95 protein-coding genes and 1 tRNA gene are annotated in these 103063 nt (G+C 56.6%); 17 read left to right on the top strand and 79 right to left on the bottom strand.

The window, feature by feature from the left end; genetic code table 11:
- The 8 genes from Q8N00_13450 to Q8N00_13415 all read right to left on the bottom strand — a co-directional run.
- Positions 1 to 1137, bottom strand: a 1137-nt coding sequence (locus Q8N00_13450; GenBank protein MDP2383798.1) for a methyl-accepting chemotaxis protein, incomplete at its 3' end; no start/stop codon positions are given.
- A gap of 54 nt (positions 1138 to 1191) precedes the next feature.
- Complete coding sequence (locus Q8N00_13445; protein ID MDP2383797.1) at positions 1192 to 2262, bottom strand: chemotaxis response regulator protein-glutamate methylesterase; 1071 nt, start codon at positions 2260 to 2262, stop codon at positions 1192 to 1194.
- Positions 2263 to 2325: 63 nt separating this feature from the next.
- Complete coding sequence (locus Q8N00_13440) at positions 2326 to 3279, bottom strand: chemotaxis protein (protein MDP2383796.1); 954 nt, start codon at positions 3277 to 3279, stop codon at positions 2326 to 2328.
- Positions 3280 to 3314: 35 nt separating this feature from the next.
- A complete protein-coding gene (locus Q8N00_13435; protein ID MDP2383795.1) occupies positions 3315 to 5219 on the bottom strand; it encodes a chemotaxis protein CheA in 1905 nt (634 codons plus the stop codon).
- A gap of 116 nt (positions 5220 to 5335) precedes the next feature.
- Complete coding sequence (locus Q8N00_13430; GenBank protein MDP2383794.1) at positions 5336 to 5992, bottom strand: protein phosphatase CheZ; 657 nt, start codon at positions 5990 to 5992, stop codon at positions 5336 to 5338.
- 14 nt (positions 5993 to 6006) lie between these two features.
- Positions 6007 to 6390 carry a chemotaxis response regulator CheY gene (cheY, locus tag Q8N00_13425; GenBank protein MDP2383793.1) on the bottom strand — a complete coding sequence of 128 codons (384 nt, stop codon included), beginning with the start codon at positions 6388 to 6390 and terminating at the stop codon, positions 6007 to 6009.
- A 12-nt stretch (positions 6391 to 6402) separates the two neighbouring features.
- Positions 6403 to 7266: a protein-glutamate O-methyltransferase CheR gene (locus tag Q8N00_13420; protein ID MDP2383792.1), complete on the bottom strand. Its 864-nt coding sequence runs from the start codon at positions 7264 to 7266 to the stop codon at positions 6403 to 6405.
- 110 nt (positions 7267 to 7376) lie between these two features.
- Positions 7377 to 7562, bottom strand: a complete 186-nt coding sequence (locus tag Q8N00_13415) for a helix-turn-helix domain-containing protein (GenBank protein MDP2383791.1) — start codon at positions 7560 to 7562, stop codon at positions 7377 to 7379.
- A 231-nt stretch (positions 7563 to 7793) separates the two neighbouring features.
- Here Q8N00_13415 and Q8N00_13410 point away from each other — a divergent pair, with 231 nt between their 5' ends.
- On the top strand, positions 7794 to 8792 hold the full coding sequence (locus Q8N00_13410) for a P-loop NTPase (protein MDP2383790.1): 999 nt from the start codon (positions 7794 to 7796) through the stop codon (positions 8790 to 8792).
- Here the strand turns inward: Q8N00_13410 and Q8N00_13405 are convergent.
- The 23 genes from Q8N00_13405 to Q8N00_13295 form a co-directional block, all read right to left on the bottom strand.
- Positions 8728 to 9321 carry a PilZ domain-containing protein gene (locus Q8N00_13405; GenBank protein ID MDP2383789.1) on the bottom strand — a complete coding sequence of 198 codons (594 nt, stop codon included), beginning with the start codon at positions 9319 to 9321 and terminating at the stop codon, positions 8728 to 8730. The genes Q8N00_13410 and Q8N00_13405 overlap by 65 nt on opposite strands.
- A gap of 144 nt (positions 9322 to 9465) precedes the next feature.
- Entirely contained in the window at positions 9466 to 10983 is a 1518-nt protein-coding gene (locus Q8N00_13400; GenBank protein MDP2383788.1) for a diguanylate cyclase, read from the bottom strand.
- A 345-nt stretch (positions 10984 to 11328) separates the two neighbouring features.
- Complete coding sequence (locus Q8N00_13395) at positions 11329 to 11715, bottom strand: hypothetical protein (GenBank protein MDP2383787.1); 387 nt, start codon at positions 11713 to 11715, stop codon at positions 11329 to 11331.
- A gap of 18 nt (positions 11716 to 11733) precedes the next feature.
- A complete protein-coding gene (gene fliS, locus Q8N00_13390) occupies positions 11734 to 12225 on the bottom strand; it encodes a flagellar export chaperone FliS (GenBank protein ID MDP2383786.1) in 492 nt (163 codons plus the stop codon).
- Positions 12226 to 12254: 29 nt separating this feature from the next.
- Positions 12255 to 14582, bottom strand: coding sequence for a flagellar filament capping protein FliD (gene fliD, locus Q8N00_13385; protein MDP2383785.1), 2328 nt, complete (start codon positions 14580 to 14582; stop codon positions 12255 to 12257).
- A 336-nt stretch (positions 14583 to 14918) separates the two neighbouring features.
- A complete protein-coding gene (locus Q8N00_13380) occupies positions 14919 to 15209 on the bottom strand; it encodes a flagellar protein FlaG (GenBank protein ID MDP2383784.1) in 291 nt (96 codons plus the stop codon).
- Positions 15210 to 15280: 71 nt separating this feature from the next.
- Positions 15281 to 17200 (bottom strand): flagellin, encoded by a 1920-nt coding sequence (locus Q8N00_13375; GenBank protein MDP2383783.1) that lies wholly within the window; start codon positions 17198 to 17200, stop codon positions 15281 to 15283.
- 486 nt (positions 17201 to 17686) lie between these two features.
- On the bottom strand, positions 17687 to 18790 hold the full coding sequence (locus tag Q8N00_13370; protein ID MDP2383782.1) for a sialidase family protein: 1104 nt from the start codon (positions 18788 to 18790) through the stop codon (positions 17687 to 17689).
- Positions 18787 to 19482, bottom strand: coding sequence for a methyltransferase domain-containing protein (locus tag Q8N00_13365; GenBank protein MDP2383781.1), 696 nt, complete (start codon positions 19480 to 19482; stop codon positions 18787 to 18789). The genes Q8N00_13370 and Q8N00_13365 overlap by 4 nt, the downstream gene beginning before the upstream one ends.
- Before the next feature lie 136 nt (positions 19483 to 19618).
- Positions 19619 to 22264, bottom strand: a complete 2646-nt coding sequence (locus tag Q8N00_13360; protein MDP2383780.1) for a DUF115 domain-containing protein — start codon at positions 22262 to 22264, stop codon at positions 19619 to 19621.
- Between the two features lie 21 nt (positions 22265 to 22285).
- Positions 22286 to 23356, bottom strand: coding sequence for a polysaccharide biosynthesis protein (locus tag Q8N00_13355; protein MDP2383779.1), 1071 nt, complete (start codon positions 23354 to 23356; stop codon positions 22286 to 22288).
- On the bottom strand, positions 23353 to 24255 hold the full coding sequence (locus tag Q8N00_13350; GenBank protein MDP2383778.1) for an NAD(P)-dependent oxidoreductase: 903 nt from the start codon (positions 24253 to 24255) through the stop codon (positions 23353 to 23355). Before Q8N00_13350 ends, Q8N00_13355 begins: the two co-directional genes overlap by 4 nt.
- The gene (gene neuC / locus Q8N00_13345; GenBank protein MDP2383777.1) at positions 24194 to 25387 is read right to left on the bottom strand and encodes a UDP-N-acetylglucosamine 2-epimerase; all 1194 of its coding nucleotides are present in this window, start codon (positions 25385 to 25387) and stop codon (positions 24194 to 24196) included. Before neuC ends, Q8N00_13350 begins: the two co-directional genes overlap by 62 nt.
- A 130-nt stretch (positions 25388 to 25517) precedes the next feature.
- Entirely contained in the window at positions 25518 to 26573 is a 1056-nt protein-coding gene (locus Q8N00_13340) for an N-acetylneuraminate synthase family protein (GenBank protein MDP2383776.1), read from the bottom strand.
- A 9-nt stretch (positions 26574 to 26582) separates the two neighbouring features.
- Positions 26583 to 28193, bottom strand: coding sequence for a radical SAM protein (locus Q8N00_13335; protein MDP2383775.1), 1611 nt, complete (start codon positions 28191 to 28193; stop codon positions 26583 to 26585).
- A 42-nt stretch (positions 28194 to 28235) separates the two neighbouring features.
- Positions 28236 to 29270: a DUF115 domain-containing protein gene (locus Q8N00_13330; GenBank protein ID MDP2383774.1), complete on the bottom strand. Its 1035-nt coding sequence runs from the start codon at positions 29268 to 29270 to the stop codon at positions 28236 to 28238.
- Positions 29260 to 29505, bottom strand: coding sequence for a hypothetical protein (locus Q8N00_13325; GenBank protein MDP2383773.1), 246 nt, complete (start codon positions 29503 to 29505; stop codon positions 29260 to 29262). The genes Q8N00_13330 and Q8N00_13325 overlap by 11 nt, the downstream gene beginning before the upstream one ends.
- A gap of 3 nt (positions 29506 to 29508) precedes the next feature.
- Positions 29509 to 30234: an acylneuraminate cytidylyltransferase family protein gene (locus Q8N00_13320; protein ID MDP2383772.1), complete on the bottom strand. Its 726-nt coding sequence runs from the start codon at positions 30232 to 30234 to the stop codon at positions 29509 to 29511.
- Positions 30218 to 31531 carry a DegT/DnrJ/EryC1/StrS family aminotransferase gene (locus Q8N00_13315; GenBank protein ID MDP2383771.1) on the bottom strand — a complete coding sequence of 438 codons (1314 nt, stop codon included), beginning with the start codon at positions 31529 to 31531 and terminating at the stop codon, positions 30218 to 30220. Before Q8N00_13315 ends, Q8N00_13320 begins: the two co-directional genes overlap by 17 nt.
- 13 nt (positions 31532 to 31544) lie before the next feature.
- Complete coding sequence (locus Q8N00_13310; GenBank protein ID MDP2383770.1) at positions 31545 to 32612, bottom strand: Gfo/Idh/MocA family oxidoreductase; 1068 nt, start codon at positions 32610 to 32612, stop codon at positions 31545 to 31547.
- Positions 32599 to 33138 carry a hypothetical protein gene (locus Q8N00_13305; GenBank protein ID MDP2383769.1) on the bottom strand — a complete coding sequence of 180 codons (540 nt, stop codon included), beginning with the start codon at positions 33136 to 33138 and terminating at the stop codon, positions 32599 to 32601. Before Q8N00_13305 ends, Q8N00_13310 begins: the two co-directional genes overlap by 14 nt.
- A 404-nt stretch (positions 33139 to 33542) precedes the next feature.
- Positions 33543 to 34289 (bottom strand): flagellar brake protein, encoded by a 747-nt coding sequence (locus Q8N00_13300; GenBank protein MDP2383768.1) that lies wholly within the window; start codon positions 34287 to 34289, stop codon positions 33543 to 33545.
- Positions 34286 to 35509 (bottom strand): DUF3391 domain-containing protein, encoded by a 1224-nt coding sequence (locus Q8N00_13295; protein MDP2383767.1) that lies wholly within the window; start codon positions 35507 to 35509, stop codon positions 34286 to 34288. Before Q8N00_13295 ends, Q8N00_13300 begins: the two co-directional genes overlap by 4 nt.
- A gap of 276 nt (positions 35510 to 35785) precedes the next feature.
- Between Q8N00_13295 and Q8N00_13290 the strand changes: the two genes are divergently transcribed.
- Positions 35786 to 37372 (top strand): DUF3391 domain-containing protein, encoded by a 1587-nt coding sequence (locus Q8N00_13290; protein MDP2383766.1) that lies wholly within the window; start codon positions 35786 to 35788, stop codon positions 37370 to 37372.
- Positions 37369 to 40266 (top strand): response regulator, encoded by a 2898-nt coding sequence (locus Q8N00_13285; GenBank protein ID MDP2383765.1) that lies wholly within the window; start codon positions 37369 to 37371, stop codon positions 40264 to 40266. The genes Q8N00_13290 and Q8N00_13285 overlap by 4 nt, the downstream gene beginning before the upstream one ends.
- Positions 40267 to 40487: 221 nt before the next feature.
- Here Q8N00_13285 and Q8N00_13280 read toward each other — a convergent pair whose 3' ends face one another.
- From Q8N00_13280 to Q8N00_13070, 43 genes are all read right to left on the bottom strand, one after another.
- Complete coding sequence (locus tag Q8N00_13280; protein MDP2383764.1) at positions 40488 to 40967, bottom strand: flagellar assembly protein FliW; 480 nt, start codon at positions 40965 to 40967, stop codon at positions 40488 to 40490.
- Positions 40968 to 40976: 9 nt separating this feature from the next.
- A complete protein-coding gene (csrA, locus tag Q8N00_13275) occupies positions 40977 to 41222 on the bottom strand; it encodes a carbon storage regulator CsrA (GenBank protein ID MDP2383763.1) in 246 nt (81 codons plus the stop codon).
- A gap of 82 nt (positions 41223 to 41304) precedes the next feature.
- Positions 41305 to 43764, bottom strand: a complete 2460-nt coding sequence (locus Q8N00_13270) for a flagellin (GenBank protein MDP2383762.1) — start codon at positions 43762 to 43764, stop codon at positions 41305 to 41307.
- A gap of 17 nt (positions 43765 to 43781) precedes the next feature.
- Positions 43782 to 45806: a flagellar hook-associated protein FlgK gene (gene flgK / locus Q8N00_13265; protein ID MDP2383761.1), complete on the bottom strand. Its 2025-nt coding sequence runs from the start codon at positions 45804 to 45806 to the stop codon at positions 43782 to 43784.
- Positions 45807 to 45815: 9 nt separating this feature from the next.
- Positions 45816 to 46325: a flagellar export chaperone FlgN gene (gene flgN / locus Q8N00_13260; protein MDP2383760.1), complete on the bottom strand. Its 510-nt coding sequence runs from the start codon at positions 46323 to 46325 to the stop codon at positions 45816 to 45818.
- An 88-nt stretch (positions 46326 to 46413) separates the two neighbouring features.
- Positions 46414 to 46716: a flagellar biosynthesis anti-sigma factor FlgM gene (gene flgM / locus Q8N00_13255; GenBank protein MDP2383759.1), complete on the bottom strand. Its 303-nt coding sequence runs from the start codon at positions 46714 to 46716 to the stop codon at positions 46414 to 46416.
- Between the two features lie 21 nt (positions 46717 to 46737).
- Positions 46738 to 47157 (bottom strand): rod-binding protein, encoded by a 420-nt coding sequence (locus Q8N00_13250; protein ID MDP2383758.1) that lies wholly within the window; start codon positions 47155 to 47157, stop codon positions 46738 to 46740.
- 49 nt (positions 47158 to 47206) lie between these two features.
- A complete protein-coding gene (locus Q8N00_13245; GenBank protein MDP2383757.1) occupies positions 47207 to 48334 on the bottom strand; it encodes a flagellar basal body P-ring protein FlgI in 1128 nt (375 codons plus the stop codon).
- A gap of 29 nt (positions 48335 to 48363) precedes the next feature.
- Complete coding sequence (locus tag Q8N00_13240; protein ID MDP2383756.1) at positions 48364 to 48627, bottom strand: hypothetical protein; 264 nt, start codon at positions 48625 to 48627, stop codon at positions 48364 to 48366.
- 18 nt (positions 48628 to 48645) lie between these two features.
- Positions 48646 to 49353, bottom strand: coding sequence for a flagellar basal body L-ring protein FlgH (locus tag Q8N00_13235; GenBank protein ID MDP2383755.1), 708 nt, complete (start codon positions 49351 to 49353; stop codon positions 48646 to 48648).
- Positions 49343 to 50149, bottom strand: coding sequence for a flagellar basal body P-ring formation chaperone FlgA (flgA, locus tag Q8N00_13230; GenBank protein ID MDP2383754.1), 807 nt, complete (start codon positions 50147 to 50149; stop codon positions 49343 to 49345). Before flgA ends, Q8N00_13235 begins: the two co-directional genes overlap by 11 nt.
- A gap of 35 nt (positions 50150 to 50184) precedes the next feature.
- The gene (flgG, locus tag Q8N00_13225) at positions 50185 to 50976 is read right to left on the bottom strand and encodes a flagellar basal-body rod protein FlgG (protein ID MDP2383753.1); all 792 of its coding nucleotides are present in this window, start codon (positions 50974 to 50976) and stop codon (positions 50185 to 50187) included.
- A 106-nt stretch (positions 50977 to 51082) separates the two neighbouring features.
- A complete protein-coding gene (locus Q8N00_13220; protein MDP2383752.1) occupies positions 51083 to 51853 on the bottom strand; it encodes a flagellar hook-basal body protein in 771 nt (256 codons plus the stop codon).
- Positions 51854 to 52167: 314 nt separating this feature from the next.
- The gene (locus Q8N00_13215; protein ID MDP2383751.1) at positions 52168 to 52935 is read right to left on the bottom strand and encodes a GGDEF domain-containing protein; all 768 of its coding nucleotides are present in this window, start codon (positions 52933 to 52935) and stop codon (positions 52168 to 52170) included.
- 203 nt (positions 52936 to 53138) lie between these two features.
- Positions 53139 to 53891 carry a FliA/WhiG family RNA polymerase sigma factor gene (locus Q8N00_13210; GenBank protein ID MDP2383750.1) on the bottom strand — a complete coding sequence of 251 codons (753 nt, stop codon included), beginning with the start codon at positions 53889 to 53891 and terminating at the stop codon, positions 53139 to 53141.
- A 39-nt stretch (positions 53892 to 53930) separates the two neighbouring features.
- Complete coding sequence (locus Q8N00_13205; protein MDP2383749.1) at positions 53931 to 54791, bottom strand: MinD/ParA family protein; 861 nt, start codon at positions 54789 to 54791, stop codon at positions 53931 to 53933.
- A 12-nt stretch (positions 54792 to 54803) separates the two neighbouring features.
- Complete coding sequence (gene flhF, locus Q8N00_13200) at positions 54804 to 56168, bottom strand: flagellar biosynthesis protein FlhF (GenBank protein ID MDP2383748.1); 1365 nt, start codon at positions 56166 to 56168, stop codon at positions 54804 to 54806.
- Between the two features lie 8 nt (positions 56169 to 56176).
- Positions 56177 to 58297: a flagellar biosynthesis protein FlhA gene (gene flhA / locus Q8N00_13195; GenBank protein MDP2383747.1), complete on the bottom strand. Its 2121-nt coding sequence runs from the start codon at positions 58295 to 58297 to the stop codon at positions 56177 to 56179.
- A 12-nt stretch (positions 58298 to 58309) separates the two neighbouring features.
- Positions 58310 to 59398 carry a flagellar biosynthesis protein FlhB gene (flhB, locus tag Q8N00_13190; GenBank protein ID MDP2383746.1) on the bottom strand — a complete coding sequence of 363 codons (1089 nt, stop codon included), beginning with the start codon at positions 59396 to 59398 and terminating at the stop codon, positions 58310 to 58312.
- On the bottom strand, positions 59391 to 60173 hold the full coding sequence (gene fliR, locus Q8N00_13185; protein MDP2383745.1) for a flagellar biosynthetic protein FliR: 783 nt from the start codon (positions 60171 to 60173) through the stop codon (positions 59391 to 59393). The genes flhB and fliR overlap by 8 nt, the downstream gene beginning before the upstream one ends.
- Positions 60174 to 60198: 25 nt before the next feature.
- Positions 60199 to 60468: a flagellar biosynthesis protein FliQ gene (gene fliQ / locus Q8N00_13180; GenBank protein MDP2383744.1), complete on the bottom strand. Its 270-nt coding sequence runs from the start codon at positions 60466 to 60468 to the stop codon at positions 60199 to 60201.
- A 98-nt stretch (positions 60469 to 60566) separates the two neighbouring features.
- Positions 60567 to 61349, bottom strand: coding sequence for a flagellar type III secretion system pore protein FliP (gene fliP, locus Q8N00_13175; GenBank protein ID MDP2383743.1), 783 nt, complete (start codon positions 61347 to 61349; stop codon positions 60567 to 60569).
- On the bottom strand, positions 61336 to 61722 hold the full coding sequence (locus tag Q8N00_13170) for a flagellar biosynthetic protein FliO (GenBank protein ID MDP2383742.1): 387 nt from the start codon (positions 61720 to 61722) through the stop codon (positions 61336 to 61338). The genes fliP and Q8N00_13170 overlap by 14 nt, the downstream gene beginning before the upstream one ends.
- Positions 61723 to 61744: 22 nt before the next feature.
- A complete protein-coding gene (fliN, locus tag Q8N00_13165) occupies positions 61745 to 62101 on the bottom strand; it encodes a flagellar motor switch protein FliN (GenBank protein MDP2383741.1) in 357 nt (118 codons plus the stop codon).
- Positions 62102 to 62130: 29 nt separating this feature from the next.
- The gene (fliM, locus tag Q8N00_13160) at positions 62131 to 63105 is read right to left on the bottom strand and encodes a flagellar motor switch protein FliM (GenBank protein ID MDP2383740.1); all 975 of its coding nucleotides are present in this window, start codon (positions 63103 to 63105) and stop codon (positions 62131 to 62133) included.
- A gap of 21 nt (positions 63106 to 63126) precedes the next feature.
- Complete coding sequence (locus tag Q8N00_13155) at positions 63127 to 63690, bottom strand: flagellar basal body-associated FliL family protein (GenBank protein ID MDP2383739.1); 564 nt, start codon at positions 63688 to 63690, stop codon at positions 63127 to 63129.
- Positions 63691 to 64001: 311 nt separating this feature from the next.
- Complete coding sequence (locus tag Q8N00_13150) at positions 64002 to 65738, bottom strand: flagellar hook-basal body complex protein (GenBank protein MDP2383738.1); 1737 nt, start codon at positions 65736 to 65738, stop codon at positions 64002 to 64004.
- 60 nt (positions 65739 to 65798) lie between these two features.
- Positions 65799 to 66464, bottom strand: a complete 666-nt coding sequence (locus tag Q8N00_13145; protein MDP2383737.1) for a flagellar hook assembly protein FlgD — start codon at positions 66462 to 66464, stop codon at positions 65799 to 65801.
- 23 nt (positions 66465 to 66487) lie between these two features.
- A complete protein-coding gene (locus Q8N00_13140) occupies positions 66488 to 68326 on the bottom strand; it encodes a flagellar hook-length control protein FliK (protein ID MDP2383736.1) in 1839 nt (612 codons plus the stop codon).
- Positions 68327 to 68526: 200 nt separating this feature from the next.
- Positions 68527 to 69291, bottom strand: a complete 765-nt coding sequence (locus Q8N00_13135) for a hypothetical protein (protein ID MDP2383735.1) — start codon at positions 69289 to 69291, stop codon at positions 68527 to 68529.
- Between the two features lie 14 nt (positions 69292 to 69305).
- The gene (locus Q8N00_13130; GenBank protein ID MDP2383734.1) at positions 69306 to 69746 is read right to left on the bottom strand and encodes a flagellar FliJ family protein; all 441 of its coding nucleotides are present in this window, start codon (positions 69744 to 69746) and stop codon (positions 69306 to 69308) included.
- Entirely contained in the window at positions 69743 to 71050 is a 1308-nt protein-coding gene (locus Q8N00_13125) for a FliI/YscN family ATPase (GenBank protein ID MDP2383733.1), read from the bottom strand. Before Q8N00_13125 ends, Q8N00_13130 begins: the two co-directional genes overlap by 4 nt.
- A complete protein-coding gene (locus Q8N00_13120) occupies positions 71037 to 72086 on the bottom strand; it encodes a response regulator (GenBank protein ID MDP2383732.1) in 1050 nt (349 codons plus the stop codon). Before Q8N00_13120 ends, Q8N00_13125 begins: the two co-directional genes overlap by 14 nt.
- The gene (gene fliG / locus Q8N00_13115; GenBank protein ID MDP2383731.1) at positions 72087 to 73079 is read right to left on the bottom strand and encodes a flagellar motor switch protein FliG; all 993 of its coding nucleotides are present in this window, start codon (positions 73077 to 73079) and stop codon (positions 72087 to 72089) included. It lies immediately after the preceding gene.
- 15 nt (positions 73080 to 73094) lie between these two features.
- Complete coding sequence (fliF, locus tag Q8N00_13110; protein ID MDP2383730.1) at positions 73095 to 74654, bottom strand: flagellar basal-body MS-ring/collar protein FliF; 1560 nt, start codon at positions 74652 to 74654, stop codon at positions 73095 to 73097.
- Positions 74655 to 74686: 32 nt separating this feature from the next.
- On the bottom strand, positions 74687 to 74992 hold the full coding sequence (gene fliE / locus Q8N00_13105; protein MDP2383729.1) for a flagellar hook-basal body complex protein FliE: 306 nt from the start codon (positions 74990 to 74992) through the stop codon (positions 74687 to 74689).
- A gap of 2 nt (positions 74993 to 74994) precedes the next feature.
- Positions 74995 to 75444 (bottom strand): flagellar basal body rod protein FlgC, encoded by a 450-nt coding sequence (gene flgC / locus Q8N00_13100; GenBank protein MDP2383728.1) that lies wholly within the window; start codon positions 75442 to 75444, stop codon positions 74995 to 74997.
- A 102-nt stretch (positions 75445 to 75546) separates the two neighbouring features.
- A complete protein-coding gene (gene flgB / locus Q8N00_13095; protein ID MDP2383727.1) occupies positions 75547 to 75954 on the bottom strand; it encodes a flagellar basal body rod protein FlgB in 408 nt (135 codons plus the stop codon).
- A 188-nt stretch (positions 75955 to 76142) separates the two neighbouring features.
- A complete protein-coding gene (locus tag Q8N00_13090) occupies positions 76143 to 77549 on the bottom strand; it encodes a sigma-54 dependent transcriptional regulator (protein MDP2383726.1) in 1407 nt (468 codons plus the stop codon).
- Positions 77546 to 78850, bottom strand: coding sequence for an ATP-binding protein (locus Q8N00_13085; protein MDP2383725.1), 1305 nt, complete (start codon positions 78848 to 78850; stop codon positions 77546 to 77548). Before Q8N00_13085 ends, Q8N00_13090 begins: the two co-directional genes overlap by 4 nt.
- Before the next feature lie 4 nt (positions 78851 to 78854).
- Complete coding sequence (locus tag Q8N00_13080) at positions 78855 to 81005, bottom strand: tetratricopeptide repeat protein (protein MDP2383724.1); 2151 nt, start codon at positions 81003 to 81005, stop codon at positions 78855 to 78857.
- A gap of 519 nt (positions 81006 to 81524) precedes the next feature.
- The gene (locus tag Q8N00_13075) at positions 81525 to 82934 is read right to left on the bottom strand and encodes a sigma-54 dependent transcriptional regulator (GenBank protein MDP2383723.1); all 1410 of its coding nucleotides are present in this window, start codon (positions 82932 to 82934) and stop codon (positions 81525 to 81527) included.
- Between the two features lie 589 nt (positions 82935 to 83523).
- Positions 83524 to 84231 (bottom strand): response regulator transcription factor, encoded by a 708-nt coding sequence (locus Q8N00_13070; protein ID MDP2383722.1) that lies wholly within the window; start codon positions 84229 to 84231, stop codon positions 83524 to 83526.
- A 586-nt stretch (positions 84232 to 84817) separates the two neighbouring features.
- On the opposite strand from Q8N00_13070, the gene Q8N00_13065 reads away from it, so the two are divergent.
- Entirely contained in the window at positions 84818 to 85687 is an 870-nt protein-coding gene (locus Q8N00_13065) for an HDOD domain-containing protein (protein ID MDP2383721.1), read from the top strand.
- The gene (gene sthA, locus Q8N00_13060; GenBank protein ID MDP2383720.1) at positions 85684 to 87096 is read left to right on the top strand and encodes a Si-specific NAD(P)(+) transhydrogenase; all 1413 of its coding nucleotides are present in this window, start codon (positions 85684 to 85686) and stop codon (positions 87094 to 87096) included. The genes Q8N00_13065 and sthA overlap by 4 nt, the downstream gene beginning before the upstream one ends.
- An 87-nt stretch (positions 87097 to 87183) precedes the next feature.
- Here the strand turns inward: sthA and Q8N00_13055 are convergent, their stop codons facing one another.
- On the bottom strand, positions 87184 to 87834 hold the full coding sequence (locus Q8N00_13055) for a hypothetical protein (protein ID MDP2383719.1): 651 nt from the start codon (positions 87832 to 87834) through the stop codon (positions 87184 to 87186).
- A 167-nt stretch (positions 87835 to 88001) separates the two neighbouring features.
- Here Q8N00_13055 and Q8N00_13050 point away from each other — a divergent pair.
- Positions 88002 to 88077 (top strand) — tRNA-Met (locus Q8N00_13050).
- Positions 88078 to 88090: 13 nt separating this feature from the next.
- Here Q8N00_13050 and Q8N00_13045 read toward each other — a convergent pair.
- Entirely contained in the window at positions 88091 to 89170 is a 1080-nt protein-coding gene (locus Q8N00_13045) for a site-specific integrase (protein MDP2383718.1), read from the bottom strand.
- A gap of 312 nt (positions 89171 to 89482) precedes the next feature.
- Entirely contained in the window at positions 89483 to 90421 is a 939-nt protein-coding gene (locus Q8N00_13040) for a hypothetical protein (GenBank protein MDP2383717.1), read from the bottom strand.
- Positions 90422 to 90802: 381 nt separating this feature from the next.
- Between Q8N00_13040 and Q8N00_13035 the strand changes: the two genes are divergently transcribed.
- From Q8N00_13035 to Q8N00_13005, 7 genes are all read left to right on the top strand, one after another.
- The gene (locus Q8N00_13035; GenBank protein MDP2383716.1) at positions 90803 to 91408 is read left to right on the top strand and encodes a hypothetical protein; all 606 of its coding nucleotides are present in this window, start codon (positions 90803 to 90805) and stop codon (positions 91406 to 91408) included.
- Positions 91409 to 92375: 967 nt separating this feature from the next.
- On the top strand, positions 92376 to 92729 hold the full coding sequence (locus Q8N00_13030; protein MDP2383715.1) for a hypothetical protein: 354 nt from the start codon (positions 92376 to 92378) through the stop codon (positions 92727 to 92729).
- Positions 92730 to 92742: 13 nt separating this feature from the next.
- Positions 92743 to 93054, top strand: coding sequence for a helix-hairpin-helix domain-containing protein (locus Q8N00_13025; protein ID MDP2383714.1), 312 nt, complete (start codon positions 92743 to 92745; stop codon positions 93052 to 93054).
- A 22-nt stretch (positions 93055 to 93076) separates the two neighbouring features.
- Positions 93077 to 93649 carry a hypothetical protein gene (locus Q8N00_13020; GenBank protein ID MDP2383713.1) on the top strand — a complete coding sequence of 191 codons (573 nt, stop codon included), beginning with the start codon at positions 93077 to 93079 and terminating at the stop codon, positions 93647 to 93649.
- Positions 93650 to 94087: 438 nt separating this feature from the next.
- Positions 94088 to 95032, top strand: a complete 945-nt coding sequence (locus tag Q8N00_13015; protein ID MDP2383712.1) for a hypothetical protein — start codon at positions 94088 to 94090, stop codon at positions 95030 to 95032.
- 149 nt (positions 95033 to 95181) lie between these two features.
- Positions 95182 to 95781, top strand: a complete 600-nt coding sequence (locus Q8N00_13010; protein MDP2383711.1) for a thermonuclease family protein — start codon at positions 95182 to 95184, stop codon at positions 95779 to 95781.
- 33 nt (positions 95782 to 95814) lie between these two features.
- Positions 95815 to 96120, top strand: a complete 306-nt coding sequence (locus Q8N00_13005; GenBank protein ID MDP2383710.1) for a hypothetical protein — start codon at positions 95815 to 95817, stop codon at positions 96118 to 96120.
- 94 nt (positions 96121 to 96214) lie between these two features.
- Here Q8N00_13005 and Q8N00_13000 read toward each other — a convergent pair whose 3' ends face one another.
- A complete protein-coding gene (locus Q8N00_13000; GenBank protein MDP2383709.1) occupies positions 96215 to 96541 on the bottom strand; it encodes a helix-turn-helix transcriptional regulator in 327 nt (108 codons plus the stop codon).
- A gap of 172 nt (positions 96542 to 96713) precedes the next feature.
- On the opposite strand from Q8N00_13000, the gene Q8N00_12995 reads away from it, so the two are divergent.
- Both Q8N00_12995 and Q8N00_12990 read left to right on the top strand, forming a co-directional pair.
- Positions 96714 to 97355, top strand: a complete 642-nt coding sequence (locus Q8N00_12995; GenBank protein ID MDP2383708.1) for an outer membrane beta-barrel protein — start codon at positions 96714 to 96716, stop codon at positions 97353 to 97355.
- 506 nt (positions 97356 to 97861) lie between these two features.
- Entirely contained in the window at positions 97862 to 99151 is a 1290-nt protein-coding gene (locus tag Q8N00_12990) for an AAA family ATPase (GenBank protein ID MDP2383707.1), read from the top strand.
- A 197-nt stretch (positions 99152 to 99348) separates the two neighbouring features.
- On the opposite strand, the gene Q8N00_12985 is transcribed toward Q8N00_12990, so the two are convergent.
- Positions 99349 to 100410, bottom strand: coding sequence for an SIR2 family protein (locus tag Q8N00_12985; protein ID MDP2383706.1), 1062 nt, complete (start codon positions 100408 to 100410; stop codon positions 99349 to 99351).
- A 698-nt stretch (positions 100411 to 101108) separates the two neighbouring features.
- Between Q8N00_12985 and Q8N00_12980 the strand changes: the two genes are divergently transcribed.
- Positions 101109 to 101621, top strand: coding sequence for a hypothetical protein (locus Q8N00_12980; GenBank protein ID MDP2383705.1), 513 nt, complete (start codon positions 101109 to 101111; stop codon positions 101619 to 101621).
- Positions 101622 to 101954: 333 nt separating this feature from the next.
- Positions 101955 to 102929, top strand: a complete 975-nt coding sequence (locus Q8N00_12975; protein MDP2383704.1) for a UvrD-helicase domain-containing protein — start codon at positions 101955 to 101957, stop codon at positions 102927 to 102929.
- Positions 102930 to 103063: the final 134 nt, after the last annotated feature.

Genomic DNA, 103063 nt, shown 5'->3' with positions numbered 1-103063 from the left:
CGTCGCCGAGTTGGAAACAGCTTCCGACAGATGTTGCATGCCGGAAATTGTGTCGGCTACCACCGACCCGCCGTTCTTCGCGGTCTGCACCGTCTCTTGCGCCAGCGTCGCCGCCTTACCGGAATTCTGTGCGACCTGGCTCACCGTCGCATTCATTTCCTCCACCGCCGCAGCGGTCTGCGCGGCACGAGACGTCAGGGTATCGGTGCCCCTGGAGATTTCCTCCGCCGTGGCGGACAGTTCGACCGACGCGGAGGCGACCTTGTCGGTCACATGCGCAACTTTGCCGATCATCTTCTGTAATTTATCGATAAACTGATTGAAGAAGCCACCGAACTGGGCGATTTCATCGTTGCCCTCAGTCGGCACACGCTTCGTCAAATCGCCTTCGCCCTGCGCAATGTCCTTGGTGATAGTCGCCATGTGTGCCAGCGGCTTGAGGACAATGCTCCGGAGCAGCAGATAGGTTGCGACGACAAGGATCATGATAATTCCCAGCAGCAAACTGGCCGTGCTCATCAACGATTTGTCGGACGCAGCTTTGCCTTTCGTCATGTTCATCCCGACGCTGAGCACGCCCAGGACGTCCCCGACCTGTTTGTCGGTGTGACAACCGATGCAGGCTGTCGACGTCGCCTTGTCCGCCGATGCCCGGCGGAACGTGAGTACCCCATTCACCTCTTCGACGCGAGAGAAGACAGCGGCCCCGCCCATGACGGCCCGCACCGCCTCGGTCTCAAATGCGTCCTTCGGCGCATTGGCAGGGTTAATCGGAGTTTGGCTGATCATTTTAGCCGTAAACAGCCCGTTTTTATTGGCTTCCTCTCCCATTTCTCGTGTGGCGGTTGCCGGGAACGGAATCGCATCGGGGTTGTTTGCATGATCCTTGGCGATGACGATCTCGCTTCCGACCTTGCTCTTTTTTAATTTCCCGACATAATTCTGCGCAATGTAGGATCGGGTGATCTGAATCTGTGATTCCAACAGTTGTCCGCGCTGCTCCAGCATCCCGAATAATTTGTCCTGCTCCTGCTGATAAATAATCGCGAGCCCGACGAGTGAAATCATCGAGGCGAGCACCCCGATCGATATCGCAAACTTCGGTCCGATATTCATGCCCTTCAACAACGTACTCATAGTGCCTCCTACCCTCTCGATTGTGAATGAATCTGTCCGATCCCCCTGTGCCCCTTACACCATATTGAGAATTTCCCCCACGACCCCCGAGAGCGGAATGACCTTATCCGCGCAGCCTGCTTCCACCACCGCTTTCGGCATGCCATAGACGATGCAGGATTTTTCGTCCTGGGCGATGGTCCGGCCCTTGGCAGCCTTGATGGCCTTCATGCCTTCCAGGCCGTCGTGCCCCATGCCGGTCAGGATGACGCCGATACCCCGTTCTTCATAAACCAGGGCAACCGACTGCATCATGATGTCGGCAGAGGGAGCATGGAGATGCTGTTCGATGTTCGGGCTCAGCGCGATGACCGTACTCGTAATGGACCGGCGCTTGACCCGGCATTGGACTCCTCCAGGCGCGATCAAGATGCGGCCAGGCTTCACTTCATCCCCATCGGCCGCTTCCTTCACTTCGAGGCCGCAGAGCATGTTCATCCGATCGGCAAATGGTTTGGTGAAGGTTTTCGGCATATGTTGCACGATCACGATCCCCGCAGGAAAATCAGAGGGAAAGGCGGGAAGCACTTCGATCAACGCTTGAGGCCCTCCGGTCGAACAGCCGATAGCCACCACCCGCCTGCCTCGCGTGGCGTTGACCGAATGTGCGGTCAGCCCCATCGGACGAGGCTGGACGGCGGGACGGGAAGCCCCGTTCAGGGTACGAGCTCGCACTTTGCCACCCGCTTGGCTGGCGGCAACAATTTTGGCGATCAATTCGTCTTGAATGTCGTGGATCTTCATGGCCACGCCGTCGAGTTGCTTGGGAATGTAATCGACGGCGCCCAACTCCAAGGCCTTCAAGGTGTCGCCGGCGCCTTCGGTCGTGATGGAACTGACCATCAGCACGGGGACAGGATGTTCGGCCATGATGCGTTTGAGGGCTTCGATGCCGTTCATGCCCGGCATCTCGACATCCATGGTCACGACGTCCGGTTTCAGCTGATGCACGAGCTGCACCGCTTCTTCTCCGTTGCGCGCCATCCCGACGATCGCAATGCGCGGATCCTTCGTCAACATCGACGAGAGGCTCTTCCGCATAAATGTCGAATCGTCGACGATCAGGACTTGAATCGTTGTACCCATACCCATCGATTCCTTCCACCAGACTACACACAACCCGCGGTATCAGAGGCCGCATACGCTCGATTACAGGATGTACCGCATTAGTTTTTCTGCAAACATTTTCGGATCGAACTTCGTCACATAATCCGTGGCGCCGACTTGGCGCCCCTTGTCTTGATTGCAGGTTCCTGTCAACGAGGAATGTAAAATCACCGGAAGATGCGCCAGTCTCGGATCCGCCCGGATATGCTTCGTCAAAGTGAATCCATCCATGTCCGGCATTTCGATATCGCTCAGGACCAGATGGATTCCTTGCGCTTGTGCCAGGCCTTCTTTGGACGCGACTTCCGCCAGTTCCTGCAGATAGTCCCAGGCCTCTTTCCCGGTCGTCGTCTGAATGAAAGGCACGCCGAGCTTTTCCAATGCCTTCCGGATCTGAGTCCTGGCGACGCTCGAATCGTCGGCAAACAACACGCATTTATTTTTGAGCTCCGGCATTGCGCGAAGCCCCGCAAATACTTCGTCGTCTGGACGCGGGCAGATATCGCTGAGCGTTTTCTCGACGTCGAGGATCAACACCATGCGGCCGTTGTCCAGCATCGTGACGGCGGTCACCGCCCCTTTATTATTTTCACGAACCAACGCCGGGGGGGTCTTGATCTGCGACCAGGACGTGCGAATGATCCGGTCGACGGCCGCGACATGAAAGGCCTGTAAGCTCCCGTTATATTCGGTGATGATGAGAATGCCGTTCTCTTTGGCTTCGAGGTTGGTGAGATCGACTTCATGTTCACCGAGGCCGAGGCTACGTTTGAGCGCGATGACCGGCACCATCGTCCCGCGGATATTGGCCATGCCGACGACGCGGTTGTCCGCCTCAGGAACGCGCGTGAGCTCCGGCAACTTCATCACTTCACGGACTTTGAAGACGTTGATCCCGAAGAGCTCGTTGGTCCCCAGGTGGAATAGCAACAGTTCCATCTGATTGGCGCCGGCGAGCCTGGTCCGAGCATCGATTTCGTTAATGAGTGTGGGCATCTGCGACTCCTTATCCTCAGTGACACATGCCGGAACTAGGCCGCGACTGCGACGGCCTGGTGCCAGGCATGAGCATTCTCGACCAACTCGGAAATATCCAGGATCAAGACGACTTTGCCGTCCCCGGTGATGGTGGCGCCTGAAATACCCTTGATGCTGTCCAGATATTCCCAAATCGACTTGATCACCACTTCTTCTTGCGACCGGAGTTCATCGACCACGACGCCGATCCGCCGGTCGCCCAAGGCCGTCACGACGACATTGAACCGTTCGCGGTTGGGGTCGACGGGAATATCGAATTCTTGCGCGAGACGGAGCAACGGCAAGACGCGATCGCGCAGGTGCAGAACTTCGCGCCCATTGATGGTCTTGATGTCCGACTTGGTAATCCGGACGGCCTCGATGACGGAGCTCAGCGGAATGGCAAAGGTGGCACGCTCCACTTCGACCATCAGCGCTTGAATGATCGCAATGGTCAGCGGAAGCTTGATGGTGATGAGACTGCCTTTCCCCTGCTCGGACTCGATCTCCACGGTGCCATTCATCTTGCGGATGTTGGTCCTGACGACGTCCATCCCCACACCGCGTCCGGACACGTCGGTCACGTTTTCCGCCGTACTGAACCCCGGCAAGAAAATCAGGTTCACGACTTCACGAGGTTCCATGGCGGACAATTCGGCTTCACTCACCAATCCCTTGGAGAGCGCCTTGGCCTTCACTTTGTCGATGGGGATGCCTTTGCCGTCGTCCTGAATCCGAATGACGATGCTGTTGCCTTCCTGACTGGCTGCGATGCGCAAGACCCCTTCGACCGGCTTGTTTCGTTCATGCCGTTCCGTCGGCATTTCGATGCCATGGTCAATGGCATTTCGCACCAAGTGAACCAAGGGATCGCCGATTTCATCGGCGACGGACTTATCGAGTTCCGTCTCTTCTCCGTGCGTCTCCAGTCGGACTTGCTTCCCGAGTTTCTGCGAGAGGTCGCGCACCAGTCGCGGCAACTTGGCGAGCACTTTCTTGATCGGGAGCATCCTGGTTTTCATGACGGCCAGCTGGAGGTCCGTCGTCACGAGGTTCAATTGGGTGAGCGTCTCACCCAGGGCGCGTACTTGAGGATCCGACTCATGGGTTTCGTCGAGAACCCCGCCGATCTTGATCAGGCGATTTCGCCCTAAGACGAGTTCGCCGACGAGATTCATCACCGAATCCAACCGGCGGGTCTCGACTCTGATCGTTTGGTCTTCGTCAGCCGACTTTCCGGGCTTGTCCTGTTTGTGCAACGCCTGGTCGAGTGCGCGCTCGGAGATGACTTTGGCCTGAATGAGCAATTCTCCAAGGGCTTGCTTCGGCTCCGGCTGTTTCTGCTGCTGGGTTAAGGCATCGAACACCTGTTCCTTCGACGCCAAGCCATCATGCACGAGGATCTCGCCGATCGTCTGAGGTGGTGAGGCCGGTGCCACCGGATCCTGGGTTGGGGTCGCGGCGGGTGATGGAGCAGGAGCGGCCATGGACGACTGCGCTGCGGGCGCTGACCCTTCAAATTTCCCGGCTAAGACCTCGTCGAGCTTCTTGGCCATCTCCTCTGTCGGCACATTGGTATCGGTGCCTGTGGCGCGAATATCGTGCATCAGGGCCTTGACCACGTCGACGGCTTCCAGAATGACGTTAATGATCGAGGGGATGACCGCCATTTCCCCCTGTCGCATTTTATTGAGAATACTCTCGCCCCGATGCGTCACATCCACGAGATGATTGAATCCCAGGAAACCGGCTCCGCCTTTCATGCTGTGCATGGCACGGAATATTTCGTTCAAGAGGTCAGCGTTATTCGGGTCGGCCTCCAGGGCAAGGAATCGCTGATCGAGCACATCGATCATCTCCGTCGACTCGGTTAAAAAGTCGTTGAGAATTTCCTTCATCTCATCTGCTTCTTCGCTCATAACACCCTCCGGGTGAGGCTCGCGGCATGAAGCAACGGGTCATTGGCAAGCGGACGGAATGTCATGTTCCTGGTCCCTTCCATAACCCCTCGCCTTTCCTCTCGAGCCGTCTGCATTCAGTTAAATCCGTATTGCTTCAGAATTTCATCTGCCAAGTCCTGCTTCATGGACGAGTTCTTGGTCGCGGAAAGTTGCTTCAGCATCTCAGAGGCTTTGCCGGCTTCGGCCATGCCGGCGCCTTTGGTGTACGGCCCAAAAACCACCACCATTTCGAGTAGCTTGTGCTCCACGTCGTCGATGATCGTCACCAATTTATTCACGCTCTGCGCGACCAGATCCTGGAACGACAAGGCCGTGAGGATGTCCATCAGCGGCTTATTGTCGGCGGCGAGTGTCGCGCGAATCGCCGTGATCTTCGACGCGACAGTGGCGGGATCAGAGCTGGCCAACCCGTTCACGAGTGCCTCGAATTGGATGTTCGCACGCTTCCGGTTCTCTTCGATCGCTTCGACCAGCTGCATGATTTTATGGGTGCCGTCTTCCGTCAGTTTGCGAAGATCTTTCAGATGCGCCGTGGCGTCTGGGAGCTGCTCCGCCGTCGCGCTCATCGGTGCGGAGAACTGGGAGATGGTCTTGATGGTCTTATCGATAAAGTGGGTCAGCTCTCCGATCTTCTCGACCAGCTGTGTGTCCCCGGACTCCTCCTCGTCGAGGTCTCGATCGCTGGAGGACTCTTCTGGGACGGACCTTCCTGCTGCATCGCGCATGATCATGAACGCGGCCCTTCCTATTTATTGAAGATTTTATTGATCTTTTCTTGCATCGTTTCCGCCGTAAACGGCTTCACGACGTAGTTATTGACGCCGGCCTGGATCGCCTCGATCAAATTTTCCTTTTGGGCTTCGGCCGTGACCATGAGCACGGGTATATGTTTGAGTGTGTCATCCGCACGGATCGCACGAAGCATCTCAATCCCCGGCATCACCGGCATATTCCAATCGGACACGACGAACCCGAACGGTTCGGCGCGGAGCTTGGTGAGCGCCTCCTGCCCGTTCTCGGCCTCTTCCATATTGGTAAATCCGAGCTGCTTCAGAATATTTTTCACGATCCTCCGCATGGTGGACATATCGTCCACGACGAGAATCTTCATGTTCAGATCTGCCGGCATATCGCAACCTCCTTAGACTTTTTGATAGACGACGGAACGGCCTGTCTGCATAGTCCGAAATAGGCTTCCCATGTTCGTGATCGACTCCGAGAATCCGATCACGAGATATCCGTTCTGCTTGAGCGAGCCATGAAGGTCCGTGACGATTTGCGATTTAGCTTTATCGTCGAAATAGATCAGACAATTCCGGCAAAAGACGGTGTCGATGCCTCGAACCAGCTTTAACCGTGGGCGATCGTACAGATTGAGATTCATGAATTTGACTCGCCCCTTGACCGCCGCCGTCAGTTCGAAGTGCCCCTTCTGTTCCACGAAATATTTTCGCTTCAGCATGTTCGGCACATGGCGCAGCGTATGCGCTTCATAAATGCCGGACCTCGCCTGCGTCAGGACTGCGTCGTTGATATCCGTCGCCAGAATCTCGATGTTCCAGCCGGCAAGCGAAGGATGTTCGAGCAGCATGATGGCGAGGGTGTAGGGCTCATCGCCCGTCGAACAGGCCGCGCTCCAAATGCGAATCTGCTTAGAGGATTTATTCGTCTCCATCAATGTAGGCACGATGGTTTTGATGAAATTTTCCAGCTGCGGGATATCGCGATAGAAATACGTTTCATTCGTGGTAATGAGATCGTAAAACGAGGACAGCTCTTTATCCCGATAGGTATCGAACCTCAGATAGTGGTAGTAGTCTTCATAGGTTGCCAGCTTGTGTTCCTTGAGCCGTGGCAGCAGCCGGCTTTCCAGCAAATACTTCTGGTTGTCTTGAAAGGAGATACCGGTCTGCTCATAGATGAAGGCGCGAAACTGCTTGTAGGTCTCGTCGCTCATGACGAGCGACAATTGCTTGGCAGCCTGCTTGGTCAGAGCCTGGTTCATCCTGTCCTTCTCTTGTTGACCGAGACCTTGGGCGCGTCGATACCCTCGGTGCTCTCGGCATAGGCCATACCGCACGTGACGCAGACGGAGGAGCCGGAGGTCCGTGCTCGCTACGCCTGTTGAGAGCGACTGTGCATCCATTCATGGATGTCGCGACGGAGGAAGCGCCAATGCTTCCCGATTTTCGACGCCGGCAACTCACCGACACGCGCAAGCTTGTAGACGGTGGACTTGGGCACCCGGAGAAACCGGGCCACGTCCAGGACCGTCAAGATCTCGCCGTCCGCCGAAACCATTCCGTTCACAGGGAACGTCGTTGTTGTTGAGGCTGCATCATTCATAGTGAATTGGTTATCGGTGCTGCCAATAGAAAACTTGAGTACCCGATGCCGGTCATTGCCACGCGACAGCATTCGTCTTGAGCTGCGTATATGGAGGAGACTTGATAGGAGGCCGGCGCTTATGTTTCACACGAAACAGCCGAATAAGGACTACGGACTTACACGAACCAATAGGAAACTGTCTCAATGGCCACCATCGTCTCTATCGCGTCGGGCAAAGGAGGAGTCGGTAAAAGTGTAATTGCAGCCAATGTAGCGTTGCTCTTAGCCAAACAAGGCAAGCGCGTCATGCTGGTCGACCTCGATATCGGCGGCGCAGACATGCATATTTTGTTCGGACTCTTGAATCCTCCACTCACCCTGACGGATTTTCTCAGCCGCCGGGTCGAACGGCTCGCGGACGTCGCACAGGCGCTTCCGGTCCACCCAGGCCTCACATTGATTCCCGGGACAGGCGACACGCTCGCGACCGCGAACATGCCGTATGCCAAAAAGAAACGACTCATTCGTCATTTACGGGAGCTTGAGACCGATGTCGTCGTCGTGGATATCGGAGCAGGGACGAGTTATCACGCGCTGGATTTCTTCTTGATGGCGGATCACCATGTCACGATCGCCACACCCGATCCCACCTCGGTGCTGGATCTCTATCGCTTCATCAAGCTCGCCGCGATCCGTCGCGTCCTATCCTCCTTCCTCTCACGGGATGCGATAGCTGACGCGCTGTCGGATCGCGATTTTTCCAGCGTCGAAGAGGTGCTCGAAGTCGCGGGCCAGACCAACGTAGCCGGGCGAGCCGTTGCTGAAGCGACCCTCCGGACATTTCACCCGGCCCTCATTCTCAATCGAGTGACCGGTCGCTCCCGCGTCAACACCTCCGTGCTGAAAAAACTGCTCACGCAATATATCGGGGCTTCGCTGACCTTACTGGGTGAGATCCCCGACGACCCCGCAATAGGGCGAGCCGTTCGAGGCTATCTGCCGGTCGTCGATTCCGAGCCGAGCTCTCCAGCCGCAGTGGCGCTCAAAGTCACTGCCGACGCGTTGGCCCTCCATATGGAGGCGTCACGGCGGGCACAAGAAGACCTTGCCCAAGCCACTCTTGCAGCAGGACTCCTCGTCAGCTCGTATGATTGCGGCGTGCGCGCAATCGCTCAGCCTGTGTCTGTAGAATGTGGCGGATGAGATGTTCCTGATCGGTGGGAGAGAGGGACACAAATTCGGTCGCGATGTCGAAGCCCCGCCCATCTTTGGTCGCAATCGAACGAATGACCCGTGCCGTGGCCTCAATCGGCGTGAATGGCGGCAGCACCACTTTAACACTTAATTGGTCCTCGGCGGCAAAACACCGCGGAGAGACAAAACCGATGCCCCCGCCGCTCAGATTGACATCGGCGATCTGGGCGATGGGCACTCCGCCAGGATGCATCTGCGCAAGCGTCTTGACGATCACCTCCAGCAGCCAATCGACTTTCATCATCCAGGGGAGTAACGGCGAATGCGCCAGTTGTTCTCCCTGTTGCGCAAAGAAATCGGCTGCCGGCTTGTGCATGGCCTCCGCAATCGCCTGGTCGCTGACTGGGGGCATCCCAGGTATGGAGGACTCCTCCTGCTCGGTGATAAGCCGATATTCCAGCAGGACACGATCGTCGATTCGAAGCCATTCACGCCGTTCGTCTGATTGTGGCATCTTGGCTTGCACAGATGGTGGCATTGTCGATGATCCTCTCAACCGCGTTGTGCTCGACATGACGTGGCGCGGTTGACATCTGTCGATCTGATGATCTGACGATTTATTGATTGATCGGATATTCTAGCCATTCTACAGACCGTCGGATCAACAGATTCCTGAATGGTTTCACGCACAGGCGCAGTTGTCCGTCGTATGAATCACCACTCTATTCCGCCCGCGATTCTTGGATTCGTAGAGTGCCGCATCGGCTGCGGCCATCCATTCGGGCACCGTACCGATTGTTTTGTCCGGGATCTGTGCAATGCCGACGCTGACCGTGATCCTCACCGATCCTCCGTCCACGTCGAATGTATGCTGTTCGATCTGATCCCGCAGCCGTTCTGCAAGCACCGCGGCACGGGCGAGATCGGTATGAGGCAGCACAATCCCGAACTCCTCGCCTCCGTACCGGCCCACTGAATCGGTATCCCGCACGGCGTCCTGCATGACCGTCGCCATTTCCGTCAACACCTGATCGCCTCCCAGATGCCCGAACAGATCGTTCACCTGCTTGAAATGATCCACATCGACTAAGATGAGACAGGCTGATGCACGATAGCGCATGCCGGCTTTGAGTTCTCGCGACAGGACGTCTTCGAGTGCCCGCCGGTTCAGGAGTCCGGTTAAGCCATCGCGCGAGGCTAATTCCTGCATCTGCTGATGGATGGCGGCATTGTGGAGTGCCAGCGAGAGCGACGTGCCGACCATGGACAATAGCTGAAGCTCGGACTCCGAAAAGATGCCCTGCTGCCGCTCGACATACAACAGCCCCTGGCTGTTCGGCGAGAAGGCCAGCGGGATGGTCATCTGCGCAGGCCGTTCGGATGCCGGGAGACCGCTCGACCATTGAAGCACCTGAGCCTGGGTCTGACACACCGGTGTCGCCTGCGCGTTGAATCGGCTGAGGAGGTGCGCGCGCACTCGTTGTTCTTGCGCCTCGTAGGCCGCCGTTCGAGACCATGTCCAGACACGATGGGGATCAGGCCGGCCGAGTCCGATGACATCCACCGGGACGAGCCCGGCAAGACCGTTGAACAGGGACCGTGCAATGGACTCGCTATTCAAGGGTCCCGCCAAGGCTTGTGTCAGGTGATTGAGCAGCGACAACTTGATATTCCATTGCCGAAGGACATCCCGCTCACCCGCCAAGGAGGCATTCACCTGTGCGAGTTGTCCGGAGAGGTCGCGCACGGCCTGAAAGGCCTGCCGATTAATGAGCCCCTTCTGCAGAGTATCCAGCACTCGTGTGTCTGGTGAGGGAACCGTCAGATAGTCGAATGCGCCGTCCCGCAGGCATCGCGCTACCTGTTCGGCGCCGAGGTCCGGTCCCATGAAGATGACACAGGCGTCGCACTGCACCGCGGCCAATCGGTTCAACAGCTCAAAGGCCGGCTCAGGCGCAGCGGTCACTTCGCAGAAAATTGCGTCGGGCGATGTCGCGTCGATTGCGGCGAGAAGTGCCGCTGGTCTGGTGAATCGACGGACGCGATTCCCCAATGCTTCGAGGCCTGTCCAGACCGATTTGCGCTGAAAGGCGGCATGTCCTACGACGAACAGGCAGGGCCTTCGATCCTCTTCCTTGGCAGGCGTGATGGCGCGAACGGAAATGGGATCGGCGTGATCGGAACTTGCCTTTCTACTCATATCGGACGCTCCTTGTCCTGTTGATGCAATCCTCCCGATAGCGAATCCGTTCGGGATGGTTCGTGCTGTGCTCTCGCTTCCGGCGAAATCGACACCCGATCCTCCGCCTCTGCAACGTCTCTATCTTCGTCAGACGATCGGACCGCCGGCCCCGGCAAGATCCTCTGATAGGTGCGAACCAGATTGTGGATCTGGCTGAATTCAATGCCCATGGTTCTTTCTACGGCGTTCGTGACAGCTGCGCGAGAGAAGGGCAGAAGACTGAAGGCTGAAGTGTTCCGAGATTCGATCCCAAACCTTCAGCCTTCGGACTTCAGCCATCCAACCGCCTCGACCTGCGCTCACTCACCCTCGCGCGCTGAGAAACTCCACAGCGTTCGACATCCCGGATGCGGCATACCCACTCACGGCTCGACCACCGGCGCTCATATGCGCCAAAGTATCTTGCGTTTGCCCCATCCACTGCTGAATCAGCTCGCGATTCTGCTCGGCACGAACCAAGGCCTGTCTCATGGCATCGGCCAGACTGTCCCATGCCTGATCTTCGCCCGGTAACATGGGCCGCCCCGCGAGTTGAGCGGACACCTGGGCCAACCGAATCAGCGCCTGATCGATTGCCTGTACCGATGCTTCCAAACCATCCAGGTCTTGACTGGCAATCGAGGCCTGGCTCTGTTCCAACTGCACCATAAATGCGCGATATTGTGCTTCGAGACTCTGCAACGACATCATCGTCTACCTCTTAACATGTCACGCCTTCAGGGCAAGGCGAGGAGTGGTGTCTGGCTGTGCATAGGCCGAAAGACCCGCCGGCATTGCGGGAAGAGGCGGTGCGCCGGTCCCTGCATCGCTGAGCGTCTTGACTTGAACGGCTACCTGCCTCCAGGAGCTATTCAAATCGGTCAACAGGGTACGGACCCTCTCCAGCGGTTCCGGCTTCCGCGCAAGGTGCCCCTTGACCAGCTCCTCGTGCATATGGAGGTAGAGCCGGTCGAGGTTCCGTGCGATCACGCCACCTTCTTCGAGATTGAGCGACTTGCGCAGCTCGCCGATGATGGCCAAGGCTCGATAGATGGCAATACCGGAGGACAGCGTATTCTGCTTGTCGGTCTCCTGTATCGCCTGCCCGATCCGATAAATCGCCCCTTCGTACAGCAGTACGATGATCTGGGCCGGATCGGACTGGGTCACATTGCCCGTCATGTACATCGCGATGGCATTGGGGTTACTCGACAGGCTCACACGCGTTCCTCCTTCAATACGTCGAACGGTTATTTTCCTGATCCAAACGTGGGCAGCTTCGCCACGACGCTGCTCAAATAATTGCTCGTCGTCCGAAACTTATTGAGCAGCGACTCCAATCGAACGAGTTGCTCTCGGAATCGCTGTCCCTCTTGATCGATACGGGCATTAAACTTATCGATATCCTTCGTGATCCGATCCACAGTTCCTTGCAGCCCGTTTGATTTTGCAGCCAGGATGCCGACGGAGGGATCCGTATAAGTGGCCAGGGATGAGACGAGCCGGTCCCCGACTCCCCTTGTGACATCGATGGCGCCGAACAGACCGGTCAATGTGCTTTCCGAGCTGATCGCCAGACCGTCTTCGGCGAATCCTGACTTACTGGTCAGCACATTGCCTTTGCCGGTCGCCGGACGGTCGTTGATCGTGCCCGCGATGTCGGTTCCTTGCGCCGTGAGTCCGACCGACCCAATGCCGGTTTGCATCACGCCTGCCTGGTCGGAGACCATGCTAAAACGGACATCTGCGCCATAGTCCTTTGAGGTGATTTTGACCCGACCGCTGTCATTGGAGGCCGAAAGACCGGCTCCATTTGTGGCAAACGCGCTGTTCAAGGCGCTGACGATGTCGTTGATTCTCTGGCCTGCACTGAGGGTCACACTGAAGGATGAGGAGCTCGGAATCGTAGCCGTGTAGTCGCCGCTGTAGGTAAAACTTAACGCTTCAGGAAGCGTCAATCCGGTTGCGGATAGGTCCTGAAAGTTTAGATCCGTGGCGCCACCGAGGGAGGCCTTCTGAGGTGCCGCGGTGATATTGAGCCCATAACGTCCGGCAGCGGTCTTGACCGTCAGTCCGGCAAAGGAAATAGCACTATTGCTGGGCGTGCCGATTCCCAGAAAAATCCGTCGCACCCCCTCAGGATCCGAGCTGGCAGCAGAGGATAACGTCGCCTCGTCGACTGCCAATGCGCCGGTCTTGCTGTTGGACGTGATTCCGATCTGAGACATGTTGGCTTTGCCCGTAGTGAGGCCGGGAATCTGGCCACTCACGATGTCTTTCAGCTGACGTTGTATCCCGCGCAGGGCCGTGTCTCCGAGCAAGGGACTCGCTTGGCTGCCGGTTGAACTGAAATTGAGCTGCCCATTGAGGAAGGTATTGAAATCATTGTACGCATTCACAAAGTTCTTGATCTTATCCACGACGCCTGAGGCATTCGACGAGATCGCAACCGTGACGGCATTCGCCGTATCCGCTTGCAAGAGATTCAAGGTCACGCCTTGAATGATGTCCGTGATCCTGTTGGACGATTTGGTATAGGTGGTACCGTCCACGACCACCACAGCATCTTGTCCGGCTTGAAGGATGGGTGCGAATACATCCACGGAAAACCGGTCGCCCGAGGCCAGGGTGCCGGTCGCCCCGAAGTCGATCTGAACGCCCTCGTTCGTGGTCCCGGTACCGTCGATCGCGGTCGCGGCTGTGGCAGCCACGATACCGGCCCCGGAGGTCCCGGTCCCGGCTGCCCCATCGTACGCAACGCCCCCATAGCCCAAGTAGGTGAGACCGCCGTCGATGGAGTATTTATAGGTTGCGGCGCCCGGCGCCCCGTCTGTCACGGCCTGGATCAGGAAGGTCTTACTCGTCGAGCCGGTATAATTGTTGCCGGCATTCGAGGTAATCGTACCGGCGAAGCTATTTCCGGTCACGGCATAGGCTGCCTCAACCTTCTTATTGGCAAAATCCAGCGACGTGTCGTTGTTCGTAATAGTGATGTTGTTCGAGACACCGCCCTCATTGGCGGCGAGTACCAGCCGGTAGGGATTGGATCCCGTCCCGTCGTTGATGATCGTGGCGATCACACTGCCGCCCAAGGTGTTGATCCCGTCCCGTAGCGTCTGCAACGTCGTGCTGGACGTCACGGGGACGGTGTATTCCGTCCCGGAATTGCCGACTTTAAAGCGGAAGGTCCCATCTGCTCCCGCAACAGCCGACGTGTTCTGATCGACGAATCCATCGGCCGCCACCTTGGCGCCCTGAGCCAGCTGTTTCACCGACACAGCATAGGTCCCCTTCGCTGCCGTGCTGTTGGCGGTCGCAGACAGGAGCGAGATGCCGGTCGTGGTCTTCCCGACAGACACGGTATTGGTATTAAAGTTGGCCGGATTGTTGACGGAACTGGCCACGGCGAGCAGGGTGGAGAGTTTGATGCTGACGCTCTGCACCGCGGTAATTTCTTTCTGGTAGGTCGCCTGCCTGGACTGTAGCAGTACGACGGGACGGCGCTGGGAGTCCTGCACTTGCTGGATGAGCTGGTCGAAATTGATCCCGGAGGATAATCCTGTCGAGGTAATGCCCATGTTTGCTCCCTTCCCTGAGTCTTTATCGGCAGGAAGCGAAGAAACTTAAGGGATTAGCCACTATGCGAGACGGGCTGGACGAGCAGTACAAACAAGATTGACGAAGGTTCGAGGTCCGAAGCTCGAGGTTTTCTGCGCGTCGATGGCGAACATCTGGGGAAAATTTTGCCTACACAGCAGGATGCTCACAACGCTCACCGACAAGGCCGCCTAGCCAACGATGAACGTGGACGGATGCGCGCTGGACAGACGACATGCCGGTCTCCACGGCCGGCATTCAGCATTCATCGCTCACCGATCAGCGGTTCCAGAATGGTAACCTGTCCAGCATCCTGCTTACACGACCCTATCGACCCTCGGGCCGATCAGTCTCCGGATCACGTCGGACGCAGCCTGCATTTCTTTGGCGGGAATTTCTCTGATGACCACTCTGGTTTGCGGATCGACGATCGTGGCGGTGATTTCATCTGTCTCAGGATTCACACGGAACTGGAAGTCGTACGTCGCCGCCGCAACGACCGGCGCATGTTTTACGGTTGGCGAGGGCTTCGCCTCCGGAACATTGGCGCGCTCGATCGGACGAGTCTGAATGGCGACCGGGATATTACTATCAATTTTGTCAACCATGGTTGAACCTCATGATGCAGAAGAGCGGAGGCGCGGGCTGACTCGCCCGCGCCTCCTCCCTGTCTGACTTGCTACTTCAGAAGCTGTAACGCGATCTGCGAGGTGCTGTTCGCCTGCGACAGAATCGCCGTGCCGGCCTGCACCAGAATCTGGTTTCGCGTGAATTGCGCCGTTTCGTAGGCGAAGTCCGCATCCTTGATTCGAGCCGCCGCCGCCTCTTGATTTTCCGCAGAAACGTTCAGGGCTTGCGTGGTCAGGTCCAGCCGGGCCTGCAAAGCTCCAACGTCAGACCGGACCTTGCTGATCTGCGCAAGGGCCGCATCCAGAGACATGATCGCCGTATTGGCTCCGGCTTGGGTGCCGATATCCATCACGGCCAATGAATTTTCGAGGTCCGTCGTATAGGGCACGCCCGTGGAGGCAGACCCGATGTCCGTGGTCCTCCCGGTGAAACTGACGTCCGACTGCGACGTCATCCTGACGGCGCCCCTGTACATGTTGACTCCCTGGCTGGCTGCGGTGACCGTAGCCGCCTCAGACGTCCCGACGAAGGCGGAAATATTCCGCCCGTCCGCGGCCGTCAAAATTAATGCCCCTCCGGTACTCACACTCGCGGTGACCCCCGTGGAAGCCGTCTTGGCATTGATCGCCGCACGTAAGACGCCCGTGCTATCGCCTGCGAGGATGTTCGTCGTCGCATCGATCGCGAAGCCGTTGATGAAGAGTGCATTGGCCGAGAGCGTACCGGCCACCACACCGGTTAGTTGGGAAAATACGTTCGGAACGGCCACCGCGGCCACCCCAGTCTTACCTCTGACGTTGTTGATGGCCGCGGCCTTTGAGATGGCGCCGGACTGGCCGTTGTAGGTGCTGACCTCGCTCGTCGCGTTACCGGACCCGACAACTTGGCTTGCCAATCCGATGCTGCTGAATTGGGACCCCATCGAGACGTTCGCGGTATTGCTGTAGGCCAATTTGATATCGGTGCCCTTGGCTGCGACTAACGCATAGGTGGAGCCGTCGGCGTTCTGCCGCGCGGTCACATTCGTGATTCCCGCCGCGTTGATCTTCGCCACAAAGGCCGAGACGAACTGGCTATTCGTCGAATAAGGCGAACTGGTTCCGGAAGCGGCAGAGAGACCATCCACAGTTGCGAGGCTGGTGATCGCCGTGCCATTGATGTATAAGGCTCCGACGCCAGAGGCTAATTGGTTTGCGATGTTTCCGGTCGTCGCAGAGGTACCCATCGATGCAGTTGCGCCGGAGGCTCCGACCGTCCCATCCCCTAACCGCAACGTGCCACCGGTACTGTTGTAAAACAGCTCCAGCACCGAGACCTGGTCGTCCGTGCCGGCAGTCGCCCCAACCAACTGGCCGTTGATATTGAATTCCCCGGCCGTGATGTTCCCATACCCGCTCTGTTGGCTCCCCCCGGCCGAGCCGATCCCATTATCGATATCCACGGAGAAGGCCGCAAACTTTCCGAGCTGGGCCGCGCGAACATCGCCCAACGAAAAGGAGATCGTCTGGTCGGCGTTGGCGCCCACCTGGATTTTCCCGGATGAGAACGAACCGTCCAACAACGAAGACCCGTTGAATTCCGTCGTGCTGGCCAGACGATTCAGTTCCGCGACCAGCAATTTGGATTCACCACCCAACGTCGCACGATCTTGAGCGGTGTTCGTATCGCTGGCCGCCTGCACGGCTAGTTCACGCAACCGGCCGATGATGTTGGTAGCGACGTTGAAGGCTCCTTCCGCCGTATTGACCAAAGACCCGGCATCGCCGGCGTTCCGCACGGCCACGCGAAGGCCCCGTGACTGCATGTTCAACTTAGTCGCGATCGACAGTCCGGCTGCGTCGTCCGCAGACCGGTTGACCCGAAGACCTGAGGACAAACGCTCCAACGACTTGGCCAGCATGTCGTTGCTGTTACCCAAATTCCGTTGCGCCGTTAAGCTGGGGATGTTGGTATTGACTGTTAACGCCATTGGAAATTCCTCCGTGACTGATACCGTACAAGAACATTAAAATGCCGCAACATCCATGTCGTCGGCCTGATGGGTGTCATCTCATTGCACCGGGACCTGCTCGCCTGTTGCCTCCTTTCCCTGTGTTCATGAGTTTGCATGGACTGTGTATCGGACAATGGCCTGGCGAACTTTAGAGGCGTCTGGGCCTAGTGCACGGTTGTGTCGGTTCGTGACGGTTGGTGCAGATTCGTCGATCGGGGCGTGAGACGCGAAGGTGACGCCTTGCTCGAAGGCCTGGTTCGAGTTTCTGGTTTCGTGGTTTTTCGTATCGAGGAAATGGAAAAACAGCTGGCAGGATGCTCAAAACGTTCGTCCAGCAAGGCCGCAGGCGACATTCTCACACAGGGGTGGCTAGGATGATCCCAATTGCGCGCGTCCAACGAGGGTCTTCTGAGGCCGCGCGTTGCGCGAGCACAGGGATCGTCCTAGCCACCCCGCCTATTTTCAGCAGACTGAGAGGTCGAGGAGATTGGCGGCTAGATAGCGGTGATACGTGAGGGCCGGATCAAAACTGTAGAATACAACGAGCACTCGACCTCCCTCCAGATCGAGAAATGCCGGATAACCGGCTTCAAATTCATGTTGATATGAATGGCCTTGGGGATCGTCGAGTAATCGATGTGCAGTCCATGTCGCGCCGAAATCCTGGCTCAGACTGATCCCGACGCCTGGCGCCGCAAGCCGTTGGGGATTTCCCATGTGGTTCCGATATCCAAGTAGGAGCAGTCCTGATTCCGTCAGATGGAGCGAGGGAGAGGTGCCCCACAGAGGCATCGGCTGAGGTGAGGACCAGATATGGCCGCCATCAGAAGACAGGCTCTGGAACAGTTGTCGCACATCCGGTCCCACTCCCTGCTGACGCAGAACGGCCATAACATGCCCGTCAGGAAGCTCCACCAACGACGCCTCATTGAAACCCGCACAATGCACGATCTCGTCCTGAGGCTGTGGGACCTTCGTATTGGGGTCGTATCCTATGGTGACGTGCTCTCCCCATGTCTGGCCGCCGTCTCGGGAACGGACCAGGCCTGTCCGCCAAGGCTCATTGGATTGCCGCTTCCCCCAGACCGGACAGAGGAGATCTCCATTGCTCAGCTCGATAATTTTCCCATAGGCAAAGGGCTCGATCACTTCGGTATGGATCGGGACCGGATCTGACCATGTTGTTCCATGGTCGTGGGAACGCAATATCAAGAGATCGGCTTCATGCTGGTCCCATTTACGAGTGATCCTGGTATCGCAGCAGGGATAGAGGACCGTGCCATCCTTGAGAGTGGTCAGACCCACCGACAGGTTGATACAACCGTCCGGCTTCTTTGAACACACCAGAGTGACAGGGCGGTCCCAGGTCCGGCCCTCGTCCCTGGAACGAATCAGAAACGCTTCTCCGCCAGGCTGGCAATCGAACTGGGTGCAGAAACTGACGAAGAGATCCCCGTTCGCCGCCCTCGTGAGACCTGGAAACAAGGCCTCATCCTGACGCCCCTTATAGACGACGAATGTCTCAAGAACGGCAAGGGGCAAAGGCTGTGAACCAGGCGGTTTCATGATGCCTTACCAGACAGAATGCAAAAGAGGTCAGCCCCCTGAGCAGGAACGACTGTACCAAACGCGATACCACCGCTTTTCAAAATCTTGAATCCGGATTTCTCCAGACAATATTGCAATCCATTGAACGTGGGAATCCCCTGTACATAGTCTCCGTAGCGGCTAAAATACGAATTGCCCTGACTCTCATCGTAATAGGACGAATACCCCTGATGACAGGTAATGACGAATACCCCGTCGTCTTTCAGCATTTTCCGCACTTTCAAGAAGCTCTTTTGCAGATCGTGCAAGTAGTACAGCATGTCTAACATGGAGATCAGTTTATACTTACCGCTCAGCAATTTTCGTGGCACGTCGTCCGGGAATGCCCCATGGGATACCTGTAACCCCTTACTGCGCGCAAATGCAGCGGCTTCCTGATGCGCCTCCAATCCATACGAATCGAACCCCAGCGCCTCGTAGAGATAGGTGTGCCTGCCGCACCAGGTTCCGATATCGAGCGCCCGCCCTTTTCTCTCGACACCTTCCAGTAAGCGGACAAGAGGATTTTGTTCTGTAAATCCGACGCGAGGATTGCCGAACGAACGAGCAACACCATCTGCCCCTACGCCGTGCTGCGCAATATACTCGTTCGACTCGTTGACGCCCAACCGCTGATCCGAATAGAGCAGCCCACAGTCGTCGCACCTCATAATATTGCGAGATTCACCATTGCTGACCCGCAACGGTTGCTTCTCGCGATAACACGTCGCTTGGGTATGATGACAAAAGGGACAGCCGACGAGCATGGATGACCTATTGTTTCGTTTGACGTTTCATCTTTCACGACTATTGGGTGGTCGCCATGGCAACCTGTCGTTGATAGAGGGCCGCGATTTGTAGCATGAGGTCCGTCCGATTGGGCACCAAGCGAAGCATCTTCTCGTAACAGCTTCCCGCTTCCAGATAGGCTCCACGTTTCAGATAGAGGCGCGCCAGTTTTTCATAGGCGTCGAGGTCATCTTCTTCCAAACGGCAGGCCTCGGAAAAGAAGGCCTCGGCTTGATCCTCAGACCCTTGTTCTAAGGCCAAGTCCCCCATCGCCTTATATAGGTCTGCGCGGGTCGGATCGAGCGCCAGGGCCTGTTCCCAGGCTTCGACCACGCCATCCGGCGGTTCCAGCTTCAACCTGGCATGGCCCAGCTTCGCATAACCTTCGGCAGTCGGGTGCTTCAAGACCGCTTGCGCTAACAGGGAAACAGCCCGCCGATAATCTTTCGTCCGGTAATAGAACCATCCGGCCTCTTCAAGGGATTCTGTTCGGACCTTCCCTTCGAACTCTGCTTTCAAACGAGCCGTGCGTGCCTCCCAAGCCTGGTGCTTCGCCTGTGCATCTCGCACCAATCCATCCAGCTTACGATCGGTACGCACGAGCCCTCTCAACCGCTCTAATATGGCGAGGGCCTCACCCGTCCGATTGCCGTCCAGGAACAGACGTGCGGCAAACTTTAAGGTCGGCACATGATCGGAATTGCGCGCCAAGGCCTCCTGAACGGACTGAAGCGCCTCTCTCCCGTAATCGATCTTGCCGTAGGCAAGTCCACGCTGATACCAATCTTCCGCTGTCGCATCGGAACCAAGCGGCTGCAGCGCCAACTCATGGGCACGCTTCAGACGATCAATCAACCGATCGAGCGGCTTTTTAAAATTCGCTGCGGCACGGGCGACACTGGGGTAGTACACCGCGGCTCGCTCCACCTGTTTTGTAATCTTCTGATCTGTGTCCTCAATCTCGTCGATCGTCTCCACATCATGCTGCATCATGTACAGCTCCAGCGCATAGTTCTGCTCCCCCATGAGATAGAGAGCCCGTCCATGGCTGTCCATCTGTTGAGTGAGCCGTTCGGCCGTCTCCGAGAGCCTGCAGAACTGTTCATCCTCCATCTCGCCTTTATCGATTTTGACCTTTAACTTCCTCGACACCGATACGACGTCCCGGCATTCCTTCGTGATGCAACCAAGCTCCGAACTAATGAAGTCCGTCTCCCTCAGCAACTCCGCCGTTCGCGCACTCTCCACCGTCCTGGCTGCGTCCCGCAACATCCCCTTGATGTTCAACGGAGGGAGGTTGCAGTATTCGTCAATGACCTCGCGTAAACGCATGGGACGGGCACCCTGCTTTTTCGCTCCGGCTTCGGTCGCGTCGATAATGGTCGCCTGAGTCTCCTTGAAGGCCTTCTCAAAATAGTAGATGGCATGTTTGAAGGAGGTCATGCTGCCGACCGGTTCACCGAAGATGTCCTCAATGGTGTCCATCTCAGTGGTATTGATATCCCACAGGGACAGGTCGCTCGCGTGCACCTGATTCTTCGGAAAGGCCAGATCCTGCCCGATGAACACAATCGGGTCGCATCCCATATGCCGCGCAAGGAAGAACGACATATGCGCCACCGTCGTGCCGCACGAGAGGGCCCCCTTACCCTCCAGATACTGCATGAGCCATGCAGGGATCCGGTTCGGCACCCATGACGAGGTGAACCGTGGCCCCTGAAAGGCACGAATACTTTCGTAATAACCTCCAGGGTGATAGACGAGCGAGATATCCTGATCGATCGGCACGTTGGCGAACTTTTGAAAATTCACCTGATTGAAATCGATCGTGGTCACGATATCCGGCTTGATGCCCAACGGCAGCAGTAGCCGCAGCGCCGTATCGACCGCAATGATCACCGCCCGCCCCTGCAACTCTCGAAGCAGATGAATATTCTTTTCCAGCGAGGGACCAGCCGCGACCAGCACCGCCGGTCTCCCCTGGAATAAGTTCTCCAGCTGCTTGACGCCGGACGACCGCAAGACATCAGGGAAATTCAACAGGACATTTTCCATCATGCGCGCTCCGGCCTTCAGGGTCGTGTTCCGGTTCAACACGATCGCCATCGATTCCTTGTGCGCAATCTGCGTCAGCCTCTCGTAGATGTCAGGATAGAGTCGAATGGAAGGGCCATAGGAAATCACGTCGACCTTGGCGGTCATAAACTTGACCGACAGTCTATGAATCCAGCTTGGCAGATCGATCTCAGCGTCGACCAGAATTCGGATGTAATCCGATTCCAACACCGTGGTGAGATCCGTCTGTGTCAACGCGATTTTCAGCATAGCCGGGTCCGCTTCGCAGATGATGATCGGATGTTTCTTTTCTACCTTCTTCGCCAGCTCCATGGCCAAGTATCCCAGCCCGAACCCGAGCAGGATCGACCCATTCGCAGCTTTCATTTCCTGCTTTTCAGCCGAGCGGACGGCGCTGCCGATCGGGTCTTCGATGTTATGGAGCAGGACCTGTTCACCGGATGGCCGCGTGACCCTCGCAGTCATCACCTCAGGCTGATGGGACGGAACAACTTCGATATGGCTGCAATCGAGGTCGCTGCGCATGAGCGCCGCCAACTCAGGATCGCGAGTGTCCATGATGGCGAGGTTCTGTTCGAGGAAGCTCATGGGAGAATCCTTTCGATAAGACTATGCCGTGAGGGCGGCACGATGGGGGCTCGGACGCCTGACTCTTTCGGGAAATACTGTTTGCAACATTTGGAGAATCGACCGCCGCCCCAAAGGGAGATCGCGCCGGGAGTCGTATCCGGCCGTCGGTGCCGGTTGGGCGCCTTCATAGGTGCGGCGCTTCAGGCCTCGATGGGGGATTTCGATGTGCGGCGGGATGATGAACATCTCGTCCACCTCCAAGGCGATCGACGATTCATCTTCCGTCATGAGGAGTTCGTACATCTTTTCTCCAGGCCTGATCCCCACGATCTTTCGTTCGACGGCCGCGGGATCGAAGCCCTGATCTGGCGAAAAATGTTGAATGACCGCCTCAGCCAGGTCCCCCATACGCAACACCGGCATCTTCAAGATGAAAATCTCCCCTCCGACCATGCGGTTCATCGCCTTGAAAACCAGACTCACGGCTTGCGGAATCGACAAGAAGAAGCGAGTCATATCCGGATCGGTAATCGTCACCGGCTGGCCTTTGACGATCTGGTCGATCCAGGCTGGTACGACGGAGCCACGGGACCCCAACACGTTGCCGAACCGGACACAGGCGAATTTGGTCCCGCTGACACCGGCATAGTGGTGCGCGCTCGTGAATAGTTTTTCCGCCAGCAATTTGGTCGCGCCCATCACGTTCATCGGATTCACGGCCTTGTCCGTGCTGATCGCAATGACCTGTTTCACTTTATTCGTGATGGCGGCGTTAATGACGTTCTGCGCGCCGATGACGTTGGACTCGATGGCCTCGAAGGCGTTGAACTCACAGAGGGGCACATGTTTCATCGCGGCGACGTGAAAAATGACGTCCGCTTCGACCGACGCGCGGTTCAACCGTTCGGGGTCTCGCACATCCCCGATGAAACAGACGAGGTTCGGCAAACGGCCCAGTTCCTGGATCAACTGATATTGCATGTGCTCGCTGCGGGACAACACCCGGACCATCTTGGGATCGTAGGTAAGAAGTTGTCGCACGATCTCAGACCCGATGGAACCGGTCCCCCCGGTCACGAGAATGGTCTTACCTTCGATGAACTGCCTCATGCCGCCACCTCATGATGAACGGTGAGCGTCTGCGCACGAAGGATTGCGCGCAATCCTTCATCCAACGTGGTCGTGGCCTTCCAGGCCAACAAAGCCACCGCCCGCTCGATTGATACCGTATTGCGCCGCTCACCGCCTGTATGTTCCGGGCAATATTGTCCGACGGCGGGAAGCTCCAGCACTTCTTCAATATGGCGCAAGAGCGTAATCACGCTGGTGGGCACGCCTGATCCGATGTTGACGCGGTCGACCCAGTGAGGCACCGTCAGGGCCTTCGTAAACGCCGCAGCCACATCCTTCACATAGACAAAGTCTCTGGTTTGCGCCCCATCGGCATCGATGGAGATGCGTTGCCGGTTGCGGATACAGTTCAAGAGATAGGGAATCAATCCCTTGGTCTGAGCCGGGCCATACACGTTCGACAGTCTGAAACACATCACCTCTGTCGTCGGACTGAGCAGCGAGCAGAGGATGTCTTCCGCCGCACATTTCATGGTGGCGTAGGGGGAGAAGGGGTGACAGGGACTCTCTTCCGTGGCATTGAGGACATCGCCATACACAAGCGCGGAGGAGGCATGGATCACGCGCGGCACACCCTGCCGAAGACAGGCCTGTGCCAGATTGAGCGTCCCTCTCACGTTGACGTCCAGATACCGATCCACCGGACCTTCGACTTGCCCGGTCAGATTGATCATCACCTCACAGCCGTGCAAGAGACCATCGAGCGCTGCGGGATCGAAGATGTCCCCTTGTATCGACTCGACATGGTCAAGACCCTTCAGCCATGAGGGCTGGGTGCGATGCACGAGCGCTCTGACCGGCTGCGCGGTCAGGGCTTCAAGCACATGCCTGCCGATAAATCCTGTCCCCCCGATCACTGCGATAGTCTGGTTCGCCATCGTAAAACCTTTTCTGAATGAGGTTATCCAGCGATACGGTCTTTAAAATACGAACAATGCGTTCTGCCGAATGGCCATCACCATAGGGATTCACCCGTTCTGCAACCTTGGCCTTGAAGGCGTCGTCGTAGAGGGCCACATCCAGCGCCTGTTTAATGGCCTCGCGGTCATTGCCCGCATCCAAGACGTTACAGGGCCGTTCACGCCCCTGCTGCCTGCTGCCGATGTTCACGGTCGGCACACCCAGGCTCGCGGTTTCGTGGATCCCGCTGCTGGAGTTCCCGACGAGCGCCGCCGCATACCTGACCAGATTCACGAACCCCTCAGGAGGCAGACTGCGCACGACGGCGATGCGGCTCTGCTTGATGTGCTGGATGATCTGTTGTGCGCCGGCATCGTTATTCGGATAGATGAGCACGCCTTGGATCCGCATCTCTTGCACGGCAGCCAGGGTCTCCTGGATCTGCTCTCCCGCCTGCATAACTTCCGTCGTGACCGGATGCTGCAGGATGACGACATAGGGCTGTTCCGGATCGAGCCCATGAGCTGCTAGCACCTCAGACTTGGAGACGACGGGCGTGTGCAAGACCACATCCAAGGAAGGGCAACCGACGACGAAGACAGATTTCGGATGTTCTCCCATACGGATCAAACGCTGAGCCGCGTCCTCTGTGGCGGGAAAATGCAGATGGGCGAATTTCGACATGGCATGACGAAGCGACTCGTCGATGCTGCCCGTGACTTCTCCGCCTTGAATATGGGCCACCGGGATGTTCATGTGCGCGCCGGCCACGGTTGCCGCAAAATTGGCTCCGATATCAAATCCCGACAGGATGATGTCCGGGCGGAGCCGCTCGAACAGATCGACCAACCCGGGAAGCACCCGACCGATAGCCCTGGTCATCTCTGCCCCTGTGTCCGGCGCCTGGTCCAGAAACATCGGGATCGTCGCTTCAATGGTAAAGCCGTCCCGCTTGATTACGTCAATGTCGCGGCCATGCTCCGCCATCAAAGAGATGCCGGTCACGATCAGTTTGTAATCGAGATCCGGGTCCTCTCGGATCAACTCAAGAATCGGCTTGAACCGGCTGTAGTCCGCACGGCGTTCGGTGACAATAGCGATGGTACGCATACAGATGCTCCCTCCAAACTCGCTTACTACCCTTTTAGTGATGGGGACTGATGGATCTTCGACTGCGCGCGTGCAACGAGGCCCTTCCGAGGGCGCGCGTTGCGCGAGCACAGAAGATCATCAGTCTCTATCACCCGACTTCGTTCCACTTGATCTGGTGATCCGGTTGCATCGACACCTTCGCAACCCGACCGAGCAGTTTTTTATACTCACGCGCGGGGATCTCCCCGTCTGCGGGACGCTTGACCCAGAGATTGTCTCCCGTGAACCGTTCCCCGACGGCGACCGGTTTGATGACGACGACAGAAGCACGGGCGAATCCCAGCACCGGACGCTCCTTGCCCAAGATGGCTTTCTCTGAGCCGAGAGCCTGATAGACGGCATCCGCCCCCTTCACGAGTTCTCTCAGTTCATGCGGTTCGAGGGAGAGGCCCTGATCAGGCCCCGGCAACTGACGGCTGGTCGTGAAATGCTTCTCCAGCACGCAGGCGCCTTTCGCCACTGCGCCGAGCGCGGTGTAGATACCGACCGAATGATCGGAAAGGCCGACCGGCACGCCGAACCGTTCTCGCAACACCTGGATGGCCCCCAACTTCACATCCGCATAGGCCGTCGGATAGGTGGAGGTGCATTGCAACAGGATCAACGGCACGTCGTAGCGCTCGATGAGATTCACCGTCTCTGCAATCTCGTCCAACTCGGTCATGCCGGTCGAGACGATCATCGGCAGCCCCTTCTTCGCGACATGTTCGATGAGCGGAAGATTCGTGATCTCGCCTGAGCCGATTTTGTAGGCCGGAATCCCCAATTCCTCCAGTTGATCGGCCGCCTCCCGTGAAAATGGAGTGGACAGGAACAGGATCCCCACCTCGTCGCAGAGCCGCTTCACCGCCCGTTCCTCCACCGCCGTCAATTCACAACGCTGGATGATGTCCCACAGCGGTTCCTTGCTGATGGCGCCGGGCGTCATCTGCGTGTGGATCATCTCCTTACCGGTAAGATGTGTTTGGAACTTGATGCAGTGCGCGCCGGCCTCTTTCGCCGCATGCACCATCTGCTTGGCCAGGTTCACGTCTCCGTTATGATTGATGCCGACTTCGGCAATGACGAACGGCGGCTGGCCATCTCCGATTTCACGCCCACCGATTCTGATGCTCTGCAATTTCGTCCTACATACGGTTGTCATAGATGCCTCCTACGCTGCCGTGACCAGTTTCCGTTCCAGTTGCACGAGCTGTATCAGTGGCGGAGCCGCTTCGCCTTTCGCCTTGGCTGCCAACACTTCCTTGGCAAACTTGGGTTCGCCATGAATAGAGCGCCAGTAGACCTCGTATTCTTTGATTCGCTTGACGTCGTGCTGGAGCATCAATTCACGAAGTCCGAGTAATTCGACCGCATTGAAGTTATGGCAGATCACCGCCGTAATCTTCGTGGCATCCCCGACATCCAGGATGAAGGCCTCCAAGCTGCCCCCGTACTGTTCCAAAATCCTGTCCTTGTAGGTGTAGTACCACTCGGACCCTGGATAGGGCGTCGCAAAGAACGGCTTGACCATGATGCCGATCCGGTCCCAAAAGGCCATGTTGTCATAGAGGCTGTCGAAGAACTCATCGGGGAAGCCGACGATCTGGTTGGGAATCGGTCTGATACCGGCTTCCATCGTAATCTTCAAACAACGTTCATTCGTCTTGACCGTCGCACCCTTGCCGATCGTCTTGAGTACGCGGTCAGAAAACGATTCCAAACCATAATCCAGATAGGTACAGCCTGCCTTGTGCATGGCCTGCAACACCTCCGGATAGGCCAGCGTCGCATGGCTGGTCCCGCCCCAATGGACGCCGTCGCAGGTCTTGGGATCATGGGGTACGCCGTCCCTCACACAGGTCGGCTGGAGCCCGGCCTTGATCCAGAGGTCGCAGATCTCGAACAGCCACTTCTTCTTCGTCGACACATGCATGGTCATGAGGTTCTCGTCGAGGAACGAGACGAAATCAACGTTGAAACGGTCCTTCATATACTTCACTTGCCGGACCACGAACTCAGGGCTATGCCAGCGGATATTGCGGTCGTTGTTGAACACGACGTCGCCGCCATCCGCCTGCTCCTGATCCGTATATTTCATGTCGCCGGTCAGCCCGAGATGGAAGCAGAACTTGCAGATAAGGGAGCAACCGTAGGACATATTGATGTCCAGCCGCCGCTTCGCCAGCATCGCTTCTTCCGACAAGAGAATGCAGGAGTTCTTGAAGTAGATGTCGAGCGGAAACAGTTCGTACATCGGGAATGGCAAGCTGTCGATATCTTGAAGCAGCGGCCGTTCTTCATTGAGCTTGATCTCGCCCTGTTCGTTGCGCCAGATGATACCCTGGACATCGGACCAATCGCTCGTCCGGTCCCGGCCTTCGTCGATCTTTTTCAGGATCTCCGGGAAGGTGATCACACCCTCCCCGACGCCTCCGATATCGACTTGAGGACAAAACCCCATGATGTCACGAGGCATGGCGGTCAAGGCGCCGCCGCCCATCAGAATGAGCGCATTGGGCGCATACTGCTTAGCCAACTCCACGCTCTTCTTCATGTAGCCATAGGCGGTCGTGATGCCGCCGGTGGCAATCGCATCCCAACTATCCGCTTTGATGGCATCGATCAGTTCTTCGTCGGTCGGACGCCAGCCGTTGGCGTCGAACACCTGGATCTCATGTCCTTCCCGATTCGCCACCGCGGCGATCAGTGCCAACCCATAGGGCACATGCCGGGGATCGTCTTCGGCGCGAATCACGGGATTGATAATCAGAACTTTGGCCATATGCTTCTCCTTAGCTTTCCACCTTCAGCCTTCAGCCTTCTTTCAGCTGACGGCTGAGAGCTGACAGCTTCCCTGCTGTTCCTTGATGAACTGATCCAGCGCCATCCATTCGATACCTTCGCCGATCAACGTGCCGCCTTCCGTGCAGTTATAGGCAGTCCATCCCGATTGCTTCACCACATCCAGAAAACATTGCCGATACCAGTAATAGGTCGGGTCGGTGTACCAGGTTTCGTTGAGGTAGGGATTATGGATCTCGATGTAGGCTTCGTTCAGGCGATCTTTCGGATAGAACTTGATCAACTCATGGTAGTACTGGGTCTTGGACAGCGGCGTACCTGGGGCATAACCGAGGTCCATGCCCACGAAGGCCACGGGAGACTTCTCTAAAATGGCGTTGGCGAAAATCCACGCGGACGCGCCGCCGTTGCCACCGGTCACCATGCAGGGCATGCCCGTCAAATCGTAGAGACGCCTGGTATGGCTGTCCGGCGCATCGTAGTCGTCGCAGATCGGATTCCACCAATAGAGCGGCATCCCTGCTTCGCGGCAACGGGCTACCACGTTCGGCGCCACACAGGTCGCCATGATGACCTTGATCTTGTGGCCATGTTCATTGACCAGCCGGATCAATTCATCGTTACGCTCACGCTCTTTGGTATTCAGCGCCGGATCCAGATCCTGCCGGCGAAAGTAATCGTCGTCCGCCCGCTTGGCCAGATCCGGATCTCCAAACCACCGGATGATCCAGGTCGGGTGGGGATCGACGCAGACGACATAATCGGGAATCACTCCGTTTCGGAGGCAATGGCCCATCGCCCCATCGGCGACGACCAGCGTGCCGCGGTAGTTGAGTTGCTTGATCTTCTGGATGGTTTCGCGCCGATGCAAGCTCGGTCCTGCCGCCATGCTGATCGCCGATGTGCCCTTCTCAGGACTGCTGGGCGGTAAATCCAGAACCGTCTGCTTCATATAAGGCAGGTTCTGCTTCGCATGGGCAAAGCCGATCTCCGCCGTCTTCTGAAACGTCGCTTGGGCCACGAGATCCATGCAGGCTCGATCCAGACTACTTTTCATTGCCGGTCCCCTTGCTTGAGCTTGCCGCCTTATCTCCAGTCCAGAGCACGTTCTTGCCCTTCATGACGAAGGCGATGCTGCCGCCGAGCTTTCCCATCGCGCGGCGCTCGAACTCGGATACCTGCGCCTGATGCGCGCCTTCGGCCTTCTCACGCTCGGTCGCATCAGCCTGGCCCGGCTTCGCGTTCGCTGCCTCTTGTCCCGGTACGGTATAGTTGCCGATCAATTTCGCCATGATCTAGGCCCTCACTTTCATCAGTTCGTTTGCCATTGCTTCTGCCGTCACAAAGTCCACCGGTTCGTCGATATCGACCGACCGCTCCCGCGACATGATCACCATCCCGCTATGGGGCCCGGTAATGAGATTCTGGTCCATCAGGACCGCCCGTCTCGTCGCCCAGACCGCGCCATTCGGGATGTAGAGCTTCGGCAGTTTTTGACTGATCCCGGCGTCTCCCTGGACCAGAGTGCCGGTGAACGGCACGGCCAGCACCCCGTTGAGCCGGTACATCCATTCAGGCCGTTCATGCACCTCACAGACCGTCAGCACCGTGTCCAGATCCGTCTCCAGCATCTTGGCGATACAGGCATCGATATCCTCACTCGTGCAAAAGGGCGTCGTCGGCTGCATCGTCAAGGCGATCTTGACCTGGTAGCCCTGCGCCTCGACAAACTGCACGGCATGCTGCGTCACCAGTTCGGAGGCCACGTCTTCCGACAAATCGGCGGGCCGCATGAAGGGGACCTCCGCCCCGTACTCGCGCGCGATTCGCGCAATCTCCGGATGGTCCGTCGAAACGATCACACGGTCGAGCAACCGGCTCTCGACCGCCGCCTCCACCATGTAGGAAATCAGCGGCCGCCCGGCGAGCATCTTGATGTTCTTCAGGGGAATACGCTTGGAACCTCCTCGCGCATGAATGACACCAATCACTCCCTGTGATTCGCTAGATCGTCGCTTCATGACTCTGCTCCTTCAGTTCGGGGATGGATTCGACCACTTTCTCAAACGCATGGATGATGTCGTCCATGTCCGCGGTCGTCGCGGGCGGACGCACGACGAAGGTCCAGAGCGCCGATTGGGCACAGAGGTCTTCGGCGACGGGACAGAGCCCCTTGGCATAGGACACGGTCCCTTGATAGAGATGGCAGGTGAAGGGGCAGCCCTGTTTGCCGTAAGCCATCCGCTCTTGGAACAAGGGATTGTGATAGAGCGGCCTGGGATAACCGGACCCGGCAGGAATGCCTTCGGCGACGAGCGCCTGGATAAATCGTTGCCGGGGAATACCGATCCGCTGTTCATCGTAGGTCATGCCGAATACGTGATAGACGTGATGGGTCTGTGACGGTTCGACCGGATAGCGGAGTCCCGCCACCACCGGAAGCCGATCGAGCAGATAGCGGGCCAACATCCGCCGATGGTCGTTCAGGCCATCCAGCTTCTTCAATTGAACCAGCCCGATCGCCGCCTCGATTTCCGTCATGCGGTAATTCCACCCGATCGTCTGCGCCAGATATTTGCGAGCCTCCCCGGCAATCACGGTCTCTCCATGGTTCCGTACCATGCGCGACTGTTCGGCCAGTTCAGGATCGTTCGTGATGAGCATTCCGCCTTCTCCGGTCATCATGTTCTTGCTTTCCTGGAAGCTGAACACGGCGCAATCCCCCATGGTCCCGACCAGGCGGCCCTTGTACTTCGCCCCAGGCGCCTGCGCGCAATCCTCGATTACTTTCAGGTTGTGCTTGCGCGCGATCGCCATGATCTGGTCCATCTCTGCCGGGTGGCCCAACAGATGTACGGGAATAACGGCTTTGGTACGCGGCGTGATCGCCGCCTCGAACGAGCGGGGGTCCATACAAAACGTGACCGGATCGACGTCGGCAAACACGGGAATGGCATTGTGGTGCAACACCGCAGTCGCGGTGGCCGTAAATGTATAGGGCGGCACGATGACTTCGTCGCCGGGGCCAGCGCCACAGGCAGCCACGGCGGCATGCAGACCGGATGTCGCCGAGTTGAAGGCGACGCCGAAGGTCATCGCATGATAGGCCGCAAAGGCCGCCTCGAAGGCTTGCACCCGTTCACCACCCAAGAAGCCCTGCCGGCTGGCAGAGAAACTCGACAGGTGTCCAGAGTCCATGACCTCCATCACCGCTTTCTTTTCTTCATCCCCGATGGTGGGGTATGGAGGAAAAGGCTTGCTGCGGACCGGCGCCCCTCCCAGGATCGCTAACTTGCTGGCTGTGGCGGTACTCTTCACTGGTGTCTCCTCCTTACGTTCGACAGATCGATACTGAGTTCACGAGAGGCAACTCCACGCGGCTGTTGCCCTGCGCCACCGACTCGCGAAGCGCGCAGGCAATATCCACTGCCGCAAGGCCGTCCGGCCCGCTGCATGCCGGTCGTTGTCCATTGCCGATACAGTCAATGACGTCGCGCATCGCGGTCACGAGCCGACTCACGAGCGGGTGGCTCCCCTCGCTCGTCCGCCCGATCTCGTCGTCCTTCGCCAGCTCTCGATAACCGGAATAGCGAGGACTCTCTTTGAATCGCCACAGATCTATCGCCGCTCCATCTCCGGACAGGCGCAACCGTCCGGCGCTGCCGACAAGATCCAGTTCAAATACATGGTTGGTCCGGTCCCAGCCGGAAATGATGGAGCCAGTGGCGCCTGAGCAAAACTGCAGTTGCCCGGACAGACTCCCCTCTTCGTCCGACGCCATGGTCGCGTTCCACGACTGCCCACAGACCCATTGGACGTCTCCACCGAAGAACCGCATGAGATCGAAGAGATGCGTGCCCATCGTGAAGACTTTTCCAGGGTAGTACCCGACGATCGCTTCGATGCGACCGATCGCGCCCTCCTCCACCAGCTGTTTCGCTCGCACATAGATCGGTTCCCAACGCCTCGTATGGTTGACGGCTAACGACACCCCGGCGGATTGACAGATCTCGACCATCTCCGCTGCCTGTTCCGGTGTCGCCGCCAAGGGTTTTTCACAAAAGACCGCGCGGACCCCGGCATGCACCGCAGCAAGAACCATCTCATGATGCAGCGCAGTCGGAGTGCAGACACTCACAACATCCAAGCGCTCCGCTTTCAACATGTCCCGATAGTCATGGTAGGCCTTGGCGCCTGCACTCCGTTTGAGGAAGCTGTTCCTCCGCCCGGCATCTGAATCGGCGCCTGCCGCCAGCACCACATCCGGCAGCGCCAGGTACGCACCCGTATGACTCCAGATCTCCTTGCGCTTGAGATCCTCATCGAACAGATTGCCGATCTGGCCTAAGCCAATGATCCCTGCGCGATACTGCGGCTGTGTGGGTTCAAAGGGTGACAACGGCGATTCCTTTCTTGGAGAGATGGCGAAGCTGCCAATGGATGTCGTCAGTCTGACCGGATGACGCAATGAGCACCGCGTCCGGCCGGCATGATTCAATACTGTCGGGTGGGCATACGGTCAATTCTCCGAATCGTTGCTGATGTTTGGCCACATCGTTATCCACCCAGCCGACGATACGCATGGGCGTGGATTTCACGGCGCTATAGATCAACTCGCCTGTCTCCGCAGCCCCGAAGACCACGACCGCTTGAATGCCTTCTTTCCAGAGTTGATGGAGCCGCTTCTCGACTTCGGTTTTGGCGATCGAATACATGCGCGCAATCTCACTCGCATACTCCCGCATCAACGTCGCTAACCTGGTGCGGCCGGTGGCTGTCACGAGGTATCGCATGCTTCGATTCGTCTCGCCGCTCGTCATGACATAGCCATGGTCCACCAGGGCCTGTACGTAGTTATGCGCCATGGCGCTACTGACGCCGATTTGTTTGCCCAGTTCCTGTTGGCTGATCTGCTCGGTTTCCACCAATGACCATAAGGCCAGCAGTTCTCGCCTCGCGGGGGTGGGTCTGTAAAAGCTCTCTACGGTTTTTGCCAAAATGCACCATTCATACAGTGAGTGATTACTCTATCGACAAGCCGGATCAAAACTTGAGTCCCTCGCCTACCACGGCTATGGATAGGTACAGTCAGGAGACATGGACGAAGAATTCAATTCGCGTGCCGCAGGGAATATCTGATGAATGCCTGGATATTGAGAGATTTTTCTCGAAATAGCCGCCGCGCAGTCTCTCGTGCTAGGCAAGAGTTGCCGATGAAGTGGCAAGATGATTCCAGGATGGGAGGCAAGGCACAGGGGGGAAAATGACAACTCTGTCAAATCTGACGATGGTCGTATCGGCTATCGTCTATGGCCAAGCTACGGGCGGGCTAGGTCGATTCAAACGTTACCGGACCAGGTGGCACGCCAAGCATATGATCCTTTTGCAGTACCGCATACTCGATGGCTTTTTGCACGCTGCCTCCCCATCCGCGATACTCGATACATTCCTTCCCATTGAAACGAAACTCGATACCGACGGACTTGGTATTCCCCTGCTCAGTCACATTCTTAATCACGCCGCTGAGGTCACTCACATGTCCGATGCCGATCAGCTCGAATTCCAGCTGAACGCTGGACCCCTGTTGCAAGTTCGGATGCGACTGTTGAAAGACCACTCGACAGCCGGACACACTGAGGTCCTGTACGAGGCCGCCCATCGTCGGGTTCCCGCTGGAATCGGCATAGACCATTCCCCCGCCATCGACACGGACCAGGAGGAGCGGTTCGTTGCTGGGCACGCGCACAGACTTACGAAGGTGGATCTCCTCCACGGTTTGAGGAAATGCAAGATACAGGAGTGGAACGGGAGAGGTCTGGGTGGTGCGAACCTCGCTTTCATAGCCGATGAGCTTGCCGTCTACCAGATACCGCACGAGACACTTGGTGCCCGGTTCGCAGGGAACGGCTTGGCCAAAATGAAACGGCCATTCGCAAATCAGCCAGGCCCGCTCTTTCCAGCCCAGCAATGTGGATCCGCAATTGACTTTCCCCTGATCGGACCCGATCACCAGCTGGAGGGGTAATCCGACCATGAGAATCGACGAACGTGAGGGGCTATATTCCTGTTCCGTCATGTGGGGTCCTTGTCAAGATAATGGCAGGGATCGATCCCCACCGTGGTTGGATCGAGGATTAACGCGATCGTCCGCTTCGGCTGGCAAGTCTGCGCGGAGAGATCAAGGTCGAGAGCAGGTGATCGCCGGTGTCCGGCTTCATCCGTGACCAACAGGACGACCGGTTGAAGTGAATCGTGGTGATTGACTTGCTTCACGATCGCCGTTTCGCCCGTGCTGAGGGAGACGCAGGACCCAACGGGATAGACCCCCACGACCTGGACGAACTGCTGAACCAGCGCGCCATCCACATGGCCCTTCGTCCCCAATTGATAGAGCAGCTGCAGCGTATCGTGCGGCGTTTTCCCTTTATGATAGCAGCGATCGCTCGTCACGGCATCGTAGATGTCCACAATGGCGGCAATGAGGCCGAATTCGCTGAGGTCGGTTTTGGCCCGCCGATGAGGATACCCGGTCCCATCCACCCGCTCATGATGCTCCAGGGTGGGTTTCAGGAAGACATCGCTGAGGCCGGTGGTATTCGACAGGATCTCTGCCCCGCGCAGCACATGATGCTTCATGATCTCGAACTCGCCGGCCTCATAGCGCCCAGGCTTGTTCAAAATCTCGAGCGGGATCAGCGTTTTCCCGATGTCGTGCAAGAGCATGCCGGTCCCCAACTGCATCAATGCCTCACGGCCATACCCGACATGTTTTCCGACCGAGAGGGCCAGGATGGAGGTGTTGACGGAATGGAAGAAGGTGTACTCATCGAACTGTTTAAGGCGGCTCAAACTGGTGAGTGCGTCATGGCTGCGCAGGATACTGTCGGCCATACTTCCGACCACCTCACTCACCGCCTCCATATTCAGCGCGCGACCCATCCGGACATCATCCATCGACTGCTGAATGATTCCTTTCGCTGCGCTGTACGCCTGTTTGGCGGCAGGTAACTCCTCGGCGAAGGGAACGGGCGATGGTTCTGGATCCGGGGGGGGAGCGGTCGGCTGCATGATTTCAGCCTCCGCGTCCATCGCTGAGATAATCGAGCTGGACTCTGGGACGGCATCGTCCGTCTCGACATCGAGTTGCTGGACGCCACTGGCATAGAGTTTGGCAATTTGTTCCGAAGACGTGATCGTAAACCGGTTGCGCAAGAACGGGGTCGCCAACCAGGAACGGTCGAGTTTCTCGACCTTCATGCCGATTTTCAGCTGATCAATAGGTATCCGTTTTCGCATAGTCCTCTTGAGAATAAGGGACAGCGGAGGCACCGCGTCTCATCGAAGAGCAACGGGCTCTGATGAACTCTATCGGTGCCACAGCCAGAATCTTGAGGTCACAGATGGGCCTACGCCATCGTAGGTTGAGCTGGAATTTCCTTCACTGAGATCAAGTCCTGCTCAATGGATGCCGATAGCACAATGGGCAGGCTCTCGTGCTCACGACCCGGTTCACGCAACTGTCGGGTCCGACAATCCGGCACTCAACATCCGTAGGCCTTGTACAGGACACCAGTGAAAACGATTACGATCGACCAACTCAAACCCGGCATGTTTATCGTCGAGATGGACCAGCCCTGGTACCGGACCCCTTTTCTTATTCATAAACGCCTCATCCGCCATATTGAGGACATCCAGCTGCTCAGACAATGCGGAGTCCGAAAGCTGAAGATCGACCCAAGCCAGGGTCTCGATCTGGAGCCTCTGCCTCCCGGAGAAAGACCTCCGTCACCCGACATACAGGAGCAGACAGACGGCAAAGAGACGTCCGCAACGGGCACAACCTCAATAGAGGTGCTTCGACTCAACAATGCAGCCCACCCTACGGACCGGCTACAGCCGTCTGATTCGACAGGCCATACTCCACCCTCTACAACCGAGCAACCGATCGCTGGTCACGTGGCTGGGACCACAGAACGCTCCTCACCGCCGACGAAAACACAGGACTCACCTGGCAATCAGGGAACCTCACTGTCCTCGAATGCGGAGCAGTCAACCGCCTCTACCCAGCCGAGCCCTGCGGGACTGTCTGCCCCATCATCAGAGGACACGGCACCGCTCGCCCCTGGCACAGAAGGACAACCTGCTCAGGCACGCTCCCCTGACCCACAGAAACAACTGCATCCAGGGCAAGCCACCATACAAGCTGCGGAGGCACAGAAGACCTACACCGAATCCATCACCTCGATGGAGCGAATGTTTGAAGAGTTGGAAGCAGGTATCGTCCCTCGCCCAGCCACCTTGCGACTGGTCGTCTCGAATGTGCTCTCACGGGTCCTGGATGACAGCTCCGGGATGCTCAGTCTTCTCTTTCTCCAGAAAATGAAACGGTTTGATCGCACGTTGGCGTCACATGCCCTTGATGTCTGCACCCTCGCCCTCATCGTCGCGCAAACCTATGGGATACCGGAGGGTGAGATGGAGGCGCTCGGCGCCGGCGCGTTGCTCCACGATATCGGCTATGTCCGATTGCCCAGGAATCTGTACCGAAAAAATCATGACCTCACGGAGCAGGAACGGACGGTGATGCAACAACATCCTGCGCTGGGACAGGCGATCTTACGAGAGGCGAAAGAAGACCGTGACGCAGTCGTTCGAATCGTCGCCGAACATCATGAGCGAAGCGATGGCAGCGGCTTCCCGCACAAACTCCAGGGAGACTCCCTCTCGGTCTTGGCACAGCTGGTCGGCCTGGTCGATGCCTATGACGGCATGGTGAGCCGCCGTGGAGGACGCCCGGCGATGTTGCCGCATGATGCAATCCGACAGCTGTTTCGACTTGGGGATACCGGACAATATGCCAAAGAATTGATCCAGGCCATGATCGGCAGTCTGGGCGTCTACCCGATCGGCAGTCTGGTCCAGTTGAACACAACAGAACAGGCGGTGGTCGTGGGAATGAATCCCACACAGCGGCTCAAGCCGATCATCAAAGTGATCATGGGCGCGCAGGGCGAATCCTATTTCACTCCGATTCTCGTCGACCTTGGCGCCCAGGCAGTCGGCGCTTCAGCGAGGTCCATCACAAAGGTCATGGATCCTCTTCAGGAACGAGTGAATGTGGCCCTGTTTCTTGAGACTGTTGAACCGGAGGCGGCATGATGAAGCAGTCAACGACGAGGAAGGCAAAGGGGGCGCCTCAGTCCTCACCTTCCACGTCTCACAGCCCGATCGATCAGGGCCTCTTGGATACCCTCCCCATCGGGGTCGTCCAGCTCGATCGTCACCTCCAGATCCTCTCGGTCAACGCTGAGGCCGCTCGCCTCCTGGGCTATTCAGCCGATTTTTGCACCGCGAAACCGATACAGGACATCTGGCAACAGCAACCAGGATCCGTCGGGCATACCATTGCGGCACGTATTCGCGAGTCTCTTCCTACTCGCCGCCCCATCCATACATCCCGGACGACACTCGCAGGCCCGGCACAGAAATCACATCCGGTCGAATGGAGTTATGTCTTCCTGGATGGAGAAGGACATCTCGACGGGGTCTTGACGATACGCGACCTCACTCACGAAATAGAGCTGCAGGACGATTGCGACCGCCTCGCATGCGTGGCGGAAGAAAGCCCCTCGCCTATCATCGAATTGAACGCCGACTGTAATCTTATCTATGCGAATCCTGCGATGACGCAGTTGCTGCAACAATTCGGCTTTGATGCCGTTGGGTTTCCAATCGTCTGTCCACGTGAGCTTCCGAGGCTGGTTCAGCGCTGCCTCGAATCGGGACAGGAGATACGCGGAGAAGAGGTCTGTTTACCGCAGGCAAATTTCTCATGGATTTTCTGCCCGGTCCCCTCGCAGCACTTGGTCAGAGGATATGCCGTCGATATGACCGACGTCAAAGCGGCTGAAGAGGCGCTGCGTCAGTCATCCCAGCACCTTCGTGACAGCAATCGCCAATTAGATCAAGCCCTCAAGGACTCACAGGAGGCGGCCGAGGTGAAGGCCTCGTTCCTGGCGACCGTCAGCCATGAATTACGGACGCCGATGAACGGCGTGATCGGCATGACAGGGTTGCTGATGGATACGGAGCCTTCGGAAGAGCAACAGTCCTACATCGAAACTATTCGGCAATGCGGCGAAGCCCTCCTGAGCCTGATTAACGACATTCTGGAATTCGGCAAAATCGAAGCCGGCAAACTGGAACTGGAATGTATCGACTTCAACCTCCGCACCACCGTGGAAGATGTCCTGGGGCAGTTCGCAGAACGGGCGCAGACGAAGGGCCTGGAAATCACCGGCCTGGTCCATGCGGCCGTCCCGACCGGGCTGCGTGGCGACCCCGGGCGACTGCGTCAGATCCTCACGAACTTCGTCGGGAATGCGATCAAATTTACAGACCAGGGCGACGTAACGGTTCAAGCCTTCCTCGATCAAGAGCTGGACGACAAGGTGATCGTGCGATTCGAAGTCACCGATAGTGGAATCGGCATCCCCCCGGAAGTTCAGGCGCGACTCTTTCAACCCTTTACCCAGGCCGATAGCTCGACGTCCAGAAAATACGGGGGAACCGGGTTGGGTCTCGCGATTTCGAAACAACTCATCGAGCAAATGGGTGGCCAGGTCGGAATCACCAGTCAATCGGGACAGGGCAGTACGTTCTGGTGCACGGCGCAGTTCCTGAAACAAACGACGTCTGTCTTAGCCATCGTGCCGTCTGCAGAGTTGGCCGGACGGCGCGTCCTGATCGTCGACGACAATGAATCGAACCGGATGATTCTGCATCACCTCGTGACAGGATGGGGCATGGTCGACGACCTCGCCCAGGATGCCGCCGCTGCCATGACCTTGATTGAGCAGCAGACGGCACAAGGCATCTCGTACGATGTCGCCATCGTCGACATGGTGATGCCGGGCAAGGATGGACTCCAACTCGCCAAAGAATTAAAGGCCCATCCGGTTGGGGCACTCGTCCGTCTCGTGATCCTTACGTCACTCGTTCAGCGAGGACATGCGGAATTGGCGCGCCAGGCCGGGTTCGTGGCCTATCTCACGAAGCCAGCCCGCCACGATCAACTCGCGAACTGTTTGAGAACCGTCCTGGGATTACCCTGTCTTGTCAACACAGGGCAGCCGACGACGATGCCGGCGACGGCACCCGCCCCGCCACTGATCACGCGGCATACGCTTGCAGAAACCAAGTCGCTGCCCCGAGTCCTGGTGGCCGAAGATAATCTTATCAATCAAAAATTGACCGTCCGCATGTTAGAAAAACTCGGCTACCAATCGGACGTCGTCGAGAATGGTCGCGACGTATTGGCTGCCTTAGAGCGCGGCGGCTATGCCGCGATCCTGATGGACTGTCAGATGCCGATCCTCGATGGATTCGGCGCGACCAAACTCATTCGCCAACGCGAAGCCGACGCGCAGGCATCGACGACGGTCGACTCCCCTACGGCATGCCATATTCCGATCATGGCGTTGACAGCCAACGCCATGAGCGGAGATCGCGAGCGCTGCCTCGCAGCCGGCATGGACGATTACTTGACGAAGCCCATTCGGAAAGAGGAACTCAAGGGTGCGCTCGAGCGGTGGATTCATACCTCCCAGCCTGCACGAGCCATGGACAGCGGCAACACGCCTTCCCCCGAATCACCAGTTGCCGCTGACGCAGTTCCGATGATTTTCGACACCGCCACGATGTTACGCAATATCGGCGGCGATCGTGAATTATTGGACCAGCTGATCGTCTTATTTCTACAGCGCTATCAATCCATGCTGGAAAACATCCGCATCGCCTTAGCGAGCCAGAACCAGCAGGACATCGAACAGTCTGCACATCTCTTGAAAGGCACGGCCGGAAACCTCTGTGCACCGGAGGTTGTCCTGGCTGCCGGTCGGCTGGAAGCGCTCGGGCGACTCGGCACCTTACTCGATGCCCCCATCATCTATACCCAGATTGAGGTTGCAGTGGTTCGCCTGGTCAAAGTGATGAACGCACGAACCGCGTCGCCACCGGACACGAAGAATTCGACGACAGGAGAGACCCCGTGACACGCATGTTGTGAAGCCATTCTTGAATCTGTTGACCTGATGATCTGTTGAAGGTTCGGAATTCATCAGATCGTCAGATATCTTCAGCACCACTATTCATAAAAATTAGTAGTCGGCTGTTCTGAAAGGCCGCAGCAAGTGGAGAGGCTCAACGTACTCGGCAGTACGTTGAGCCTCTGCGCGCCGCGAGAAGGCCGCTGGCGGCCTTTATCAACAACTTGCTAGACAGGGATAGCTTCGGAACGCGACTCAGTCAGTGAAGGCTGGCAGGCCGCGGGCATGGCAAAAATCGGATAGCGGGTCGCATAGTCGTCGGAGAGGACCATCTGCTTACAGAGCCTGGTGGAGGGATTCATGAGGAGCGGCCCGCGCAGGTTGGCCGTGATCCGTCCTGGATCTTCGGACGGAATGGTGAGGATGACGGCCAGGGTCAATCCGTCTGCGGCCGTTCCCTTCACTTCCGCCAACACTTCATCCGGGATCTCGACCCGATAATTGGCATGGAACAATGCGGGGTCAAGGACGACGAAGGCCAGACTGGACTCCTCAACACAATGGAGCCACTTGAACGGAGCATCGGTCCCATGGTCGAGAATGACGTACCTCGTCCAATCCGGGAACCCCAAGATGCCGGAGGGGAAGGTCAGGATCGAGCTATCGGACACCTCTAAGGCCCCGAAGCGAGTCGACGAAAACTTCATGATCGAGCCTCACGCAATTGAGCGGCGCCCTGCGGGCAGGAGACGCCGGAACGCAGCCAGAGGGACCACCCCGGTACAGGCTGCCGATTGATTTTCTTCTTGAATTCTCACACAGACTTCATCCCGATGGATCTCGACCGTGGATGGCGCCTCGATCCCTAAGCGAATCTGGCCTCCCTTAATGTCGAGCACCACCACCCGAATATTGGGGCCAATTGTGATCGCTTCTCCACGCCGGCGCGTCAGGACCAACATCATTGCCTTCCTTGGCGAATGCCACTGACCTATCGAGTAGAGTATCGGCCTCTTTCATTTTTTCTTGAGAGTGAACCCTCTCTTACTTCAAGTACTTCAAGAGAGAGCTTTCGAAGATACGATTCAACGTGGCCCCCGCCGCCTCGATGGCTTGCTGCTGAAGCGTCAACTGAGAAATCGCCTCCACCAGATCGACGTCCTCGTGCGTAGAAAGAATATTCGAGAGAAAAACCTTCGTCTCGTCGAGACTTCCTTTGTTCGACACGAGACGGTTGACCAATGCGCCGAGTTCTCCCTGCACTGAAGAAACCTGGTCCACCGCCACATCGACCGCGGCCAAGCCTCGCTGAATGCCGCCCACATAATTCCCGTTCAGGGATGCGGTCAGATTTTTCACCGATGCGAAGAGGTCGATCGCGGGACCGGTAAAGGTCAGATTTCCAGGCTGATTCGTTTTGACCGTTTGGCCGTCGCCGACTTCGATCGTCTGCAAACCATCGTCGCCCTGATACTGGACTCCGGTCTGGATGGTGAATAGATCGCCGCTTGCCGGAGCCGCCGCTCCGTCTCGGAGAGAGAACCGCAAGCCCTCAGCCACAATCGTGCCGCCTGAGACATAGGACTGATTCGTGAGTACGACGCTTCTGGCTTGCGCGACCGCGAAGACATCTCCGTTGCGCGGTCCTCTCGTCCCGTCCTGCAACACGACGCGAAGCCCGTCGAAATCGATGTTCGCACCAGACAGATATGCGACATACCCGGCATCGTTATTCAAGGTCGAAGCAGAGGCCCCCGCCGTCTCCGTCACGGTGCCTCCCCCGGATCCCATGATCTGCCCTACGGTGGAGCCGGCATTACCGAACCTCATGATGAGCGAATTGGCATTGCCGGCTGGATTATTGATCGTGATCCGGCCGGCTGTGACAGACCCGTAGTCCACCGTATAGGCCGTCGTGTTGGCCGCATGACGATTGGCGTTCAACTGGGCCGCCACTTCGGTCGCCAGTTGCGCGCCCGTATAGCTCCCGGTCGAGAGGGTAATGGTCCTATCCGTTGTGCCTCCGTCGTCATTGACGATCAGGGTGTTGTTCGCCGAGGTAATGTTAAATATGTTCGTCGCAAGGGTCGTGTTGTACACGTTCTGTTGCGTGGATACCCCGGCCAAGCCTGTCGTATCCACATCGCTGACGACCGTACCACCAACGGCAATGGGACCATGGTCGCGCCCGGACGAGCCGAGCAACGAACGGCCGGTCGAAGCGGTATCGGAGTACAGGAGGCTCAGACCTGTCGCGTTGGTCCCATCGTTGGTAAGACCAAACCTGCCGGTCGACTCGTCAAAACTAACCGTATAGGTCGTCCCGCCACTGACCGCTTCCAGAGCGGTCTTGGTTTGTGCGGCCAACTGGGCTCCGGTATAGGATCCAGCCGCCAATGTCGCAGTGACCGCGCCGGTACCGGGGTCGAATCGAATCCCGTCATTGCTGCCGGCCGTGACCGTATAGATGTTCTTGACCCGGACTTCATAATTATCCATGGTCACCAGGCTGGGATTGACGACGCCGCTGTCGCTCTTCACCGCCCCTCCGGTATTCGTGCTGTTCGCCTGCACACCCACCACCGTCGTCACGTTGAAGAGGTCAAACGTGGTCGCAGCGCTGAACTTCACCAGATAGTCGTTGAGGGTGACGGCGCTCGGATCGGATACGGTTCCTTGCGAGATCACGGCGCTGCCAGAATTCCTCGCGCTGACACCGGTCGCAGCGCGGATCGCAAATGCGGAGGCGCCGGTGGTCGTACTGCCGCCGTTGAAACCGAGGGCAGACAGGCTGCTGCCTCCGGTGACTTCGACAGAGGAGGGCAGGCCGTTGTCGTTCGAGGTGATCACAAGATGATCGGTATCGAACGTCACCGTCACACTTCTCCCGGCCGCCAGCAACGTGGAATCTGTGTTGATCCTGCGTTGTACGAGCGCGGCCAATCCTGATCCGGTCAGGGAGGCCGTCCCGAGCGTAATCGTTCCGGAGGTGGTCCCATCGACCGTGACCACCAGCGAGTCATTGGTGCCGCCGGTTAAGGCGATGGGAGCGGTAATGGCAACGCCCGTGGCCCGCCCATGGCGGCCGGTGCCGCCGAAGATCGACTGTCCCCCGGCATGTTCGGCGTTCCCAAGCTCTTGAAGCTGAAGAAAGAGCTGTTTGACTTCCCTCGCCCCGATCGCCCGCTCGGCGGCACCGTTCGTACCATTGGCAAACTGCACGGCCAGTTCCTTCACCCTGGCGAGGGCGTTCGTCACGCCGCGCAATGCGCTGTCGGTCAAATCGAGGCGCGTGGTGGCGACGCCGAGGTTGCGAATTCGTTGGTCCGCCTTCGCCATCGAGAACTTAGTCGACACGATTCGGTCAAACGCGTTGGCGTTATCGGATGGCTTCACCACCTTCTTGCCGGTCGAAATTTGCTCCTGCGTGGCCAGCGCCTTTGCGCGGGCCCGCTGAATGTTACTGACCAATACGCCATAGGCCTGCTGTTCGGTGACTCTCATAGACTTCTCTCTCCGCGTTAACGTTTCAAGTCCAACAGCGTTTGCATCATTTCATTCGTGATGATGATCAACCGTGAGGCTGCCTCGAAAAGTCGCTGATACTTGAGCATATCGACCAGCTCTTCATCGATCGACACACCGGACGACTGGGCTCGGAAAGACTCCAATTGTTCGTGCAAGATCGTTTGGGCATCAAGTCTGGTATCCGCGGACTGCGCCGCCACTCCCACGCCTGTCGCGGCAACCCGATAGGCGTCGCCGAAAGTGGTGTTGCCGATCCCGGAGATGGATTTCGATTGCAAGGCAACCAAGGCCATGACGATGGCGTTATTGCCGGGAACACCGGCTCGCGTCGAGGATGCCGCGACGCCCCTGGCACTCGTCAACGATGTACTGAGCAACCGAGCCGCATCATCATAGGAATTGACTGAGAATTTGTCGCCAGCCACCACCGTCCCGCTCAGGGTCACCTGGATCCCGTCGACCGTGAAGGCTTGCGGACCAGTGTAGGTCCCAGACGCGGCGGTGCCGGTTCCGCTCAGGAAACCGAGGGTCGCTCGCGCAGTCCCTCCCGCGACGTTGACCGCCGAGATCGCGGTCGATGCGTTCGAGGTGATGGTGAAGCGGCTGGTCGTCGTATCGTATGTCACCACCACGCTTCGTCCTGCAGCCTGCAGCGTGGTATCGGCGTTGATCTTCGCTTGCAGCTCCGTCGCCAGGGAGGCCCCACTCGGGTACGATTGTCCCGGAGCAGCTGCACCGGCCAGCGTGATGGTTCCCGAGGTTGTGCCATCGACGACGACCGTGAGGGTGTCGTTGGTTCCGGTCACGATGTTGACCGGCACATCCACGGTCGGCGGCGTGACCGCAATGCCGGCATAGTTTCCCTTGATGGTCGCTCCAGTCGTCGTATTCACGATGGAGTAGGCCGTCGAGGACGTAAATCTGATTTCATAATCCTGAAATGCCAGCAGGCTATTCGCGGTAATCGGTCCGCTTGCAAGCGTGGCGCTTCCCTGGTTGGTCGTCTGGTCATGGGTCGTCACGGTGAGTGGTGAAAAGAAATCGCGTCCCGTCGACCCGTCAAGCCCATAGCCCTGACGATGGAGTTGATTGACCTCGTTGACCAAACTAGCTGAAAGCTTGTCGAATGAGGTTTGAAGGCCCGGAATGATGGTGTCCCGGATATTGAGAAGCCCGCCGATCCGCCCGCCTGAGATGAGCGAGGTGATATCCGATGACCTGGCGCTCCCCGTATCGTATTGGACGTTGGCCATGCCTCCATTATCGAGTGATTCCACGGCGACCAAATTGCGCGACACGTGGTTTTCGACGACGACCTGCCCACGCCCGACATAGACCGAGAGGGCGCCGTTTGCGCCCTCGAGCACGGAGATATCGATACGCTTGGCCAGCTCGTTGACCGCATGATCCCGTTGATCCCGCAGATCGTTGGCGTTTTGCCCGGTGACTTCGGCAGACACGATCTTATTATTCATTTCCGCAATCTGTGCGGTCAGGCTGTTGATTTCCGAGATGGTCTGCTTCACCTGATCGTTCACCGAGGTCCGGCGGGCAGCCAGTTCGCCTGCCACCTGATTAATGCTATTGGTCAGAAGGGCTGACTTCGCCAGCAACACTGAACGCGGAGTGACATCGGAGGGGCTTGCCGCGACATCCTGGAGGCTGCTGAAAAACTCGTTCAGCTGCGCTCCGATCCCCTGATTATTGGAATCGCTGAAGATGTTCTGAATTTGAAACAGCTGCTCGCGGGTGATCCCTAATTCTCCCAGCACTTCATGAGAGTTCGTCAACTCGCGATTGATAAAGCTGTCGACGATACGCCGGATCTGTACGACCTGGACACCGGTCCCGACCATGCCGGGCCCCCCATTGATCGGGGGCCGTTCTGTCAGCACCGCCTCTTGGCGTGAGTAGCCTGGCGTGTTGACGTTCGCGACGTTGTGACCGGTGACCGTCAGCGCATTCTGTGCGACTTTAAGGGCGCTTTTCCCGATATCCAACAATCCATCGAGTCCCATAATGTACCTCTATCCTCTTTGTCGGAGCATCGTGCCACCGATTCCTACACGCTGAGATTCCCCTGACGATGAGTAGGTGTCCCGCTTCGGAAGGGCCTCTCCTGTCAGATGCATCGCCTTGCGGCACAAGGTTTGGATTCCGGCCACAAGCAACTCATTCACGGCAGTCTCCTGGCGTAACACACGAACTTTGGCCGTGAGCCGCTCATGACATCGCTCGACCTCTCGTTTGTCAGGAGGGGCCAGGCGATCGATCACGGCCTGCAAGGACAGCGTGGTACGGGGAAGACCCCAGGCATCGGCGCAGCGATGGACCACCGCGTCGCGTTCCGACTCTAACGCTTGGAGCCCTTGGAGGTCTTTGAGACGTTGTGCATTGAGCGAAGGGAACTCTGCCAGGGACAGCTGTCGGAGGGCATTCCGTTCTTGTTGCAGCGTGTGATTCAGCAGGTCGCAGTGGGCGGCTTCGCGGGTGAGGATATCGAGAATGGCTGCAGTGGTTGTCGCAGTGTTAAACATATGCCTCTTTCTGTCGAGATTCGTCTAAGTCAGTGAAGGCCCCAGCCGTCTTCTGCTCAGATCGGTTCCCCGACAGAGAGAGGACGGATTAGAGCGCGGCCTCGGTCAATGCGTGACGAATGATCGCATCCCCGACCTTGCGCCCTGTGACGTTGTACGTGCCGGCATCCACCGCCCGGCTGATCTGCTCGATGCGTGCTTCACGGGCGGGATCCGGCTGGTCGGCCAGCGCCTTGATCCGTTGAATCTCCTTCGCCTGCTGCGAAATCTGCACGCGATCCTGGCGACCGTCGCTGGACGGACGACGATTTGCCCCGACCGGAGCACCCTCCTGGGCCCCCAGCAACAACGTGGCAAGATGATCGGCTCTGCCATGACCTGAGATCTGCATAACCTGACTCCTCTCCCTAAGTTAGCCCCGAGTCCACTGAGTGCGCGGTACTGGGATCGGGGCTTTATTACCTATCGGCTCCTCTATCGGTCGATGAGCCGGAGAACTTGAGGGGAGTGGTGAATTTTTTTCGGTATATTCATGAATCATCTTGGCCAGCCCTAGCCCACCTGATTCTGCCGCCAGCCGACCGATTTCCTGGTCATAAAACGAGTAGAAATACGCACCGCCTTTATTGTCCAACGCCCCCTTTGGAACAGTTTCTCTCATGACTTTCAAGAGGTTAGATATAAAGTAACTTTCAAACTCATGGGCGGCGCCCTTCAAAGCTGCCAACCCTGCCTGCCGATCGTCCCCCAGGAGCGAAGGAGGCTTTGCCAGGCTCAACTGAGCGTCAGCCGTATGTCTGATGGAGCTGATTCCGGTAAGGTCGTGGTTCAAAGTGTAATCCTTTGTATAATTATAATATTTAATAATATCAATATATTATCTATATTATATCAAGATTAGCCTGAAGTGCTCCAGCCGAACGAAGCGCCGATAAAATGGCCACCAGATCCCTAGGAGTCACCCCGACTGCGTTCAACGCCCGCACGACCTCTCCGAGTGTCACGGTCTCATCAACCACCACCAACCGAGACTCCTGCTCTTTCACTTCCGTCTGAACATCGGGGGTCACCGTCGCCTGCGCGGTCGTGGACCCAATCAACGGAGCGGGAGGCTGCGACACATTGAGCGTATTCTTCACTGAGATCGTGAGATTGCCGTGGGAGATGGCACAGGTGGAGATCCGCACATGCTCGCCAAGCACCACCGTGCCGGTTCGTTCGTTCACCACCACTCGGGCCGACAAATCAACCGCGACGTCCAACCCTTCGATCGTGGCGATATACTCCACGACTCGTCCTCGAAAATTTGCCGGGATGGTCGCCCGAACCAGGCCGGCATTGACGGCAGTGGCACTCCCCTTGCCGAAGACGCCATCGATGGCCTCGGTCGTCCGAATCGCCGTCGTAAAATCAGGCTGACGCAGGAGCACCGACACGGTTTCCCACGATTCCACGTCGACCACCGCCTCCTTCTCGATGATGGCTCCACCAGGCACCATCCCGGCAGATTGATGGTTCTTGGTCACGGTCGACCCGCCTCCGCCACCCGTCCCTCCTAAAAATCCTCCGATCGACACCGGCCCCTGCGCCACGGCATAGACTTGCTGGTTCGCCGCTTTCAGCGGAGTGAGCAACAGCGTGCCGCCTTGCAGGCTCTTCGCATTGGCCATCGAAGACACGAGTACGTCAATCGTCAAGCCTGGCTTGGCAAAAGGCGGCAGCTTGGCTGTCACCATGACCGACGCGATATTGCGCGTCAGCAATTGGATCGGATCGATCACGAGGTTCACACCCATCTTATTCAACATCGACATCATGGCTTGAATGGTAAACTGACCGCCGATGACCTGATCGCCGGTACGATCCAGACCGACCACGAGCCCGTACCCGATCAACTGGTTTTCACGAACACCTTCAAACGAACCGACGTCTTTAATCCGGACGGCCCAAGCCGGCGTCGCCACGAGCAGCGCAGCGAGCAGTGAGGCACCGATAGAGCGTTTCATCATCATGGTCATGTCCTGTGCAATGTTCACCGTCAATGGAAGCGCCGCAACAAATACTCCCGACTCAAAAATATTCTCGCCAACCAGCCTGGCTCCTCGATTTCGTCATCGAGGTCCAGCGCCCCTCCGTAGGGATCGATGCCGATTTTTGCCGAATGCTCATGAAGCACCGGAGGGTCAAGATCGGCCCGGCGGACGACCCCGCTGAGAACCATCATCTTGAGAGAGTCCGTCACGGCCTGGCGATGCCGCTGTTCCCACGAAATACCCGCCGTTCGCCGTACGGTGCGTCCCATGATCCTCACCTCCGTAACTCAGAATGGATAGACCCAATCCAACACCCGAACCAGCCAGCCTGGCCGCTGCACATCATCCACGACACCCAGGCCGGAATATTCGATCTTCGCGTCGGCGATGGCACTCGACAGCACCGTGTTCTTCGTATCGACGTCCACGCGCCGGACGATCCCGCTGATCGACATCAGCTGCGTCTCGCTGTTGACGGTCACTTCCCTCTTGCCTTCGATGCGGAGGTCCCCGTTCGGAAGGACCTCGGTCACAATCGTGGAAATCGTCCCGGTCAAGGTATCGGCGCGGCTGGTCGCGCCCTTCCCTCCAAACTTGCTCTTGGCGCTGGCATCGACCCCCAGTCCCCGCATCGTCTCACCGCCGAGCCGGACTCCGGGGATACCGATGTACCCGATACCGCTGCCACTTAACGAATTATTCAAGGTCGATTCCCGTTCCGCCTTCGTGTCGGCCGACTTGGACCCTGCATGTTTCTCCACAATCTTGATGGTCAGAATATCGCCGACCCTCATGGCCCTTAGGTCTTCGTACAGGTACGCGCGCCCATTCTCCTCCTGCCAAAGCGAGCCGACGGTTTTAGGAGGAGGCAACGCAGCCACCGTCAGTTTCTTGGCGACATTGGGCGAGTTGTGCCAGTAGCACCCGCCGTTGACGAGCGCAACGCTCAGCGCCAGCACCAGCCGGATCGACCTATGCCAGTGATTAATACTCAACGCGTACGACTCCCGGCGCCACGATCTTTGCGCGCAATTCTTTGCCTGAATCGAGGTTCGCCACCGTAATGGACTGGCCGAGCTCTCCGCTCGACTTCGTCACGCCGGACGCTTGAATCGAGAGCCCTCCATGTTTAGCCTCAATCGCCACACGATCGCCTTTGCGAACGGCATACGGCTTCTTAATCATCGTCAGGCGAATCGGCATGTTGGCCTGCAGCGCGCGTGCTGCGCTTTTCCCGATGACATCATTGATGTTAGTCGCCAACTGATGGTTCAGCTCTCGCAGCTTGATGCGTTGAATCGTAAGGTCTTCCGCTTCGATCAGATCCTCGGCTTTGATCACCCTGACCGGTACGACGGCATCGACGGAGGCGCTGATGTCGGCCGTGGCATCGATGGTCTGCCAAGACCTGCCGTTCGCATTGATCTGGACATGAAAGGTCCGGCGTCCGAGGCCCTCGTCAAGCCCGTGGGGAGTAATCATCAGGCCCATACTGCCGGGCGGCACATCGATCGATTCCTGCGGGTCCACCATCGTGGCAGAGACCGCGCGCACCTGCCCTGCCATCTCCTGTTCGAGAAAACGCAGAATGCTGCGCTGAATATCGTTGGGGTGCAGCTGGTGCAGGACCGGGGCCGGAGCAGGAACCAGCTTGATCGCGCGGAGTTCGGGCCCTTGCGCCACCCGCATGGCTATGGGCACTCGATCGCTAGAAGCCGCATTCGCAGGGCAGGGACCGGCGAGGATACCGATCAGCAGCACGAAGGGCATATACAGATTTCGTTGCGTCATAGGCACACTCCTTTGTCCGTTACAGGCGAACCGTCTTACCGTCTGAGGTTGTTCGCAATGGACATCATTTCGTCCGATGCCTGAATGGTCTTCGAGTTAATCTCATAGCTCCGTTGCGCAATGATCATGTTGACCATTTCTTCCGCCAGGTTGACGTTTGAGCTCTCCAGGAATCCCTGCTGCACGGTGCCGAATCCCGTCGAGAATCCACCAGTTCCCTGGAGTGGAGGGCCTGACGCGAAGCTGTCGAGAAAGAGATTGTTTCCCATCGCCACCAATCCAGACGGGTTATCGAACTTGGTGAGCTGGATCTGACCGATCTGCGAGGCCTGCGTCACACCGGGCAACTGCACCGACACGGTCCCGTCCTGGCCGATGTCGAGCTTGAGGACGCCGGAGGGAATGGTGATGACCGGATTGAGCAGATCTCCGTCTCCCGTCACCAAATTTCCGACGTTGTCCCGTTTAAATGACCCGTTGCGGGTATACATGATCGTGCCGTCCGAACGCTGTACCTGGAAAAATCCTGCCCCATCGATGGCAAGGTCCAACTCGTTGCCGGTCTGGCGCATGTTGCCCTGTACCCATTCTTTGGCCACAGTGACAGGACGAACGCCTCCGCCCACCTGGATACCGACCGGGAAAACTCCGATATTCGAGGCATTCGTTCCAGGAAGCCGGGTGGCTTGATACATCAAGTCTGAAAACTCCGCCCGGCTACGCTTGAACGCATTGGTATTGACGTTCGCCAGATTGTGGGCGATCGTATCCACATTGAGTTGCTGAGCGGTCATTCCCGTCGCTGCCGTCCACATGGCTCGAATCATAAAAACCTCCCCGTGATGGGTGATGGGTGATGGGTGATGCGCAAGGGATGGAGATCGTTCTTTCTCTCAGTACTCATCACCGATCACTCCTCACTCATCACTGCGATTACAACACTTTCCCGACGTCTTGAATGGCGATTTCCGCCATGCGATCGATGGTCTGAATCAGCTTTTGACTCGATTCGTAATTCCGCATACCCTGGATCATCTTGACCATCTCACCGATCGAACTGACGTTCGACTCCTCGATATGCCCACCTTGAATGTCCGGGTTCTTCATGACTTTTCCGTTTCCTGAATCCATAAATCCGTCGAGATGTTTCTCCGGCATATGGTCGTCAGGAAACTCCATGACCTTGATCGTCGCGACCGGTTTGCCATCGACATGGATCGCACCCTCTTTCGTGACTTGAATGCTGCCCGAGGGCACTTTGATTTCTCCTCTGGTGCCCATCACAGGATGCCCGAGATTGGTCACCAGCCGGCCCTGTCCATCGAGAGAGAGCATACCGTCCCTGGTATAGCGAAGCCCTTGAGGCGTCTTCACCTCGAAAAACCCTTTTCCTGTAAGCGCCATGTCCAATGGATTACCGGTGATTCTGATCCGACCGGGCTCAAACGAGGTATGCACGGCATTGGTCTTCACAAATACCCGCTCGGCTGAACCAGCCGGCCGCACACCAACTTGCTGGCCGAACCCGGCCGGATTGGCCAACGCCGACCCGGACACCTGCACCCTGCCCATGACGGAGGTAAAGCCCTGATCGTCCTGTTTGAATCCCGACGTATTGACGTTTGCCATATTATTGGCGAACACCTGCATCTGACGTTCTTGTGCTACGGCACCGGAAAGAATGGGATAGATCGCTCGGTTCATCGCTAATGCTCCTTGCGTGACGTTGATGCCAAGCCATATCGCAACATGCATGCCAAGGCCGAGGCCACGACAAAGAGCCGGACCGTCCACATAAAAATGCTGTGATCTGCGGGCAACTGAGCCGCACCGGCATTCGCTTTCGACCGGTGATCGAATGGGGAAAATGAGCAGGGACACAACGAACTAGGAAGAAGCTGCCTGAGTAGGAAAAATATCGCTGGTCGAACAGGGCAAGAAGAAGGTACCGGGAGGTTCGAGTGCTGAGTACTGGAGACCCTGTTCTGAGATTGGGAGGCGCTCAGGAATTCGGAAGATTACGGGAGAAGATCGGCGAACGAGGTCGCGGCTTGCGCAGGCTCATGAGCGTTTGCATGGGTCTCTGGCGACGAAAACCGTACGGCCTGCCCATGGGACTTGGCATGCTTCACGGCCTGCAGGGCCTGTGCGATCAAGCCCTCCTGTCCCGTCGCATCATCCGGATACCGTGCGATGCCGATGCGGCACGTCAGGAACAACTCATGGCCGTCCAAGGTGAGCGGTAACCCGACCGTCGCCTGCAGTTTCTCCACAATCCCTGAAACCTCTTGATGGGACGTGAGGTTGTCGGCGATCACAGCGAATTGATCCGGCGTCAGCCGTGCAACCGTGTCCATCGAGCGCAGCACACCCTTGACCCTCGCAGCCTGCACCCGCACGAGCACATTACTATTGGCCTGGCCTTGACTCTCTGCCACCATCCGGAAATGTTCCAGCTCCACCACGAGCACCGTGAGGGGGCGACCGGTTTTGGCAGCACGCCCGACCGCTTGTTCGAGTAAGGTTTCGAATAATCGCCTGGTGGGTAGCCCTGTCACGTAATCATAGGCCGCCACCTCAGGGCCCCGGTCCCTAGACGCGCTTCGGCGAAATCCATGCGGCCGCAGCCCCCTGAACCACAGGCCTCCAACGATCAGGAGACAGAGCAGGCAGAGCCCGATGAGACTTGGAAGAGGAGACAGCGCCATCGTGGCATCACCCGCGCCTGACATCATGGCATTCACGGCCGTAGAGAAAGATCCAATGTATGCAAGTTCATGTGTCATGCGGGTCGTCACGAATTCCCGGACCCAGTCAATGTGAGAGAATTACCACTGACTGTTTCGGTTGATGGCAGGAAAGACTTGAGGATCGAAGGATACAGAACAATGAGCAGCAGCAGCACCAAACGAGCTCCACGGCTCCCCCACGCCCCCGCCACGGCAGGAACGTCCCTGTCGTCGGGCTCAGGGGAGCGGAATCCCGCCACTCATTGCAGCACGTGCAGGCTTCCCTTGAGGTGCAAGACCGCTTTGGTATGGATCTGACAGACGCGAGATTCCGTGACTTTTAGAATGCGGCCGATTTCCTTCATCGTCAATTCTTCGTAGTAGTACAGCGTGAGCACGAGACGTTCCTTCTCCGGCAATTGCTGAATCGCATTCGTCACCGCCGTCCGCTCCCGCTCACCGAGAATCGTCGCGAGGGCATCGGGTTGGTGCGTGTCGGCGAGCATCGTGAGGATCTTCTGCCCGTTCGGCTCGTTGACCTGAATGTCGTCCAGGCTCACCAGGACAGCGCCACGAGCACGCGAGAGAAACTCGTCGAGTTCAGCTTGCGTCATCTTTAATTCTGCCGCCACTTCCTCATCCGTCGGGGGCCGGCCAAGCCTGTTCATCAACTCGGTATGCGTGCGTTGTAACAACGAGACCCGCTCATGCACCGAGCGAGGGATCCAGTCCATGGAACGAATTTCATCCAGCATGGCCCCCCGAATGCGAAACTCGGCATAGGTTTTAAACTTAGCCTCCCGAGTGGGATCATACTTGTCCATCGCATCCATCAATCCAATGACGCCGACCGACACGAGGTCTTCCGCATCCATATAGGCAGGCAGCCGGAAGGCCAGACGATGGGCCATCGCTTTCACGATATGCGCGAACTCTTTAATGATCCGTTCGCGTTGCGCTTCGAGCGCGGGGCCGACCGCTGGGCTTGGTTGTGTCGCAATATTGTTCATCATCAGTATGCTTTCTGTGTTCGTATCACCATGGACCTACCTCTAGGCCGTGTGGATCAATTGGCGCCACAAGAACTGCACGGTACTCTTCGGAAGTTGAGGCACAGGCCATTCAGCAATCTGCCCTGCAAGCTGGACGAACGCTCGGCTGGCGGGCGAATGAGGAAAGCATTCCGTCACCGCCTTCTGCTGAAGCACCGCCATCGGCAGATAATCATCGAACGGGATATACCCCATGTACTCCAAATTGATATGCAGGAAACGATCCGCGGCCGCATCGAGCTTCCGGAATGTCTGTGTCGCGTCGCGCTGACTCTTCACCATGTTGACCAACACTTTAAATCGGCGTTCCCGATGCTGCCGCCACAGAACTTTGATGAGCGCATAGGCGTCGGTCAGGGAGGTCGGTTCCGGCGAAATGACGACGACCGTTTCCTGCGCCGCAGAGGCAAAATAGGTCACATTGGGAGAAATCCCTGCGCCGGTATCGATCAACAGCACGTCCACCGTTTTCGCCACATCTTCCAGCTCGCTTTGCAGCAGCAGTTGCTGCGCGTCGCTTAAGGATGTGAGTTGCGGCAGGCCGGAGCTGGCCGGCAGCACCTGGATGCCGGCGGGACCGGGAATGACGATATCGGACAAGTGGTGGGAACCGGCCAGCACATGTTCCAACGTATAGCGGGGCACCAGCCCCAAAAGCACATCGATATTACCCAATCCTAAATCGGCATCCAGCACTAGGACTTCTTTGCCGGCTCGCGACAAGGCCACGGCAAGATTTGCCACAATATTGGTCTTCCCGACCCCACCCTTTCCACTCGTCACCGTAATCACATGGGTGTATGAACTTTCACGGTCGATCATCGGTTTCGCGGTGCCCTCTGTGCTCAGCATATACTTCATGCGGGAGTCTCCCTACTGCGCGTGTTGTGGCGTCGTACCGCCGACGGAAGCGAGACTGTCGCATCCACGGGGTGACGAGAGGCCTGGTGATGTGACGTGAGCAGAACCACGCTCGAGCAACAGATCGGCCAACCGTCCCGGTTGCGCCAGCTCGAGATCTTCCGGCACTTGCTGACCGATGCCCCAATACGAGAGGGGCAAGGTCGTCTGGTAGGCCAGTTCGAAGAGATTTCCGTATTCAGCTGTCTCGTCCAACTTGGTAAAGAGCAACCGGGTCGGCGCACAGACGTCATACCGCGCCACCGTGCGACGGAGATCCTGCATCCTGGTGCAGGCGGAGAGGACGAGATGTGTCTCGATCGGGCCGTACGAGTCTTTCAGCCCGCCAAGATGAGCCAGCCGTGCCGTCTCATTCACGCCAAACCCAGGGGTATCGATGAGAATAAGATTCGCCTCGCGATGACGGCGGATGCCATCCATCACGTCAGCCGTGGTCTGAGCAGTCTCAAGTGTCACGCCTAACACATCGGCATACATGCGAAGATGTTCAACCGCAGCCGTACGGCAGGTATCCAAGGTGATCAATACGACTGACTTGTGTTCCTCCAGACGGTAATGTGTGGCGAGTTTCACGATCGCCGTGGTCTTACCGACTCCGCTCGGGCCAACAAACATGGCGACATTGTAATTGTCCCCGGGGCTCAAGAGCGGCCCACTTCCCCGGACGGCCTCCACAAGGAGCCGATGCAGTGTCTCCTGAATCGCACCATCTGTCAGGGTCGTCTCCGACGCAAGCCTGCGGCGAAGCGCCAGGCAGAGGTGCTCGGCGCTGGCGTGACGCAGGCCTTGGTCGATCAACTGACGGCAGGCCCGTGCAATAGGAGCGGGAAATCCTGCGCCTTCCGTCGGCGCATCATCGGGCAACGACGTCGTCAGGCGTTGATGCAGTTCTCGGAGGTCCTGCTTCACTCGATGGACCCGTTCCGTCGACTTCACCGGCGGAAGCGGAGGCGCGACCGGTGACGGCACAGGGGCCGCCTGGGCGAGGGGTTGGGTCGTGGCGGAGCGAAGCAGCAATGCGCTCAGGGTGTCCTGAAACAGAGGAGCGGGCTCCGGTGCCGCCGGAGGGGTCGGCAGAACCGGCCGCGCGACCTGCCGTGGTACCGGGATAGCCGGCTGAGGGATCGGCGCGAACTCCTTCGCGTCGCGATCGGTCGCCGCCGTCACTTCCAACAACGGTTTACCAAATAGTCCGAAGGGCAAGCTCCCCTGGCGCACCCGTTTGGTCGAGAGGATGATCGCATCGGGCCCCAGCTCCGCCTTAATGTCGCGGATGGCCTCGTGCATGGTTTCAGCATGAAACAACTTCACCTTCATGGCTTACCTCACAATCGTGGAAGTTCGACATCCAACCTGATCGTGTCCAGCGATTGAAGCTGGACCATCGCGTCGATTTCATTGAGACCCAACACCGGCACCGTACGCAGAATCCGATCGGTCAAGCGGCGGATATGGCGCCGCAACACCGGGGAGCAGAGCACCACCGGCTGCTGGCCACGCGACGCGACCCGTTCCGCCGCCTGTTTCAACGCCGTCAACAACTTCTGAGACGTGTTCGGATCCAAATTCAACAGCCCCCCCTGCGGAAGCGCGGCGACCTGTTCACTGAGCGACCGATCTAAGCGCGGATCCAAGGTGATGACAGGCAACGTGCCGTCCGGAGCTTGATGCTGGCGTGTAATGGTCCGTGATAAGGCCTGCCGCGCGATTTCCGTCAGCAGTTCAGGATCTTTCGTCGAGCTCGCATGATCGGCAATCGCCTCAAGGACGGAACGCAAATCACGGATTGGAATGCCTTCGCGCAGCAAGTTTCCTAGAATGCGCACCACCGAACCCAACGGCAGTAACGTGGGAATCAACTCCTCAACGAGTCTGGGATGCGCCTTGGCAGTCTCGTCCAACAGGGCTTGCACCTCCTGCCGTCCCAACAATTCATGCCCATGACGCTTGATGATTTCAGACAGATGGGTCGCGATGGCCGAGCTAGCATCGACGACGGTATAACCGGCCAATTGTGCTTGCTCACGCATCGACTCCGGCACCCATAATGCGGGCAACCCGAAGGCCGGTTCCTTGGTCGCCACACCCTGGATGGCGCCACGCTGAGCGGTTCCTGGATCGATCGCCAGGACGTGCGACGGCAGCACCTCTGATTTGGACAGTTCCACTCCCTTCAGCATGACGGCATATTCGTTGGGGCGGAGTTGCAGGTTGTCGCGAATATGGATCGGCGGCAGGAGAAAGCCCATCGTTTCGGCAAACTGTTTCCGCAAACCTTTGATACGCTCCAGCAGCGCAGTCCCATGCGTGCCTTCAACCATACCGATCAGGCCATAGCCCACCTGGACTTCCATCAAGTCGAGGGGAGCGACGTGAGATGCCGCCTCTTCAGATTTTGCAGCCGTAGCCGCAGCCGGGGCCGGCATGGACGTCGTCGCCTGCTCGTTCTGTTGAGAGAGGCGGTAGGCCAAATAGGCTGCCGCGCCGCCCAAACCAAGGAATGCCAGGTGGGGCAGGCCGGGAATCAGGCCGAGGGCCAGCAAAATGCCGGCGGCGGTCCCCACCGCTTTTGGCGACACCAGGACTTGCCCCATAATATCGGTGCCGAGGTCGCCGTCGGACGCGGCGCGCGTCACAATGATGCCGGCCGCCGTCGACACGATCAGCGCGGGGATCTGTGCGACCAGCCCTTCACCTACCGTCAACAGGGTATAGGTCTGTGCAGCCAGACCGGGACTCATGCCCTGCTGCAAGACGCCGATCGTCAATCCGCCCAAAATGTTCACGAACACGATGATGACCGCCGCCGTGGCATCGCCACGAACAAACTTGCTGGCGCCGTCCATCGATCCGTAGAAATCAGCCTCTTCGGCAATCTCACGACGCCGCCGCCGTGCTTCCGTCTCGTTGATCAGTCCGGCATTCAAATCCGCATCGATGCTCATCTGCTTGCCCGGCATCGCGTCCAACGTGAACCGCGCGGCCACTTCAGCCACGCGCCCGGCGCCCTTCGTCACGACGACAAAGTTGATGATGACCAAAATCGCGAAGATCACGAGACCGACCGTGTAGTTTCCGCCGACCACGAAGTTTCCGAACGCCCGGATCACCTCTCCCGCCGCCCCGGCCCCTTCGTTGCCATGGAGCAGGATGAGACGGGTCGAGGCGATATTCAGCGCGAGACGAAGGAGCGTGACCATCAGCAACACGGACGGAAACGCCGAAAATTCGATCGGCCGCCGCACTTGCAAGCCCACGAGCAGGATGATGACCGACACGGTAATGTTGAAGGCCAGGAGGAGGTCGAGAAGAAATCTCGGCAGCGGCAACAGCATGACCATGATCACCGACACCACACCCAAGGACAACATGATGTCCGGGTGTTTGATGATCGACTGCGGTGAAAGGATCGGAGGCGTTGCCTGAATCGAGGTTTGAGCAGCCATATAATTTAGACCTTACCTGGGCTCTTGTTTTGGTGTGAACCCGCGAGTGCGATAGACAAATGCCAGAATTTCAGCGACCGCCAGATAGAGATTGGCGGGAATCTCCTTGCCGACCTCGACGAGTTTGTAGAGGGTACGGGCCACAAACTTATTTTCGATTACCGATACGCCATGCTGCCTGGCCACTTCCCGAATCCGTTCAGCGAGAAAACCCGCCCCTTTGGCCACGACAATGGGAGCGCCTGGCCTCGCAGTATCGTATTTCAGCGCGACGGCCAAGTGCGTCGGGTTGGTCACGACGACATCCGCGGTCGGAACTGCAGCCATCATGCGTTTCTTCATCATCTCCCGCTGCATACTCCGCACCCGGCTCTTGATCTGCGGGTCGCCTTCCGAACTGCGATGTTCTTCCTTCACCTCGGCATGGGACATACGCAGCGAGCGCTCCCATTCAAACCGTTGATAGAAATAGTCGGCTCCTGCCACCACAACGAACGCGCCGGTCACCGCGGCGGCGACTTTCAAGGTCAGCCATCCCATGACGGTCAGCAGCCCCCAGATGTCATATTCCACAATTTCCGGGAGCCTGCCCATTTCCCCTCGGAGGACGAATACACCGATGGCGGCAATGACCGAAATTTTAAGCAGCGCTTTGATCAACTCCGAGAGCGAACGGAACGACACCAGACGGGAAAACCCAGACATGGGATTCAACCGCGACGCGTCGAAGGGAAATGAGGCTTTCCACATGAATCCCGTCTGCGCAAGCGAAGCGCCGACCCCTGTGATCGCAAGGCCGACCAAGACCGGAAGGAGCAACAGGATGGTCGACATACAGACCTGCACGACCAAGGAGTGAATATGATCGATCGTGAGGCTCGCCTGTACCCCGCGATCGAACGACCGGGACAACCCCAGACGAATGACGTCGGTCAGCTGTTGCACGCCTGGGCGAACCAGGAAAAATAGCAGCCCGACTCCTGCAAGCTGCATGGCCGCCGTGGTCACATCACGGCTCATCGGGATGTTCCCCTCCAAGCGGGCATCCGCTTTCCGTTTTTCACTCCCCGGTTCTGTTTTATTATCTTTATCGTCAGCCATGTCCCATGAGCCTCAAGAGACCAGTGATCGACTCGTGTAATCCGATGAATTCCCGTTCGAGCAACGACACCATGAACGGCAACGTCAAACCCAAGACCATGAGCCCGGCTGCGATGGTCAATGGGAAACTCAGCACGAATACATTGATCTGTGTCACGGCCCGTCCCAACATGGCCAGTAGGATATTAATGAGGGCGACAGCCACGAGGACCGGTCCAGCCAACTGCACGGCCACTTGAAACATATGCTGCGACAGATGCAGCACTTCCTCGCCGACGGCGGGCGAGAGATGTGCGCCGAACGGAGGAATCGACTCATAACTTGAGACGATAGCCGCCACGACCATCATGTGAGCATTCAGCGAGAGAAAGACCAATGAGGCGACGATGCTAAACAATTGTCCGACCATCGGCGTGGAATGCAAGGTCATCGGATCCAGGAGCTGCGCGATACTGAAGCCCATCTGGCTTCCGACAATTTCTCCGGCCACCTCAAGCGCAGAAAAGAGCAATCTCACCGCCATGCCGATGACGAAGCCGATCATCAGTTCGCTCACGAGACCTGCCGTCATGGCAAGGGCGTCCGGAGGAACCGACGGAAGATGCATCGCCGGCGCTAATGCCAGGGACAACATCAGCACGAGCGCCACTTTGATGCGAGGCGGAACGGTCCGTCCGCTCAACATCGGCATCGCCGCCACGATGCCCCCGATACGGGAGGCCACGACGAGAAATGACTGAAACTCAGGCAGCAGAAGATGGAGTGGCTGTGTCACATTCATGCTCGTTCAATACCCGTCGTCAATGTACGTAATTCGGAATATTGCTGAAGAGCTCCGTCATAAATGTCGTCATCACGCCCAACACCCAGGGCATGAACACCACGATCGCGCCGAATATGGTCAACACCTTCGGCACAAACGTTAAGGTGGCTTCATTCAACTGCGTCATGGCTTGCAAAGCACTGATCGCCAACCCGACGACGAGGCTGAGCCCCAGGAAGGGCGCGGACACGAGCAACGTCGTCTCTAAGGCCTGCCGACCTAACTCTGTCACCATCTCTGGAGTCATCTCGCTCGCTCCTTTCGGATCTCGCTCACGGCACGAGGCTCGTGGCTAGAGGCAATGGGAAAATTCACGGACTACAGACTGACTGGCCTCTCGCCTGCTCATTGGAAACTTTTGACTAACGATCCCACGATGAGATACCAGCCGTCTGCCAACACAAACAAAATTAGTTTGAACGGAAGCGAAATCATCACCGGCGGCAACATCATCATCCCCATGGCCATCAAAATGCTGGCCACCACCATGTCGATAATGAGAAAGGGGATATAGATCAAGAACCCGATCTGAAACGAGACTCTCAATTCGCTGAGAATAAATGCCGGAATCACCACATGAAGAGGAACCTGATCCACCGTTTCCGGCTTCGGAATCTTACCGAGGTCGATGAAGAGCTCCAGGTCCTTATCTCGAACCTGTCTCAGCATGAAGGCACGAATCGGCTGAATGCCTTTCGTCCAGGCTTCCTCGTACGAAATCTTTTCAGCCAGCAACGGCTCGACCGCCTGGCTGTATACTGTCTGCCCCACCGGCGCCATGACAAAGACGGTCAGGAACAGGGCCAGGCTGATCAGGACCTGGTTCGGGGGCACTTGCTGTGTACCCAACGCCTGCCGGAGAAATGAGAGCACGATCACGATTCTGGTGAAGGAGGTGACCATGATGAAGAAGGCCGGCGCGAGCGACAACACCGTCAACAACGCGAGGATTTGAAAGACGACGGCCGTTTGCTTCGGACCGGTCTGTCCCAGATCGATGGTGACAGAAGGGTTGGTCCCGCCTATGGCATCCTGCGCAAGCCCGAATGAGAGCCCGCAGATCAGTGCGGCGAAGAAAAGACAGATCGAAGGCGCCGGTAGCGCCAGCCTGCCGTTACACAATCGCATGGCCGCCTTTCAGGTCCGTCTCCATCTGCGCCGATAGGCCGAATGAGGACACGGAAAGATTCTTCGACGGAGCAGCCGTCGCCTGGGCCAACAATTTTCGAACCTGCTCCTGATCCGTAATCCGCCCGAACGACACCAGATCCGTGGGGGTGACGCCGATAATCAGGAACTCTCCTGCCACCGATACGAGTGAAATCGTCTTGCGTGGACCGAGGTAACCGCTCCCCAGCACCTGCACGATCGGCGCAGTCACAGGCGTGAACAGTCGCGCGCCGCCGAATCGCCTGACCAGCGCGACCAGCCCGGCGATAAGAGCCAGGACCAGCGCAAGGGCTGCCGCCATCCGCAGGAAACTGTCCCAGAAATCGACCATGCCGTCTCCGTCTCCCCTCGTCCTAGCCGAGTTGCTGAACCCGTTCGACCGTGCTGATGACATCGGTCAACCGGATGCCATATTTCTCGTTCACCACCACCACTTCACCGCGCGCAATCAGCTTGTTATTGACCAGCACTTCCATGGCTTCGCCCGCAAGTTTTTCGAGTTCGACCACCGACCCCTGCCCGAGCTGCAGTAATTCGCGAATCGCCATCTTGGTCGACCCCACCTGCACGGTCACCTGCATGGGAATATCGAGGATGAAATCCAAATTCTTCTGAGTCGGCACAGCCCCACCATTGTCGACCTGCGGAAACGAAGCCACCGGAGGGGACGATGTGCCAGATTCAGGTTTTGTAACGTCGGTATCAGCCATAGATCGTTCTCCTCAACAACAGGGCTCGCTTACGCAATCACCTTCGATATACGGCAGGCATGGTTCCCCTTGAATACTCCGGGGCTTCCTTGAAACTTCAGATATCCCTCGACATAACAATCCAAGGGATCGCCCGGACGTTGATCCAAGACGATGACATCTCCCGCCGTAAAATTGAGCACGTCTTGCACCTTGACGGAAGCGGTCCCGAGCCTGACGGCGACATTGAGCTCGCATTCTTGTAATCGCTCTCGAAACCGGCCCGTCCACCCGCCGTCTTGCTCGACATGATCGGACACCAGTCCTGAATAGAGTTTTTCTTTAATGGGTTCGAGCATGGAATAGGGATAGACGATAAACATATCGCGGGCGGTTTCGCCGATCACCACTTGCAGCGTCACCACAGCCACAATCTCGGAAGCGGAGACCACCATGGCAAACTGGGGATTACTTTCAGAGCGCACATGCTGGATCTTGACCGTCATCAGCGCCTCCCAGGCTTTCTCGAGATCGAGGAAGGACTGCTCGACGAGCTTTTTGATGACGCGCAATTGGATCGGAGTAAAATCGCGGCCTTCCGGTTTGACGTGTGTCTGACCCTTCCCTCCGAAAAAGTAATCGACAATCAGATAGACCAGGAACGCGTCCATCACAAAGAGCCCGTTACTGCGAAGCGGCTCCATATGAAAGACGTTCATCGAGGAGGGCATCGGCACCTTCTTGAGGAATTCGCCGAACTTGGTGATCTGTGTGCCGACGACGGCGAATTCAATCGTGTCATGCAGCGCCGCCCCCCACGAAATCGTTTGCCTGCGAATAAACCGATCGTTGATCAACTCGAGCGTCGGCATCCGCCCACGAATGATCCGTTCTTGATTGAACAGATCGAACTGTTTGGCCCCCGATGCGGCAGCCGGCTCCTCCGGCGGTTTGGATTCGACGGCACCGGAATCCACCCCGTTCAGGAGCGCATCGATTTCGTCTTGCGAAAGGATTTTTTCCATAGGCCCCGATCGTCCTTGTGGCTATTGCACGACGAAGTCTGTGAAATACACCGTATGTACGGCCGGCTTGGGGAGCAAACTGTTGACCCGCTGCGTAATTTCGTCGCGCAGCTGAAACTTCCCCTGGGTCGTGCGGATCGATGAAGATTCTTTGCTGGTCAGCAGTACAAGAATCGTATCGCGTACCTGTGGGATGCGTTCGGTCAAGGCATCCGCCCCTTCCTGATTGTCCATCTCCAGCTTCACCGTCAGCTTCAAGTACTTCACCTCTTGTGTATCGGCCAAGTTAACGATGAAGGGGTCCACATCAAACATGACGCCCTTGGCCACGCCGGCTTTCCCCTCTCCTTTATGCCCGCTCTCGCCGTGACTCTCGGCTTTCGGTTCGCTGGTTTTTGACTCACCAGCATCTGTTTTCGCCTCGTCGCTCCCATGCCCTCCAGAGGTCATCTTGAAAATTGCGAAGGCCGCTCCGATGCCCAGCACGAGAGTCCCCACAACAATGATGATGACCATTTTCATGGGGATCCCGGCGGTGACGACCACCGGAGCCTTCCCATCTTCAGCCGCTGCTGCATCTGACATAAGATCCTCCTCTAGTCCAACGGTGTCTGGAACAGGGAGTCTGCAATGTGTATGCCACAAGAGATTTGCTCAGTTCGACGCGTCTCGTGCGTAGAACCTCGCGCCAGATGAGTCGATGCGTCGTAACGGAGAAGAGGACGTTGAAAGGGAGAGAGGACGGGACGCCAGTCGATTGACGATGTCAAAATCCTGACAGGGAAACATCAGTCGGGCAACAGATCGATGACGAGGGTATCGGCTCCAGTGAGAAGGAACGGCTCCCGTGAGGTGGGTCACGCGCGGGAGGCGCATGACCCACCCCTCACAGCGGGCTACCGCTTGAGATTGACGAGTTCTTGGAGGATCTCGTCGGATGTCGTGATGACGCGCGAGTTGGCTTGGAACCCACGTTGGGCGGCGATCATGTCGATAAAACTTTCACCCAGGTCCACATTGGACAGTTCCAACGTATTGGACTTCAATTTCCCCAATCCTGCACTCTCCGGTATGCCCGTGACCGGCTGACCTGAGTTGCCGGATTCCGCAAAGGTATTGTTCCCGGTTCTGGTCAAACCAAGGGGGTCAGGAAAGCGTGCCAAGACCACTTGAGCCAGCGCTCGCAACTGACCGTTGGAGAACCGTCCATTGATGACCCCGTTCCCATCGACCGAAAAGGCCTGAAGAGAACCGGCCGCATAACCGTCTTGTGTCAGTTGAACCACCGACGATTGAGAGCCGAACTGCGTGGTGCCGTCCAATCCGTTACCGCCCTCTGTCGTCACGCTGGTCCCGTAGTTATAGGTGATCAGCTGATCGGACGTCGCCCCGCTAAAATCGACCTGGAGCTGTCCAGGCACTGTCCCTGCGGCACCGGCAGCCGTGCCCGTATCGAACCGGAGAGCCGCACTCTCACGGTCCAGCGTGCCGTTGGTTCCAAACGTCAGGGTCCCCGCCCCGACCCTCGTGATCCCCAGCGTCGTATCCATGTTGGCCGCATGATAATTGCCCGTCGCGATGTCGTTGCTGTTGGCGGTCACATTGTAGTTCCAGGTATTATTCCCGGTCTTGGTAAAGTAGGTTGTGAACAGGTGTCCATTCCCAAGAGAATCGTACACGGTCATGGAGCTGGAGAAATTCGAGGTCCCTGTCGGATTGGCAATATCGAAATTCGTGCCCGTCGTCGAAGTTCCGGTCAACATCGTGAGGTTGGAGGCCAGGGTGTCTGCGCCGTTGGCAGTCACGACGACCGCGCCTGTGCTGGCGGTACTGTTATTGGTCACTCCGGCAAGTCCGGACGTGAAGGTGAAAATCCCTGCCGCATTGACCGCGGCAGTAAAGCCCGAGTAGGCCGCGCCCCGGAAGGGATCGGTGGGCGTCAGCGTCCGCACGGCATTTTGAATGGCCGTGGCCAAACCCGCACCAGTCAAACCAGCAGCCACGGTCACGGTCTGGGCCCCGTCGCCGTTCAAATTGATATTGAGTGACAGATTGCCGACAGCGCTGGTGGTGGCGGACGCCGCGGAACCGACGACATTCCCCCGCACTCCCGTCAGCGGTGCTGCTGAGCTCAAATTGGCGGCGAGGAACGCCAGGTTCGTCGCCCGCGGCGAGGCGGTGGTGGAGGGAAGAGCTACATCGCCGATCGATCCGGTGATCGTCCCGGTCGTATCGGCCAGAAACCCTCGTAATTTGTATCCGCTGGGATCGACGACGTTGTTGTCCTTATCCAAACGAAACGACCCTGCTCGACTGTAGAAGGTGCCGCCCTGGGCATCTTGAACAATAAAGAATCCGTTGCCGTCGACCGCCATATCGAGGACGTTGGCCGAGGTGGCCAACGACCCTTGTGAGAAGTTGCCTTGCACCGACGTCAGTGCGACGCCGATGCCGGTCTGGACGGAGCCGGATCCGCCCGATATCGACGAACTGATCAGATCGGCAAAGGTCGCTTTGCTCGATTTGAATCCGACCGTTTGCATATTGGCGATATTGTTGCCGATCACCGACAACGCGGTACCGTTCGCGTTGAGTCCGCTGACGCCGGCGAACAATGAAGACAAAAGACCCATGGTTTATTCCCTCCTTCTGAATGCTATGACAATGAATGACATCAGCCTATTTCAGACATCTCAACGAAACTCGATGACAGCGCTTGGATCGATCGTATTCTCGCCCGCAGCCAATCTCGGTTGACCTTCGACCACCCGGATGCCGGACACGGTCAGTCGCGAGGTCGCCGTAATCGGCACCGGTTGATTCTGGCTATTCCTGGCCGCCACCGAATAGGTATAAGTCCCTTGCGGCATCAGCGTGCCGTTCTCATCTCGCCCGTCCCACACGACATGCTGGTCTCCTGCGCTCTGCGATCCGAGATCGAGCGTCCGGATTGTCTGATTGCTCGCATTCAGAATAGACGCCCGAACCGATACCGCATCTTCGTTCAGGTTGTAGTCGAGCGGCGCAGGCGTGGCGCCCAATTGGATAATCGCACCCTCGACCCGCACGTCCCTGCCGATCAACGGCAACAGGGAATACTGCAGACTTGAGTTCTGCGCATCGAGGACCTTGCTAAGCAGCGACGATTGATTGGCGCTCTGTTCCAGCTGGCTGAACTGTGCTAGCTCCGCCACAAACGATGAGCTGTCCATCGGCTTCAAGGGATCTTGATTCTTCAGCTGTGTCACGAGCAGATTGAGAAAATCGTTCTTCCCCAGTTCCGCCTGTTTCAACGAGACCGGCGTCGGGTTGGCCGCGGATGTGATCGTCGATGATGTGACTCCATTAATCGTGGCCATGATGCGTCTCCTTCGTTCACGCGTTATGCAAAATAGCTGAGGATACCGGTTTTCGGCGCCGCGGAAACCGGCGCATCTTGAGGAGGGGGCTGAGACCGGGACTCGCGCCGCTGCTGGGATGGACCGTGATGGGCCTGCGACTGCCAATCCTGCCCGGACTGGTTCGTGCGATCCTGATCGACATGCACCTGGAAACGCCCTAAATCCAACCCGGCAGTCGATAACTGGGTGCTCAATTGTTCCTGCTGACCGGTCAGCATCTGACCGAGCTCGGCACGATCGGTCGACATATGTGTATGAATCGTGTGGTCGGACAAAACGACACGGACACGAAGCTGACCGAAGTCTACAGGGGATAGGTCAAACTGCACGGCCTGTGTCCGTGGAACAGGCGTCGGCTCAGGATCGTGGCTCAACTGGTTGGCCTGAGGTGGCACGGGAACGGAGGATGCCGACGCAGGGCGACTATTCAGCGAAGTACCTCCCTGCCCCTGCTGATACGACGAGTATTGGGTTCCTCCTTCAACTGATTCACTCGTCCTTGGCTGTAGAGTGGGCGACGAGACCTCCGTCGATTGAAGATCGATACGAGATAACCACTTCAGCCCCTCGTCCTTCTTCTGTCCGCCTGCTCCTGGGTTAGAGCCCTGATCTTCAGCCGGCATGAACTCAGAGGCGGCCGCGGCGGCTTGCGCCACAGAAGAGGTGGCCTCACGATGTTGTTGCCGGAGCGATAACTCACCCTTTCCAGGGCTCTGTTGTTCCGGTGACCAGTCGGACTCTGCCGCAACGTCCTCGCCCTTCTGACCAGCCTGCAGCGTCGTCATCGCCGCGGCCTGCTGCACGAGCGCCTGATCTTGCGAAGCCATTGGCTTGGATGAAACAGGAGCCTGAGACACCTCTCTCTCTTGCTGTTCCTTGATGGGGAAAGCCTGATCGAGAGCAGGGCTCTCAGCGTTCTGGCCCTGCTGAGTCGTGAGCGGCATACCTATGTCGGATGGTTCAGCAGACGTTGCAGGCCTATCAGATTTATCATGCTCTGGTGTCGCTTCTGACGTTGTCGTAGACACCTTGGCAATGATGTCACCCATATCAGACGCCTTAGGCTGAACGACAGGAACCTGGGACAGGTTGCCTGAAGAAACCATCCCCACGCCCTTCTCAGCCGGCTGAGTGGTCGGTTGGCTCATCAACGAGTCGGATACGACTGAGTGCCCGTCAACATCGGCCGTTGGCAGATCCGATCCAAGGACGACCTGCGGCGTATCGACCTGGGAGGGTGCCGCCGCCAGCGAAGCCCCGACCAACGAGGTCAACAGGGGATCAACGCTAGACCTGGTCGAGGACGAACCGTCATCGGTCTCAGACTGCGGGGACTGAGACTCGATGTCCGTACGAGAAGCCTTCTCCTGTTGTGAGGTCATCGAGAGATCGGACTTTCCTGATGATGAGTGATCCTCGGTCTCAGTCTGGGGGAGACGAGATTCAGTGTTATTGCTGTCCGCGGTGTCTGTCACCTTCTGCATCTGGCTCCGGTTGACCGACGGAGTCGTACTGGGTGATCGATCTTCACGCTCTGACTGAGAGGCACGTGGCTTTGGCCCTCGATTGCCATCGGTCTTGGATGACAGACCACGCTGCGTGGACGGCGTGGTGCCGGATGACCGACTTTCTCGCTCAGCCTGAGAGGTGCGCGACTTCGCCTCTCTCCTGGCTTCGACCCGCTGCGACGCGGCCTGCAAGACCGTTGAGAATCCCCTCGCCTGAGAAGCCACGCCAACCGAATTTCCAGCGGCGAATGGCTGGAGGTCTCCGCTCGCCGGTGCCGTGCCGATCTGTGGGCTGAGTTGTTGAAAGTCCATAGGTCCTCGTTGTCCTTATGGGTAAAGGGGGCACATTGTCGATTGTGGATCTTTCAAGGCTCATGCCAGACCGAATAGCGAGACATCTCTCAATTGGCGTGCACTTTAAGGCAATCGAAGCGGCAGAAAACGCGACTGCGGAAAAAGATGCCGGATGATGGGGTAAAGAATACCGGGAGCAAGCAGAAGACAGAAACCGGTCAGGGGTTGGAGAGCAATTGTTCGGTAAGTTTTGCGGCACGATCCACTTTCACCTGTGCGAGGATCGCCCCGGCAGTCTTGCCTTTCACCAGCCGGAGAATCTCCAGGGCTTTCCGATCCGCCATCTTTTCAAGACGTGCGGCGGCTTCCTCGGCTGGCATGCTTTCATAGATCTTCGTCAACTGTGCGTATCGTTGGGCATGCTCGTCGGCCGCTTGTTTCTTCTGCATGGCGCTCTGCCCTGCGGCCACCTTTTCTTGTTGTTCCTTCACCTGGAGACGGCGCTGTTCTGCGGCCTCGACCTTGCTCAAGATCTGCTCAATTTCAGCCCTGAGATTCGACAGCCGATCCTCCGATATTCGAACCGTTTTCTCACGGCGTTCCAAATCATCTTGCCGCTGTTGGAACATCGCCACCACTTCCTCCGGCAGATTGATCGCGGGGCCCTGCGTTTGTGCCGCCTCTGCCGGCGCGGACTCACCCGCAGCAGCCTTAGTCTCTTTCTGTGGCATCGACTCTGAGGGCAAACTCGCGACGGTGCCGGCCTTGGGAAGGGCCTTGGGGATGGCCTTGCGGGGGGCCGTAGGCGCCGTCGCAGGAGCGGACGAGGCCTCGTTGAGCTGCACGACCGTCCAGCACAACACCATGATCACGGCCAGCATGATCGAGACAGACCAGATCTGCCTCCCCCTCCCCTTGCGGGGACGACGAGGTCCTTCTGCATGAGTGCGTGAAAGCGTAATCCGGTCTCGTTGTTGGTCCATCCGATATCTGCTCATCATAAATTATGCGAGCTCGGCATCCCACTCGTACGGCGCGCAGACTCATCCATTTGCAGTTGCTCCGCACGATACTGACTCACGCGCTGCTGCTGACGTAGCCGTTCAGCGAGACGATCGAGCGTCCGACGCTCCTGCATCGCAATCTGCAACTCTTGCTGTTTCTGATGCCATTCTTCACGGCACCGACATTCAGCCTGATAGGCTTGCGTGAACAAGTCGGCTTCCGCATCACAGGTGACTTGCCATTCAAGAAACTCTTCTAACGCGATCCCGCTGCTGGCCTTAGCCACATACCGCTCAGCCGTCATCCGCGCCTGTGCGTCGAGGGCCTGACAGGCGGACTCTGCATCTTGAAGGTTCTGGCGAGCGTGAAGTAAATCCATACGCAACAGGTCTTCCACTTGTGCACGATAGCGTCGTACCGCATCGAGCTTCATGCGGTGCTCTTCACCAACGCGAGTAAGTCCTGAACCGACGCCCCCAGATCGGCCGGTTGCTCGATCTCCTGACGGAGAAAGGCATTGATCCCATCTTGTGCGGAAACGGCCCGGTCCAGGGCCTTGTTCGTCCCCGCCTTATAGGCACCCAACAGAATGAGATCTTCCGATTGTTGATAGCGGGCCATGAGTTCGACCATGGACCGGGCTGCAGAATAATGCTCGCGCCCCACGATGTCTTTCATCACCCGGCTCGTGCTGTTCAGCAGATCGATCGCCGGAAAATGGTTACGCGCGGCCATCTGCCGTGAGAGCACGATATGTCCATCGAGGATCGATCGCACGGTTTCGGCGATAGGATCGGATACCTCGTCGCCGTCCATCAGCACCGTATAGAGCCCGGTGATCGTGCCGGACCCGGGACCGGTCCCGACCCGCTCCAGGAGCTTTGGAAGAAACGTAAAGACCGACGGTGTATACCCCTTTGTCGTCGGCGGTTCGCCGATAGCGAGCCCCACCTCACGCTGGCTATGGGCTAACCGGGTCAGCGAGTCCATCATCAACAGGACCTGCTTTCCGCAATCGCGAAAATATTCCGCAATCGCCGTCGCAATCAATGCGCCGCGCAACCGCACCAGCGGAGGCTGATCCGACGTGGCCACAATGACGACCGACCGTTGGAGCGCGGCCGGCGTGAGGTCCCGTTCGAGGAATTCGTTCACTTCTCTGCCTCGTTCACCGATCAGAGCAATCACATTCACGTCGGCTCTGGTGTAGCGGCTCATCATGCCGAGCAAGACGCTCTTGCCCACGCCTGCACTGGCAAAGATCCCGATCTTTTGCCCCAGACCACACGTGAGACAGGCATTGATCGCCCGGACACCGAGATCCAGCGGTTGTGTAATACGCGCACGCTGAAGCGGGTTGAGAGGGGCCGCATGGAGCGGATAGTGACCCTCTGTCACCAGCGGACCCTTTCCATCGAGTGGTTCGCCAAGCCCATCCAGCACCCGACCGAGCAGTTGCGGACCGACCGGGACCGATGCGCAATGCCCTTTCATCAAGAGCCGGCTTCCAGGGCCGATCCCTCGCATCTCTCCGAGCGGCATCAAGAGGACACGATCACCGCGAAATCCAACGACCTCTGCGAGCACGGCCCCTTCTCCATCCTCGCGCGTCACCTCGCAGAGCTCTCCCACCGAAGTCATGGGGCCATACCCCTCGATCACAATTCCGACCGCCTGGGCCACACGGCCGGAGACGGCGAGCGGATCTGTCCGTTCAATCAGTTCAGCGAGATCCACCGCGCCCCCGTTTCTGTAACACCTCTCCGAGCCGCAGCAACTGCGCGTCCAGGGAGGCGTCGACTAATCGATTCGTTGTCGCGACGACACAACTGCCACGCGAGAGTGAGGCATCGCCTTCAATGTGCAGCACCAATGCCGTCTCTCGATCGCGATTCAACTCCGGCCGCGCGGCTTCAAGGACTGATACATCGGAAGGGTGCGTGCGGACCGTCACCACGCCTGATTCGCGAATTGTCGCCAAAGCGGCTTTCAGCTGCGCCCTCACGACATCCTGATGCTCAGCGATCGTGCCCCGTAAGATCCTGCTCACGAGACTAAACGCCAACGCGGTGACATCGGACTCCATCGTGCCGCTGAACGATCTCCAGACTTCTTCCAACTGCTGCACGGCATTGGCGAACAGCGTCTGCTCACGCCGGTGCGTGGCATCGTCGCGCACTGCGGCTCGACGTTCGCCCTCGGCAATCCCCCGGTCATAGTCGGACGGGCCGCTGGTCGTCACGAACTGATGGCCGGTCCCGAAATCGATCAATGACGGATTTTCCAACCGCACGCCACCCTCACGCACCACCGCCTGTTTCAATACGGCATTTTCTACCCGCAGGCGATAGAGTTCGAGGAGTCGTTTGACCGTCAGGAGCACCATGTCGCACTCGAAGGGTTTCATCAAAAATTCAGTCGCCCCGGCCTTCATCGCTTGAACGGCGAGATCGACCGTGGCATATCCCGTCATCACCACCCCGATCATGCGTGGATCGATCTTGGAGGCCTGCTGGAGCAGGGACAGGCCATCCTGGTCTGGCAATTTTACATCGGTGATCATCAACGAAGCCGGTGCGACCTTGAGCGCCGCGAGCGCTTCCCGCGCCGACCCGACCGCACGGATGCGATACCCATCCGATTGGAGTAATACGGTCAGTAACTTCTGGATCGACAGCTCATCGTCGACGATTAAGATGGACGTGTCACGTTGCCAGGTGGCACGTGCCGCAGGCTGGGACAGGGTGGATTCCACACTCAGAGGACTAGCCATCTACACCAGCGCCTCCCCAGCGCCTGAAACCACAATGCGGCCCTCTTCTTCCAACTTTCGGCAAACTTTAAGAATATTCTGTTGTGCCTTCTCCACATCCGCCACCTTTGCCGGTCCTCGAGCCTCCATATCCTCTTTCAACATTTCGGACGCGCGACTCGACATGTTTTTCAGGAACTTGTCCTTCACGTCAGGACTGGCCCCACGAAGCGCAACGGGCAGATCTTCCTTGCTGACTTCTTTCATCAGCTCTTGCATCCCGCGATCGTCAAGCTTGATCAGATCGTCGAACACGAACATCAAGGCGCGGATGGCATCGGCCAGGGTCTGGTTCCGCTCAGCAATCTTGGCCATAATGCCGCCCTCGGTCGCTTTATCCACCCGAGTGAGAATATCCGCGATCACCTTGGCTCCACCGACGGTCAAGGATTGGACACCAGAATTGGCAACCAAGAGGTCTTGGAGGGCACCGCTGAGTTCCTCGAGCACATCCGGCTGCACTTCCTCCATCGTCGCTAACCGATGGGCTACATCCGCCCGCAGTTCCACAGGCAAACCAGTGAGCACCTGCCCTGCCTGCTCTGGCTCCATATGGGCCATGATGAGGGAAATGGTTTGCGGGTGCTCAATCTTGAGCATTTGCGACACGGCCTTGGCATCCACCCACTTCAACGCATCGAGCCCCGGATAGACTCGGCTATTCATGGATTCAAGCAAACGGGCCGCTTTGTCAGGACCGAGTGCCTTCGTGAGGATGGTTTTGATGTAGTCTTTCCCCTGAAATGAGACATCGCCGGTCGCACTGGCTTTCTCAAAATCCCCCATGACACTCTGCTCTTCTTCCTTCGAGATATTGGCGGTATCGTTCATGAACGTGCCTAATTTTCTGATTTCCTTGGGGTCCAGGCTCTTCATCACCAACGCCGCCGCATCTTCACCGATCGCTCGCAGGAGAATCGCCGCTTTCTTTTCACCGGTTAATACCGTGGCCATTACAGCAATTCCCCTTTACTGATCAGTCTTCAACCATTGTTTGACAATGACAGCCGTCGCTTCAGGATTACTGCGTGCCATATCGATAAGTTGTGAGCGCGGTTTCCCCTCCAGGGCCGCTTCCACCTGACTGACCGAAGCAGGCAATGACGCGGTGGCACTCTGTTCTAACGCGGTTCCCGTCGATCCCAACATGCCCAACAACGGGCGCACGACCATGAACAGGATCAGGAGAAAGAGTAGCCCGCCGACCCCATAGCGAAGATAGGGCAAGAAGGGATTCGTCGCATCGGCCGCAGCCTCGATACCCTGAGTCGACGGCTCTTCAGTCGCGATGTCGAATTGCACATTCGTCACCTGGACTTGATCCTGGCGCTCAGCCGAATAACCCATTGCTTTTTTTACAATCTCCTCGATGCGCTTCATGTCCTCTTCAGACCGCGCGACATATTTCTTGACCTGGTCGGCTGCAGGCTTCCCATCTGGAGAGGCCTTGGCCCCTTCGTAAATGCCATCCACGAGCACCGCCACAGAGAGTTGCTTAATGTTGCCACTGGACTCCACGATACGGGACACGGTTCGGCTGATTTCGTAGTTCACGGTCTCGTTTTTGGTCTGATTACTGGTCGAGCTGGTCTGAGGCGGCTCTTGGTCGGTCCCGGGCGGCACATTCGATTGGACGCCTGGGACGCCACCGGATACGCCATTGACGCCATTCGATTTCTCCTGTCCTCGCTGTTCGCTCCGCACGACTTGGCCGTTCGGATCGTACCGCTCTTCCGTCGTTTCGATTTTACGGAAGTCGAGGGTGCTCGAGACGCGCACGACCGCTTTATTCTGTCCGACGATCCGCTCCAACATGGATTGGATACGCGTTTCGATGTCCTTCTCCACTGTCCGCTGGTACTCCAATTGCGTCCCGGTGAGCCCTGCTGCGTCATCGCTCCCGGCTGACGACGAGAGGAGACGTCCATGGCCATCCACCACGGTGACATCCTTGACTTGCAATCCCTCGACACTGCTCGATACCAGGTGAACGATCCCATTCACTTGCGTTTTGGCGAGCGTCTGTCCATTCCGCAACGACACCACAATTGAGGCTCGTGCACGGTTCTCTTCGGTGCCGAAGAGCCGCCGTTCAGGGGTCGCAAGATGCACGCGGGCCCGTTCGATCTCCGGCATTTGGGCAATAGTTCGAGCCAGTTCGCCTTGCAATGCGCGACGATAATTGAGTTTCTGCACAAAATCCGACATGCCGATCGACGAACGGTCGAAAATCTCAAACCCTACACCGCCCCCATGCGGGAGTCCCTGGGAGGCCAACTGCAAACGCAATTCATGCACTTGCGCGCTAGGAACCAAGATGGTTGTGCCCCCTCCGGTCGTCTCGTACGGCACCTTCGTTTCTTTCAGTTTATCCACAATCCCGGATGCATCCTCAGGGTTGAGGTTGGTAAATAACACCTGCAGGTCTGGTTGTTGTGTCCAGAGGGTCACGGCAATCAATCCGGCGATCGAGCCAGCGAGCGCAACCAGAATGATCAAGCGTTGATTGATGGAAAACTTTGACAACATAGGACCCTACTCCTCGCTACGCGACAGCTGGATTACATCTGCATCCGTTGAATTTCTTCATAGGCCGACACCAGCTTGTTCCGGATCTGCATCATCAGCTGGAAGGAGATATCCGCTTCCTGTAACGCGACCATCGTCCCATGCACGTTCTGCGACTGGCCGGTCATCAATGCATCTGTGGCCTGGCTGGCCTGCAGCTGAATATCGTTGGCCTTACTGATCGCATGCTGCAACGTATCCATAAATCCAGAGGCTGGGGTGCCGCCTGGACCCTGAGCCGCCGCGCCCAGCTCTCCAAATGACGGTGTCGGAATCGCAATCGGCTTGATCTGATCCATGACTACCTCCCGATCTCCAGGGCCTTATTCATCATGGCGCGAGTGGCATTAATCGCTTGCACGTTCGCTTCATACGAACGCGATGCACCGATCATATTCACCATTTCTTCCATGACATTGACATTCGGCATCTTGACGAACCCCTTTTTATCGGCGTCAGGATGGCGCGGATCATAAATCGCTTGACCCGGCTTTGAATCTTCATGCACGCGCAGCACCTTCACGCCGTCGAGCGCATGGGCGCCAGGCCCCGTCGCCACTTGCCGGAATGCGCGCTGAAACGGGCTGGTCACGGGCGTGGACTGAAAGACCACATCCCGTCGTTTATAGGGCCCTCCACCAGGCGTATGGGTCGACTGGGCATTCGCCAGATTGCTTGAAATCACATTCAGTCGACGGCGTTGTGCATCTAAAGCCGTGACGGACACTGCCATGCTGTCGGTCATTTCCATGATCGTTCCTCCAGGTTAGCGGCGAGAGGCGAGTGGCCGGAGGCAAGATGTCGTGCCAGTCTTTTCCTCTTGCCCCTCGCCGCGCGCCTCTCGCCGTTTGTGTTATCGCGCATCTCGGACCGCTCCCATCAACTGACGCAAGCGAATCGCCATGATCGCGGCAGCCCCGTTATATTGCATGGCGTTGTCGGACATCTTGGCCATTTCCAGCTCCATGTTTACTGAATTGGCATCCAACGGGAGGTCGCCGGCCGGCACATCACTGAGCTTTCCGACGACCCGCTGAAAGCCATCTCCCGGCGGACCGAAGTGTTTGCCCTGTGTCACCGCCAACGTCACCGGCCCTTGACCACGCTGCGCCGATTGAAGCGAGTCTCGAAAGTTGAAGTCGGTGGCACGATAACCTGGGGTTTCTTCGTTCGCGATATTCGAGGCGATGACCCGCTGCCTCGCATCCCGCAAATCCAAGGTGCGATGAACCAACTGCATGGTGCGATCAAAGATCGTCATGATGCGTCTCCTCTTGGCTCCGTCCAACAGATGTCGTCATCGGCATTAGTGCAATCGTGATGCCATCTTCAACCGGCAGAATCTGATAGCAACGACAGAGCCTGCTGGATCGTTTCGTCCAATACGTTTCCTGCCGATCGGCAGGAGTTGCCCAGGGGAACCTGTCCACTCCGGCCAATACCAATAGATCAAGCCGAGACGTGGCATGTGTCCCCCCGATACTCGCGAAGCTTGTTTCGCAAGGTTCGAATACTGATGCCCAATTCTTTCGCCGCATGTGTCCGATTCTCATGCACGCGAGCCAAGGTTTGAAAAATCAGTTCGCGCTCCATTTCCCACAACGAGCCGTTCACAGACGACTGGGGTACGGAAGGGACCGGCACAGAAACGGCTGGTTGAGCGCCGGCTTCTAATAATAAGTGGCTCGGGAGAATCGGCTCGTTCCCGGCTAACAACACGGCGCGCTCCATGACATTCTCTAACTCGCGCACATTCCCTTTCCATCGCCTCTCCTGAAGCATGGCATAGGCGGCCACCGACACCGCCGGTTGCGGAAGACCATTGCGTGCCGAAGAAACGGCCACGAAATGCCTCACGAGCAGCGGAATATCCGCAGGTCTTTCACGGAGTGGGGGCACGGTAATGGGGAAAACATTCAGCCGATAATACAAATCCTCTCGAAACCGCCCCTGCTCAACTTCGTGATACAGGGAACGGTTGGTCGTCGCAATCAGGCGGATGTTCACGGACACCGGCTCGCGCCCTCCGACTCGATCCACCTCTCGCTCCTGGATCACCCGCAGCAACTTGGCTTGCAAGCCCATGTTCATTTCGCTGATTTCGTCCAGCAACAGGGTGCCGGTATGCGCCATTTCGAACTTGCCGAGTTTCTTCATAATGGCCCCGGTAAAGGCGCCCCGCTCATGGCCGAAGAGTTCGCTCTCGAGGAGCCCGTCCGGTAATGCGGCACAATTCACGGCAATAAACGGGCGATGGGCACGTGGGCTGCGGCTGTGAATAAAGCGCGCCAAGAGCTCTTTTCCCGTACCGCTTTCCCCATGAATAAGGACGGTGGCCTGACTCGACGCCACTCCTTCAACGGTACTGAGTAGCCTGGCCATGCCAGGATCTTGTGTCAGGATCGACCGCTGATCGATCGGCACAGCAGGAGACAGCGAGGCATCCGCGCCGCGGGCTTTGAGATTGGCAATGACCCGCTCCAGCAAGTCGGTCGAGAACGGTTTGAGGATGTAATCGCTCGCCCCGTATTTCATCGCCTCCACGGCGGTTTCCACGGTCCCATAGGCGGTCATCAGCACCATCAAGGTCTGCGGCGAACGGCTTTTGATCTCCTTGATCAAATCGAGTCCACCAAGCCTCGGCATTTTCAAATCGGTGACCACTAACCAGGGTTTATACCGGCTGACCTGCTCGACGGCATCGGCGCCATCCATCGCACCCTGTACGTCGTAACCCAGCCGGCGAACAGACTCCATTAAAGCCATCCGCATGGAGGGATCATCGTCGACGATCAAAATTCGTTCAGCCTGTGCAGGAACATCCGTCACCGGAGATTCAGTATTGTTGTCGATCATGCCGAGGTCTCCTCTCCAACAAGCAGTCGTTCAGCGATCAACTCAGATTCGGGGTAGCCCTCAGAAAACGGCAAAACAGGCGATTTCTGTATCGGCAGAGGGCTCGCCGCATGATGGTTCGGAAGGGCGATGGTAAACGTGGTACCGCGTCCCTCCTCACTCTCGACGTCGATTCGGCCACGATGTCCCTCGACAATCGCATGGACAATGGCCAGACCTAACCCGGTGCCTTCATCCCTGGTGGTAAAGAAGGGATCGAAAACCCTCGAACGCTGCGCCGCCGGGATGCCGATACCCGTATCCGACACTGAGAGACAAATACCCGCTCCGCCGGATGTCGCCTCCGCAGTCGGTCGCGCCGACAACGTCAAGGTCCCACCGTTCGGCATGGCATGGATGCTGTTCAGGATCAAGTTGAGGAGCACTTGCTTCATCTGCCCGGCATCGCACCACATGTGGGAGGCTAATGGATTGACATCCAAACGAATATCCACTCTGGCGCCGGCGACGGCATGGGCGGCCAGGGTCAAGGCATTCAGCATCAGGGCTTCCGTCTCATGCCGTTCTCCATGGGAACAGTCTGGCTTGGTATAGAGCAGCAGGTTCGTCAAGAGACGATTCATCATGTGCACCGACGACGAGATGTGTTCGGCATATCCACGCAATGCCGGCGCATCATGTAAGTCACGGCGCAGCATCGACGCGAACAGTTCGATACTGCCGAGCGGATTCCGAATTTCATGGGCGATCCGCCCGACCATTTCACCCATAGCCGCGAGGCGATTGCGGCGTTGCAGGCGATCCTCCAGCTCTCGCATCGCCGTCACATCCTGAATCAATGCCAGGCTTCCAGCCTGGCGTCCATCGCTCGTCTGCAAGGCACGTTGAGAGAGAGACACGGCGGCACCCTGTTGCGTGGTCAGGGGATAGACGTCACCGTCCAAATGCGCATCTTTGAGACACGTGGCCAAGGAGCGTCCGATGATCTGCTCGTGGTCCAATCCAAGCAACTGTGTGCCGGCTTGGTTACAGCGCGTAATGGTGCCGGATTCATCCATGACGAGCAGACCGGTCGACAGGGACTCCACAATCGCCGTCAAATGCTCGCGCAACTCTTCATTGACCCGTAAATTCTTTCGCAGCGCCTCGTTACGATCGGCGAGTTCGATGTCGAGCTGCTCCAACCGGGACGTCAACGTCTGATAGGACTGTTGGAGCGTCGCCGCCGCATCATCGAAACTTCGAAAGGCTTCGTGCAGTAAATCGCTCTCCATCTGTACCGGAACAGGATGTCCATTCATCACATCATCCTCCTTCTTTGTCGGTGGTGACGCGGATACTGGCCTGTATCGCTTCCGCGGCTCGATACAGCAGCGGATCGCCAGTCCCTGCGCCGGGCGTCAGGACCGCGCGCACCGGACCATGTAACTTCTGTGTGGCGAGATTTCTGACGATCTGCAAGCGCGCCCATTCGGCCTGATCAGGCGCCGGGTTCGACGCCAGAATTTTTTGATACAGATCGACGGCCTGCTGATGTTTTTCCAGAGAGGTCAAGAGGTCCGCTAACAGGAGTCGATCCCCTTGCGACTGCATGAATTTATGGCGTGCCGCCTCTTCGAATGCCGCCACGGCCTCGACCGGTTGATGATCGGCGGCCAGCGTTCTTGCCAAGGCCAGTTGCATCCACCCTCGCTCCTGCGCCTTAGGGTGCGTCCGCAACCATTGCCGCATCAATCTGATCGCGCCGGGACGGTCGCCTTGCTCAAGCATCGCCGTGGTCAATTGCCGCAGCACCGGCATCGTCTGTGGGCTCTGCGGGTATTGCAGACGAAAATTCTCGAACACGTTCCGAGCAGCGGCATACATCCGCTGATCCACATAACTCTCGCCAAGACCGATAAGTGCCGCTTCGTGCAGCGACGCTGCTTTTCGATCCCGCACCAGCAATTGATAGAGGCGCGATGCCTGGCTGGAGAAGCCCAGCCGTCGATGGGAGTCCGCGACGGCCAACAAGGTCTTTGTCCCGGCATATGAATGCTCAGGCGCATGTCCGTGGTTGTAGAACAGAGCCACCGCCAAGACATCTTTCCCTGCTTTGAGTGCGGCTTCCAATTGTGGTTTCAAAATGCTGGTGAGATGACGTCCCGCCATCGGTGGCCATGGATCGTCTTGAATGGTGCCCGCCCGTCTTGCAACGTCTTGATAGACCTGGATGGCACGTAACGAATCGCCACGTAACTCGTAATGTTCTGCCAGATGGAACAGGGCTTCGCTCCCGAGAACATCTCCCTGATAGGTCTTGGCAATGTCCTGATACACCTTCACACTCTTGGAGGCGTTTACGAACTCGTCGACCTGGCTCACGTTCCCCTTATCGCTGTTCGACGTGGCTCCCTTCTCAAACTGGATAGGTCGTTCCTCCATCTGTGCCAGGCGCATACGAGCAACCACGGCGGCCGGCATGCCCACATACCGCTCTTGCGCGACGTGGTAGAATAGCTCCGCATAGGTCGACTGATTCTGCTGGCGGTGACTGTCGCCGATGCGCACGAGTGCCGCGCCGGCATACGGGCTCGCCGGATACAGATTAAACAGCAGGATGTCGACCGCACGGGCGCGCTGCCGCTCGTTCGTACCGGCGAGCACATCGCCATATTGTTGCAAATACTGCGGTTCGCTTTTGAGGAGATCCGGCCAGCGCTGATAGAGCATGTCGTAGAGGGGTTGGGCCTCTCGCTTGCGCTGGAGCGCATACAGGCTGTTGGCCAATCCCAAGGTCGAACGTCTGAGGACTCGATCGTCGCTCGTGCGTTTCCGAACCGACTCGAATGCCCGTTCCGCTTCTACCCAACGCTCGCGTGATTCAAGGATGACGCCCAAACTCAAGAGGGATCGGTCTGCATCCGCTCGAAGCGATACATGAGAGGCGGCATATTCATAGGCGATGATGGCCTCCTGCAACCATCCCATCTCGACATACAGATCCCCGATCCTCCAGAGTGCACGGGACGTATTCGGATCTTTCGGATACTGACGAGCTTGGGCTCGATATTGGAGGATGGCTTCGGACCGCCCGCGAGTCGTCGGATCTTCACGCAACGCGATCTCTGCAACAAATGCCTTGATCGCTGGCATCAGTCGGCTGCCAGGATCATGATTGATAAGCGTGGAGAATCCTTCGCGGGCCAGGGCATAGTCCCCATGCTTAAATGAGGCAATCGCCTCCTGGAACTGCAATGAGTTCGATCCTTCTGCAAGGTAGTCGTAGCGAGGCCCGTCATCTGGTAGCGTGAGCCCTGAGATCGCTGTAGGAGCAGTCTCCTGAACCGCTCCTGCCTGAAGAGGCAATGCCGCAGCGGAAGACGAGTGGCTCTCCGCTGCAGCAGCGGCGTCCAACGGGAAAGCCTGCGTGAGCAGGCAGGCGAGCAACCAATGGCAAGATGTCGTGATTTTCATAGACACATGACGGGTTCAGCAATTTCTGTGCCCTTTGTAATTTGTACCCAAATATTCATTCTGCGTGGGAAATACTGGCGATGGCTGCTGCGCCATCGTGAGGTTCGTCAAATCGTCAACGCATCATCCGTGAGATGGGTCAAATGATTGACGGACACAATCGCAACGAGGGAAGAGCAATTCATCAAGAATGATCCAAGCACAGTGCAACAGAGGCACAGCACAGTAGTTTTTCTCACCTCGGGACACCCACGTACTTCATTCGATTCCCGCTGGGAGACGATGCCGCACACTGATCATCCATGGATCAGATCTAGCAGGACAGGAAACGATACGGTGGTATCAGTGGATCACGGAAGGTGGACGCGTCGAGATGGCCACAGACTGGCCATCTGACAGGACGATACGGAATGAGAACGCAAATCGAAACATACGGATCACGGACTCTTGCGCGATCCAGACACGACCCAGGAAAACGCGCTCAGCATCTTGCTGTAGACGATCTGCGAGGACCCGTCGCTAAAATGCCAGGCAACTCTGTGCTTTCGTGGCAAGCCCCTTTCGCTTCAATTTCTCGACGAGTGTCGTGCGGTTGACCTGAAGCAGCTGGGCGGCTTTGCTCGTAATCCCGTTGGCGCGGCGAAGCGCGCCAACGATGAGACGATGTTCGAGCTGCTCGAGTTCTCGTGACAAACTCACCCCCTGGTCAGTAAACCCAATGAACTGTTCCTCAACCTGATCCGACGGAGCCGGTCGCGGGAAGACACGCTCGGGAAGATCTGAGACCTCGATGGTTCCCGATTGTTTCAGGACCACCAGACGCTCAATCATGTTTTCCAACTCACGGATATTTCCCGGCCAATGATGTCCCATCAAACTGGTCATCGCCTCCGTGGAGCAGCCTGTAATAGCGGTCTGCTTCGTACGATTCAATCGCTCCATGAAATGATTGACCAACTGCGGAATGTCGCTCCGTCGCTCCTTTAGCGAAGGCGTCGTGATGGGAATCACGTTGAGGCGGTAATACAGGTCCTGCCGGAAACGTTTTTGCTGGACCGCCTGCTCCAAGTCTTGATTTGTGGCAGCAACGACACGGACATCCACGTCGATGGTTTTCGTGCCCCCTACCCGCTCAAAGGAACGTTCTTGCAAGACGCGAAGCAGCTTCACTTGTAACCCGAGGCTCAACTCACCGATTTCGTCGAGAAAGATGGTCCCGCCATGTGCCAATTCAAACCGCCCGATCCGCGTGTGGGCGGCGCCGGTAAAGGCACCCTTCTCGTGACCGAACAACTCGGATTCAAGCAGATTTTCGGGAATGGCTCCACAATTGACGGGCACGAACGGGCGGTCTTTCCGGATACTGTTAAAATGCAACATCCGTGCGACCAACTCTTTACCGGTCCCGCTCTCGCCCTGAATCAACACCGTGCTGTCATGGTCCGCCACCTTCGAAACAAAGTCCAAGACGCGCAAGACCGGCTCACTGGTGCCAACCAACGGCTCAGCCCGATACGGAACGCGTGTAGATTTCCGCAGACCACGAACATCCTGCCCACGACGATGCGCCTCCGATGCTTTATTGATCACGATGGTTACCGCTTCGTTATCGAACGGCTTTGTGAGGAAATCGAATGCGCCGACCTTCATCGCCTTCACCGCACCGTCAATCGAGCCGTAGCCGGTCATCACGATACCAATCACCTTCGAATCGATCTGCAGAATGCGCTCCAGGACGGCCAGGCCATCGATATCGGGCAGCTTCAGGTCCGTCAGCAGCACATGCACGGGAATCTCTTGAGCGACTCGAATCGCCTCCTGTCCGTTCCCGACCACCGTGACCTGATGGCCCTCTTGCGTTAAAAGTCTCCGAAGCAGGCTCTGCACCCCTTCATCGTCTTCAACCACAAGTATAGACAGTAGACTCATAACGTACTCCTCATGAAAGGTGATGACATATGATGGCGAAGGCATGTTCCAGCACAGAATACTCACGATGACCGCTCGAGCGCTGCACGCAGGATTTGCATGGGCATTTTTTACCGAGCTGAGATGTCATGTCATACAAGAAGCGCATCGATACTAAGCGTAGATGAGATTCCTATAACGGAAAGTGCCTAATGGCTCGTACGTTGAACGCATTATGCCCCTAGTGATAGAGGGCTAGATATTCCTTAAAATAGAACCAGATAGCCCTATGCTCTATCGCAATAGAGCCATTCACCGCTAGGCAAAAACTGCGCGGCCCTAGACCACATGGAACTGCGATCTGCCGATTGTCAGAATCGGCCGAATGCGCGGCCTATGAAGTATCTGGCCAGGCTGAGACAACAAGCATGAGAACGCAGCATCTCATGCGAAGCGAGATTACAATGCCTACGGCTGAAAAAAAGGAACGTCACCGAGGAAGGGAATGTCAATCACTGGAAGGAGTCGATCGCTGGATGAACGGAGGGCTTCGTAACTCGACGAAACCGTGATGAATTCAGGCAAAACCTCATCGACCGTAGCAAAAATATCAGTGGCCCTTCTCCACCATTAGCGGCACGTGTAAACCCATCGGCTTCTCAGGATGGGAGTCTCGAATGAAAAAGGCAGCCGCTTGAGCACGGCGGGTCACTTTGAGTTTCTGGAAAATGAACCGGATATAGTTTTTGACCGTCTTATCGCTCAATTCGAGCGATGATCCAATCTCCTTGTTCGTTTTTCCCTCTGCTACGAGCGCGAGGACACGCTGCTGTTGGGAGGAAAGCATTGCCCGTGGTTCGGACGCTTCCTCTCGCTGCGACCGCATACGGGTCAAGAGCGGCTGGGTAATGGCTGGATCGAGGATCGACTGGCCCTGGGCGACGGCATGGATAGCTCGCAGTAATGCATCCACATTGACTTGCTTCAACAGATACCCGTGTGCGCCCCCAATGACCGCGGCGAGCACCGCTTCATCGTCCTGGTACGACGTAAGAAACAGCACTCGCGTATTGGGGCAGGAACTCCGAATCGCTCGACAGGCATCCACGCCACTCCCCCCGGACAGGCGAACATCCATGAGCACCACGTCTGGCTTGAGATCGCAGGATTCACGAATCGCATCCTCGACCGTCGCGGCTTCGCCAACGACTTGGATACTGCTCTGTCGGCTCAGCACTGTCTGCAATCCCACTCGAACAACTTCGTGATCGTCCACGATCAACACTTTGACTGGCACCGTAGTCGAGCTAATCAACATACTTCTCCCTTGTAACGGTTGTTGCGCGCATGGAGAGCGACGCCAGCCACCGGCGTCTCCCTACGCACAGCGTTTCATGCAGAGAAATCGACGGGATATTTCGATCGAGAGGAACAAGAACAACGAGATTTCGCACACTTTTACGGGGAGAGATTAGGGAGGGTTGCAGATACACCGGTGAGCCTCACAGTCCGACTACCGCGCCGCTACAAGGAATAATAAATCCCTTTACTATCTATAGCAATGATGCTAATCGGCTCTAGGCAGAGCTGCATAGAGGTATAGTTAGGATGGCGACTATGTCAGCATATGCCGACATCTGGAGACTTACGTATAATTGCTTGTTATCCGCTACGCATTGATACGCGGAGGAATCCTTCCAGCCAATGATCACAGCTTTCAGGCCCTTGCAGACCGATCGATTCTCAAGAGGCTGAATCCTCCACAAGGGGGAGATCCCGAATAGCCGATACAATCCCACCCCTAGCGAAGCGGACCAGGAAACTAAAGTTCCACGTCTTTCTACCGACAAGGGACTATACCAAAACACACTGGTCACAAACCGCTCTCAAGGACCACCGACAACATGACTACCGAAATAGATCGATCGACGAATATCGACATGCCGGAGCAGGTCGAGCAGGCCTTAATCGAACGGGTCGATAAGAACCGCATCGAATTACCTGTACTTCCTCAAGTCGCAGGTCAGGTCATGGCCTTGACCAATGATCCATCGGCAGACGCGGCGCGCCTCTCTGCCCTCATCCACCAGGATCAGGCATTGGCGGCCCATGTCTTGAAAATTGCCAACTCTCCCGCTTATATGCCCAGAGCTCCGATTATGTCACTCCAGCATGCCGTCGCGATGCTCGGGGTCAACCAACTGTCTGAGATCGCCGTCACCATTTCCCTCAAAAGCGCAGCCGTCAAGACTCCAGGCTATGAAGCGGATATCAAACAACTGTGGCGCCACGCGCTGGCGAGCGGAGCCTATGCCAAAGAAATCGCGCGCCTCCGCCGCTATAATGTGGAAAGCGCCTACCTCTGCGGGCTCCTGCATACGGTTGGGAAATCGGTCGTCCTCAAGACAGTCACGACGATTGCCACGGAACTGCAGGTGCGGCTCGAGCCCCACGCGATCCTCGCCTTCCTCAACGGGTATCATTCCCGCGTGGGTATTTTGATCGCCACGGAATGGGCCCTGCCCTCCCAAGTCGCCGAAGCCATCGCCTACCATACGGTCTATGAGCAGGCGCCCACACATAAACACGAAGCGATGATGACCTGCCTGGCCGACCGGCTAGCCACCAATATACTCGTGCCAGATTTCTTCGATGACAGCAGCCTTCGCGACCACAGCGTATTTGCCGATCTCAACCTCTATCCCAACGACGTAGACACGCTGCTCGGTCTCAAGGATAAGGTCCTCACCCTGGTAGACACGATGACGCTATGAGCACTCCCACACATTTTGACATTGTCGTAATCGGAAGTGGTCCCGCCGGCCAGAAGGCAGCCATCCAGGGTGCCAAGGCAGGCAAACGTGTGGCCGTGATCGAACGCGAGCCAGGTGTCGGCGGTGGGTGTGTCTACCGTGGAACGATCCCCAGCAAGACGCTTCGCGAAAGCGCCCTGCAATTAGACCGATCCAAACGATCATCGACCACATTAGATGTTCGTGTGCCGCCCAATATTCTCGTCTCCTCACTGATGCGCCGTGTGGATGAAGTGGTCACGGCACATGGCGATTACATGGAGAAACAGCTCACGCGCAACGGTATCTTGTTTTTCCATGGACGCGTCCGGTTTTGCTCCGCCACCCTACTCGAAATGCTCTCGGTCGACGGGGTGAAGCAACTCTTCACTGCCGACACGATTGTCATTGCCACCGGGTCACGACCTCGTGCACCGGTCGAGATTCCCATCGACCACGAACATATTCTGGACAGTGACTCGATTCTCTCCATGATTTATTTGCCACGCTCCCTTACTGTGCTCGGTGGAGGCGTCGTGGCATCGGAATATGCGTCGATCTTTGCCGCGCTTGGCGTGCAGGTAACCATTATCGATCGGGCCAATCGTCCCCTTCAGTTTCTGGACGCGGAACTCGTGAAGATGTTTGTGCAGAGCTTTGAGCAACAGGGCGGTCGCTATTGTGCAGGACAAGCCATCAAAAGCGTCCTGTGGGATGGGATCTCTCAGGTCGTGACGACCCTCCAGGACGGGCAGGTCATTACGAGCGATAAAATGCTTGTGGCCATGGGGCGACAGCCGAATCTTGAAGACCTCAATCTCAGCGCCACAGGGCTACCCCTCACCGAAAAGGGGACGTTGGCTGTCAACGAACATTGCCAAACGGCCCTTCCACACATTTACGGAGTCGGAGATCTACTCGGTCCACCGGGCCTGGCCTCCACGGCTATGGAGCAGGGCCGTCGAGCCGTCTGTCACGCCTTGGGTCTCCCCGAAGGACGCTCATCCGACATTCCAGTCGGCATTTATACGATCCCCGAGATGGCCAGTATCGGACTAGACGAAGCAGCCGCACGAGCACGCTATCGAGAAGTCCTCGTTGGCCGCTCGCGATTCGACGAAATTGCCCGAGGTCAAATCTCAGGCCTGTCCAACGGCTTGATGAAGCTGGTAGCCGATCCGACCGGCGTATACCTGCTGGGGGTCCAGATCATCGGAGAAGGAGCGACGGAACTGATTCACGTTGGCCAGATCGCGCTACAACATGGCGCCACCATCGATTCGTTTGTGGAGAATATTTTCAACTTTCCTACGTTAGCTGAGGGCTATCGCATCGCAGCGCTTGATATTGCAGGTCAACGGCAGAAACGGCTGGCCTCACAGGCTGCATGAACCGGCGAAAACGGTGTGGCACGAGGCGATTCGAAACGTCAGGAGCTGGAAGCCAGAACTCCGAATCGCGAGTCACCGCAGCCTAGCTTACCCATTTGATTCGAATACAGAACAGGCACCCGACTCCCCCCCTGCCTGCTTCTCCACAGATGATTCCTGCTTCTGCGACCATGCCAATAACCCAGATGCGAGAAACCGCGCATCGATCACGCCAAGAATGTGATGCCGCAATTCATCACGAAAGGGCGCAAGACTCTCATCGTGAAGGTAACGATCAACCGTGCGAGGCAACCGCCGTCTCCAGGCCTGTGCCGCTTGTCGCGCACCCTCTGCAGCAAGTCCTCCACGACTGAGAATGGCACGGACCTCCTGCTCGAAAAATCCGACATGCACCTCTTCATCTTCCATAATCGACGTGAGATCTGGTCGCAAACCCACTAACAGCCGTGCAAACTCAAGCCCCAACGTTTCGTATCCGTAGAGGTGGACTACCAGCACCCTCCATTGATCAGGTACCCGTGGAAGCGAGGTCTTTCCATGCGACTTCGTTCCCAACAGCAGCTCAAACTGCTTGAGGTGCTGCGCCTCCTCTTCCTCATGTCGTCTTAAAAACTGCAACACTCCTGGAGGAACATCCTGCGCTTGCGCAGAGCGTACCGCCCACAAGGCCATGGCCTCCGCTTTAAGGAATTGTTCAAGGATCGCATGTTCGCAACTGGAAGGAAGCGGGTGAATCATGCGACAGTCTACCGGAACGAATAGGTTAGAACCAACAGGCGAGGAGAAACAAAATATATCGCACACGATAAAATGCCGCAGATTATACTAAAAATACTGTTGCCACGCTGTAGACACTCTCCAAATCATTCCTGTATTATATCGCCCAGTTACGTACCATCGATTCTGGCGGTGTAGCTCAGTTGGTAGAGCAGCGGACTCATAAGCCGCGGGTCTCCCGTTCAATCCGGGACACCGCCACCAAATTTTCAAGGGGTTACGCGACGGCTTCACTGGAGGCCATCACCCCTTGTGCTAATTGTGTGCTACTTTCTCGCCGCAGTCGATCCAGCACCTCCGCGCCGCCCCGCAAACTCTCCGGCTGATGGTGCGCATAGCGCAGCACCATCGAGATCGTTTTCCACCGGCCCAACTTCTGGACCGTATAGACATCGACCCCGGCTTGGATGAGTCGGGTCGCAAACGTATGCCGGAGGTCATGGAAGCGGAATCGCGTAATTCCCGCTTTGCGCATCGCCGGATAGAACGCTCGCAACAGATTCCGTGCCTCCCGTGGGTGGCCTGCTCCATTGAGAAAGACCGTCTCCGTCCCGCTCGTCCGTACGGTGGCGCGGGCCTGTAACACGGCCAGCGCGGTCTCATTCACCGGCAGCGTATCCCGTGCGCCATTCTTCTGCTCCAGAATCGTAAGCGTCCGGCGCACCAGATCCACGTGGGACCACTGCAGCGTCAGGATCTCCCCCCGTCGCATCCCCGTATGGAGCGCGAACACGATGATCTCCTGGAGCCAGGGTGGAGAGACCGTGAGTAATCGGTGCTCTTCCTCCGTGGTCAACCAGCGCTCAATACCATTCCTGACCTTCTCCTTGGCAATTTTGAGCACGGGATTGTCGGTGGCCCATTCCCACTCCCTCACCGCAAGCTTGTAGGCATGGCCTAACAAGATGAGCTCCGCGTTGAGCGTCTGTGGGGCCGCCCCCTGGGCGCGTCGGCTCGCTTTATATTCTGCGAGCCGCGCTGGCCGGAGCTGATCCAGGGGGATCTCGCCGAACGCGCGCAACAAGTGCGCGGCAAGACTGTGGTCCCGGCGGTGCGTCATCGCCGCCTTATTCGGGGCCGAGTGGTCTCGCAAATACCGTTCGAGCAAGTCCTTCACCGTTCTGTGTGGCCTCGGGGGTGGGGTCTCCACCCAAGTGCCGTCGGCCATCAGGCCCCGCACCTTGAAATAGATCCGCTCCGCCAGCTTCCGGTCTGTCACGTCCGTCGATCGGCGAATCTGTCGTCCCTGATAACTAAACCGCATCCACCAAACTAGTCCTCGTCTATACAGAGCCATGGGAATCCCCCTTTCGTGTGGCCCTGTCTTGGTCTGGTTTCCCGTGGGACGAAGTATAGACCTCGGCTTTGGCGGTCGCAATGATCCCATCTATCTCGCTGGACCGTGGGCGTTGGTTCGCCGGTCGCGACGGGTCCGGCGTCTCGAGCTGACACCCCGCAAGCCACGCGTCAATTTTCTCGCGCTGAAAGCGAATGACCCCCTGAATCTTCAGCGCGGGAATCTTTCCTTCGGCCGCCCACAGGTAAACCGTCGACGGTTTCACCTGAAGCCACTGCGACACCTCTTTGACATTCAGAAGGACCATACGATTTAGTTCGAGGCCGTCCATTTTTCTGATGACGCCGATGGTGCTGTCTGGGTAGCAGACGCTTCGCCACGATCCATGGGTGGAGAGGCTGGAGACACCCGACGCCGTCGGACCTGGCGTGGCGTCGGGGCGTCGGAGTTGTCAGGAGCCGCCTCGTTCGTGGACGAGGCACCTGCCTCATTCCGTGGAGAAGAAGGTGGGGACTGCATGCCGAGCGTCTCGCAGATTGTTCTGACAACGACCGCCTTCACCCACGGCACGGCGGCTTCCACGACTGGTAACGCAACCGTGAGACAGTGATCCATGATGCGCTGGCGTTGGGCGCTCTGATATTGCTCCACGCGCGCCTCCCACTCCAAAAGAGGCCGGTCGATCGCGGCCTCGATCGTTTCGTCGACCTGTGAGTCCGTCTCGTCGCCAACCAGCCAGGCCTCAAGACGCGCACGGACTTCCCATTCCAGTACCACGAGGGCGCGATGGAGGATGCCACGTGACGAAGCCGATTGCAGCGCGCGAGTGATACCAAGTTCGATGAGCATGGCTTTACGTTTGAGTTGACGCGCTCGAATGCTCGCTTCGTGTTGGATTCGCAGTGCGTCTTGCTGTTGCTGCTCGTTTTGGTGCGCCACCAGCTCCTGTTGCCTCCACACGTAGGGGGCAAAGATGCGGTTCCGAATCGCGGCTCCACGCAGCGTCAACTCGGCTTGCGGCAGCGCTTCGATCGCCAACGCACCAAGTTCGTCCAGGATCGCGACTTTGGCCGCCGCGACCATTTCAGGTGTGATGACGCCCTCCGAGGGGCGATACCAATCCACGAGGGTGGTACATAGCCCCGTGAGCAATGCCTGCCGTTTCTGTCTCAGCCGTGTCGCCTCATCAGGGTCAGCGAGTTTTTGCGTGATCTGGTCCACAAAACTGGCATAGGGGTTGGAGGGCTGCACCGTCTCATTTGGGGTGGGGGGACCTGGAGGCGGAGATATCGATTTGTAAAGAGGAGGGGTGAAGGGTTGCCCCCGCGTCGCGTTGCCGTGCTTGGATCTCAGATAGTTCCGGCATGTTCGAAGATGCGCTTTCACAGCCTGCGGACTCTCAAACGCTCGACTGCAGAATCTGCAGATGCACATGATGTGTCTCCTTTCCTACCCCTATAAAGTGGATGAACCTATTCGGGTTCATAAAGTCAGATAAAGATTATTGTCAGATCCGAGGCGGAAGGTGTAGGGTTGACATCACGCCAGCACGGATCTTTCAGCTACTCTGAGTAAATCACGTCACGACCTCGATTCGTATGGGGTGGAAGCCCCCCTAATTTGGACATTGCGATGGACGTCACTCTTCGGAAAGAAATCGAGGCTATGAAAGCAGATCCCGATTTCGTCGAGCTTGTCATGGCCTGGCACGGGGTGATTGGCGCGACAGACGTTCCCTTCACCGCGGAGAAAGAGTCGCCGACCTATCAACGGAAGATCAAACGGTGGGTGCAGAGGGATTATGGGGCGCAGTGGAAGCCCTATTGGAAGGTGATCTTGAACGAATCTTGGAAAGCGCGACGTCAGATAGTGTTGAAGAGGAATCTCTTCAAAATACAGCCGCATGCCCCCAGTCCCAATCATCGCCGGCGGAATGAGGCGCTATGGAGTGCCGTATTTGATCTACGGAATTATTTCGAGAAGATTAGCGGACGATCGCACATGGGACTTCTTGGCCGGCTGTTCTATCCGAACCAGCAGGAGGTGACGTTCAATGCTGAATGGCATGAACGGAAAGACTGGTTCAAGGACGAGAAGGGAGCTGAGCGTCTAAATCAACTCGAATTCTTTTATAAACACTATCGTGCTCGGATCCTAGAAACGCTACGGACTGGCATTCCCTTCTACGCAAAATGGGAGTCGGCCTCACCCGTCGGCCCGTCTGGCGCATCCCATTGAAAAACTCGTCCATACCCTTCTTCTTATCGTTTGCGAACAATCATTCCTGTGCACAGGTGCAGCCTTAGGCAGGGCATGCCTAAGGCTGCGGTCTGGGAAAAGAGACTTAGATAATCAGAGTGTCGAAACTGTCATCCTCGGTTTTCCGAAAATTGACCCTCGCCTTAGAAGACCCACCTAAGGGAAGTGTGAAGGGCGATGATATAGTGTGACAGAGTGAGATAATCCTTTGCAACGATCATGAGTTAGGTCCCTCTACATGATGAAGCACTGTGATTAGGTGAGATTGATTTGGACCTGGAATCGGGAGTGAAACCGGGAGCGAACCGGGAGTGAAACCGGGAGTAGAAAATCGAACGGTGGACTCGCACGGAGCAAGATGCATCATCGACTCCCCTCCCCGTGCCTCGTCCTGAACGTCTATTAAGCCCTGAGAGAGTTTTGTGGACAGAGGTGACAGCCAATGGTTACTCTTCCCATACTACCACGCGCGTCCTAGAGCCTTGACAGTCCATCACGGGCTGCCTGGAAGGTCTCCGTCAGAAGTCGCTACGGCCAGAAATACCCCATTTGCCCTCGTCGGCTCTTGCGACCACTCAGTAACCATCCTACAATTGGCCTCCCTCTGGAGGCTCCCCATGCCCTTCTCGGTTCGTCCCTACCGTCGCTTCCCCATCTGTTGCCCTGTCACCTACCAATGCGGTCTCTTTGAGGGCCACGGCACCGTGTGGAATCTCTCCGGCACAGGCTGGCGGTTCTCTGGCAATCTGCCGCTGCGCGTCGGGGAAGTGTGTTCGCTTACAGTGAACCTACCGACTCACCAACGGACTTAGATAGCTGCTGGAATCGTTCGATGGGTCCGAGGCGAAGAGTATGGGGTCGAAACACTCGTGATTGACGACGAGTCACGGGAGGAGATGGAGCAATACCTCTGGCAGCAAATATAGGAATCCGCTGAGAGCAGCCCATGAGCACCGACCGCCCCAAACGCGACACAATGTCCCTAGAAGAAGCGACCATCTCCAACATGTGGGAGATCGCCGCGATGGTCGAACTGCTGGAACAGAAGGGCCTCTGCACCAAGCAAGACCTTCACACCATCATCGACGAGCTACGGCGGAGGAACCCTCATGTACGAATCCCTGAGACGGCCTTCCCGGAGCCGTACGTGCTCACCGAGACCGAGAACAAGATCATTGACGACATCCTCGCGCTTCTCAACAAGCATGGGCTGACCTCGCACCAGTCGATGGACCTGCTTGAACGGTTGGGACGGATCATTGAAATGGGGCAGAGATTGCCTAAGGGCACGACGCACTAACAAGGAGGCAGTTATGGGGTCAATGTTCGTGAGGTGGGCACTCCGCGTAGGACTGGGAAGCGTGCTCCTGCTTGCTCTCCCCCTGATACCTTTTGCAGTGACCGGCTCCTTAGTGGTCCAAGCTGCCGAAAAGGCTGAACTGCTCGACATCAATACCGCCACCGCCGACAAGCTCAAAGCCCTGCCAGGGATCGGGGATGCCTACTCCGCCAAGATTATCAAGGGACGCCCATACAAGCGGAAGGATGAGCTGGTGCAAAAGAAGATCATCCCGCAGGCCACCTACGACAAGATCAAGGATCAGATTGTGGCGAAGCAGAAGTAGGGCTTACTTTTAAGGAGAGCAGATGACCCCCCCTTACCATGGAACCCCTGGACTTATCGAAGACACCGCCGTCTACAAACACGTGGGAAATTGCTGTGGCGAAACAAGGAAGAGCAAAGTTAAATGCTTACTTCTTTTCGCTTCGTTACTCGTTACGAGTACGATTTTCTACGCTGCTCCGGCTCTAGCTGATGAAGTGCTTGAAGCAGCGGGCCTTTGCCATAAAATCGAAAATCTCATGAATGCTCTTGTTGACTATACAAACACTAAGTGCTTGCCAACATCAGATCGTGGAGCCCTGAATTTTATTCTGATATCAGAGAAGTCGATATTTTCAGTCGAAGCGTCAAAGAAAGCGTGGCTGATTGTGACAGTTGGAGCGGTTGGGAAGGTAATGAACACACATCAGAAAATCAAAAGTTCTGACGTTTTTGTATCAGACTTGAATATGATGAAGAACCGGAAGAGCTACAAATACCCTATCGCCCTCGCAAAGAGGCTTCAACGACAGGCTCAGGCGGATCAGATTGGGATAGAGGAGTTATATAAACAGCTCAATAGAGCCTTGGTCCCATATATAGTCCCTCAAAAGTAACCGCTGTATTCTGAGGTGGCTTTAAGTTTGTGCTGGCTTGGTCCGCTACCATTCGCATGGCCCTGCCGCTGAAAGCAGAAGTAAGGCTGGGCGGCATCATTGAGATGGGCAGCAGGGTACCGAAGACGAAGGCACAATACCGTATAGCAGGTTTTACACGGAGAAAAACCGATGGGATTGAGATTCAGGAAGTCCTTCAAGCTTGCCCCCGGTCTTCGACTCAACATGAGCAAGAGTGGATTTGGCCTCTCCGTAGGCCCGCGTGGTGCCTCCATGTCGTTCGGCCCAAGCGGGACCTATCGGAACGTGAATCTACCAGGCGGATTTTCCTTGAGAGATCGCGTTGGCCATTCGCCTCAACGTCCGTCCCGCTCAGGTTCCTCCGGGTCTCAGAAGGTAAGCCTCGGAGTAACCATTTCCCTACAAGATGATGGCACCGTGCTTTTTAAGGACCAGGATGGAGCCCCTCTTTCTCCGGCGCTTCAAGACTTGGCTAAAAAACAACAAGGGGACACCGTGAAGGCCTGGCTCATTAAGAATTGTGATGAGATCAACCAGAAAATTGAAACGCTTGACGTGATCCATCTTGCCACCCCGTCGCCGTCACAAAAACCCGTCTATACCCCAGTTCCTTTTACAAACGATCCACCCGTTGCTCCCTACCCTAAGAGATTTGGTCTTTGGGGAACCCTCTTCCCATGGGTGCGAAAGCGAATTGAAACAGAGAATGCCAGGGCTGAAGCTGAGTACGATGACAGAATGAATACTTGGCGAGACTACAAGGCCAAGCATGAAAAGTCGGAGTCTGAGCGTCGTCTTCTTCTTCAGGAGCGGCTCTATAAGGAGCCAGACGCTATGCAAATGGTGCTGGAGCAACGCCTTCAAGTAATAGAGTGGCCGCGTGAAACCATCATTTCTTTGAACATATCAGAGGATGGGAAAGGCGCTGTCATTGAGGTTGATCTTCCAGAAATCGAGGACGTACCACGAAAGACAGCCACCTATGGAGGCCGAGGCTGGAAAGTCACCATGAAAGAGCTGTCGGATACGAAGGCATCTCAGCTCTACATGCGTCATGTCCACGGCATTGCGTTTCGTGTTCTCGGAGAGGCCTTTGCTTCTCTTCCTACCATTTCAGAGATTGTCCTGTCGGGATATTCTCAGCGCCCGAACAAAACCACGGGTGAGATTTCGGATGAGTACTTGTACAGTGTCAGGGTGACACGTGAAGCGTGGTCTAAGATCAATTTTGGGAACCTGTCCGCCATAGAGGTTACTGAGAGTCTCGGTCAGTTTGAGCTACGACGGGACATGAGTAAGAACGGTCGGTTTACGGCCATTGAGCCATTCAGCAGATGGACTGAGGAGCCCGGTCAAGCTTGAACAAGCGGCTCTTAGCCTCCCTTGGTATCGTCTTTTTCCTTTTCACGTCAGCGAGTGCCGGCGCACCAGATTTCACTGGCGCTGTAGTCGGTGTCCTCGATGGTGATACGTTTGATGTGCTCCACAACGGGAGAGCGGAGCGCATCCGTTTGAGTGGTATTGACTGCCCGGAGAGACGCCAAGCCTACGGCCAGAAGGCCAAGCAGGCGGCCTCTGCCCTCGCCTTCGGAAAGGAAGTCACCGTTCAGACGCACGGCCACGACAAGTACAAGCGCACCCTTGCCGATGTGATCCTGTCCGATGGGATGAATCTCAATCAGGAACTCGTCAAGCAAGGCTGGTGTTGGTGGTATCGGAAGTATGCGCCGGGAGATACGGCACTTGAAGGATTGGAGAAGGCAGCACGAGAGGCGAAAAAAGGCTTATGGGTTGATCCTGCACCCATCCCCCCGTGGGTCTACCGTAAAGCCAAACGAAGACAGACACTCGACCTGTTAGACCTGGTGCCGCTGAATAGCGAAACCGAGAATAGCAGTACTTCTCGCGGTCCACCACGGCTAGGCACAGCAGAACCAGATTCTCTTACCCCCACTTCGCCCTATCCCATCGTTGGCAACCGCCGCAGTCACATCTACCATCGGCCTGATTGTCCAAATTACAGCCAGATTGCGCCTCGGAACCGGGTGGAGTTTGGGAGTGTTGCTGAGGCAGAAGAAGCAGGATATCGGTTGGCAAAGAATTGTCCGTAAGGACATGCTCGAATGATCTGCTAGACTTGATAGATGAGCTTCCGAAGATCCCTTCTTGCGAGCCCACAGAAGTTGGAGAAGCTCTGGCAGCGCCATCTTGCCCAACGGAAACTCCAAAAGGCCGTAGCCGCAGGGAAAGTCAAGAAACCGATTCGCTGCCAGCGTTGTCGGAAGAGGTTCCCGAAGCAACGATTACAGGGCCATCATCATGACTACCGGAAACCCTTCGATGTGGAGTGGTACTGCCAAGCGTGCCACTACAAGAAACACCCATCAAGATTTCAAGCGAAGGCGGCGTACCGTCAGATGCAACGGTTGAGCGGGATCATCGGTCACTAAGAAGGTCTTCTCGCTCACTTCAACGTACCCACAAATTTGATAGAAATTCTGTGGCGCGGCATTAAGATCAGATGTTTGTCCCTCATCTGTCGCTTCAGGTGAGTTGGAGAATGTTCCTCATGACATCGAAATACAACTGAAGCTTCTCCCGATCCACTTCCCGTACCATCTTCTCGATCCCTTTTCGCAACGCCTTCTCACTCTCCTCTGACTCTCCAAACAGGAAGAGATCATACGGTTCCACTCCCAGCACCTTGGCAAGACGGATAAGAATATCCATGGTGGGATTTTCCACCCCTCGTTCGATGCCGCTAATGTATTTCGGACTCAACCCCACCTGTTCGGCGAGTTGATCCTGAGTCAGTCCGTTCCGTTGCCGCACGATCTTGATCCGCTTCCCTACCGCTCGTTTGATATCCATGCTGCCACCCCTCCTGAGCGGGAGTATGCGGCGGCAGCCCCATTAGATTAACCCACCACCAGACGTACTACATTGACAAATTAGAACCCATAGATACACTTACTACGTGTGTGGAGTTCAGTGAGTCGCTATTTCACTACTGTTGGTTCCTATTTCATAGAGGGGGATCGTTATGATCAAGTTCACGGGGTGGCTGACTCTCATCCTCAGTGTGTGTGGGTCGTTGGTTCTCTTTCAGCGGACAGCGAACGCAGAGTCCTATGTGGCCGGTTTCGCTGGTTACGGACTGTCTGCACAGTTAAGTGACGTGAGGGGGACAGGGGATATTACAGGTAGTACAGGATCGAATCTTGGTCTTCAGAACTCCCCGATCTATGGCCTGAAGGTGGGGCACTTTCTAGACGGTCTGAAGTACTTTGGTGGCGAGGCGGAACTGTATACCGCAACCCCCTATCTCAAGCAACAGCAGCTCACGCTGAGTAGCCCATCAGGGTCACAAACGGCAACAGTTCCGGGAGCCCACCTGCGAGTGACAACGGCGGCCTTGAACGTGGTGTATCGGTACCCTGGACAAGTCATTCAACCATACGCGGGTGTTGGGCTCGGATTGTTTTGGTTCACTACTCCCACATCAACGGCTGGCTCGGAGGTCCGACCAGGCTTAAACGTCCTGGCAGGAACGCGTGTGCTTATCACGAAACAGATTGCCCTCTTCGGAGAATACAAGTACAACCACGCAAGTTTCCCTGGCAGGGATTTCAACGCCAACTACAACGCGCACTTCGTCGTATTTGGGGCGGGGTATCATTTCTAATGCGTGTGACCGGTGCAGCGTTGGCGGGAGGGTGTCCGGGTTTCGGAGGACGAATCAATTCCATGGACAGATCGGACACTCACGCTCTGCTTTTCGAGTCGTGGGGCCAAAGGCGGGATTTGACTTGTGGTACACCAAGCATCCTCAACGCTGACGCGGTTTCGACAGGATTTATGCGAGAATGTCAACGAGTTGTGACCTGAGAAAGAGTGAGGTTGGGTGAGAGGGAACGAGCGGAAAGTAGGTCTGCTATGCGACCGTTTTACGACCGAAACTGTTTCTAGTTCGATTCCTGCTTGACTCACTACTTCGTACTGTAGAACAGAACCCACCCTCTGTCTTCTCAGCCTGTCTAGTCATTCTGCACACAGAGGTCAAAAACCCCTCTCCAAACTCATGCCACGAGAAGTCGATTTTCCCAGGATTTTGACGTATCCTTCCGCCTGTTCAAAAAACAAATTCTTTAGCGACTTAGCGAATAACCTTGAAGGCAAGGAGCTACTACAATGCCCCGCTACAATCCTTTTAGACCAGGCAGCATTGTGACCCCTGGTATGTTTTCCGGCCGAGTAGAAGAAATTCTTGCTTTAGAACGCGTCCTCTTCCAGACCAAGAACGATAATGCATCTCACTTCCTGATCCATGGGGAGCGAGGGATTGGAAAATCTTCCCTCCTGTTCTACACCCAGTGCATAGCAAGGGGTGAGATTGGGTCGATCAGCTGTGGAACTTTTAATTTTCTTGTCGTGCATGTCGAGCTATCCCCATCAAATAGTTACTTAGACATCATCAGAAAAATAGGGGCCGAACTCCAAAGAGTCGTTGCAGCTCAGAATCAGGCCAAGGAAACCTTTAAGACCGCTTGGGACTTTCTGGCTCGATGGGAGGTGAACGTTGCAGGGGTAGGAGTGAAATACACAAAGGGAGATGATGCCCCCCGACCACAAGACCTACTGGATGAACTAACTTACACAATAGAGCGAACACTTTCCGCTATGGGTAGTACAGAGCGGGACGGTATCCTGATCCTTATTGACGAAGCGGATAAACCACCGCATAGCGCCAATCTAGGGGAGTTTGTCAAGGTGTTCACTGAGCGACTAACAAAACGGGGGTGCTCCAGGATCGCAATTGGACTTGCCGGTCTACCCGTCCTCATTCAAAAGTTGCAGCGAAGCCACGAATCGTCCCCGCGAATCTTTCAGGTTTTGACGCTCGGGCCACTTTTCCCTGATGAGCGGATACAGGTCATTCGGAAAGGATTGGATGAAGCTAAAGTCAAGAATGACCTTGAGGTTTCTATTACAGGCGAGGCTGAGAACTTGATTGCTACATTTTCAGAAGGATATCCTCAGTTCATTCAACAGTTCGCCTCTTCGGCCTTTGATGCTGATCAGGATAACACGATTGATGTCAAAGACTTTTTTGATGGTGCCTTCAAGGAAAACGGTGCCTTTCAGCAACTCGGCGTGAAATATTTCCACGATCTATATTTTGATCAGATAGGCTCAGATGAGTACAGGGAGGTTCTTAGGGCAATGAGCGACCATTTGGATGGTTGGGTGAGTAAGGAGGAAATACGAAAGGCTGCTAAAATTAAGGAATCAACTCTCACCAATGCTATAGCCGCTTTGAAAAAACGAGATATCATAATAGCGAAAGAGGGCAAATCAGGGTCATATCGTTTACCTAGCAAATCGTTTGCAGTTTGGATAAAGGGTTACACGCAGAGTCATACAGCCAGTGGTTTGGTGCCCATTCCAGCTGACTCTGTGCATAATGGCTCCTCATCCTGACCGTAGAACCGATCACCAGTAGAAGCAGAATGGTCAAAACGGTTGTTTTTTCGACCATCTAAACGGTCGGCGTGTGGTATTGGGAGATCAGGATGTGAAAAGTTCCAGCTTTCTCTAACTCTTGGTTCTCGTTGGCCCCATTGAGTTCCAGTAGGCCTGAGTAGGGTCACGAAAACGGCTCCCTAAACCGCGGATCGTCAAATCAAATCGAGCTGACGAAGGAGCGATTTAGCTCTTGGGGGTGGACCACCACCCAAGATGGCCGTGCTGAAAAGGTCTGTTACAGAAGCACAGTAGTATCCTGCCAAACCCTCCCATATATTCGTCTGTATACTGAAATTTTGTGGAACCCGCTCCATGACACCATGCACGGGGCAAAGTATGTCTCGAAAGCTCTTAGGTTCCATCGGACTAATGACATAAAGCCTCAAGCCGTTTTTCGCGATTGCGTCGGCAATTTCTTTGTTGATATGTTCGTCACCAAAGCCATACCCGATGACAACCAACTTCCGATCAGGCTCGTTGATGGCTTCTCGGAACAACTCCTGATACCACCTCAATAGAGGTTCACCTTCGATAGCTTCAGTTTTCGCATTCCCCACGACCATCACATCACCACCATGTTTCCCAAACCAGTTATATGAACCATGAAGTTTTACGTATACGAAACTCTCGGAACGCTCATCCGAAAAAGCATGTTTCAATTTCTGAATGTCATCAGTATCGCTCGGGATTGTGACCAAGTATTCTTTAGCTGGAGATTGCGACTTATTAAGGTTAAACCAAGCTGGGTTATTGAGGCCAGGGAGCGTGAGTCGGAAATTCTCTGAGTGAAAGAACCGCTCGACGAACATGTCTTGATTCAAGGTAAAAAGAAACCCCCGCTCTTCTACCTGCCCCCTGAAGCGAACAATAAGTTCTCGAAACACATAATCGACAAAGCCCTGATGACTCAACGTGTACTGAAGCACCAATGAGTCGAGTTCCTCATATGCGGCTCTCAGGGCACGCTTGAAGATCATTTGTTCATTCAAGTGGAATTTCCCAGAGAACAAAATCTGGTCATATGCCTTTTCGAAATTCAAGGTCTCAATCTGTAACAGGCAAGATCGAAGTGGCTCGCATTCACTGATTTCTGTTTGATTGAAAATAGCCTCCCACATTTCACTGGCTAAGTATCCGCCGAAATTCTTCGTGAACCCTGCTCCTGTGAGGAGAATGGTCTTCGCGGGAGATAACGATCTAACCTGTTCGGTCATGGGTGTCCTCTGATGTGAAGTTTCCTCCTCACTTCTAATCCATCCTCCTAGATCGATCAACCCAGTTCTTTCTGCTGCCTCTCTACTACCGGAACAGGTGAGCCACTTCCAAGCCATGTCTATCACCGTTTGAGGCAATGGTCGGTTCCCCCGCGGGTTATATTGTCTGCTGTTGTCTCAGTGGGGGGAATCTACAACTTACAAGCCATAGGCAGCAGGATTCAGAGTGTCCCTCAATCATCTGGTTTATGACCATGCCTGCGCCTCCTCACATCCACTGATTTAACGCCGCCTTAGCGCACGAGAAGCCGACACCCTTTGTAGACAGGGCTCTTCCCAGAGCCTTTGAAGGCTCATCCTAGCCTCATGGGTCTCAGGACCCACTTTTCTTATTTCGTAAGGAGATGATAACTGCATGGTGTTGCGTGATGAGGATTGGACTGTTCCTGTATCTGGTTCCGGGGGCATATGCGTATTATTGTTGCGCATATATCCATGTGGATTTTCTTAGCTTCTTGAAGGAACAGACTCGCCACGTGCCGCAAAAATCAGAATTCATCCTTTCTCCCTGCAATGCCCGCCTGACCGCCACTCACCTGGAAATGGTTTCTAATACTTTTCCTCCTTACCTGGTTTAGGATGGACATAATTACAACACTCGTATACCTTACAGAAACTTTTCTAGAGTAGGAGGGCGCATGATGTTCAGCAGGCTGGTAGTAGCGGTGTGTGTGGTTCTGGTGGGGTGTGCCCAAGTGCAGGAAGTTCGAGAGAAGCCCCCAAGCGAACCACTTACCCCTCGCATCATGAATGATGAAGTCAAATTCCATACGCCTAAAGGGTATGTGACGTTGTTCTACTATACGTCAGAAGGTGGGTCTAAATTATATAACTTCATGCAAGTCTACACAGGATCGACCCTCCAGGGATTCTTCCCTATTCTTCCAACAAATGGACCGATCTATCACATCTCCAAGGAAGAAAAGCCGGTTGAGTATACCCTGCGCGCCTATGCCCAAGTCCCTGGAAAGCCAGATGCCTCAAGGTCACAAATCGAGTTAGTCGAAACAGTTCCAGAAAATCCTGGAGATAAAGCGTGGATCATACGGATACGGGGAAACGAAGGCCGGGATATCCAGGCGGCGATCGTGATTACAGTAGATTCAACCAGAGAAAGAGTGGGCGGTAACATTCTGGGCCAGCCGAAGTAAGACCGACGAGGAAGATAATTTGTCTTGCAAAGATACTTGGATCGCCACTGGTGGGAGCCGTCGAACCCGATACGTCCGCCTCCACGTCACCCTATCCCATCATCGGCAACCATCGCAGCCACATCTACCACCGGCCTGATTGTCCGAATTATAGTCAAGTAGCTCCGCACAACCGAGTCGAATTTGCGAGTACGGCAGAGGCTGAATCTAAGGGGTACCACATTGCAAGTAATTGCCCGTAATATTGCCAGATTGAGCCTGCCTCCAAGTTAGGGTGGTAATCGCATCGCCTCGAAAGGTATGCTTCGGAAGGCCTACCGAGTCAATAGCGCCATGTCTTCAGATCATATTTATTCTCATATTGAGTTTCCTGAAAATTTTGAGCTTCGCTCAGAAGCACTTGATGAACTTCAACGTGGCATCAATGAAGCATCGGTTGATATCAGGGAAGCTCTGCGGACATTCCTGCCTTCCGCCGATCCCTACCAGAACAGAATTATTGAAGCCGTCGATTCCACTATTCGTCTAGTTGCTCCCGCAGGGTCCGGCAAGACTCAGACAATAATCAATCGCGTATTGACGCGTATCAAGAACGGCGTAAACCCCAAACGGATACTCGTTCTCACCTTTGACAACGCTGCCGCGTCATCACTTAGGAACAAACTGGCAGACCAACTTCTGCAATACCCCGCACAACTTGATGGGCTTAAAATCTCTACTCTAAATGCTTTTGGATGGGGTCTCCTTCGCGAGTATTTCACCGAAGAGCACAAAACCATTGTACCCGAGCATCGCCAACGAAGTATCATTCGTGAAGGATTAGAAGAACTTCGCAGAAGAGGACCAGAACAGTATGCGGTCCTACCCGCCAATGTGGAGAGGAGATTCTACCGAGACTTATATAGCTTGTTGAAAAATCAAATATTCGACCCGAGAGACATAAATCCTCAGCATCTTGCGGATTTCATCACAACCACACTTCGGAAAGAGATCAAAGATTTACTCTTGTCTCATCTGGGGGGTGACGCCACTTCCATCAAGAAGGTCATTCAGGCCCTCTACTGGCTCTTTAAAGCCTACGAGTCAGCGCTTCAGCAAGACAGATGCATGGACTTTGATGACCAAAAACTGCGTGCCCTGCGGTCTCTCCAAAAGAGTCCACAACTCCTGAGTGGTATTCATGGGCAGTTTACAGAGATTATTGTTGATGAGTTCCAAGACATAAATAAGTTGGATTTCATGCTAATCAAATGCCTAGCGGAAAAGGCTACCCTTGTAGTAACAGGAGACGACGATCAAGCTGTCTGACGTCAATTAGAATTGATGGTTGGCGACAATTAGAACTGTGGGGTCCGTCCTCCGGGTTAGGGAGCCTTCCGGGCTCCGTCGATGCCGTCATGGTTCGCGTTCATTCCCAGGGCCCGCTTCAGGTCAGGCTCCTT

This window comes from Nitrospirota bacterium, from assembly GCA_030684575.1.
Classification (GTDB): domain Bacteria; phylum Nitrospirota; class Nitrospiria; order Nitrospirales; family Nitrospiraceae; genus Palsa-1315.
Note: the sequence above shows the minus strand (reverse complement) of the source record. Positions and strands in the feature narration are given on the sequence as shown.

Excerpts from the sequence above, each read along its gene's own strand:
- fliF (MDP2383730.1), bottom strand. The coding sequence starts at position 74,654 with ATGTTGTCAAAGTTTTCCATCAATCAACGCTTGATCATTCTGGTTGCG.
- Q8N00_13350 (MDP2383778.1), bottom strand. The coding sequence starts at position 24,255 with ATGGCGAACCAGACTATCGCAGTGATCGGGGGGACAGGATTTATCGGC.
- Q8N00_13325 (MDP2383773.1), bottom strand. The coding sequence starts at position 29,505 with ATGGCGAAATTGATCGGCAACTATACCGTACCGGGACAAGAGGCAGCG.
- fliN (MDP2383741.1), bottom strand. The coding sequence starts at position 62,101 with ATGGCTGATACCGACGTTACAAAACCTGAATCTGGCACATCGTCCCCT.
- csrA (MDP2383763.1), bottom strand. The coding sequence starts at position 41,222 with ATGTTGGTCCTGACGCGCCGGCGTGGAGAAGCGATCACAATTGGCCCC.
- Q8N00_13270 (MDP2383762.1), bottom strand. The coding sequence starts at position 43,764 with ATGAGAGTCACCGAACAGCAGGCCTATGGCGTATTGGTCAGTAACATT.
- flgN (MDP2383760.1), bottom strand. The coding sequence starts at position 46,325 with ATGTTTAACACTGCGACAACCACTGCAGCCATTCTCGATATCCTCACC.
- Q8N00_13055 (MDP2383719.1), bottom strand. The coding sequence starts at position 87,834 with ATGATTCACCCGCTTCCTTCCAGTTGCGAACATGCGATCCTTGAACAA.
- fliM (MDP2383740.1), bottom strand. The coding sequence starts at position 63,105 with ATGGAAAAAATCCTTTCGCAAGACGAAATCGATGCGCTCCTGAACGGG.
- Q8N00_13405 (MDP2383789.1), bottom strand. The coding sequence starts at position 9,321 with ATGCCACCATCTGTGCAAGCCAAGATGCCACAATCAGACGAACGGCGT.
- Q8N00_13090 (MDP2383726.1), bottom strand. The coding sequence starts at position 77,549 with ATGATCGACAACAATACTGAATCTCCGGTGACGGATGTTCCTGCACAG.
- Q8N00_13360 (MDP2383780.1), bottom strand. The coding sequence starts at position 22,264 with ATGAGCTTCCTCGAACAGAACCTCGCCATCATGGACACTCGCGATCCT.
- flgB (MDP2383727.1), bottom strand. The coding sequence starts at position 75,954 with ATGACGATCTTTGATCGCACCATGCAGTTGGTTCATCGCACCTTGGAT.
- Q8N00_13025 (MDP2383714.1), top strand. The coding sequence starts at position 92,743 with ATGGGGTCAATGTTCGTGAGGTGGGCACTCCGCGTAGGACTGGGAAGC.
- Q8N00_12975 (MDP2383704.1), top strand. The coding sequence starts at position 101,955 with ATGTCTTCAGATCATATTTATTCTCATATTGAGTTTCCTGAAAATTTT.
- Q8N00_13080 (MDP2383724.1), bottom strand. The coding sequence starts at position 81,005 with ATGAAAATCACGACATCTTGCCATTGGTTGCTCGCCTGCCTGCTCACG.
- Q8N00_13030 (MDP2383715.1), top strand. The coding sequence starts at position 92,376 with ATGAGCACCGACCGCCCCAAACGCGACACAATGTCCCTAGAAGAAGCG.
- flgM (MDP2383759.1), bottom strand. The coding sequence starts at position 46,716 with ATGCAGATCTCAGGTCATGGCAGAGCCGATCATCTTGCCACGTTGTTG.
- Q8N00_13170 (MDP2383742.1), bottom strand. The coding sequence starts at position 61,722 with ATGGTCGATTTCTGGGACAGTTTCCTGCGGATGGCGGCAGCCCTTGCG.
- Q8N00_13150 (MDP2383738.1), bottom strand. The coding sequence starts at position 65,738 with ATGGGTCTTTTGTCTTCATTGTTCGCCGGCGTCAGCGGACTCAACGCG.
- Q8N00_13430 (MDP2383794.1), bottom strand. The coding sequence starts at position 5,992 with ATGATCATGCGCGATGCAGCAGGAAGGTCCGTCCCAGAAGAGTCCTCC.
- Q8N00_13280 (MDP2383764.1), bottom strand. The coding sequence starts at position 40,967 with ATGAAGTTTTCGTCGACTCGCTTCGGGGCCTTAGAGGTGTCCGATAGC.
- Q8N00_12980 (MDP2383705.1), top strand. The coding sequence starts at position 101,109 with ATGATGTTCAGCAGGCTGGTAGTAGCGGTGTGTGTGGTTCTGGTGGGG.
- Q8N00_13420 (MDP2383792.1), bottom strand. The coding sequence starts at position 7,266 with ATGAACCAGGCTCTGACCAAGCAGGCTGCCAAGCAATTGTCGCTCGTC.
- Q8N00_13210 (MDP2383750.1), bottom strand. The coding sequence starts at position 53,891 with ATGATGAACAATATTGCGACACAACCAAGCCCAGCGGTCGGCCCCGCG.
- Q8N00_13440 (MDP2383796.1), bottom strand. The coding sequence starts at position 3,279 with ATGCCCACACTCATTAACGAAATCGATGCTCGGACCAGGCTCGCCGGC.
- Q8N00_13070 (MDP2383722.1), bottom strand. The coding sequence starts at position 84,231 with ATGTTGATTAGCTCGACTACGGTGCCAGTCAAAGTGTTGATCGTGGAC.
- Q8N00_13215 (MDP2383751.1), bottom strand. The coding sequence starts at position 52,935 with ATGACACATGAACTTGCATACATTGGATCTTTCTCTACGGCCGTGAAT.
- Q8N00_13340 (MDP2383776.1), bottom strand. The coding sequence starts at position 26,573 with ATGACAACCGTATGTAGGACGAAATTGCAGAGCATCAGAATCGGTGGG.
- Q8N00_13120 (MDP2383732.1), bottom strand. The coding sequence starts at position 72,086 with ATGGCTAGTCCTCTGAGTGTGGAATCCACCCTGTCCCAGCCTGCGGCA.
- fliG (MDP2383731.1), bottom strand. The coding sequence starts at position 73,079 with ATGGCCACGGTATTAACCGGTGAAAAGAAAGCGGCGATTCTCCTGCGA.
- Q8N00_13000 (MDP2383709.1), bottom strand. The coding sequence starts at position 96,541 with ATGGATATCAAACGAGCGGTAGGGAAGCGGATCAAGATCGTGCGGCAA.
- cheY (MDP2383793.1), bottom strand. The coding sequence starts at position 6,390 with ATGCCGGCAGATCTGAACATGAAGATTCTCGTCGTGGACGATATGTCC.
- Q8N00_12985 (MDP2383706.1), bottom strand. The coding sequence starts at position 100,410 with ATGACCGAACAGGTTAGATCGTTATCTCCCGCGAAGACCATTCTCCTC.
- flgK (MDP2383761.1), bottom strand. The coding sequence starts at position 45,806 with ATGGGACTCGATGGATTGTTGGATATCGGGAAAAGCGCCCTTAAAGTC.
- flhB (MDP2383746.1), bottom strand. The coding sequence starts at position 59,398 with ATGGCTGACGATAAAGATAATAAAACAGAACCGGGGAGTGAAAAACGG.
- Q8N00_13400 (MDP2383788.1), bottom strand. The coding sequence starts at position 10,983 with ATGAGTAGAAAGGCAAGTTCCGATCACGCCGATCCCATTTCCGTTCGC.
- Q8N00_13240 (MDP2383756.1), bottom strand. The coding sequence starts at position 48,627 with ATGGGACGCACCGTACGGCGAACGGCGGGTATTTCGTGGGAACAGCGG.
- Q8N00_13035 (MDP2383716.1), top strand. The coding sequence starts at position 90,803 with ATGGACGTCACTCTTCGGAAAGAAATCGAGGCTATGAAAGCAGATCCC.
- Q8N00_13445 (MDP2383797.1), bottom strand. The coding sequence starts at position 2,262 with ATGGGTACAACGATTCAAGTCCTGATCGTCGACGATTCGACATTTATG.
- Q8N00_13285 (MDP2383765.1), top strand. The coding sequence starts at position 37,369 with ATGATGAAGCAGTCAACGACGAGGAAGGCAAAGGGGGCGCCTCAGTCC.
- Q8N00_13075 (MDP2383723.1), bottom strand. The coding sequence starts at position 82,934 with ATGAGTCTACTGTCTATACTTGTGGTTGAAGACGATGAAGGGGTGCAG.
- Q8N00_13435 (MDP2383795.1), bottom strand. The coding sequence starts at position 5,219 with ATGAGCGAAGAAGCAGATGAGATGAAGGAAATTCTCAACGACTTTTTA.
- flgC (MDP2383728.1), bottom strand. The coding sequence starts at position 75,444 with ATGGAAATGACCGACAGCATGGCAGTGTCCGTCACGGCTTTAGATGCA.
- Q8N00_13135 (MDP2383735.1), bottom strand. The coding sequence starts at position 69,291 with ATGGACCAACAACGAGACCGGATTACGCTTTCACGCACTCATGCAGAA.
- Q8N00_13130 (MDP2383734.1), bottom strand. The coding sequence starts at position 69,746 with ATGAAGCTCGATGCGGTACGACGCTATCGTGCACAAGTGGAAGACCTG.
- Q8N00_13065 (MDP2383721.1), top strand. The coding sequence starts at position 84,818 with ATGACTACCGAAATAGATCGATCGACGAATATCGACATGCCGGAGCAG.
- Q8N00_13245 (MDP2383757.1), bottom strand. The coding sequence starts at position 48,334 with ATGATGAAACGCTCTATCGGTGCCTCACTGCTCGCTGCGCTGCTCGTG.
- Q8N00_13045 (MDP2383718.1), bottom strand. The coding sequence starts at position 89,170 with ATGGCTCTGTATAGACGAGGACTAGTTTGGTGGATGCGGTTTAGTTAT.
- Q8N00_12995 (MDP2383708.1), top strand. The coding sequence starts at position 96,714 with ATGATCAAGTTCACGGGGTGGCTGACTCTCATCCTCAGTGTGTGTGGG.
- fliE (MDP2383729.1), bottom strand. The coding sequence starts at position 74,992 with ATGGATCAGATCAAGCCGATTGCGATTCCGACACCGTCATTTGGAGAG.
- Q8N00_13140 (MDP2383736.1), bottom strand. The coding sequence starts at position 68,326 with ATGGACTTTCAACAACTCAGCCCACAGATCGGCACGGCACCGGCGAGC.
- Q8N00_13335 (MDP2383775.1), bottom strand. The coding sequence starts at position 28,193 with ATGGCCAAAGTTCTGATTATCAATCCCGTGATTCGCGCCGAAGACGAT.
- Q8N00_13085 (MDP2383725.1), bottom strand. The coding sequence starts at position 78,850 with ATGAATGGACATCCTGTTCCGGTACAGATGGAGAGCGATTTACTGCAC.
- Q8N00_13155 (MDP2383739.1), bottom strand. The coding sequence starts at position 63,690 with ATGTCAGATGCAGCAGCGGCTGAAGATGGGAAGGCTCCGGTGGTCGTC.
- Q8N00_13370 (MDP2383782.1), bottom strand. The coding sequence starts at position 18,790 with ATGAAACCGCCTGGTTCACAGCCTTTGCCCCTTGCCGTTCTTGAGACA.
- Q8N00_13145 (MDP2383737.1), bottom strand. The coding sequence starts at position 66,464 with ATGGCCACGATTAATGGAGTCACATCATCGACGATCACATCCGCGGCC.
- Q8N00_13410 (MDP2383790.1), top strand. The coding sequence starts at position 7,794 with ATGGCCACCATCGTCTCTATCGCGTCGGGCAAAGGAGGAGTCGGTAAA.
- Q8N00_13300 (MDP2383768.1), bottom strand. The coding sequence starts at position 34,289 with ATGACGGAACAGGAATATAGCCCCTCACGTTCGTCGATTCTCATGGTC.
- Q8N00_13220 (MDP2383752.1), bottom strand. The coding sequence starts at position 51,853 with ATGAACCGAGCGATCTATCCCATTCTTTCCGGTGCCGTAGCACAAGAA.
- fliP (MDP2383743.1), bottom strand. The coding sequence starts at position 61,349 with ATGCGATTGTGTAACGGCAGGCTGGCGCTACCGGCGCCTTCGATCTGT.
- flhA (MDP2383747.1), bottom strand. The coding sequence starts at position 58,297 with ATGGCTGCTCAAACCTCGATTCAGGCAACGCCTCCGATCCTTTCACCG.
- Q8N00_13395 (MDP2383787.1), bottom strand. The coding sequence starts at position 11,715 with ATGATGTCGTTGCAGAGTCTCGAAGCACAATATCGCGCATTTATGGTG.
- Q8N00_13355 (MDP2383779.1), bottom strand. The coding sequence starts at position 23,356 with ATGAGGCAGTTCATCGAAGGTAAGACCATTCTCGTGACCGGGGGGACC.
- Q8N00_12990 (MDP2383707.1), top strand. The coding sequence starts at position 97,862 with ATGCCCCGCTACAATCCTTTTAGACCAGGCAGCATTGTGACCCCTGGT.
- fliQ (MDP2383744.1), bottom strand. The coding sequence starts at position 60,468 with ATGACTCCAGAGATGGTGACAGAGTTAGGTCGGCAGGCCTTAGAGACG.
- Q8N00_13330 (MDP2383774.1), bottom strand. The coding sequence starts at position 29,270 with ATGAAAAGTAGTCTGGATCGAGCCTGCATGGATCTCGTGGCCCAAGCG.
- Q8N00_13415 (MDP2383791.1), bottom strand. The coding sequence starts at position 7,562 with ATGGTTTCGGCGGACGGCGAGATCTTGACGGTCCTGGACGTGGCCCGG.
- Q8N00_13295 (MDP2383767.1), bottom strand. The coding sequence starts at position 35,509 with ATGCGAAAACGGATACCTATTGATCAGCTGAAAATCGGCATGAAGGTC.
- Q8N00_13205 (MDP2383749.1), bottom strand. The coding sequence starts at position 54,791 with ATGAAGTATATGCTGAGCACAGAGGGCACCGCGAAACCGATGATCGAC.
- Q8N00_13375 (MDP2383783.1), bottom strand. The coding sequence starts at position 17,200 with ATGGCGTTAACAGTCAATACCAACATCCCCAGCTTAACGGCGCAACGG.
- Q8N00_13005 (MDP2383710.1), top strand. The coding sequence starts at position 95,815 with ATGAGCTTCCGAAGATCCCTTCTTGCGAGCCCACAGAAGTTGGAGAAG.
- Q8N00_13320 (MDP2383772.1), bottom strand. The coding sequence starts at position 30,234 with ATGAAGCGACGATCTAGCGAATCACAGGGAGTGATTGGTGTCATTCAT.
- Q8N00_13380 (MDP2383784.1), bottom strand. The coding sequence starts at position 15,209 with ATGGTTGACAAAATTGATAGTAATATCCCGGTCGCCATTCAGACTCGT.
- sthA (MDP2383720.1), top strand. The coding sequence starts at position 85,684 with ATGAGCACTCCCACACATTTTGACATTGTCGTAATCGGAAGTGGTCCC.
- Q8N00_13020 (MDP2383713.1), top strand. The coding sequence starts at position 93,077 with ATGACCCCCCCTTACCATGGAACCCCTGGACTTATCGAAGACACCGCC.
- neuC (MDP2383777.1), bottom strand. The coding sequence starts at position 25,387 with ATGCGTACCATCGCTATTGTCACCGAACGCCGTGCGGACTACAGCCGG.
- flhF (MDP2383748.1), bottom strand. The coding sequence starts at position 56,168 with ATGAAGGTGAAGTTGTTTCATGCTGAAACCATGCACGAGGCCATCCGC.
- fliD (MDP2383785.1), bottom strand. The coding sequence starts at position 14,582 with ATGGGCATTACCTCGACAGGATTATCCTCCGGGATCAATTTCGACCAG.
- flgA (MDP2383754.1), bottom strand. The coding sequence starts at position 50,149 with ATGACGCAACGAAATCTGTATATGCCCTTCGTGCTGCTGATCGGTATC.
- flgG (MDP2383753.1), bottom strand. The coding sequence starts at position 50,976 with ATGATTCGAGCCATGTGGACGGCAGCGACGGGAATGACCGCTCAGCAA.
- Q8N00_13365 (MDP2383781.1), bottom strand. The coding sequence starts at position 19,482 with ATGAGGTGCGACGACTGTGGGCTGCTCTATTCGGATCAGCGGTTGGGC.